This is a genomic window from Shewanella sp. SM101 (assembly GCF_025654465.1).
GTDB lineage: Bacteria > Pseudomonadota > Gammaproteobacteria > Enterobacterales > Shewanellaceae > Shewanella > Shewanella oncorhynchi.
On the sequence record NZ_JAKKRH010000003.1, the window covers coordinates 57672 to 173014 of the forward strand.

Consider the following 115343-nt stretch of genomic DNA (forward strand, 5'->3'; position numbering starts at 1 on the left):
TGTTTAAGCGGATTATCGGGCACATCGAAGTCTTCACTTTGGGTGATAGACACGGATACATCATGCTCACGCACCGCCGCAATCACAGGATTGCGGCTGATGGCCTTGATATGGGCGACAATATTCATTAACTCCAGCTCTTGGCTGGCGTTATGTACGTCCACCGATGCGGGGGCGAGCAAGACTTCGGCGCGATTGAATAGACTCGGAATCTCCTTGTGGGACACATGGTCTGCAGGACGATAATCCGGATGCAAATCAGTGTAGAGCAACCAGCCCTTGAGCAAACGGGTACGCCCACGGATTTGTCTGAAGCGTCCTAAGAGTTCGAGTAAACGCCCCTGCACTACGCTCAGTTCCTGGGCACAGTCGCTCATGGTTTCCTGCAAAGTCGTCACTAAGAGCTTGCGCAGTTCACGGATATCGCCAGCGATTTCGCCTAGTTCACTAAACTGGAACATCTCTAAGCCATTAAGCAATTCAGACACTTGGCTTTGGGCTAATTCGTTTTCGCGGATCTTAGCGTTGATCGTACCAACGTAACCGAACTCGTTATTGATCCGGCCCCAGAGCACACGGATCGAATAACGCAGACTGTCGGCGAAACTATAAACATGCTCGCTCAAATCCGACAAGTAGGCCTCGGCGGCGCTGTAATCTGAGCAGTGACGCGCCTCTTTATAATGGTCAGCCAAGGTTTTAATGGTCGCTAAGGCCGAACCCACATTAGAGTCGATTTGGCGATTGCGCTCGTCACTTAAGCCTTCTTCGAGCAAGGCACGCACAGAACGCTTAAGCCTCAGCTCCTGATCTGGCTCTGGCCGCCATAAAATCCCTGCCTGTTTAAGCTTTTCAACCACGCTTGGATCGTGCGCATCCTCGTTAAGAGAGCCCGCCAAATAGGTGTCCATAATGATGTCAGCATGGCGACCTAACTGCTTGAGCAGCTTAACCCCCGCCTGATGTAAGTTACTGCTCATCACGGCCTCCTTGGTCGCAGCTTTTACCTAGGTTTAATCGTGCCAACATTAGATTAAGTCCCGCTGGGTCGCCGTTTCCGCCTGCGCTTCTAGGCTTAAACCTTCGGTTTCATCGATAAAACGAATAACTTCATACAGATAATCCAGCTTGCCCGTGGCGATATAAATTTGCTTCTCCGCATTGGGTCGTACTAAATAGCCGAGTTCGACTAAGCGTTTGAAGACTAATTTGATTTGCGCATCGCTGTTAGTGCTAGTTGAGCCAAATAAACGATATTGGCTGAGTTTGGCTAACTGCTCACGGAACGCTGGCGTGTCTTCGATACGGCTTTGCAGCTCGGTTAAACGCACGGGCGCACCTTCGCTCAGCGGCGCATCTTGGCCACTGGCTTCTTGCACTAATACCAACCATTCCACCAACTGGATCAATGCCTGACAGATATCTTTAAACTGCGATGAAATCACTTTACGTTCGGCATCGCCGAGCTGCAAATAACCGCAGAAGAACACATCACCTTCTGCGGCAGACGCCACGGTACGGTTGATCTGGTTTAAATAGGCTTCGACCCGCTCGCGGGTGCTGCTATTTTTAAGGGCGCGCCAGCCTTCTTCATTGGTGGTGCGGCAAATAAACTCGCCCTTGAGTAACAGCTCAATCAAAGCGCCAGTGCCAACTAATACGGTTTGGGTTGCATCGCTCATTAGATGGCCTCCTTCGACAAACGCTTGTTCAACATGTCTGCTATTGGGTTGACCTTAGGTTTTACCACCTGCAACTTCTTAGTTTGTTTGTTGATAATGTAACGGTTGGCGAACAAGTTCAGCACCTCAGACTCAGGGTTCGGGAAGGCGCCCAGCACACAAATATTGTTGTTTTCGCAGGCGTCGAAAATCTTCTTCACGTTGGTATGGTGCAAAGTGCCCAACTCATCAATTGGCCAGTGAATGGTCACATCGGCGCGTCCACGCAGCAAGCGCGTGAATGCCAACAAGAACTTACACAAAATCAGATACGCCATACCGTGGCTTGAGGATTCGTTAAGTTGTCTATCGGTGCGGATGATCAAGTCGCTGTTACCTTCTTTAAGGCGCAGCTCGATTTCCAGCAACTTAGAGATGCCCCCAGTTAACGCGGCGCGGCCGATAATGTCTAAGGCACGGCGCATGCTGTTGGTGTAATCCTCATCGGGCAAGCCATTAAAACCATCGGCTTTCCAATGCTTAAAGGCTTTTACGAACTGCTCAAGCTCAGGCCAGAACTCTAACTCACTGATGCGCGAGCGAATACGCACAGCCGATTCAGACACGCCATCGAGGAATAACTCTTCGCCCACTTCGCGGGTAATGCGCGCACTTTGGGAGGCAATGCGGCGGTCGATATCGGCTAACACATCGTAGAAGGCGGTTAAATCGACGCCGAAAATCCGTCCTTGCTCACGCAGCGCAGTAATCGATTGCGGCACGATCACGTTCAGCAATTGCTCAAGCTGTGGCACTAACTTACGGTAATCCAGCAGACGAATACCTTTATCGTTGATAAAGCTCGATTCTTCGCGGGCACGCTCCCAGGTTTCGGCAAGGCCCGAACCTGACTTGCTGGCGATCACTGAGTCAAAATGCTCCACATATTGCTTCACTGACCCCATCAGGTAATCGCGTTTTAGCAGCAAATCTTCACCTTGGCGCAGACGCTCGCCTAGGCTGCCTTGGGCTTCTTCGTTATTGGCAGGTAACTTAAGCTCGGCCAATTTGCGCATTACGGCGCGTAACTTCGTTAAGTTTTCAGAAGCTTCAACCTGCGCCGCATCGGACGCTTTACGCTCGGTTTCAAGTTGTTGACGACGGGCCTTAACATCCTGAGTTTTCGCCTTAAGCTGTTGATCGATTTCCGATACCGCGCGCTTCACATCGCTAAGCTGAGTTTGCAGTTTAGGTTTGCGCGCAAGCCAAGTGTGTTGATACCAATCGTCAAAGCGCAGTACGTCGCTACGACGCTGCTCGGCGCGGCTGATTTTGGTTTCTAACTCACGAATTTGTTGCTTGAGTTTGAGGATATTATCCTCATCCACACCGCGGGATTTAAGCTCGTTTTTGTACCAAGTCTCGCAGGCTTTCTGCTCGATTTTGGCGCTTTCGCGGCGTCCTTCAATAGTCGCTTTAATTTGGCCGAGTTGGTTGTCGAGCGCGCCGATGACTTCCTGCCAATAGGCATTCTTTTCCATGCGCGCTTCGAGCGCTTGCTCTTTTTGATCTTCGAGCCAGAGTTCGTGCTGATGTTTAAGTTGTTTTAGCTCACCATCGAGTTGAGTCAGTCTTTGTCCCGCATGGGCTTTGCGCTCGCTCAATGCTTTGTTGATTTTCTCTTGCTCGCTGCGCTTTTCATCAAATAGGCGACGCAGATCGTCACGGCTATTTTTGTACGCTGTGCGGGCAAAGGTCAGTTCACGGCTGAGATTATCTAACTCGCCATTAATGGCCACCAGCTGAGATTCGGCCTCGGCCTGCATTTCTTGGGCACTAGTGTGGGCTTCTTCGGCTTTACTTAACCGAATACGCAGCTCTTGTTCGGAGGCGGCATATTCAGGCACATCGATCGCTTTAAGATCTAAATGCACACCAAAGAAAGCTTCGCTCGATTCAGTCACTAAGCTTGGATGTAAATCAGTGCGATGCAGTAGTTCAGGCGCGATCACTTTACCTAAACTTTGCTCCCAGCCTTGGGATTCTTTACGCAGAAACTCCAATAGGGTGTGGGATTGCGGGAACAGCATATGGTGCAGTTCATCCAGCGCAGTTTGACGCTCGTTCACCCTTAAGGTGGCGATACGCAAGGCTTCGTTGGCTTGGTCACGTTTGGCTCTTAGCTTGCGTTCATCGCTACTTAAGCGTTCAACCTTGGCATTGCAGCTTTCTTGTTCTTCGTCGGCGCGGTGAATACGTTCGTCGAAAATCGCTAGACTTAGCTTTTCTTCTTCGGTGTAAGTCACACCATCGACACGCAATTTAAGCTCGGCGGCAGTGAGTTTGAATTGGTATTCCTGCTCGCTAAAGCTAGCCTTGCCCGCATCCATTTGGTTGCGCCATTGCAGCTCTAGGGCGTCAATATCGGTGCGCGCCACTTCACGTTGTTTATCGCGGGCTTCACGCTGCTTGTCTTGGTCGGCATGCAAACCTTCAAGCTCGCGGTTTAACTGCTCGCCAATCTTACTGCGACGAGCATTGTAGGCCGCCTCAATGTCTTGGTGCTTCTCGGTTTGCAGCTTATGGCGTTCACTTAGGTTTTCAACATCGGTGCGCCAGTTCGGCAGCATCTCAAGATCGGCCTTGGCTTGCTCTATGTTCGCATCTAAAAAGGCAGCATGCTGATCTTCAATGGCATCGAGCTCATACTCGCACTTTGCCACATCGCCCTTAGCTGCCGATAAATCGAGATTGAGCTCATCGCGCTGCTCTTTCCATTCATCATCGAGCAATCTTAGCTTTAAATTCAGTTCTTTAGATAAGGTTTGCTGAATATCTTGACGATCGGCTTCTAAGGTTTCATCGTTGCGATAACCACGGGATAAACTCGATAAACGCAGTTCGGCGCTAAGTAGTTGGTTAAATTCTTGTTCGAGTTTTTCAAACTCAGGACGAATAACTTCAAAGCCTTGGATAAGTTGGCTCTCACGGATCCACGCCTCAACGCGCTGCGGGTTTAAGCGTGAGCTGGGCGGATTAACCCCGTCCTCCTCTAAAATGGCGGCGATCATGGATTTGACCGTCTCCATCTTGCCTTCTTTGGAGTGCACCGCTTTGGCGAGTTTTTCTATGTGGCGCAGCGAATGCTCGCCCTCACACAGGGCAAATTGGCGAGCATAACCGCGTAGTTCACTGCGGTTGCTGCCCGTGCTTAATAGGGTGCGATCGTTTTGAATAATGGCGCGATATTCACGGGTATTAAGCAAATTAGTGGTGGCGATGCCGGCACGTTTTAAATCACGGCCTAATTCCGCCATGGTGTGGCACAGAATAGTGTCGCCATTTTGCGATTTAATATAATCGCTTAGCTCAAAACCTTTGGCGATAAAGCGATAGTTAACGCCCTTACCATCGCCCGCCGAGGCCAACACGGCTTGATACAGTAAGCCATCGGCCTTTTGATATTCGTAAATGATGTAGCTTGAATCGTGTGGCAAATACCAACGCTCGAAACTGTCGCGGGTCGAAGGCACCACTCGGCTTGGGTATTCGCCATAAAAAACAGGGACTAGACGTTGTAATGTCGTTTTACCCGAGGCGTTAGTACCACAAATGTTGGTATGACCATTGAGGGCGAGTTCCACCACGCCCGGAAGGTGCGTATCAATCAGCACAATACGAATCAAGCTTGCCATTTCATTCCTTATGCAAAAAGGAGAGTCTTATCTAAGCTGCAGAAGCTTCTACACAAATAAGAGAAAACAATCCAAGAGGGCCACTGACGTTAAAATCGTCACTGTAAATAAACACTTTAAAAAAGTGATGTTAAAAATCGTGGCCTAAAAATAGTGCCCCTAAAATAAGGCAATCACAGTGTATTGGCAATTAAGCGGCGATGCACTAATGCCTTGGCTCACATCTCAGCCCATTACTCAGCAAAAACATAACCCTATAGCTAGGCTCAAATCAAACGGCCAATGATACGACAACTTAGCCAAAATAGGCGGCTAACAAAGCGGCAATTAGCGCGATAAAAGGTAAATTCCAGCGGATTTATTCGAGACGCAGGCGTTCGGCGATCCGGCTGTAGATCAGCATCATTTCCGCCAGCGATCCCACTTGCATGCCTTTCATCAAATTGGCACGGTGGATCTCAACCGTGCGCATGGCAATACAGAGACTATCGGCGATCTCTTGGTTCTTCAGTCCTTGGGCAATCAGGTTGAGTATTTCCCGCTCCCTTGGCGTGAGCGCTTGATAAGTCTCAAGATACTGATTGTCTTGATGATGCGCCTTGGTATGTTCCAACGCTTTGACAACCGCTTCGGCTAACTTAGCGCCATCGGCGGGCTTTTGGAAAAAATCCACCGCACCTAATTTAAGCGCATCTACCGCCATTGGCACATCGCCATGGCCAGTGAGATAAATCACCGCTAGCGGACTATTTTTTGCCACTAATTCAAGGTGCAACTGTGGGCCACTCAAACCCGGCATTCGCACATCGACCAGCGCACAACCCGGTAGTGTTAAGTCTACGGCGGTAAAAAAGGCTTCGGCGCTATCAAAGTCGGTGATCTTAAGGCCATAACTTTCAAGCATAAAACGCAAAGAACGACGCACTGAGTCATCGTCATCGATTAAATACACAGGTAAGGCAAGACTCATTATTGGCTCCATTGGGTTCAGGTTTATGCGGTATAGCCACCTGCGCTTGGCAACCGCCACCCATAGCGCTTTCTAGGCTAAACGTCCCACCATGGCTCTCGGCAATATCACGGCAAATCACTAAGCCTAAACCTAACCCCTCTGATTTAGTGGAATAAAATGCTTGCATCAGCAGACTGGTCTCTTCGGTTAACCCTGTGCCATTATCTGTGACTGTCAGCAAGAGCGTGCATTCTTGATAGCGAAGATCGATATCGATCGTGGGTGTGTATGGCTTTTGCGTGATGCTCTGTTCGGTGCCACTGGATTCAAGCTCTAACCGCTGAACGCAGGCGTCAAAGGCGTTTTTCAGCAAGTTAAGCAACAACTGCTGCATGCCAACTTCATCGAGGGACTGTAAATAGGGTTCACCATTTACATTGACGGCAAGGTTTATCTGATGTTGTTCAAACTCATAGGCGAGCAGTGGCACAGTATCATTGACCAACTCATGCAGATACAAAGGTTGTTTCGACACAGGTCGCTTCTTCAGTAAATTACGTAAGCGACTGATAATATTGTCGGCGCGCGTGACTTCCTGCTGGATCAGCGCCAATACAGATTGCAACTCCTCAGGGCTCGTCCCCCGCTGTAATCGCACTTCGGCGCCATGACAATAATGGCCAATCGCCGCCAAAGGTTGATTGAGTTCATGGGAGAGACTCGCGCCAAGCTCACCCGCGATAGCAATACGTTGGGCATGTTCCAGTAACGCACGGTTTTCATTGAGCTGGCGCTGAGTGTTAATCAACTCACGGCCGCGGCGGCTAAAGCGGTATTCAAGCCAAAAATGATACACATTGAGTAAAACCAAAATCCCCAAAACAAGCCAAGCCCATTGTTGATGTAACTTGATCCACTGCCACGCCCTTTGCCACCATGGTGCCTGCAAAGGATGCATATCGAGATCTTTAAGCAGTTGATCGATCGCAAGCTGACTCACGGCCGTGGTCCAGCCCGCAGAATCAGCAGACTTAGCGGCGAGATGATCTTCAGGCAGCGCCAGCAAAGCTTGAGTCACACTTTTAGCCAGAGACTGGGAGGCGCGATTGGTCTTTGCCATAGACCAGTTGGGATAAAGGTGAGTCGAGACTTGGCAATTAAATCCCGCAGGCGCTTGATTATCGAGCACTCGATAATGGCCGATGTTAATAAGACCTTCCGTCTGCATCTGCTCAAGCTGACACACAGGCACCACAGCCGCATCCAGTCGATTATCTTTCGCCGCATCATCACCACTTTTTTGATCATCTAACTGATAAATCAAGTTATCTAGCGGGAACCCCAGCGGAATAATCTCACCCACAAAGCGAGGCAAATCTATGCCCTTTAGCTGCGCTTCGTACACTAAGGTCAAGTAACCACCAAAGGCATTTTTCGATACGATCCCGAGTCGACGTCCCTTAAGATCACTTAAGGTGTGATAGGGTGAATCGGCGCGCACCACCAGCGCCGAGCCCACTTGCATTGCCGCGCCATTATTTAACGGACTGCGCAGGGTCGCCAACCAAGTAAGGGAATATTGCCGCGCCAACAACACGGATTGCCCTGGGTTAGTGATCACAAAATCGAGCCCTTGGGTTTCAACACCCTTGGCTAACTCATCGAGGGTAAGAGGGTGTAACCTAAAGTAACTGTTGGGAATTTGGGTTTCGAGCCACCCCATCAAAGGTTGCCAGCGGTTGATGGTTGCCTTATAACCGCGGATGGCTAACACGCCAACATCGACCACTTGATAACTGGGCTCTTCGATAGCAACTTGAGCAATAACCTCAGGGTCAGTTAATCCCAAATGCGCACTTTGATTCAGTGGCTCCGCAGCAAACACCTTAACCGAAGCCTGCAAGCATAGGAATAACACTGCGTTCCTTGGCCTTTTCCTCGATATTGCCACGGAATGTGGAGTGCTTAGAATCGATAACGGCCACTTGAGCGATACAGCGAAGCGAAACACAGTTTTCATCATCCTCAATAACATGAAGTGCAATCCTTTATCCCCAGTCACTCACACTAAAATCAAGTCCAACTCAAGCTAAGAAAAGGCCAAACTCAAGTAACAAAAAATAAAACCCTAGCATTTTGAAGGCTATTCTAACGGATATTTGTTGCGCTAGATCAAGTCCACACCCGATATGTGGAAAACCACTATAGTTATGCCGCCTCCCCTTTTACAGAATGCCTGTAAACCTCGCCATAAACCTTAACTCTAGGTCTATGAGCCAGTTTATTCGCCATCTGCAAGTAGTGAAGGAAATCTGTATGGACAAGAGTAAACGTCAGTTTCTCGGCAAAATGGCCAGCGTCAGTGTTGGCGCCGCACTCATCCCTGTCGTGCAAGTGTATGCACAGGATGATAAGCGCAGCCCTCAAATGCACAGTGCCAGCGAAGACCAAGTGGGTAAACGTTACGGTATGGTGATCGATCTACGCCGCTGTGTGGGCTGCCAAGCCTGTACCGTCGCTTGCACTATCGAGAATCAACCGCCCCTCGGGCAATTTCGCACCACAGTGCAGCAGTATGAAGTCTCGCAGCAGGAAGATACCACTCCGCCTGCGTTTTTAATGCTACCAAGACTTTGTAATCACTGCGAAAACCCACCCTGCATCCCAGTTTGTCCTACGGGCGCAACCTTCCAGCGCAAGGACGGCATAGTGGTCGTCAATAATGAATGGTGTGTTGGCTGTGGCTATTGCGTACAAGCCTGCCCCTATGATGCGCGCTTTATCAACCACGACACCAATACCGCCGACAAATGTACCTTCTGCGCCCACAGGTTAGATGCAGGGTTACTGCCCGCCTGTGTCGAAACCTGCGTAGGAGAAGCCCGTGTGATTGGCGATCTAAATAATCCCAACAGCCAGATAAGCCAACTGCTCGCCGCCAACAAAACCGATATCAAGGTGCTCAAACCGACGGCCAACACTGCGCCACGGGTGTTCTACATCGGCATGAGCAGCGCTTTTGAGGACAAGATTAGCGGCCAAGCCCCCGTTAGAACCTTACTTACCGATACTGGCGAGGAGATCCACCATGGTCATTAAAGAAATCTTTACCCCAGATATCGCCATTACTTGGCTACCTTGGGCAGTGCAATACTTTTTTATGATGGGGCTCGCCTACGCCAGCGTATGGGTAGCGACAATACATTTGTTCAGCCAACCCAAACCCGATGACAGATTGCTGAAGCTCTGCGCCTGTTTAATGTTAACAGCAGGCATAGTCGCCCCTATCGCCTTACTCGCCGATTTACACCAACCGCTGCGGGCTTGGCATTTTTATGCGCAAGTTCGCCCTGATTCTTGGATGTGGTATGGCGCCTTTTTACTACCCGTATTCTCGGGCACCAGCGCAGTGTTTGCTTGGCTGCTACTGCGTCAATATCTGCCTAAGCACACCACGAATCAAGACTCAGATTGGGTGAATAAAATAGGCCAATTATTGAGATTCGGTGATTGGAACAGTGACAAATTCATCAAGCCGATCGCACTGTTCACGGCCCTGAGTGCCTGCAGTATCGCCCTCTACACTGGCATGGAAACCATGGCCATTAAGGCGCGGCCACTATGGCATACCTATTGGCTGCCACCTTTGATGGCAATGAGTGCCCTGCTCGCCGCCTGCGGCACTTTGGTGGTACTGAATCGACTATTAAAGGGCTACCAACAGCGCACCCAAGACAGCCTATTACTCTGGGTAAGAGCCAGCTTTGGTCTGTTCGCCCTATGCCTTATCGGCTGGGCGTTATTCGATAAGGGCTCGGCCCCCGAAGCCGCATTATTGCTTGAAACCAGCCCAAGCTGGCAACTTGCTGCGATTTGGGTACTGGTCACACTCGCCGTGCTAGCACTGATGCTCGCCATTCGTCACTTACCCAATATTGCAATGCTAATCGTCAGCCTCACGGCCATTCACCTTGCGTGGGGATTTCGCTGGATAGTGCTAATTCAAGCGCAAACCGATCCTAAATACGGCGCGGGGACTTATCTCTATCAACTGCCTTGGGGACCCGAAGGGCTATTAGGAATAGCCGGTACCTTCGGCCTCTGGTTAGCATTAATGGCGCTGGTCTCCGAACTTATTCGCCACACGCCTGCGGCAAAACTTGCTCGCTGAGCACCCAAATAGTTTACAGAATTAAGGAGTCCATCATGGATAAGAGTAAACGTCGTTTTATCAAAGGGGCCGCTGTAACGGGTGGTGTGGGATTATTTGCTGCGGGTTATAGCCATACATTAGCGCAAATAGGTAAAGGTGTCGTCAATGGTACTTCAGGAAAACCGACCCAAGATCCGCTGCACGGCAATTCCTTAGCACCTGAATACAAAGTCGATTTACAGTCAGGTCAGTTAATCAGCAATGACGATCAACGCATCGCCAATACTATGTGCTTAGGTTGCTGGACCAAATGCGGCGTGCGCGCTCGTATCGATCAAAAAACCGATAAAATCATCCGTATCAGTGGCAATCCTTATCATCCGTTGTCATCGCGGGAACATATCGATTTCGATACACCGATCAAAACCGCCTTTGTTGGGCTTAGCGCCTTTCAAGAACAGGGTCTACAAGGACGTTCCACCGCCTGCGCCCGCGGTAATGCCATGCTAGAACAATTAGATAGCCCACATCGCGTCACCCAATGCCTTAAACGCGTGGGTAAGCGCGGCAGCGGCCAATGGCAGAGCATTAGCTTTGAGCAATTGCTAAATGAAGTCGTCGAAGGCGGTGATTTATTTGGTGAGGGCCAAGTCGAAGGCTTAAGAGCGATTCGAGATATCGCCACGCCACTCGATACCAATAATCCAGAATACGGCCCTAAGGCCAACCAGTTACTGGTCTCAAACGCCTCCGATGAAGGCCGCGATGCCATTATCAAACGCTTCACCTTCAGCAGCTTTGGCACGCGCAACTTTGCCAACCACGGCGCTTACTGTGGATTTACCTACCGTGCTGGAGCGGGCGCTTTATTGGATGATTTGAAAAAATACGCCCACTTAAAACCCGATTGGGACCATAGTGAATTTTTACTCTTTATCGGCACTTCACCGCAGCAATCGGGCAATCCCTTTAAACGCCAAGCAAGACAATTGGCTAACGCGCGGGTGAATAACAGCAATTTCAGTTATGTGGTGGTGTCACCCATGCTACCCAATACCTCGAATCAACCTTGCGCTGGTAACAATACTTGGCTGCCGATCCGCCCCGCCACCGACTCGGCCCTCGCCATGGGCATGTTGCGCTGGATTATCGATAACCAGCGCTACGCCGCCGATTTTTTGAGTGCGCCCAATGTCGATGCCGCAAAAGCATCAGGTTACCGTGGTTTTAGTAACGCAGGATTCTTGATCGTCAGCGAACCTACCCATCCAAGATATGGTCAATATCTCTTTGCCAGCGATCTTGGCTTACCTTTCGACGGTAAAGCCTACGGCGAGCAAGACTCGCAGTTGGTTGTCGATGCCGCGAGTGGCAAGATAGTTTTGGCTAGCCAAAGTCAGAAAGCTAAGCTCGACGTTGACCAAAGCGTCGACACACCTAAGGGGGCGATTGCGGTTAAATCTAGCTTCCAACTGTTAAGTGAAGCGGCGCAGAGCTTCGAGATGGCACACTATGCCAAGGAGTGCGATATCAGCGAGGCGCAAATTATCGCCCTCGCGGATAAATTTACCAGCCATGGCACTAAGGCCGCGGTGATCTCCCACGGCGGCACAATGAGCGCCAATGGTTTTTATAGCGCGTGGGCAATCATGATGCTCAACGCCATGATAGGTAACATCAATTTAAAAGGTGGCGCATTAGCTTCCGGCGGTTCCTTTCCCGCCTTTGGTAAAGGCCCAAGGTATAATCTGCAGGAGTTTGACGGCATGGTCGAGCCTAAGGGCGTATTCCTATCGCGATCTAAATTCCCCTACGAGAAAACCTCAGAGTATCGCCGTAAAGTCGAAGCGGGCGAATCGCCTTATCCTGCAAAGGAGCCTTGGTTTCCGATTTCATCGCCCTTGCTTGGCGAACATTTAACGGCGGCGGTGCACGGTTATCCCTATCGACTCAAAGCATGGATTAACCACATGGGCAATCCGATTTATGGTCAAGCGGGCCTAGGTGAAGCCATTGGTGAACAACTGAAAGATCCCAAAGTGCTGCCACTGTTTATCAGTATCGACAGCTTTATTAACGAAACCTCGGCGCTATCGGATTATATCGTGCCCGACACATTAACTTACGAGTCATGGGGTTGGAGCCCTTCTTGGCATGGGACTCTGACAAAGGAAACGACAGGTCGCTGGCCGATTGTCGAACCAAGGGTCACAAAGATGGCCAGTGGTGATGTGGTGTGCATGGAGTCTTTCTTGAGCCAAGTGGCGATGAAACTGCAACTACCTGGCTTTGGCGAAAATGCCGTTAAGGCCGCCGATGGCAGCTTACATCCGTTAACGCGCGCAGCGGATTACTCACTTTACGGCGCCGCCAACGTGGCCTATTTGGGTAAAGCCGTTGCCGATATTAACGCTGAGGACATGTATCTTAGCGGTGTGAGTCGTATTCAAAGTGAGCTCAACGCCAGACTCAAGCCAGATGAAGTCAAAAAAGTCAGCTACTTATTTGCCCGCGGCGGCCGCTTTGAGAATATGAGCGGTGCACGGGATGAAGTGGGGAATCCAACCAAGGTTTGGCCAAAACCTATGATGCTGTGGAATCCCGAAGTGGGCAGTCGCCGTAACAGTCTCACAGGGGAATTTATGAGTGGTTGTCCGCGCTTATATCAACCCGCCTTGGCCGATGGTACCCCGCTCGATAAGGCGTTTGATAAGTCACAGTGGCCATTGCTGATCAGCAGCTACAAATCCCATACCATGAGTTCTATGAGTATTGGCTCGGATCGTTTACGCCAAGTACACCCTAATAATCCGGTGCGACTGAACGAGAAAACCGCCACTCGCCTTGGGATCAGCACAGGTGACACGGTCAAGATCAGCACGCCCAACGGCAGCGTTATTGCCTTAGTGGAATGTGTTGCCGGAGTGCACCCTGACTGCATCGCTATCGAACACGGTTATGGCCATAAGGAACTCGGCGCGCGGGACGTAGTGATCGACAACCTTAAAATCGCCGCCAATCCGCTGATCCGAGTCGGCATCAATATGAACGACTTGAATCTGTTTGATCCGAGTCGCCACGGCTGCTACCCGCTGGTGGATTGGGCAAGTGGCGCTTCGGCCAGACAAGGGCTGCCAGCTAAGATTGAAAAACTAAGCTAACCGCCGAGCATAGATGACACTTAAGAAGCTGCCCTTTGGCAGCTTTTCTATGGCCTTAATTCAATCTGATTAAGCCTAATCGCATCATTAATGCTTTCTAGCTATGCCTATTCGCGAATAAACCGAGGAATAGTGATCTTTTTTACTCAATTTAGGTATATAGATCCCGATCACGCGTTTCATAGAAATAAACCACATATTAAAATCACAGCTATATTTATCAGTATATCTAGCTCGAAATATCGAGCTTTCAATAAAGAACTGCAGTTTTTGAGTCAGTTAGACTCATCAGGAGTATCTCAGTGTTCAACTCTTCATTACGTAAAAGCCTAGAAGTGAGCGAAGGTAAACGCCAAGAGGCGGAGTCGATCATCGACTCGATTAAACACAGTATTGCCACAGTAGAATTTACGCCTGATGGGATAATTCTCGATGCTAATACGTTGTTTTTAAAAACGGTAGGTTATTCACTTAATGAAGTCGTAGGCCAACATCACAAACTATTTTGCTCAGCGGCTTATGGTAATTCTGCTACCTACCAGCAATTTTGGAGCAATCTAAAAGCAGGTCATCCACAGGAAGGCAATTTTGCACGAGTGAATAAAAATGGCCAAGAGATCTGGCTTAGAGCCACTTACTTCCCCATAAAACAGGCAGGTAAAGTCGTTAAAATAATGAAAACAGCCGCTGATATCACCCAAGATAAGCACCAACTTGACGACCAAGCGGCCATTTTTAATGCCTTGAATCGCTCGCAAGCCATTATTGAATTCACTACAGATGGCACGATTTTGAAAGCCAATACTAACTTCTTAAAGACAATGGGATTTAGCAAAGAGCAGATTATTGGTAAACACCATCGTATTTTCTGTTTTGATGAGTTTTATCGACAAAATCCACACTTTTGGGACGATCTAAAGCAAGGTCGATATAGCAGCGGTCTCTTTGAACGTAAAAATGCTTATGGCGATTCGATTTGGTTAGAAGCGGCATACAATCCTATTATGGATGAGCAAGGTAAAGTGGTTAAAGTGATTAAATTTGCGAGCGATATCAGCAAGCGGATCGAGCAAAGCCACGCTGTACGTGAAGCCGCCAATATTGCACTGACCACGTCACAACGTACCGTCGAGCAAGCAGAACAAGGCGTACATTTACTCAATGCGACTGTAAATACCTCTAATGCTATTGCCGAGCAAACCCATAAAGCGACCTTGGCGATAACTCAACTCAATGAACAATCTCAAAGTATTCAAGCGATAGTCGCGACCATTAGCTCGATTGCCGATCAAACTAATTTACTGGCATTAAATGCCGCAATTGAGGCCGCACGAGCGGGGGAACAAGGCCGAGGTTTTGCCGTTGTCGCCGATGAAGTAAGGCAGCTTGCTTCCAGAACCAGTAAATCAACCAGTGAGATTGCCACCGTCGTCACTAAAAATACACAACTCACCACAAGTGCAACTAGCATGATGAACGAAGTTGAAGGTATTGCACTGGAAGGAAAACAACAGTTAGCGGAGGTAACATTGGTGATGGGAGAAATACGTAGCGGCGCGGAAAACGTCTCAGCAATCGTGTCGCAGCTATCAGTCAATAACAATTAATTGCTAGCATTTAATCGCGCTATCAAGGATTGCATGGCGCTTTATCTAAAAGACAAAACGCCAACCTATTACTTTTACGTCAATCAATAATCAGTTTTACGACCTTCATAGGTGGCGCGCATTTGCTGTACAAGAACCTCATCGTAAGCACGTAATCCACTCATCACTAAGGTTTTGATACCTGTGCCAACTAAAGTGTCGCCGCTGTGTAATTCAAAATGCAATGTCACATCGCCACGTTTACCGTCGATTTTTAAATCTTGGCCAACGAGTGATAAGGTCACTTGCACAAAATCGAGGGTGGTTAAGTCAAACGACATACTTTCATAAATCACTAAAGGCCGTTCTGGGTTGATCATCACTTGATGTTGTTTCATCAAAGGGATCAGAATATCGATAAAATTATGCCCAGAGAAAGCAACATATTGACGAATAAAGGATTCGGTCTGCGCATCGCAACAACTCACATCGCCATGACGGCTGACATTAAGATAGGTTTTTTCACGACTATCGCGAATCGAAAAACTCTCGCTCACTTGTTCAGGGAATTGCAGTTCGACGCTATCACCCACCATACCCGCAAAGCTAAACTTCATGCTCTGGCTCAAACCATATTGAGTCAATACTAGGGAAAACAGTAAATCTCCCGGTACGCAAAAACGTTTTGCCCCCACATCGTGGATAGGATTAAAGTCCTGCGCAATTTTCTTCGCGAAGTCACTGGCTTGTTGTGCTGAAACGGAAATAGCTTGATTTTGCTTAGAAAAATAAGGCGCTAGAAACATATAAACTCTATTTGTAATAACTCAATACAGGGATGGATAACAAAATTATCACGAGTTTACCTTAAATTAGGTATTTAACTCACCCGATGACTTGACCCACGTAAGGCGTACAAAGTAACACCCTGCCCACATTTGTAAAGCCAAACAAATGACAGGGGTATCAGGATCTGTTGACGTTTCAGGTTTATTCTGCAGATATTAGGCGGAATTTTATGCAAGATAGAGCCTTTATGGCGTGATAACGCGACATATAACAGCCGATAATGCCGCAGAAATGTTAGCGAAATAAGGCCATTTTCATCACTCGTGACTCGTTTAAAATAACTCAACATCATTTATCGTTTGGCGAGCAATACCTTGTCAGAACAAATAACATCTAAAACGTAAGTATTGCCTAGCCACTGATAAGCCAAGGAATAAATCGTTAGACCTTTTTAAATTCACGCTTTAACTGAAAACCATCGTCAGTGGCTAACTGCTCTAGCACTTCGATACGCTGACGAAGGATGGCTAACTCGGTCTGAAAAGCTTGGTTTTCGGCCACTTGCTCACGCGTCGACACACCTTGTTTGTTGCGGATTTTCATTATAGCGACCACATATCCACCAACAATTGCAAATATTGGGATAAGTAAAGCGAGGGCACCAGTGTTCATAGTCATTTCCTTTATCTATTGGCGTTATCGTTATCAAGCTCAAAATTTAGATCTGCTTATGACGCTTAATCAATGTCAAAGTCAGAACATGGAAATAAGTATGCGCAAGACAAACGCAATCAACCAGTGACAAAAGTCATGAGATTTAGCGAAACAGTGTCATTCCTTATCAAAACTATCCACAACAATAGCGCCCATAGAGGCTGGCATAGTGATCACTATGATCCGTTTTATAGAGGTTAGTGGATCCTCAAAAAATGGCACTTTATCGAGGCAAAGCAGCACGAGGAAAACCACGAGGGCAGTGAGCAAATACGCCACCACGATACGAAAAATAAACACAGGAACGCGGGAAGCAATATTCTGTTGGAACACGCTGTGATAGGTGAATACCCCAAGAAAGAGCAGCGATAAACTAAAAAGCATACCGATATTCAATAAAGGTAAAGTCTCACCGAGATGCCACGCTTCCTCAGAAAATGCAACGGGGACCGCAAGGGCAAAAGCCCCTACGCAAACTTGACTCGCATCTTCGGTGTTAAAACTAAATTTCATGCTGATCGCTCCCTAATCTTCCAATCTATTTGATTAGTCGAAAATAACGTTCGGTGAAGATGCGCTTATTACTGGGGTATTAAGTGCGATACAACACTTTAACCACATGCCAGCCAAACTTAGTTTTCACTATATGTGGCACCAGTAATTCACCTGAAAATGCAACCTTATCGAACTGTGGCACCATTTGGCCTTTTTTGAACTCGCCTAAATCGCCACCTTTTTTGGCCGAAGGGCAAGAGGAAAAACGCTTAGCGAGCACAGCAAAATTAGCACCATTATTCAGCTGCTTAACAATATCCTCAGCCTGTTCTTTGTGTTTAACTAAAATATGCACAGCGGCAGCGGTTTTAAACATGTCATTTCTCACTTTGGATTAACGTCCCGTGCAAAGGGAAGATTGGTGCCCCGAGTTTGCCCTCGATCACACCACTTCCATCGGCACAGGTTCTACTGACTAAAAGGTTTTATATCCAACGTATAAGTGCGTTATTGGCCCATTATCGACCCTATTAACCTAGAAAATTTTCTGCCACCACTGCAAAGGGTCGCCGCAGTTATTCACAGGACGATAGGTCGCAGCTAATGCCGGAAGCGCATCGACATTGCTGCAAGTGGATTCCTTAGCCACACCTGTATCTCGGTCAAAAAAGCCCTTCACTACGCCGTTCACAGGGATTGAGCGCAGACTAATAGGTGGACGTTCCTTTAAGAAGGCAAGATACACGGCCATGGCGCCACTACTACCATACAAACTGGTTTTGCCGTTATCGTCACGACCAACCCAAATGGCGGCGACGTTACGCTCATCAAAGCCCGCAAACCAAGAGTCACGGCTGTCGTTACTGGTGCCAGTCTTACCCGCAAGTCCAACGCCAGGGAAGGCATTACCTAAACGCGTCGCCGTTCCCGTATTCACCACTTGCTGCATAGCAAATTGAATTAAGAAATCTGTCTCAGGTGCTATAGCTTGCTCTTTAGGCAATCGCGTCACTGGCAATGGGTTCTTATCAGAATCTAGCACAGCGGTCACTGTGGTTAACTTACGGTAAACACCGCTATCAGCTAAGGTTTGGTACACTTGCGCTACCATTAATGGCGAGCCATTGACGGCGCCGAGTAACATGGAGGGATACTCGTTTAACGGTTCCTGCCAACCCGATTTAGCCAATGTTGTTGCGACCGCATCCACACCCACAGCAATCCCAAGGTTTACCGTCGGTACGTTCATCGACTTTTTCAATGCCGTTAACAAAGGCACCTGACCACTGAACTTCTTATCAAAGTTTTGTGGTGACCATGTCTTACCTTGCTCGCTTTTTAAGGTAATAGGTTGATCTTTAAGAGGTGTCGCTAAGGTAAATTGGCTATTAGGTGCCAGAGCCGTAGCATACACAAAAGGCTTAATTAACGAGCCAATAGGACGACGAATTTCAACCGCGCGGTTAAAGCCATCAAATCCTGGGGTTTTATCGCCGACCATAGCCGCAATACCGCCCGTGTATTTGTCGGTCACGACCATACCAATCTGCAATGATTTATTACTCTTATCTAAGCTTTTGAGGGTTTGAGTCACCGCAATTTCGGCGGCTTCTTGGGCCATAGGATCAAGCGTGGTATAGATTTTCACCCCAGATTGCTTTAATAACGCATCGCCATAACGCTCGTTCACTTCCTGTTTTACCAAGGCGAAGAAAGAAGGTAATTTTTGATGTGCTGGTTTATTGAGATTACGGATCCCTAAGGGGGACTCTACCGCCACCTTGTACTCAGCCGTGGTTAAATCCCCCGCATCCATGAGTAAACGCAATACTAGATCACGGCGTTCTTGAATACGATCCGGATATTTCCATGGATTGTAGTAAGACGGTCCCTTAATCGCAGCCACTAAGAATGCCTGCTGGGAAATAGTCAACTCACTGATAGGACGGCCGAAATAGAAACGTGAGGCCAACCCCATACCATGGACGGCGCGGGATTTATCCTGCCCCATATACACTTCGTTAAGATACGCTTCGAGGATTTCGTCTTTGCTGTAACGAAAATCAATAATGACCGCCATCAAGGCTTCGCGCACCTTACGCAGCAAGGAACGCTCACTCGAAAGGAAAAAGTTTTTCGCTAACTGCTGAGTTAACGTCGAGCCACCTTGCACAGTGCGACCGGCGCTGATGTTCACAAAAGCCGCGCGCGCAATCGCGAATGGATTCACACCATGGTGTTCATAAAAACTACGATCTTCCACCAGCAGTAACGCCTGCACGATCGACTTTGGCATTTCTTCGGTCGGCACAAACAGCCTGTCTTCACCGTCGCCAGTAATAATGCGGTCGAGCAATACTGGCTCAAGGTGGAATATGGCGAGTTGACGCTTGTCTGAGACTCGAGTGACTGAACTGATGCCATTGCTGTCGAAGCTGATCATGACTCTTTGTTCGACTTGATCGCCTTCTGGATGCAAAAACGGTCGACGCCACAATTCAATACGAGTGCTCGATGCCGAAAACTCTCCCACTTGGCGTGGGTTAGCGACTTTGCGATAGCCGAGCAACTTAAGCTCAGCCATCATTTGCGGATGGCTGACTGCCGCACCGGGGTACAGCGCCATAGAGCGGCTAAACACCTGCGCGGGCAAATGCCATTTTTGACCTTCAAATTTTTGCGCAATAATTTGATCAAGATAAATACTGTAAAAAGTCACTACAGCTAATCCAGCCAAGCCTAATTTCCAACTGATAGACCAAATTCGTCGAAATAAACCGCGGCCATGATTAGCCCGACGGGAAGCGGGTGATTTTTTTGTCGTCTTAGTTGTCATATCTACTTCATCATTCATGCATTTAAAGACATCAGCCATAGGCACAAAGCTAACGTGGTGCGAATCAAAGTGTTTCATAACAAAATGTTATAAAACCAGCGGCGTGGTGCTAGGGCTGAGCTAAACCCAAGGTTTTCTTCTTGGTAAATTTTGTCGGCAGTGTATTCACAGGATCGTCTGGCCACAGATGTTTTGGATATCGACCGCGCATTTCCTTCTTAACTTCCACATAAGGTCCCTGCCAAAAACTGGCTAAATCCGCCGTCAAAGCCAATGGGCGCTGGGCCGGAGAGAGTAATTCCATCGTCACCTTTAGCTTGCCCTGCGCCAACATAGGACTCTGCGCCATGCCAAAGGTTTCTTGCAGACGTACACGCAGCAGCACACGTCCAGACTCGTCGTATACTATTGGCGCAGAGGTACCGGTGACTAACGGCCAGGAAGTTGGCAATAACTCGTCAAGTCGCTGTTTCTGCTGCCAGCTCAAACAGTTTGCCACAAAACCAAAGCAATCAAGCTTAACTAATTGCGGCAGATTATTCACATTTTCGAGGTAAGGCGCCAGCCAAGTTTCTAGGCTCGCTAATAATGCTTCATCATCAACCTTGGGCCAGTCACTGCCCGCGTCGAACTCAGTTGCCAGTTTGAGCCTGTGTTGAAACTGTTCTAAGTTAGCGTTCCAATTAAGGATTTGTAATCCTTGCTGGCGAATATAGCCCAGTAAGGCCGCGACAATTTGCTTACGTTCAGGCTTAGCAATCGTCTCAGTTTTCACTAAAATTTGTCCGACCTTGTATTGGCGCTGCGCAATCACTCGACCTTTAGCTTCATCCCAGCCACAGATCTCATGAATGTCCAGCAAACCTTTTAGCTCGCCGTCGAACAAGCTTGGCTGAAGCTGACTCGCTAAGTAAATCCGCCCAGCGTTTCGGCCTTCAGTTTCTTGAAAATCCGCCACCACCATCCACGGCGTTTGCGCCAATGCATCATCGGCTGCGAGCACGACGCCAGTACCATTGGCTAATTGGTAGCCCTCAACACCGCGGGCTTTAGCGATACGATCCGGATACGCAAGTGCTAATAATAACCCCACATCGCTGTGGTGTGCATGGGTCGCTATCTTAGACAAATCCGCTGCTAATCCTAGCTTTTTCTGCCACTGTTTTGCTTGTTGCCCAGCTTGTCCATGACAGGCAAAGTGCAGGTAATTCATGATATCGGCGCCCTTTTTAGGCAAACCGCGCGCCTCTAAAACCCCCGACAACAAGCAGGCCAAACTGCCCAATTGCGTTGCTTGTTCGTTAGCATTATTGACTCCCCCATTGTTTGCACCCAAACTTTTTGCGCCCAATAACATATGAGCAAGCCTTGGGTGACACCCTAGCTCGTAGGCCGCTTTACCGTGGGGAGTGAGTTTATTTTGAGTATCGACCATACCTAAATCTTGTAACAGTTTCCACGCCAACGCCTCATGCACACTTGGTGGCGGCGTTAACAACATCAAGTCGCTAAAGGATTTTGCGCCCCAGTAAGCACAATCATGGGCCATAGCCACCAGATCCGCTTGGCTGATCTCGGGTTCATCGGCCCTGAGCATGCGGCCATGTTCTTCTTGGCTCCACAGGCGAACACACACACCCGCTGATAAACGCCCGGCGCGACCACTACGCTGAGTTGCCGAAGCTTGGCTTATACGTTTCAAGCCTAAGCGGGTGACACCGGTTTTAGGGTTAAAACTCGCTTGTCGTTTATAACCACTGTCGATGACAAACCCTATGTCTTCAATAGTTAAACTCGATTCCGCCACGTTAGTCGCTAGCACAATTTTACGCCGGCCATCTATAGTTGCAGCGATCGCGCCATCTTGCTCGGCACCCGAAAGTTCACCATAAAGAGGGCAAATCAAAAAAGCATCGTCCGCTAAGCGCTCGCGCAAAAACTGCTGTAATCGTAAGATCTCCCCTTTACCGGGTAAAAACACGAGCACGGCATTATTGGCAGCCGTTTTATCAACACTGGCACTGCTGCTGGCCGAGACCAGTTCGAGCACGCAGCGGCCGAGGTGATCGATCCAATGCTGCTGAGTTGGCACAGGGCGATATTCGATGTCGACAGGAAAACTCCGGCCTTCGCTGTGCAAGGTCACCGCTTCTGGCATGAGTTCAGCTAAGGCAAGACCAGATAGAGTCGCTGACATAGCTAATATCTTTAAATCGTCCCGCAGTGAAGCTTGCACTTCGAGCGCTAGGGCAAGACCTAAATCTGTGGTGAGGTGACGTTCATGAATTTCATCGAAGATGATCATTCCAATCCCAGTTAACTCGGGATCTTGTTGGATCATTCGCGTCAGTATGCCTTCGGTGACAATTTCTAAACGGGTATTGGCGCTGATTTTAGCTTCACCGCGGACGCGATAGCCGACTTCTTGCCCCACCTTTTGCTGGCGACAGCTGGCAATATAGTGCGCCACACTACGCGCCGCGACACGCCGCGGTTCGAGCATTAAAATGCGTCCGCTGATTTCAGGCCAATCCAACATAGCCAAAGGTAACGCCGTTGATTTACCCGCACCTGTCGGTGCCTCGAGGATCACTTGGGCGTGACGAGAAAAAGCCGCGCGCAGCGGAGCTAATAAGCTATGAATAGGTAGAGAGTTCAAGAAAAAGACATCAGCGGCCAACACAGGGCGTCAGTGTACTAACAATCGGCTTTGAGTACCATTTCGCAGCAAACATTATCAAGTCAGTGCTGACATAAGTAACAGCTCAAGGCTGCCATGCCCAAGATTACAGCTGTGGATAGGGAGCAAAAATCTCACGCTTTTCGAGCCAAGGTTGACTGAGCCCTGACTGTAGTTCAGCTAAGCGTATCGGTTTATTGATGGCGTAACCTTGAGCATAGTCGACGCCTAAGGCTTGCAATTTCCAACCTATTTCTTGGGATTCGACAAATTCAGCAACCACATCAAACCCCATATCTTGACCAAGTTGGCAGATGGATTTTACGATCGCCTGATCCGCAGAGTCTTCGCAAATATTGACGACAAATTGGCCATCAACCTTTACAAAATCCACATTGAGGCGCTTAAGGTAAGCAAAGCTAGAAAAGCCTGCACCAAAGTCATCGAGGGCTAATTTACAATTGAGCGGACGCAGTATCTCGAGTAACTTTGTGGCTTGTTCGAGCTGAATCACAGCCGCGGTTTCAGTGATCTCGATGCAAAGCTTATCCACCAGCTCAGGTTCGGCCATCAAGCGCATTTCTAGCCAATTCATAAACTCATGATCGCCCAAAGAGGTCGCCGATAAATTCACCGACACGAGATCCAATTGCTGCCAAATATCTAAATGACTACCACCCCACTTGAGCAAATTATCGATCACCCAAAGATCAACCTTAGAAGCCAAGTTGTATCGCTCGGCGGCGGGTAAGAAGATAGCAGGAGACACTATAGTGCCGTTAGTCTGCACCATACGCAGTAGGATCTCTAAATGTAAGCCAGTTTCCTCGCGGTTTAACGGCACTATGCTTTGAAAATAAAGCTCGAATTGGTTTAACGCGAGTGCGCCAACGATATCAACAGAGGCCATCATCTCGGTGTAGAGACGGTTCATTTTAGGATCGCTCGCACTGTATAAATGCCAGCCATTTCGGCCTTGATCCTTCGCCAATCGACAAGCAGCGTCAGCTTGACTCATGACGGTATAAATATCGGCGGATTTTTTATCTAGCCTAGCAATCCCCATACTGACACTGACATTGTGACTACGACTTTCCCAAATAAACTCATGATTTGCTAACTGGGTACAAATCCGCTTAGCAATCTGTTTCGCAGAATCCACATTGCAGTAATGCATCAGAATACCAAACTCATCGCCCCCTAAACGGGCAACAATATCGCCTTTACGTACGAGCTGTTTCAAACGTAATGCGACTTGGCAAAGCAGCTTATCCCCAGCCTGATGGCCACTGATATTGTTAATGACTTGGAATTGGTCTAAATCGAGAAACGCCACGCAAATAGGCATATCATCGTGGGCATGTAGTAGGTTTTCTAATAGGGCTTCGAAATGTAGCCGATTGGGCAATCCTGTGAGCGCATCATAATTGGCATGGAAGGATAACTCATCGGCTAAGCGGTACTTTTCACTGACATCTTCGGCAATCATGACTAAAGTATCTTTATCGCCGCTAATCTGGCTAAAACTCAGTTTCAACCAAGTTAATTGATGAATTGATTTTAAAGGTAATTCACACCAAGCTTGACCGAGCACACCTTCTCGTACCACATGTAAGGTATCAGTTAGCATGGCGTGTTCTTCCTCACGCACCATGTCGAATAAATCATAGCCATGTTGAATTGGCAGGGTTTGCAGAGCGACTTTATTCAGCATAGTCAATTGATCATGCTTATCTAACAAGGCGCAAGCTAAGGGCAACTGGTTGAATACTTCACAGTATTTATGTTCACTGGCAAGCATGCTCAAAGCGATACGCGTCAATTCCATCGCCGAGCCAATCATCACAGCGGCGTGATTAAACTCACTTATAAACTCTTCGCTCCATTCACAGCATTCGGAGCAATTGACGGCCCCCAAGGCAATACGGGTTTCGCCAAACACGACTGGCGGCAATACTAATAGACTCTTGACGTCCCAATCCCTTAATAAAGCCCGCTCAGCCTGAGCATCGGCAGGTAAGGTATTCACATCAGCCAGATTTAATAGACGCGGAGTACGGACAAGAGAGCGAAAAAATGGCATTCGTGCCAAGGGCCAGACTCGGGTTTGTTGGCCTTGGGCAAATTGAGGTTTTAAATACAGATTACGCGTGCGTAAACGATCCAGTGACTGGCTTCCGGTTAATACAAATACCCCGTCACAATGCAGTTGCAAAGTAATAGTCTCAAGCGCTCTGTCAACATTCTGCTCTAAGGTTTCTAGCGGGGATTCACTAAAAATACTGACCAAAGCCTGTTGGAGTGGATTAGCTAAACCTACTGACATGAAAAGTCTCTTCCTTACCTAAAAATCCATTTAAGGTATTATCGACGTGCATTAAGTATAGGCTCACAGTAAATTAAACGTCTGCTTGAGTCACAAATTAGCTGATAAATTCAACAGCTAGATTAACGCTCAAATGCGCTTAACGTCAAAGTGTTCGCTGAGATAATCCATATTAAGCGCTCCAAAAGGATGATAAACCGATGCAACAAAGGCTATTTCTCGGCTTCGCTCCTACCGCTGCACAAATGACAAGGCTGAGTGATTTACAGCAGCAACTGATTTGCCACCTTAATCCTGAGGCGAAAGCGGTGAGTGTCAGCAATCTGCATTTAACGCTCTGCTTTATGGGTCAAGCTAACAACGAGCAAAAAATCGCCCTCCTTGATGCGGTTGACCGCTTAGTGAAGCCAAGATTTAGCGTTCGGCTTAACCAGCTCGATGTATGGCCCAATGCGCAAGTATGTTGCTTGAAAGGCGATGATATTGAGCCTCCGTTAGCGCAATTCGCTAAACAGACGCAAGAAATTGCTGACCGACTGCAATTGCATCGGAATGAGCACAACTTTTGCCCGCACATCAGTTTATTTAGAAAAGCAAAACAATGGATGCTTAATGAAGCAGCTTTATTGCAACTCAAAAGTATGAATACGCTGACGTTAACGCCCGATAATTTGCATTTATACCATTCAAAAAGCACAAGCACGGGTGTCGAATATCACATCCTAGATTCTTGGGCGCTCGGTGAGCCTTAAATCAAAAACAAAAGGCCCGAGTATCCACTCAGGCTTTATTTTTAAACTTATAAATCAATCTATTAATCAATAATAGAATAAAAAATAGCAGTTAACTATAGAGCGATGATGAAGAAATACCTATTCGAGTAAACGTAAGGTTTCGCGATAGGCACGCTTTTGCTCGTAGGTTTGTAACCGCAGCATAAACTCATCAGTCTTAGTCATTTCAGCATTCATTTTCAACGCTTCGATCGCTTTCTGCTGCGTCGAAATAGCAGCACCAAAATCACCTAACTCCGCATAAGCCGCGGCTAAATTATCAAGATTTGTAGGATCGTTTTCATTCACTTTGAGTAATTTTAAGGACAACTCGACCGCTTTATTGCCATCGCGATACTCAGCTTCTGGGCAAGTCGCTAAAATCCACGCCACATTACCTAAGGCAACATCATCACCCACTTGGGAAAATTGCTCGACCGCTTTACCGCAGTTTCGCTGCACACCGTCACCGCCAGACGCATAAATAAAGCCTAAACGGAATTGAGCCCAACGACTGCCCTGCTCACTCAACGCTTTATACCAATGCTCAGCGACTGACAAGTCACGCTTGATCAATTGGCCTTCAAATGACAGATCCGCTAAGGTTTGCTGCGCTTTTTCATGTTGTTGTTCGGCGGCAAGTGAAATCCAGTGCAATCCAGTCGGCACTTCTTGCGACACAAAACGTCCGGAGAGATACATTAATCCCAGCAAAAATTGGGCATCGGCATCACCTTGCTCTGCCGTCACTTGAATATGCACAAACTTACTGGCCGCAAGTTCAGCTGCTGGCTGCGGGATAGAAAATGCGTGCGCCGCAGAGCTCAGCCCTATTGTTAAGCTTAAACCTGCACCTAAAACCCATAATCTGTATTTCACTTGCTTACCTCTCTTAAAAACAACTGCCCTCAAAGTTAGCCAGAATTAACCCCATAAGTCGAGCCTAAATACACACAAACCTCAGGATAATGGGGGAAGCTAAGCCAAATGGAATGTCAAATTTAAAAAGTGAAACATGTTATTGTGTAATTTAGTGGCATATTTTATTCATAATCTATAATAAAACTGCTGAAATAGACTGGTAAGATGTGATTAACTCGACAGAGTTAAGTGAATCCAGCGAGTTTCATATCGATTTAGTTGACTTAAATCACTAAAGTAGCAAAATAAGCTCTAATTTTAGATGGTTAATTGCATTTATTCACTTATTCTAAACTAAGACTTCCATCAAGTTTTTGTGAGTTTAATTGACGTAAAATGCTTATTTAGAATACTCTTACTTTCGTTTTAATCAATCGAGGAACACCAACATGGCTCTGATTGGTAAGCCAAAACCTGATCCAACTTTGGAATGGTTTTTATCACACTGTCACATTCATAAGTACCCTGCAAAGAGCACTCTTATCCATGCTGGTGAAGACTCAGATACCCTTTATTACATAGTAAAAGGTTCTGTAGCGGTATTGATTAAAGATGAAGAAGGTAAGGAGATGATCCTTTCTTATCTGAATCAAGGTGACTTTATCGGTGAACTAGGTTTGTTTGAAGAACAAGCCGAACGTACCGCTTGGGTTCGTGCTAAGCAAGCTTGTGAAATCGCTGAGATTTCATATAAGAAATTCAGACAGTTAATTCAAGTTAACCCTGAAATTCTGATGAAGCTGTCTGCGCAAATGGCCTATCGCCTACAAAGTACCAGCCAGAAAGTGGGTAACCTTGCATTCTTAGACGTTGCAGGCCGTATTGCTCAAACTCTATTACATCTGGCTAAACAACCTGATGCTATGACACACCCTGATGGCATGCAGATTAAGATCACTCGTCAAGAGATAGGCCAAATCGTTGGCTGTTCACGGGAAACTGTGGGTCGTATCTTGAAGATGTTAGAAGAACAGAATTTGATCCAAGCTCATGGTAAGACAATCGTGGTATACGGTACCCGTTAAGTTAGTCTTCAGCTTGATTTAAGCCTGCCTTATTAAAGTGGCCTAGAATAAATTCTAGGCCATTTTTTATTGGGGAGCTCAAATGAAACGGCTGTTTTTAATCTGTTTTTTCAGCCTATTCACGCTGGTGCATCCAATAATCTTGCATGCCGAACCTATTGAATTAGAACATTATCAAGCCAAGGCGTTAGTTAACTCTGGGCAAATATTGTCCTTAAACGGTACACTCGCCGTAGTGAACCAATTTTGCCAAGGTGAACTAATTGATGCTCATCTCTATCAAGAAGATCATAAATGGCGCTATGATTTGCAAATCAAAGTTCAGCGTGGCCAAATCGTTAATCTCAGTATTGATGCAACAAATGGTCAAGCCGATCAATCAATAGCACTACCGAGCGAATGTCGAAAACATGAAACTGTTACTCGTTGAAGATAACCCAATGCTAGTCACCGAGCTGGAGAAACAACTCAAACTCGCTGGCTATGTAACCGATATTACAGACAAAGCGCTTGAAGCCGATTATCTGATCAAAGAAACCCAATACGATTGCGTAATCTTAGACATAGGTTTGCCCGATGGCAACGGCCTCGAACTGCTCGAAGGCTGGCGAAATCAAGGGATCAGCACTCCAGTTATCATGCTGACTGCCCGCAGCCAATGGCATGAAAAAGTAGAAGGTTTTAATGCTGGCGCCGACGATTACTTAGGTAAACCTTTCCACGCACAGGAATTATTGGCCCGAATCCAAGCTTTAATCCACCGTGCACATGGTCGTCTAAACACCTCAAGTAAACAATTGAGTTATGGTGGCGTGGTTTTAGATGAAGCAGAACAAACGGTAAAAGTGGCCGAGCAACTATATGAACTCACAGCAATGGAATTCAGGCTGTTAAAAATCTTCCTCATGTCACCTAAGAAGCTGCTATCTAAGACGCAGCTAACCGATAAGCTCTATCAGTTTGACGATGAAAAAGAGAGCAATGTGGTCGAGGTTTATGTCACCCATCTACGCAAGAAACTGGGTAAAACCACGATCGAAACCCGTCGCGGCCAAGGTTACATCTTCCACGGCATTATTGAATGATCTCGATCCGCACTAAGCTCAGTTTATGGTTAACTGGCTTACTCGTGTTAGGTACTGTAATTGGACTGATACTGTTTGAGTCCATGCTACGTCAGGCCTTCCACGACTCTATTATCAATCGCTTAGAAGAAGATCTCGAACATATCATGCTGGCAACCCATATCCATGATGGGGAGATCAGCATAGATCAAAGCCAGCTTTCCAGTTTCTACAAGCCCGCATATTCAGGCCGTTATTTTCAGCTTAACCTGCCAAATGAAGTGATTCGCTCACGCTCCCTGTGGGATATGCAGTTAGATATCGAGCCACTAGCACCGAATCAAACCCGCGTCTGGCAAGCTAAAGGGCCAAAAAATAACGATATGCAGTTATTATCACTGGGATTAAATTCCAGCAGTGCCAATGTCAGCGCCACCTTAACCGTTGCGCAAGATTTGAGTATCGGTAGACGCGTGTTTAGTGAGGTTTATGGCACTAAGCTTGGTGTCAATCTGGCGATGTTAGTTGCTATGATCGCGGGGATATTCTTGATCCTACGTCAATCCTTTAAGCCAGTTAAGCACATACAGCACGCGCTTTCTCGGCTAAGACAAGGGGAAATTAACGCGCTGGAGCTCAATAATATTCCCCCCGAAGTACAACCATTAGCGAAAACCTATAATGAACTACTTGAGTATACTGCCAAGCAAATTGAACGTAGCCGCAATAACTTAGGTAATTTGAGCCATGGGCTCAAAACGCCACTTGCCGTGATGCAGCAACAGGTTGAAGCTCTTGGCCTCAAAGATCCTGAAACTGCCATTGCCCTGCAGCAGCAACTTGATTCGATTCACAAGATGGTCGAGCGTAAACTGGCTGCCGCGAGGATCACTGGCGACATGCTCCCCGCAGCGCAATTGGTGATCCCTAGGGATTTACATAGCCTAGCCAACACGCTAAATAAGGTTCACCGCAACAAGTCCATTGAATGTGATTTCGAACTCGATCCTAATATTCTCAGACTGCCTATTCACAGGGAAGATGGCATGGAGCTCTTAGGCAACCTGCTAGACAACGCCTTTAAATGGGCCCAGAGCCAAGTCAGCATTCAGCTATCGCGTCAACAAGAGCGTCTCTGCCTTTGTATTGATGATGATGGTCCAGGGGTTGCTGATGATGAGCTAGATAAGCTCACACAAAGAGGAACAAGGCTTGATGAGTCTGTGATGGGTCACGGTTTAGGATTATCAATAGTGAAAGAAATTGCCGAGCAATACGAGATTGAGCTGCAGTTTAATCACAGCACTCGCTTAGGTGGATTGAGGATCGAGCTGACATTTAGCTAGCCCCAGGTTATGCCAATCGTATTAAATACCTTGTTTGAAATATCCATAAAAAACGCCATCGAATTGATGGCGTTTTTTTATGCTCAAAGCAATTTGAGGACGTTAGGCTTTATTCACATTGGTGCTTTCAAAAATCTTATCGGCAGATGCCGCCACAAAGCCTGTGTAGAGCTCGCCATTAGCCATAGGATAACGTAGCGCAAACTCATAAAAACAGCTTGGGATTTCCACTGTCGCGTCAGTAAATTCAACACCAATCTTATCAGCCATAGTCGAAGACTGTTCTAACAAGACTTCTGGCGAACCTTTGATCTCGCCACCTGAACTATTGAGCACAAAGCCCGCTTGCTTCAGAGCTTCATTCACTGACTCTAAAGTCTCAAAACCGTCGAGGTGATTGATAGACACAGTGAAATGGTTAGCGCGATAACCAAAAGCCGCTACCCAAGCTGCATATTCACTCTCAGTTAATAAGTCCTGATAGGTTTTAGCATCTAAAGACCAATGACGGCCTGAGTAAATAAAGTTGTCCGCCGTTGTCGCTGCAGCATCCACTTGGGCGATTAAGCCTTGAATAGTTTTTTGCAACGCAGGGCTAAATTCTTCAACCAACAGCTCAGAGATAAACACTTTAGGCTGAGTCGAATCTGGATGTTCAAAATGCTTAGCGATCAGTTTTTTCTGTTCAAACTTATAATCACCGCAAGGTACATAACCTAACGAAGTGAAATGCTTAGCCAGTACATCCAAATTCACCTTAGCGATATTGAAAGTACGCAGGGCAATATGGTCGTTGATGATCGGCTTACCATGACCCAACAACGCGTGCACTTTTGCCGCAGAAGGGGTCATTTGAATATAGTCTTGCCACAGAGCGGCAAATAACGCGTTGATGTCGGTATGCATAAAAACTCCTTTTATTGTGCTGCGGTTATTGCTGTTATTTTGCCGCGAACACTAAATGTAACGACCTAAATGCCACTGTTGTAGCGTCACACATACCCACAGTAGAAACTCAAGTAACGTTACTGCTTGTTATTAAAAAGGAAGAACATTAGTCCTTCCTCCTCTTTCCCACATATTCTTTACCGCATAAAAGTCAAATATCTACCCGCTTACAAGCTCAAACCTGGGCTTAATGTCGCGGGTAAACTCACGGCATCAGCCTCGACCGAAGCGACCGGATAAGCACAGTAATCGGCGGCATAGAAAGCACTCGCTCTGTGGTTACCCGAAGCCCCAACACCACCAAAAGGTGCCGCGCCAGATGCGCCAGTGATTTGTTTGTTCCAGTTAACAATGCCAGCACGAATACGCGCGAGGAAATAGTCATAATCTTCACGGCTATCGGCAAGTAATCCCGCAGACAAGCCATAACGCGTTTGGTTAGCCAATTTGATCGCTTGATCGAAATCACTGTAACGCACTAGCTGCAGTAGAGGTCCAAAGTATTCTTCATCCGGCAATGCATCGATCGCTGTCACATCGATAAGGCCAGGAGACACTAAGCCTGTACCCGCTTCTAGATGGGTTAACTCGACCAAAGACACACCGCCTAAGTTCAGCAAATTCGCCTGCGCCGCAACCATACCCTTAGCGGCTGTTTCAGAAATCATTGAGCCCATAAAAGGTTGTGGCTGCGCATTCCAAGGACCGACTTTAATCTGTTTAACCGCATCGACTAACATGGCAATCAGCGCATCGCCCTGCTCGCCTTGCTCGACATATAAACGGCGCGCACAAGTGCAACGTTGGCCCGATGAAATATAAGCCGACTGCAAAATATCGTGCACTGCGGCCTTAATATCCTGCACACCTTTGATGATCAGTGGGTTATTACCTCCCATCTCAAGTGCTAAAATTTTGCCCGGATGACCGGCATATTGTTGATGTAAAAAATGACCCGTGCGTGAGCTACCGGTAAAGAACAGACCATCGAGCTGCGGGTGAGAAGCCAGTGCTTTACCCGTATCCACCTCACCTTGGACTAAGTTGAGCACGCCAGCAGGCAGACCCGCTTTATCCCATAGGCTGACCATCAACTCGGCGACTTTAGGCGTGAGCTCTGAAGGTTTGAAAATCACGGTATTCCCAGCCAGCAGCGCAGGGACTATGTGGCCGTTCGGCAAATGACCAGGGAAGTTGTAAGGACCGAACACCGCCACAACACCGTGAGGCTTATGGCGGATAACCGCACGTCCGGCTGGCGTATCGTTGGCTTCAGTGCCCGTACGTTTATTGTAAGCCGCGGCCGATAAAGCAATTTTGCCTATCATAGCGCCGACTTCGGTCGCGGTTTCCCACTGAGGCTTACCGGTTTCTTGGGCAATCGTTTCTGCCAGTTCCGCTTTATTGGCTTCGAGTTGGCTGCGATACGCTTCAACTATGGCTAAACGCGCATCGAAACCTAACATAAACCAATCAAACTGTGCGGCGCGCGCGGCATCAACGGCGGTATTAACTTGTTCTGCAGTGGCCGTTTTACCTGTCCAAATAGTTTGAGCATTGGCAGGGTTAATTGAGGTCACGTCATGACCTTTGCCAGCATGCCACTGGCCTTGAATATAATGTGTCATTGGTTATTCCTACATTGCCAAAATACGGATTTGATCGCCTTTTGCGAGTAACAAACCCGCTGCCAGCTCAGGGCTAATGATGATCTGTTCGGATTTGTCGTCCACGGCCAGTGCGGCAGACGTCGCTCGGTAATTGGCTAATTGGGTATTTGAGATAATAAATTGAGTGTCGGCTTCGACCATGTCACCAATATCGACGGTCAATAAACGACTTTCACGCACGCCGCGAATGTCCGATAAACGACACTCTACCGTTGGACCACCATCAAAAATATCCACGTAACCGCGGCATCTAAAACCTTCGGCCTGCAGTAAACTTAATGCCGGGCGGGTATTGGTATGCACTTCGCCAATCACTTTCTGCGCTTCTTCCGGCAACAGACAAACGTAGACAGGATTTCGTGGCATCATTTCGGCCATAAATGCCTTTTTGCCCAAACCAGAAAGATAATCTGCCTGAATAAAATCAATGCCTAAAAAGTGTTTTTGCAGCCAGCCATAGAAAGGTGAATGACCATCGGCATCGCTCACACCGCGCATTTCGGCAATCACAGTTTCACCAAAACGCTTCGCATGTTGAGCTAAAAACAGAAAGCGACTGCGGGATAACATGCGGCCATTGTTGCCCCTGCGATATGCTTCACGCAAAAACAGCGTACACATCTCGGCAGCACCAGTGTAGTCATGGCAAAGGGTGAGTGTTTCGACCTCGTTACGCACATCAATTTGTTCAGAATGATAGACTTCGGTACCAAGTCGATAATGGTAGAACGCATCTTCCATTCCCACCGCCGCTTCGATGGCGCACGTTCCCACCACTTCACCGGTATCGGTATCTTCCAGCACCATTAGATAACCTTCATCGAAGGGAGTCTCTACGGCTTTGACGAATGAGGCTTCTGCTCGAGCAATTTTATGTCTGAGCAGACCCGCATTCACAGGTAATGACGTAAAACCATGACCAGACTCTTCGGCAATTTGATATAAGGCCTCAAAATCACCAGCCTGAATAGGACGTATGATTAACATCTTAGTGTCTCCTCACTTTGGCTTACCGTGCATCAAGGCACCTCTCTTCAAAAAGACAGGCAGTGATGCAGGTAAGTATTCCCTGACAAAAAAGGAGTGCGAATAAATTCAGCACTCCTTTGGTCATTTAGGCGGCAGCTATGCTCGCCACAGCACGTTCAAAACGAGCTAGACCTTCAGCAATATCTGCCTCAGGGATCACCAGAGAAGGAGCAAAACGCACCACGTTAGCACCCGCCATCAGGCTCATTAAGCCTTCAGCGACAGAGGCCACCAAAAAGTCGCGTGAACGACCTTGGTATTGTTCATTAAGAACGGCCCCTAAGAGTAAACCTTTACCGCGTACTTCTGAAAAAACATGATATTTTTCATTGATTTTGTTCAAACCATCACGCAATAACTGCTCGCGATGTTTAACGCCGTCTAACACTTCAGGGGTGTTCACTACATCTAACACAGCATTACCGATAGCGCAGGCTAATGGGTTACCACCGTAGGTAGAACCGTGAGTGCCCACTTTTAAATGCTCGGCAATCTCAGCCTTTGTCAGCATAGCTGCGATAGGGAAACCACCGCCGAGCGCTTTAGCTGTGGTTAAGATGTCAGGCACGATTTCAGTACCCATGTAAGCGTACAGTTCACCAGTACGGCCCACACCCGTTTGGACTTCATCAAAAATCACTAGCGCATTGTGCTTGTTCGCTAATTCACGCACGGCTTTTAAGAATGCAGGATCGGCATCGATAATACCGCCCTCGCCTTGCAGCGGCTCAAGCATGATGGCGCAAGTCTTATCGGTTACTGCGGCTTCTAAGGCGGCAACATCGTTAAATGGCAGGTGAGTAATGCTCTGCGGCTTAGGACCAAAACCATCGGAATAGGCAGCTTGTCCACCGACACTGACGGTGAAGAATGTACGTCCGTGGAAAGCTTTATCGAACGCTATGATTTCATCTTTCTCAACGCCATGTTTTTCTAAGGCATAACGACGGGCAAGTTTTAATGCGGCTTCGTTGGCTTCGGCGCCAGAGTTGGCAAAATACACTTTGTCGGCAAACGTGCTATTAACTAATTTAGTCGCTAATGCTAAGGCAGGCTCATTCGTCATTACGTTTGACAGATGCCATAATTTTTCACCTTGTGTCTTAAGGGCATTCACAAGGGCTGGATGACAGTGACCTAAGCAATTTACCGCAATACCGCCAGCAAAATCGATAAACTCGTTACCCTCTTGGTCCCAAACTCGGCTTCCTTCGCCACGAACAGGGATCACGGCAGCAGGCGCATAATTAGGCACCATCACTGCGTCAAACTGGGCACGGTCCAACTTCATATCAACGCTCATTCTTCTTCGTCCTTTGTGTTTGTGTAACGGCGCCTTGCACCGTCAGAGTCCCATAGGTATCTTTATCTAGAGTTAGTGATACTGGGATTGCTTGTGTCTATTAATAACCATTATTAGCGAAAATGTGATCAAAATACCAGTTTTTCACAAACATCAATCCACGCACTTCCACCCAAAGTGCATAAAGATTGCAGTTTAAGAACTATACAAGCGGTTAAGCCCGTGGCTTACAGCATAATTAGTCAGAAAAAAAGTTATTTACCCCTCATTTTGCTAGCTATTCACTGAATGTGAATAACTACACCATTTTAACGAATCAAGTGTGAAAGCACAAAATGGCCAATTTTCGACCTCACTTCAAGGGCTTCGGGTAATAAATTGAACAGAGGAAACACATGGGGCATGTTAGGGTAAAAGCAGCCCGTTATCTCACCACCACAGGCTTTTATTTGGGCGACTAAACGTTCAGAATCCTGTAATAATAACTCCCGCGTACCCGCAATCACTAAGATAGGCGGCAGGTCTGCCAAGTTCCCCTGTAAGGGGGAAACTTTTGCCGACATAGGATCGGCCCCCGCAAGATAAGCGCCACGTAAGCGCAGCAATGCCTATATGGTGAAGAAGGGATCGTCGGCTGCGAGTATCAACTCAGTATCCCCCGTAAGAGCTAAGTCTAACGCGGGCGATAGTAAGATACAGGCGGTCGGTAAAGGCAGGCCTAAACGCTTTAATTCCAGCAACAAACTCAGGGCTAAATTGCCGCCTGCCGAGTCACCCATGAGGATCAAATTCTCCGTGCCTTTCAGCTCAATTAACCGCCTATAGGCTTCAAGCACATCATCAAATGGTGCGGGGAAAGGATACTCAGGTGCAAGACGATAATCAGGAATATAAGCATCTAATTGACAACGCTGGCAGATATCTGCGACCAGTCTTGCATGGGCATGGGGCGTTTTAAAACAGAAGCCTCCGCCACGGATATAAAATAGATTTCCAAGGCGAGGAGGTTCGTTGAGAAGCACATAATGTAACAAGTTTGAGTGTTGTAAGGGGATGGTAGCGCTGACTAACTTATCCGGCCAAGGGAGCCAGCGTCTATCAAGCTCAAGCAACTTTTCACGCACTTGCGCTAAGGGCATTTTGGCCTGTCCACGACTGATGGATGGCCTAGCGACATAGGATAAAATGGTATTTAGTACAGATGCTTGCCAGCTTGGCATATCCCTTCCTCTACTTAAACGCCGCAATCATGGCGCTACGTAGCAGACCGAGGATTACAGCAGATCTAACTTCCTATAGTTTTGTGCTTTTAAGCGCAGAACTTCTTGCTCAGTTAACTCATAATAATCAAACATTAAGCGCTTTTCTTGGGGATCGATTTGACGCATTTCTTCGAGTAATACCACCTTAGCATAACAGTTTGCCCGCGCGACTAATGCCGACTGAGGCGACAATTCTCGATAGCTTAAGGTTTGGTCTAACTCCTTTAACAACCGAGTTAAGGGACTCGCTTCAAACTTAAGTAACTCTAATAATTGCCAATTAAGTTTAAGACCATGGCTTAACACTTGTTCAAACACGGCCTTAGCAGGAAACTCAGTGGCAATCACCGCATCATACACTTCCTTATCACGGCTGCTACTGGCTTCTCTTATCCAAGATCCCCATGTTTGGTCGAATAAACGGGCACTTAAACTCAATACAACGGATGTACCTAACTGATTAAGTAAGGCACTACTATAAACCAAGGCTGAGTCAGTATTATGAAGCTGAGCTAAAGCATTGGCCGCTATGCCACTGACTATGCTGTAGCGCCATAATTTACGGGTAGTCCATAACAACTTAGCATTGCCACTAGGAAGCCAATTTCGCAAACAAAAGTAAGGGATAATGGTGCGAAGGTTTTCGATACCGATGTAATTCATCACTAATTTGATATCAGTGACCCGCACATCTGAGCTCTGAGACCGGCGAGCGCGAAAAGATGGGCTGTTGACCATGTTGGTTAAGTCGCGGCACAACCAACTTAAGTTACTGATCAGCGGTCTTAATCGCGTTGCATCGAGATTTTTTGCCAGCAATAATTCCAGCAAGAGGATTTGCGACTCATTGATATCTGACTTAGCCAGAACAGATTCAGGGGACGCGAGTTGATGCTCGATGGCGTTAATGACAGTTTCATGCAACTGGCTCGATACGGCTTCAAACACTTCTTTAGCTTTAATTTGTTTCATGAAACGCACCAAAATCGCTTCGCGTTCAACATCTAACTTATTTGCATCGGCCTCTAATTCAAGGTCGAGTTCATCCAAAAGAGTCGGGCTCGCTTTTTGCTTTCCGAGGATCAATTGTTGATAGAGTCTATGTTCTATCTCTATAATTTTGCCGGGTCTTACACCGCCCGCAACCGAAATCGCCACTATAAATCTTTCCTATATCGCTAATACCCGAGTGACGTCAACACAATCAAACTCTCAAAATCATTACAATTTCAGCACATACACTTAATCTTAGCAATAATGCAAAGTCGCAGAACGCAAACAAAGAGTTATATCGGATATTTCCTAGTCAGTTACCCAATAAAAAGGCCTCGACTAGGAGACCTTTAACAGAAATCGAACTGATTTATTTGAGTTCTTGTTCAAATAACTTATAGATGCGGCGGTATTCATCTAACCAGCTAGAAGGTTGACGGAAACCATGGGGCTCGACAGGATAAATCGCCATTTCAAAGGTTGGTTTTTCCAGTTCAATGAGGCGCTGTACCATACGCACACTGTCTTGGAAGAAAACGTTGTCGTCCATTACGCCACTCATGATAAGCAGTGGCTTAGTTAATCCTTGAGCATGCTCAATCGGAGAGCTGCGCTCATAGGCGATAGGATCGACATCAGGCGTATTTAAGATGTTGGAGGTATAAGGCGCATTATAATGTGCCCAGTCCGCCACAGGACGCAATGCAGCTCCAGCTTGGAACAAGTCCGGCGCGGTAAACAAAGACATGAAGGTTAAGAACCCACCGTAAGAGCCACCATAAGTCCCGACACGCTTAGTATCGACATGGGTATGAGCAGCCATCCACGTCACGCCATCCTTTAAGTCTTCCACTTCTGGATGACCCATATTACGATAAATAGCAGTGCGCCAATCTCGGCCGTAACCTTTAGAGCCACGGTAATCCATGTCCATCACAACATAACCTTGTTGAGTCAGCAGGTTGTGGAACATAAACTCGCGAAAATAACCGCTAAAACCATAATCGGCATTCTGCAGATAACCTGCGCCGTGATTGAAAATCACCGCAGGATATTTCTCAGCGCGGGACTTATCATAGCCTTGCGGCAGATAAACTCGAGCGTACACATTGCCAGCACCATGATTTGAAGGTACAGCTACCACTTCTGGCGCTTGCCATGGGTAATTTTTGAAGGCATCACTGGTATAAGACGTCAGCTGCTTTAACTCGCCGCCAATGGGTTGAACATAAAGCTCATTTGGCTGAGTACGGCGTGAAGCATTGAGTAATAGCTGAGTGCCATCGGGGCTTAAGCTGTAATCTAAGTTGCCATCCCACTGAGTTAATTGCTCATTTTTACCTGTGGCAAGATTCACGCGGTGAACATTATAAATGCCGGGGTGACTCTGATTCGCTTTGTAATAGATGTAATTGGCATCCGGTGACAGCGTAATATCACTCACCACAAACTTGCCTTGGGTTAACGCACGCGGCTTTTCGCCTTGAGCTTTAATATAAAGCTGCGAATAACCGGACTCTTCTGACAAGTAATACAAGGTATCCGTATCCGGTAACCAACCGAATTGGTTGTAGTCGTAATTCACCCATGCATCATCATGTAAACGATGTTCGGTAATAAATTTACCCTTAGCAAGATCGACACTAGCGATCCAGCGATCTTTGTTATCAGTTGCTTCTAGCATCAGGGCTAATTTATTTTCCGACTCATGCCATTGAATCGCACTCTGAGTCCAGCCCCAATCCTGCATCAACTGAATTTTACGTGGCGATTTAGTGCTTTGATAAGTTTCGCCTTTTGCTTTAGCATTTTCAGCTTTCACTTTGGCTAGCACATCCTCATCAAAACCAGTAAGGCCCTCGATTGTGATATCGACTTTTTTATGTTGGTTTAAATCAAGCACAACAAAACGTTGCCCTGGTGGCGTATCTTCAGCCACGCGCGCGCGCACTGGCACTGGGTCGATATAACCTTCACTACCTAAGTAATTAGGCATGATGTCGTGTTCGCTGCTACCTGTGTAATTTTTATCTGTAAGAGCGACTAAAATATAGCGGCCATCGGGTGATAAACTCAGCTCTGACACCACTTCGCTATCGCCTAAATACCAAGTGCTGGCGGCGAGCGTTGGATCGTTTTTTTGTAATTCATCTTGGTACTGCGCTTTAGCTTTAGCATTTTCTTGCTGCAGCGCTACATACTGAATCAATCTGTGCTGTTGTTTCGCAATATAAGACGTCGGCTCTTTTACCGCTTCTGGTGCTTTCGCCATTTTAATTTCAGCAAGTTGCTCGACTAAGCCTGAATCTTGATGAATTTGGAAAACATTGTCGCCCTGCCAATAGGCAATATCGCCATTATTGAGATAACGCACACCATCAATGGCGCTACGCTGGCGAGTCAATTGGCTGATCTTACACGTGCTTAATTGCTTAACAAAAATGTTGCCCTGATACAGATATGCCTTGTGGGACTTAGTGCGATCAAACACGCCAAACTGCTGATCTGCCGCATGTAACTTATCGAGAGCTAGCTCGACGGCGCGACTATCATTGATGCCTTGCTGATAATAGCTACGCAGAGGTGAAGCACTCGCTTGGCGGGCAAACAGCACGCTTTGGCTATCGTCGCTCCAGTAAGCCTCTTTAGCGAAAACCCCCATCCAATCGGGGTTTGCCATAATTTGATTAAGCGTAAGCGCCTGTGAAACTTGTGGCGGTTGGGCTAAGGGAACTTGGAATGCTGGCGGAGCTATTACGGGAGTTGCAGTTTCAGTCGATGTCGCTGCGCACCCTGCCAATACGGCAACCGCTAACGCACTAAAACCCAAAGTTCGCATTACGCTTCTCATTTATCCTTCCTTTTATTGTTATCGCAATGGCTAAATGACCCAGTCTACTTATCTGCTGGTTTCGCCTATTCGCGTAGTTTTGCGGCAGTTATAGCATAGTTAATCGCTAAACTTGCTTAAAAGAAGGATAAATCTTGTAACAGAAATTGATAGTGTGGAGAGTTTTTAAGGCGAGGAAATTATACGGGCACAGCCGGTTGCGCTAAAAAATTGGCTAACAGTTCGAGACCTTGCTCGGTGAGAATTGATTCGGGATGAAATTGCACCCCATAAAGTGGTAAGTCTTGATGGCTCATGGCCATGATTTCTCGGCCGTGAATTACATCGTCAAACCAAGCATCGAGTACAAAACCTTCAGGCACAGCATCAACCAGTAACGAGTGATAACGTGTCACGGTTAAAGGCTGATTTAATCCCTTAAATAACCGCTGTCCAGTGTGCGTAATTGCACTGACCTTGCCGTGCATCACCCGTTCAGCACGCACCACATTGGCACCAAAAACCTGCGCCATCGCCTGATGCCCTAAACAGACACCTAAGATTGGCATGCGCGCAGCAAAATGTTCAATCGCCGCAAGGGAAATTCCCGCCTCATTAGGTGTGCAAGGTCCGGGCGAAATCACCAGATGACTAGGCGCAAGCGCCTCGATGTCGGCTAGGCTAATTTCGTCATTACGCTTAACCACTATCTCTTGCCCTAGCTGCTGAAAATACTGCACTAAGTTAAAGGTAAAAGAGTCGTAATTATCGATCATTAGCAACATACAAGATCCATTGGTCTAAATGGGTAAAGGTAACGCATATCTAACGGATGAATGCGGGCGCAAATGCTATCACACCTTGTACTTAAGGTTTAACCAATTACGGCGATAAAATACAGCGACAAAAAAGCCAGTCATTAGACTGGCTTAGCTTTTAAATGACTTGGGCATTTCACCACAATTATTTAACCACAGTTAAATGACTGCGGCGTTTAGGGGGCTCATCTGTCGGTTCAAACACTTTATCTGTTGTTTCAACGGCAGATAAAGATGAATCGACTTCATCGTCCACCAGGTAAGCATCTTCGATATCGAAGACAGTGCCAGCACCGTTTTCACGGGCATAAATAGCGACAATCGACGCCATTGGCAACATAACCTGCTGAGGAACACCACCAAAACGCGCATTGAACTCCACACACTCATTGCTAATTTGCAAATTGCCCACTGCGCCAGCAGCGATATTCAACACTATCTGGCCATCCTTCACGTATTGTTGCGGTACTTGAGTGCCTTCAACAAAGGCATCCACCACAACGTGAGGAGTCAATTGGTTGTCCATCAACCAATCATAGTAAGCCCTTAGTAAATAAGGACGATTTGGAGTCAAAGGTTTCATTACATACCCATGCGCATTTCGCGTTCGGCTTCAGTTAAAGAAGCTTTAAACGATTCACGCTCAAAAATACGTGTCATATACGCTTTGATATCTTTAGCTACACGGCTATCTAGCTCAATACCTAATACAGGTAAGCGCCACAACAATGGGCCAAGATAGCAATCCGCTAGACCAAATTCTTCGCTCATGAAGTAAGGCACTTCACCGAAGATAGGCGCAATTGCGATCAGGCTTTCAGTCAACTCTTTACGAGCCGCTTCAACACGATCACCTTTACGGATACGGTCAACAAGCGAATACCAGTCAGTATCGATGCGATGCATCATCAAACGGCTTTGGCCGCGAGACACTGGATAAACTGGCATCAAAGGCGGATGAGGAAAACGCTCATCCAAATATTCCATGATAATGCGTGATTCGTATAAAACGAGTTCACGGTCTACCAAAGTTGGCACTGAGTTATATGGATTTACTTCGAGCAAATCCTCAGGCATTTCGTTAGGGTCGACCTGTAAAACATCAACAGTAACCCCTTTCTCAGCTAACACGATACGTACTTGATGGCTATACAGATCATCAGCACCTGAAAACAGTGTCATGATAGAGCGTTTGTTGGCAGCAACAGCCATTGATACCCTCCAGAATCGAAATAAAACAAAAGTAAACGAGGGGCAAAGCCCCCCGTTTACACTATGCGGATATTACATTTTACCCGTTATTGGTGCCTAGTGTACATCTTTCCAATACTCTTTCTTCAAGAGGTAGGCCACAATAAAGAATATAAATAGGAATCCGAGTACCCACCAGCCCATAGCTTGACGCTCTAGCTTAACAGGTTCAGCCGAATAAACTAAGAAGCCAGTGATATCACGTACTGCTTGGTCGTATTCTTCCGCATTCAATTTACCGCCAGTCACCACAATAGTGCCATCTTCTTGTTTAACTGGTGTGCCTTGTAACTCTTCAAGTACATGTGGCATACCAACAGATGGGAATACTGTGTTATTCACACCAAATGGGCGACTTGGATCTTTATAGAAGCCTTTCAGATAGGAATAAACCCAATCTTCACCACGCACGCGAGCAACTAAAGTTAAGTCTGGCGGTGTAGCACCAAACCATTTAGCAGCATCTTTAGGTGGAATAGCGTTTTGCATCAACTCACCAATTTTAGCATCGGTGAACATATACTTATTACGCATATCATCCGCAGAGATACCGATATCGGTCGCTACACGTTCATAACGTTGATACTGAGTGCTGTGGCAACCAGAACAGTAATGTTGGAACAGGTCCACACCACGCTCTAAAGAAGCTTTATCATGCAGATCAACATTGGCATCTTCTAAATGAATTTTATGTCCGCTCGCGGCCATAGCCAACGTCGGCAACAAGGTAACTAATGCAATCAATAATTTTTTCATTAGTGTGTCAACCTCGCTGGAACAGGTTTAGTTTTTTCATTCTTGCTGTATACCCACAGCGCCACAAAGAAACCAAAGTAAGTGAAAGTAAACACCTGTGCAACTATCGTCAGCGTCGGCGTGGCAGGCACTACCCCTAAATAACCCAATACTATGAAAGATATAGCAAATTGAGCAATATTCAGCTTATGTAGCGTACTACGGTAGCGAACTGATTTCACTTTACAGCGATCTAACCAAGGCAATACGAACAGTACTGCAATCGATAGACCCATCATTATCACGCCACCCAATTTATCAGGCACAGCACGTAAAATGGCGTAAAAAGGAGTGAAGTACCAAACGGGTGCAATGTGTTCAGGAGTCTTCATCGAGTTAGCCGCTTCAAAGTTTGGCTTTTCAAGGAAGTAACCACCGCCTTCAGGAATAAAGAACAACACATAGCAGAACACTATCAGGAAGCCCGCGACGCCCATGATGTCTTTTACAGTGTAATATGGGTGGAATGGAATACCGTCAACTGGCCAGCCATTTTCGTCTTTGTTCTTCTTGATTTCGATACCGTCAGGGTTGTTAGAACCCACTTCATGCAGCGCAATTAAGTGTAAAAACACGAGTACGACTAATACTAGCGGCAGAGCAATCACGTGCAGCGCAAAGAAACGGTTCAGCGTTGCGCCAGAGATCACGTAGTCACCACGGATCCACAGGGTTAAGTCGTCACCAATAACTGGAATCGCACCGAACAGAGAGATAATTACCTGCGCGCCCCAATATGACATTTGACCCCATGGCAGCAAATAACCCATAAAGGCCTCGGCCATCAACACGAGGAAAATTAACATACCGAACAGCCACAGTAGTTCTCTAGGCTTCTGATATGAACCGTAAATTAAACCACGGAACATGTGCAGATAGATGACAACGAAGAAGGCTGATGCACCCGTTGAGTGCATATAACGCAGCAACCAACCGTATTCAACATCACGCATTATGTATTCAACAGAGGCAAATGCGCCTTCTGCTGTTGGTACATAGTTCATCGTCAACCAGATACCTGTCAGTAATTGGTTAACCAATACCAACATCGCTAGCGAACCGAAAAAATACCAAAAGTTAAAGTTAGTTGGCGTAGCGTATTGGCCCACGTGACGGTTATAAGTCGCCGTCATTGGGATACGCGCATCAATCCAATTAATTAAATTCTTAACCATTACGCCACTCCTTTATCTACACCGATAATCACGGTGCCATCATCAACGTATTGATGTGGAGGGATAACTAGGTTCAATGGAGCTGGTACGCCTTGGAAAACGCGACCAGCCATATCGAACTTAGAGCCATGACATGGACAGAAGAAACCAGAAGTGACACCTTCAACTTGCTCACCAAATGAATCTGGCAAATAAGTAGGTGAACATCCGAGGTGGGTACAAATACCGACAGCAATAAAATACTCTGGCTTAATTGAGCGCAAAGGATTTGTTGCATAATCAGGCTGCTGCATCTCAGCAGAAGCAGGATCTCTTAACTTATCATCATGTGTTGGCAGTTCATTGATCACAGCATCTGTGCGACGGACAACCCATACAGGTTTTCCACGCCACTCAACACGGATCAGCTGACCTGGCTCTACTTTACTGATATTTACTTCGACCGGTGCACCTGCAGCTTTCGCTTTGGCACTCGGATTCCATGACTTGATGAAAGGAACCGCTACAGCGACGGCACCAGCACCACCTACTACGGCGGTTGCGGCTGTCAGGAATCTGCGACGTCCGGTATCGACTGGCGCATTGCTCATCCACTTATCTCCCAGAGGGTGTTGGAATTTTTATATTTCAAAGACTTTCAGCCCTTAGTCATCACTAGGGTCAAAAATCGAAGTTTGAAGCGGGGCTCATTATAGCTAAAAATTAGAAGCAGATCATAGTGAAAACACGCAAGTAAGTTAGGGAGATTGCGTGTTTTTTAAAAAAAGCCTAAAAAAGACCCAACTATTAACCCATTTTAATTCATTTGGATCATATTTTAAGCTTCTTGTCTGTGATATCGGCATAAAGCATGCATCGCTAATATAAATTAGCCCAGACTTTTCAAACTAAGTTAACAATCGCCAGATAAAAAAATAGGCCCTGAGTAACAGGACCTATTAAATGAATACTTTTAATGTATTACTTCTTAGGTGCAGTGCTCTTCATATACTTGAAGAACTCGCTATCAGGCTCTAACACCATAATATCGGACTTGCCTGAGAAGCTGGCTCGATAAGCCTCTAAGCTACGAACAAAACCGAAGAACTCAGCATCTTTGTTGTAAGCATCAGAATATATCTTCGCTGCTAACGCATCCCCTTCACCTCGAATGGTTAAGGCTTTACGTTCAGCTTCGGCAATCTTCACCGTCACATTAGCATCTATTGTTGCACGAATAATTTCAGACTGTTCTTTACCTTGCGCTCTATGCTCTTTTGCCACAGCTTGACGCTCTGCACGCATACGCTGGTAAATACTGTTACTGACGTTAGCCGGTAGATTGATTTGCTTTACACGCACATCAACAACTTCAATACCTAAGTCTTTTGCACTTTCTGAGGCATTGGATAACGCATCATTTTGCAGTTCATCACGCTTACCAGAAACAATCTCTCTGATAGTGCGACGACCAAACTCTGTGCGTAAATCGTTGTTGATCTTACGTTGTAATAGCGATTCTGCATTCGACTTAATACCACCGTTTGTAGACAGGTAATATTTTTCGAAATCCATAATGCGCCACTTCACATAGGAATCGACCATAAGGTCTTTCTTCTCTGAAGTCACAAAACGATCAGCTGCACCATCGAGTGTCTGAATACGGGCATCGAGTAATTTTACTTTATCGATCACAGGCACTTTCATGTGCAGGCCTGGGCCGTAGACGCGGGTGACTTGCTTACCGTCAACGTCGTCTTTTAAAATTTCACCGAAACGCGCCACAATAGCGCGCTCGCCTTCATTCACCACCATTAAAGATGACAAACCAATACCTAAGAGCACGGCGATAAGAATAACGCTTAATCTACCCATGGATTACTCCCTCCCTTGGCGAGTACGATCATCGCGGGATGGACGTCCACTCAAAGGCTCATTCGCGCGAGTCGTTGATACAGATGAAGAATTAACATTTTGCTGTGGCTTAGCTTCCAGCTCATTTGTCGCAGGCTTCTGCTGAATTAACTTATCTAGCGGTAGGTACATTAAGTTGCCGTTGTTCTTAGCATCAATCAGCACTTTATTCGTATCTGTCATCACTTGCTGCATTGTATCAAGATACAAACGCTTACGAGTCACTTCAGGCGCAGCTTGATACTCTGGTAATAACAACTCAAAACGAGCCACTTTACCGCGAGCTTCTAAGACTTCACGCTCTTTGTAAGCATTCGCTTGTTGCGCCATACGTTCAACTTCACCACGAGCTTTTGGTTCAATTTCACGGGCATAAGCTTCAGCTTCACGAATAAAACGTTGTTCATCTTCTTGGGCAGAAATCGCATCATCGAAGGCGTCTTTCACTTCTTCTGGCGGACGTGCCGGTAAGAAGTTAACGTCAACAACAGCAAGACCCAATTTGTACGGTTCAAGAATGCGCTCTAACTCTTTCCACGTATCGCGACGAATAGCATCACGGCCCGTAGTCAGAATATCATCCATCTTGTTATGTCCAATGACATAACGCAGTGCACTGTCAGTCGCTTCACGCAAACTGGCGTTCGCATCGACGGCACTAAATAGATATGAGTAAGCATCTAAAATACGATACTGAACATCAAGCTCAACTTTCACGACGTTTTCATCGGATGTCAGCATGCTACCAGACGCAGGAATAGAGCGAACCGATTGAATGTCGACGGGATAAATTTGGTCGATAAATGTGGCTTTCCAATGAAGTCCAGGGCCAATTTCGCCAGCGTGTTTACCAAATCGCAGTGCCACACCACGCTCAGCTTCTTTAATTGTATAAAAACCCGAAAGTCCCCAAACAACTACAGCAACAGCAAGAATGATGATTAGGCTAAACGAACTAAAAGACTGGCCAGAGCCATTTCCTTTGCCGCCAAAGCGCTTTGAAAGATTACGAAAAACCTCGTCAAGGTCCGGTGGTCCTTTGTCGTTACCACCTTTATTTCCCCAAGGATCATTACCCTTGTTACCGGGCTCGTTCCAAGCCATTTAGCACTCCATAAGTGGATGAAATAAATTAGATTATTAACAAACAGCTTCATCTATCGAATCTTCGAAGATGAAGGTTTCTAACTCACCCTGACTCTGTTTTGTTAATCGGCGCCAATCGGCGTCCGATAAACGAACAGACAAAATACAGTTCCCCAGATCGTCGTACTCTTTCTGCTGTATCGCATCCAGTCGATAAAACTGGCCAAGATAATGTCCAGCAGTTGCCGGAATTCTAAGTGTTAGCTCTTTAATCACCTCACCAATAAGCTCAGTGATGGCTTTCAAGAGCAAATCAAATCCTAAACGCTTCTGTGCTGACACCCAAACTCGAACGGGTTTGCCTATGTCGTTATATTCAATTCTTGGCGTCACATCTTCGAGTAAATCGATTTTGTTACAGACCACGAGTTGCATGACTTCATCGGCTTGGATGTCTTTCAGTACAGATTGAACCTGATCAAAATTATCCGCCATGTTTTCATCTGCACAATCAACTATGTGTAGTAATAACTCAGCTTGCCTTGTCTCTTGTAAGGTTGCCTTAAATGCAGCAACGAGATCATGGGGCAAATGACGAATAAACCCGACAGTATCCGCTAATATCACGGCACCATCAGGTAAATCTAACTTTCTTAGCGTAGGATCGAGTGTGGCAAATAGCTGATCTGCAGCATAAACATCAGATGATGTTAGGGCATTAAACAGCGTTGATTTACCCGCGTTTGTGTAGCCGACTAATGAAACTGTCGACAAATCACTACGCTTACGTGCACGTCGACTCTGTTCACGTTGCTTATCAACTCGCTCTAAGCGTTTGTTGATATTTTTAATCCGTCCTCTGAGCAAACGTCTATCGGTTTCGAGCTGGGTTTCCCCTGGACCACGTAAACCAATACCGCCCTTTTGCCTTTCAAGATGCGTCCAACCACGGATCAGGCGAGTCGACATATGGCGCAATTGCGCTAGCTCCACCTGTAACTTACCTTCGTGAGTTCGCGCTCTTTGGGCAAAAATATCGAGAATAAGTGTCGTACGGTCGAGCACTCGACACTGACACACTTGCTCAAGATTACGCTCTTGGGCTGGACTCAATGCATGATTAAAAATCACCACATTGGCTTCAGTCGCCGCCACTAATGCAGCTAACTCTTCGGCTTTACCAGAACCCACAAAAAATTTGCGATCCGGTGAACGTCGACTTCCAGTAATCACCCCGACTGATCTTGCCCCAGCTGATTCTACTAATAGCTGCAGCTCGACTAAATCTTCTCGGCGTTCCTCATCGGAAAAGTCGATATGGACAAGAACCGCAGTTTCTCCCGCCTCATAACGATCAAACAAGAAGCAAACTCCTCAGATAATACTTATTCGCCACTAGGCGCATCATCTTGAGCACCATATCCGCCTTGGGCATTTTGGTGACCAGTAACGTTGAATGGGCGTGCTGGCACGACAGTAGAAATAGCGTGTTTATAAACCATTTGGCTCACTGTATTTTTCAACAGAATGACAAATTGATCAAACGACTCTACCTGTCCTTGGAGTTTAATGCCGTTAACCAAGTAAATTGATACAGGAACGCGCTCGCGACGCAATGCGTTCAAAAATGGGTCTTGTAAAGATTGCCCCTTAGCCATTTTATTATTTCCTTTTTAATTTATATAAAATAAATCGATATCAGTGATAGTTTTTTGTTTAGTTTTAGTATTATACAGCAAGGGCTAATAAGCTAGCGGCATTGACGCATAAGTATAACTAAATTCCCCTCAGCACCACTTTCAAGCCAATTCAACTCTGGCCAACTCCGCAACCATGTTAATTGACGCTTAGCCAATTGCCTAGTAGCAGCAACCGCTTTTTCGACCATAGTATCATAGTCAAACTCACCATCTAGGTATTGCCAGCACTGTCGGTAACCGACACAACGCATTGAAGGCAAGTCTAAATGCAAGTCTCCACGGGCTTTTAGCTCTGTGACTTCCTCAATAAAGCCATGTTTGAGCATAAGCGCAAAACGTTGCGCTATTAAGTCATGTAACACTTTGCGCTCGCGCGGTGCAATAGCAAACTGCACTACGTCATAGGGCAAGGGGGCTGACTTGGTCTGAGTCAACTCAGTCATGCTCTTGCCGCTTATTCTATAGACTTCCAGCGCTCTTGAAAGTCTTTGTGGATCATTAGGATGAATTCTTTCTGCCGACACGGGATCTATCTCCCTTAATTGGTCATGCAGTGCTTCCCATCCCTTTTCATCCGCCTCCGCTTGGATCTCGGCTCTAATGGCCTCATCCGCACTCGGCAAAGGTGACAAACCTTCGAGTAACGCTTTGAAATACATCATGGTTCCGCCAACTAATACTGGCGTTTTCCCCATGCTGACAATCTCTTCTATCTGGGCTATTGCATCGGCTCTAAAGTCGGCTGCCGAATAGCTTTCACTGGGATCACGAATATCAATTAATCTGTGCGGCCCGCGAGCCAGTTCGTCTGCTGAAGGCTTGGCACTGCCAATGTCCATACCACGATAAATCAATGCCGAATCGACCGAAATAATTTCACAGTTATGCTTTTCGGCCAATTCTAATGCTAAAGCTGTCTTACCTGAGGCCGTTGGCCCCATCAAAAATAACACTTTAGGCAGTAATTCTTTATTCACTTGCTTGCTCTTCTAGCCACGATTGCCAAGGTAAGAATATCGCTTTGTTGGCAATAAGCTGTTTTTTCTCTTCCGCTAACTGCGAAAATGCTGCCCAGACTTCTGGTGCCGAAACGAATCCCGTTAAACTGTGTTTTGCCAACCAAAACGCCAATGCGCTCGGCGCAGGTGTTTCAAAACGTAGCGATTGTAGCCACTCAGGGATCACTTTGGCTAACTGGCTCTCTCTGATATATGGGGGCACTTTTTTAATAATCAACTGCTGGTAACGAATTGTTAGTTCTAAACCTAATTGGCGGATCAGCGTGTCATGTTCAGTGAGCACAGCCTGCCAATCCGCATCAGCCGCGACAGACACTGGCATCAATAAAGGCTGACCAATTAACCCAGTCGCTAGTTTAGCTTCAATCTCTTGGCATCGCGTCGCCAATGCTACTGATTTTATTGATAATAGACTGAGTTTATCTTCCGACGTCATCACCCAATATTGCCCATCTAATATCGATGGCATAGGTAATACAGGCTGATAAGCTTGATCTTTTACACTGTAAGAAGGGGTTTGCAGTAAAGCACCATAACTTGCTATTGCCGCCTTTGACGGTAATTCAGTACGTTGTCGAGATTCACCTGCAGAATAACTGCCACGGCTGCTGTCTCTTGGCATTGTCATGCTGCCAAAAGCATTGGTTTGAGTGCCAAAACTGGCGCCTTCTCGTCCTGCGCCTACAGACTTTACTTGAACTGCAGGGGCTACTGAATCTTGAGCAGACTCAAGTGTATCAGTTTGCGCATTAACTAGAGCTGAATTAGCGCCAAGTGCAAAAGGAACAGATATTTCAGCTGCGCTTGTTGGGGCATCCACAAACACATCTTCAACCTCATCCAAAGAACTAGAGTGAACGAAGTTAAGCTCTCCTGCTTCTTCCAGCGCCGATTGCAATGCTTGCAGAATATAATCATGCACATAGCGACTCTGATGGAATCGCACCTCATGCTTAGCGGGATGCACGTTAACATCCACTTGATGGGGATCGATATCCAACATCAGCACGTAGCCGGGTTGCTCAAGTTCTGCTTTTTGGGCAAAGGCTTGGCGCACTGCATGATTAACCAAGCGATCACGGATTAGGCGTCCATTGACATAAAAGTAATGGGTATCGCTGATAACCGGTGACCAAGGTGACTGCAAATAGCCACTGAGGCGCAAATCATCGTGTTGGCATTCAATCTTAAGCGCTTGCTCGGCAAATGGACGGCCACACACTTGCGTCAAACGCTGTAAATACTGGGCTTCATTCATGGCGGGACGATAATTACGTACTATCTTACCGTTATGCGTCAGCGTGAAATGGATATCGCCGCGCACTAATGCAATGCGCTTTAACCATTCATCGATATGAGTAAATTCGGTTTTGTCACTCTTTAAAAAGCGTCTGCGAGCCGGTGTATTAAAGAATAAATCCACCACTTCAATCGTCGAACCTACTGGATGCGCGGCGGGCATCACTTTAACTGCCATGTCGGCACCTTCTGCATGGGCTTGCCACGCTTCGGTTTGCTCAGCCGTGCGTGAAGTTAAAGTTAAACGTGAAACTGAGCTGATACTGGCTAGCGCTTCACCACGGAAACCAAAACTAAGGATAGCTTCAAGATCGTCTAAAGTGTGCAGCTTTGAGGTCGCATGGCGCGATAAGGCTAGCGCGAGTTCATCTTTAGGTATGCCAGAGCCGTTATCGCGAATTTTAATCAGCTTGCTGCCGCCTTTGTCGATTTCAATATCGACTCGGCTCGCTCCTGCGTCGAGGCAATTCTCGACCAATTCTTTGACTACGGAAGCGGGTCTCTCAACCACTTCCCCCGCCGCAATTTGGTTGGCTAATTGCGGAGGTAGGATCTGAATGCCCATCATGCTTTCCTATTTAACTCTGGGGTATGACTAGCGTTTGCCCTAACTGCACCACATCGGACTTCATTCCATTCGCTTGTTTAATGCTGGACATAGGCACACTGTAACGTTGCGCAATTGCAGATAAAGATTCTCCGCGACGGACCTTATGTTTAACCTTTGTCGATACCGCATCACCAACATAGGCTGTAGGCGTTCTTTCAGTTGACGTTCTTTCTGCTGATGCTTTTGCTGTGGTTTTGGTCGGCTTAGCACTGCTAGAGCTTCCCCCTCTTCTTTGGGCAAGCAAAGTATCCGCTGGCGGATTGTTGTGATAGTAACGGCTCACACCCTTATAAATAGCATTGGCAATGCTCTCTTGATGGCGACTACTCGACAGTAAACGCTCTTCTTTAGGGTTTGAAATAAAGCCCGTTTCAACCAAGATTGAAGGAATATCCGGTGACTTCAGCACGGCTAAACTCGCGGACTCAGGGCGACTTTTATGCAATTGAGTCACGCCACCTAAATCTTTTAAAATATCCCCCGCTACAGAATGGCCAATTGCCATCGAACTGTTCATTGACATATCGAGCAGCGTCATAGCCAAATACTGTTCATTATCCGTGTTTTGGATAATCTCACCCGCGCCGCCCAGCAACTCAGAATGCTTCTCTTTTTGCTCTAACCAACGACCAATTTCACTATTAGCACGACGCATTGATAGCACCCATACGGAGGCGCCACGTGGATTGGGCGAGGTAAAGGCATCCGCATGGATAGAAATCAGCAGATCTGCCTTACTGTTGCGCGCCAGTTCAGAGCGTTTATTTAAATTCACAAAATAATCACCAGTACGGATCATCACAGCACGCATGCCTGGCGTGTCATTGATTTTGCTGGAAACACGTCTGGCGATTTCTAGGGCGACCTTTTTTTCATAAACACCAGAAGGACCAATGGAGCCAGGATCGTCGCCACCATGACCCGCATCAATAGCAATGACAATATCGCGGGATGATTGCGCCGCTTGGGTGACAGTTTTGACGGGTGTAGATGACACGATAGCCGTTGCCGTAGTTAACGTTTTATCTTCTAAATCAACCACTAGACGATTGCCATAGGGCGCAGTAACAGGCAAAGAAAACAAGCTTGCATTCAGTGGTTTTACGAGATCGATCACTAAGCGCAAATCACCTTTAGTCGGTGACTTACTGATCCGAACGCCCTTAACTAACTTACTGTTGTTTTCAAGATTTTTAAGCACAACTTTAGCAGTGGTCTTTTTTAAATCCACCACTAAACGATTAGGGCCATCTAAAGAGAAATAGGTGTAATCAGGCACTCCACTCAAGTCAAACACGATTCGAGTTGACTCAGGCGCGGCCCAAATACGTACGCTTTCTAACTGATTAGCAGCATGGGCCACCACAGAGAAAAAAGAACATAAAGAAAGAATAATAATTTGAAAATACGGGTTATTTTTTATCATTTTAGTTTTTATTTTATCGCTTTTAATAACTTTTCACCTGGCTCAGACAAGGCCTCTATGCGTATTTCTCGCCCACTATTTTGATAACTTAAATGCATATGGACATCGGCAGCGGGCAGTAAACCCTCTCCCTTATCTGGCCATTCAACAATGCACAGACTCTTATCCGTAAAGTAATCACGGATCCCCATAAACTCGAGTTCTTCCGGATCGTTTAAACGATACAAATCAAAATGATAAACTTCGACACCTTCTAACTCATAAGGTTCAACTAAAGTGTAAGTCGGGCTTTTAACGGCACCTTTATGGCCCAATCCCTGAATTAAGCCACGACTCAGCGTCGTTTTACCGGCTCCTAAATCACCCGTAAGATACAGAGTCAAAGGCGCTTGGACATGGCGGGCTAATTTTTGCCCAACCGCAATAGTGTCGTCTTCGTTGTCTAAGAAAAAAGTTAACTCTGTCATATCCGCTTATATCACTGCTGTTATTGATGGAGAAGCGACTCAATCCTAAAAAGGCACAGGGCACATAACAAAGTCCAGCCCCGCTTGAGTCTCACATTCCGCCTAGAGTAAATCACTATTCACTAATTGGCGAATAAAAGGCATTAAATCGCTCGCTAACATACCCCGTTCTCCCTGTATTGCCGCAAGATCAGCGGCGCAACCATGTACGACTACGCCAAGCACAGTTGCCTGCATATTATCCATTCCCTGAGCCATGAGCGCGCCTATAATACCAGATAACACATCGCCACACCCACCACTGGCAAGCCCAGGGTTGCCGACTGGTGCAACTACCATTTGCTGACCATCAAAAATGACCGTTCCTGCGCCCTTTAGCAATACAACACCGCCGTACTTTTGCTGTATCGCGTGAACAGCGGCAAATCTGTCCTGTTCAATATCGACCACGGTACAACCAAGTAAACGCGCCGCCTCACCCGGATGTGGTGTTAATACCCAATTCGTTTGGCGCCTTGGTTCGTTACTGAGCAGATTCAATGCATCGGCATCTAAAACACAAGGCTTATCGCTCAAGCCCACGGCTTTAAACAAATTATACCCCCAGTCATGCTTACCTAAACCAGGGCCAAGCACGATAACCTGCGCCCAACCAAGGCGCAGATACACTTCCATATCGACTAAATCACAACCCCAAAACATCAGTTCAGGACGGGAGACATTCACCGTCAGTTGATGCTCAGGTCGACTGATCACAGTGACTAATCCCGCGCCTGCACGTAGGCAAGCCTCACTTGCCAGTCTCACAGCCCCAGCCATACCTATATCACCGCCGATGACAGTGACTTTGCCCGATTGGCCTTTATGGCTATCCCGTGCTCCGGCGGCAAAATAGTCCTTAAGAGTCTCTCTTCCTACTCTTTGTGCGCTCGCTTCAGCAAAGAAAGGCGTTAATCCTAAATCTGCAAATTCAAGCTCGCCACTGTAATGCCGCGCCTTACCCGTTAACACACCTTGCTTTACACCACCAAAACATAAGGTGATATCCGCCATCACAGCAACACCTGCTACGGCGCCTGTATCAGCAATGACTCCAGAGGGTAAATCAAGGCTCAATACCCAAGCCGAATTGTCATTGATGGCACGGATATATTTAGCCATATCGTCGCGTACAGCATCACGCACCCCCGTACCTAACAGACCATCGACTATGATTTTCGCTGCGAGAATAGGTTCAACCTCTAACGGCAGTAATTTTCCACCTTCAGCAAGATAATGGGTCAATGCTTGCTGACACTCAGGCGTGCCTGCCGCTGACGTCATCATCACAGAAACGTCCATACCACTGGCACGGGCTAGACGGGCGCACACTAAAGCATCGGCACCATTGTTACCGCTGCCAGCAAGAATTAACACAGGTAAGACTTTGGAGCTATGTTTCGCTAAACACTCAAAAGCCGCCGCGCCAGCACGCTCGACCAATTCATAGAGACTAGATACTCCCTGAGACACTGCACTCAGTTCAGCTTCGCGAACTTGTGTTTGGGTGTATAGAGCTTTGGGAAATTGCGATAGATCTTGTGCCATGAAGGATCTCCTTAGACACCAATGACTCCATTTCACAATGAGTAATCTCACCATAGAAGTCTTGGCAGAATTGAGCAAGGCCAATAAAAATCAGCCAATAGATCAAGAAAGTAGCAAAAAAAGCAGCGAGAAATTATGACGTAAATCAGTTCAGGCGCAGAAACCCGCCCAAATGGAGCAAAGTAGAGTAAAAGTTGCCGATACAAAGTCGACATAAAAACCAAAGCCAGCACTGGGCTGGCTTTGAGAATCGAGAAGAAATGACGATTTAGATATCGTCCATCCGAATCGTACTGTGGACTAAACGTTGCTGCTGAGTTTTCTCTACTCGGATCAAATTAGCTAACGCATTGCGCGCATCTTCTGCCGTGGTTGAGTTAACTGTTTTTTCTAACAAACCAATCAGACGATTCTCTAGGTCTAAATGTAAGTTGAGCACATCATCTTCATTCATGTTTGCGGGCAACATAGTATCTTGGCAACGCTTAGTAAAGTCTTCAAAAGTGAAGTCTTTATACCAAGTATCAAGAATACGATGTGGTGCTTCATCCATATAATCACGCAGTTTTTCTGCCATGGTTTTTTGGTGTGACTCAAAATACTCCAACATCATTTTCACACGAGCCGAATCAGCTTGATTATTGAGTCGGCCATAGAGTTGCGCCATATCTAAGCGGCAATTTGCCACATACTCGAGTAGATCACGTAATTGTTGAATACGCATATAATGCACTCCATTGTCAGGCCAACTACTTGGCGCTATTAATTTTGTCTAATTCCATTATGTGAGTAAAAGCGTTACGAATATTTGAACAAGGTCATAATTTAACTTTCACGCAGCTATCTAATTTAGGAAAACTTGAAGAAACACGCTATAGATCACGCATCTAAATCCTATCACACTGTTTTGTATAAAAGAGAAAAGCCAAAAGAGATCTCAACACACTTAGCCCAAAGGGTATTCGTAAGTCTTTGGTTGTGCATGGTGAATCTGAGATAGAGTGCTTGAGGTAGATAGCAGTGAATCAAGACAAATATAGACGAACTAATTTAGGGAATGATGTGAGAAGTACAGCGAAATGATTTTAATCACAACAATTTGAGCCTATGTTCTAGCTAACTGTTTAAGCATTAAGAAAGTTATAGCGATATTAGGAACTGAACTAATTGAAAGTTAAAGCAATAATGAGGAAATAGAACGAAATTGGAGCGACATGATTTTGTTCAAGAGCGGTTCTAACCGATGACCTATACCTTGGCAAAAAAGAAGGTATCGCCATATCAAGTCCGCAACTGATCTAATGTCAATTGAGTAATGTGATAATGGAAGATTTAGGGAATTGGAGCGGCATGATTTTGATCAAGAGCGGTTCGAACCGATGACCTATACCTTGACTAATTTAACAATCACAAAGGTATCGCCATATCAAAACCACAACTAAACTAATGTTAATTGAGTAATATGATAGTGGAATATTTAGGAAATTGGAGCGACATATCGGGTTCGAACCGATGACCTATACCTTGGCAAGGTATCGCTCTACCAACTGAGCTAATGTCGCATAATCCGTATTAATGATTTGGTAAATCACTAAGTTTTAATTTGGAGCGACATATCGGGTTCGAACCGATGACCTATACCTTGGCAAGGTATCGCTCTACCAACTGAGCTAATGTCGCATAATCTGTATTAATGATTGGTAAATTACTAAGTTTTAATTTGGAGCGACATATCGGGTTCGAACCGATGACCTATACCTTGGCAAGGTATCGCTCTACCAACTGAGCTAATGTCGCATAATCTGTATTAATGATTTGGCAAATCACTAAATTTTAATTTGGAGCGACATATCGGGTTCGAACCGATGACCTATACCTTGGCAAGGTATCGCTCTACCAACTGAGCTAATGTCGCCTTTTGTATCACTACTACATTTGCCTTCAACATTAACAAAGGTATCGCCTTTAACCTTTATCAACTGAGCTAATGTCGCATTCAATCTAAATGACCGTACATCTCTGTTCGCATCAAAAAGTTGAGGCCGCATTATATGAAAAATTCATGCGGCTGCAACCCCTTCTTGCATATTTATCTACTGATCGGTCAAATTTTAAATACTTTGCTGCGATAATACTGCAATTCAGCGATCGACTCTTGGATATCCTGCAGTGCTTGGTGAGTGTTTTGCTTCTTAAAGCCCGCCATAGTTTCTGGGCTCCAACGCTTCACTAGCTCCTTAATCGTACTGACATCCACGTTGCGGTAGTGGAAATAATCTTCCAGCTCGCGCATATAACGATTTAAAAAGCGTCTATCTTGACCAATGCTGTTACCACACATTGGAGAGGCGCCCTTAGGAACATACTGTTCTAAGAAAGCAATCGTCTTGGCCACGGCTTGCGCTTCGGTTTCTTGGCTAGCACGAACGCGATCAATCAACCCAGACTCACCATGGTGCTTTTGATTCCAATCATCCATAGCGGCCAGCACATCATCTGACTGATGAATCGCGATAACCGGACCTTGACCGATAATATTGAGTTCTTGATCTGTCACTAAAGTGGCAATTTCAATGATCCTGTCGACGTCGGGCTCTAACCCTGTCATTTCCAAATCGATCCAAATGAGATTATTTACATCTGCCGTCATAAATCAGCCTTATCGTGTCAGTTAGCCTAAATTCAGGCTTTTTTATTCAAGAGTGTGTATCATACTGCTTTTTTCCAACACAAAAAATCACCTAATTGACGAAGACGAATCAGTGAGTAAAAAGAAACCCCTAAGCCAAGGTCAATTACGCCGTATGCGCGCTAATCACGAGAAGCGACTCAATCGTGACAGTGGCGATAAAAATACGCCAGAGTTACAGGATAGTTCATTGGGGCAAGAACAGCCCGGTACTGTGATTTCACGTTTTGGCCAACATGCCGACATAGAAACTGAAAGCGGCCAAATTGTGCGCTGTAATATTCGCCGTGCCGTCACCAGTTTAGTGACTGGCGATAAAGTGATCGTACGCTTAGCCATTGAGAGCCAAGCCAATAGCGGCATCGCAGGTATTGTTGAAGCCGTTCATCCACGTCGCTCATCACTTACACGCCCAGATTTATACGATGGCGTGAAAATCATCGCCTCGAATATCGACCAAATTTTGATTGTCTCCTCGGTATTACCCAGCTTTACCACCCAGATCATCGACCGTTATTTAGTGGCTGCCGAAGATACCGATATTCCGCCTATCATCATTTTGAATAAAATTGACTTGCTCAATCCCGATGAAGCGCAGGCAATCGACGAAGCGCTACAGCGCTACAAAGACATTGGCTATCCGGTTTATAAGGTCAGCAGCAAGCTTGGCGATGGTATCGATACCATCAAAGGCATACTCAAAGATAAAGTCAGCGTGTTTGCCGGCCAATCTGGTGTGGGTAAATCATCGATCATCAATGCATTACTACCCGATGCAGAGCTTATTATCGGCGATGTTTCCGATAACTCAGGTTTAGGTCAACACACTACTACCACTGCTAAGCTGTTGCACTTGCCTAGTGGCGGCGATTTAATCGACTCTCCGGGCGTGCGCGAATTCGCCCTATGGCATCTTCCTGCACAACGTGTCGGCTGGTGCTTTATCGAGTTTCGCGAGTATCTTGGCGCATGTAAATTCCGCGATTGTAAACACGGTGACGATCCCGGCTGTGCACTGCAAGAAGCCCTGAGCCAAGGTAAGATCAGCGCAGATCGCTTTAATAATTACCATAAAATTATCGCCAGCTTAGATGAACAACGTCATGCCCGCCATTTCCGTGCGGCCACTGATGAATAACGACTTATTGATAAATAACAACAGTCTCAGCAAAGATTGAGCAGTAAGAAAAGGAATTGAAATTGGATAAAGTCAAAATAGCGCTGCAGTACATGCTGCCAAAACACTTGTTATCTCGTTTAGTGGGTAAACTCGCAGCAGCCGAAGCGGGCGCCTTAACCACTGCCGCCATTAAGTGGTTTATCAAACAATATAAAATCGACATGAGCGAAGCGGCGCAGAGTGAGCCTGAAGCCTATAAAAGCTTTAATGCCTTTTTTACCCGCGCCCTTAAACCCGGTATTCGTCCGTTAGATATGGACGCCGATATCATGGTGCATCCAGTCGATGGTGCCGTAAGCCAATTAGGCCCAATCAAAAACGGTCGCATCTTCCAAGCTAAGGGTCACCACTATTCATCGTTAACTTTGCTTGGCGATCAAGCCGAAGATGCTAAACGCTTCGAAGGCGGTGATTTTGCGACTATCTATCTGGCGCCTAAAGACTATCACCGTATCCACATGCCGATTAAAGGCACGTTATCAAAAATGACCTATGTACCTGGCGAACTGTTTTCGGTGAATCCGTTAACGGCGAGACACGTACCCGGTCTGTTTGCCCGAAACGAACGCGTTGTGGCGATTTTTGAAACCGAATTAGGTCCATTGGCCATGGTATTGGTTGGCGCAACGATTGTTGCCAGTATTGAAACCGTATGGGCTGGCACAGTCACGCCGCCGACAGGTAAGCAAGTCTTCACTTGGGAATATCCAACCCAAGGCCCAGATGCCATCACCTTAGACAAAGGTGAAGAAATGGGTCGCTTCAAGTTAGGCAGTACTGTAGTGATGTTGTTTGCTAAAGATGCTATCGCGACCTTTGCTGAAGGTGTCGAAGCCGAAGCAGTGACTCGTATGGGACAAGCCTTCGCTAACCTGAAAGACATTAAGCAAGCGGATTAAGCTTTCTTGAGTTCTGCTAAACCTTCGGGATTAATTGAATTGCATCTGGCTGTGCTGCTATTTGGCGGCACAGCTTTGTTTTCTAAATTAATCCCACTCAGTGCCCTCGACATCACCTTTCTGCGCTGTATCGTCGCTGCCACAGTGTTAGGTTTGCTAGTCAAATTCAGCCGCAAACGTTTAACGCTGGCAAGCAAACAAGATTATCTAGTCGCCATCGGGCTTGGGGTTATCGTCAGCCTGCATTGGGTGACTTATTTTGCGGCTGTAGCGCGGCGCGAATTATGATCACACATCGCGCCAAACTTGATCACACTAGTTTACCGATTTCAGTAGGCATTTGCCTACTATGTTTAAATGCTTGTCAGTGGTCATGTAAACCTCGTTTAAACACCCTTTATACATCCCCATCCCATACCACAATTTCACTATCCCGCACGGTTTTTCAACTCGTAGTTCGAAAGAAAAGCTGTGTGCATTTCTGTGGTTTAATTTTCTCAAACAATTTACTGGCTCAGGCGGGCATAAATTTGCGTGATTTTGAATCTGTTTTATTGTTTGTAAAAACTAGCATACTTATAAGAAGGAGATTTTATGCACACTGCTACCGCAGATTCGTTTCAAAGCTTAGAAAACAAAGTGAATTTGCTCATAGACTGCTTAGAGGGGAAACGTGTTGAGTTAGGTAAATCTAGCCATTTAGCTTGGTATGAACACCTAAATGGGATCTTAGTAGATGTTCAGCTATTGAAGTCTCATTATAACAGTTAACAACTAAGCCCCTCGATGAGGGGCTTTTTTATACCTCTAATTCAACATAAGTCAGGTCGGCGGCTTGCCCTTGGATCTGACCATCAACGATATACACTTTTCCACTGGCAACTGAATCCCCCAAAACAGTCTGATAACTGCCATCGGCGTGCTGTACTGTCGTGGTACCATTTGTCACGCTAATCACAGTGGCAACACTGCGCTGGGGCTTAGGGTTTAAGTTCGCTAAGCGTTGATAGATGTTGCTCATACTGCCACCTCATTACGCAATAGCGTCACGGTCTGATTTACAGTAACCATCCCAGTTGACTCATTAACGCTGCCGCTTATGCTGAAGCTTTCACACACTGACTTAAACACCTCGGCACCTTTGCGAACCCCAATTAACATGCCTGGTCGCATGGGTGGCAAATCCGCCATGACCTTAGCGCGAATGCTGTTTTGCACCTTATTACCTGCGTTGGCTAACTCGGCCGTTGCACGCATTCTCGCGGCTTGATTATCAGTGATTAATTTATCCACTATATCAGCAGCAAAGTTGTCACCAGCGGTCCCGAAACGTTTCACTTTCGCCGCCACGCCTTGTTGCTCACCACGTACAAACACCGCATTAGCATCGGGACGAATGTCGATACGCTCGTTAAATTCGAGGATCACTCCATCGTGCAAAATCACATCGGGAATTGCGCTTGCGGTATTCCAAGGCACGACTGGCCACTGAGGGATCACAGTCATAGTCTGAGTTTCATCGTTCACATCGAGCATGGCACCAATGCTGTTGGCCATAATGTTAATCGCTTCGGCGGGTGTTTTAGCGGCATAACTAAAGGCATTTGCGGGCACGGGGTAATCAGTGATCTGGCTGGCGACGGTCCACCCAGTGTTGGCCACAATATCGGCCATTAAGCCAATAAAGCTGCGGGCTACCACGTTCACATAGTTGATGGCCTTTCGGTTCGGGCTGGCGAGTGTGGCTAAGCGGCCTCGACCTGTCGCGCTATAACTGGTTTTGCCGAAGGCTTTGGACTCGCTGGGAGACTCACAAAGCAGGTAAAAGTCATAGCCGTTAATGCTTATCTTCAATAATTCATTTGCGGCACGCTCAGCATCAATACGGGATGAAAACGCTAAGCTTCCGCTACTGGCCCATTGCGAACGGGACTGGGAAATGGATACTGATTTGAGCACCACAGCTACGCCGTCACTCACACGAACACAACTGATTTGAGGCTGCATGAGGTAACTCCTTCTGATTTGCGGTTCGATGGGGATCTTAAAATCAATGGTAGGTAACGGTGGGTTAGCATCAATGAGGCCGCCGCCATCGTCCCAGTAACAATAGTTCGGTGAGGCAGTGAACCGTAAAACAATAGGGTTTGGTTGTGTAGATAATGGCTCATTAAATCGAAGCGTGACCTTACCAACGGGAGGGCGGTACTTGGTAGAGCAAACCCAGCGCGGTTCGTGAAAGCCCCATTTAATCGACGTTTCATCATCGACCACAATGCCACGGTACTGAATAATCAACGCGCTTTCTTGGTCCTGACCGTCTATCAATGCAACTGCAGTGTGCAACTGGTGCGCGGCAATATCCAGCCAATTGATTGAGGGTTGTATTTGATGCTCATCGGGTACAACCCAGTTAACGCTTAATGTAATTTGGTGATCAATTGGCAGCGACCAATTAACGCTGGTGTCATTTCTGATATCTGGATTAAATAACCAAACCATTGATAAGGTCGAATCGTTTGCAATATTGGATAACCATACTGCATCAAATTTAATCTCATCCGCGTTGTAGTTTTCCCACGGTGATTCAATTTTAGATTCAATATCACTTGAGAACTCAGCCAACAATAACGCTTGTTCGACTGCATCAAGCGTGAACCAACTGAACCCACACTCGATACCAAATGAGTTGTCAACAATAACAGGTACGTCAACAAACCTGATTGTTATCGGGCTAACTGCATTCAACCAAGGCGTGTCAAACCGTAGTGTTATTGTTGTCATGGGCGAATATTCACGGTATTACCATCAATCAATTCGGCTTTAACACCGTCAACAAACTTAGTATTATATGTGCGATTGTCATCAAGAATGCCTACCAATAAATCGGCATTAACGCTGTAAATTAGCGGCACAATAAATTTGAGTTGTTTGTTTGATTGGTAGGTGAAATTATGGAAAACCTCACCAGTATCACGCGCCATGACAATCACACGCTCAGCATCAGGATCGGCGTCAATAGCAATCATTGCTTGGTCATAATCCCTATCTTTTGCTGCAATAATATTGATGAATTTAGCCATACCATTCCACCGTGTTTACCCAAATGTGCGGTGCGTAATTTGAACGCAATAAAGTATGCATTACCCCGTTCATTGCAACATCAATAGGCCAAGTGTCATCCCTATAACCCAAGAATTGTGAAGAATACAAACCCGGTATTTTGCCGCGCACCATTGGCGATATTAAGCTTGATGATGCAACAACCCCGTTTCTGTCAGTGGTGTTATAAGCGATTGTAAGCATGAAAGGCGAAAGTATATGTTCTATCCCCAATAACTCACCGTTTTGGTTAAATGAAACAGTGTTGACGTTAGCAGTAAACAGATCATTTGCAGAATACTCTTTTACTGTACCTGAACCTGAATCAGTGTCGTGAAATTGGGCGTATTTGACCTGATGTGTTAAGCCGAAACTTGATGTTGTACTGCCACCACTTGTACCACTGGCTAATGTGAACACACTTTGGTCATTAGCGTAAAAAGACTCTATATCTCCAATAAAATAAACTTGAGTATTTATGTTTGTTATGCTGGTGCTATCACTCATTAGTAGGTTACTTGTGCGATGTAATATTAAATAAAAACCTCTACTTGTACCTATTATCTCCCACCCACGATATTGTGTTGCTTGAGAGAATCCCCGATACACAGTTGGTTTTATGAATGAATCTAACCCGGACATTGCCTGAGCACATTGGATGAGACATGTCGTATTAGCGGCATTACTACCTGTACTTGACCAAAATTGGAAATACCCACCACTACCGCCGTTTGCAAGTGAATTCCTAAATGCAACTTTAAATGCACCAGCATTTTCAAATGCTAATGTCCAACCGAGTGGGGCTTTCGAACCATAGCCCTCAACCAATACTTTCTTTAAGATATTAATCCATTCAGACGGTGTGCCACTGGTTAGCTGTGGTGCACCTGCATCATCCCAACGATAAACAGTTACTGGTAATCCCATTTATCTATCTCCTAAAATCGGCCTATTAAGATTCGTTGCCACGGAACGCGAGCACAGCGCGGTCGGTGGTGATTTGACTATGACCGCTTTGCACTGTGCGTAATAACATGACGGGTTTACTCGCGGCGTAACTCATAAAACGAATGGCCTCGCCCGATTGCCAGCCACCACCAAATGCGCCAGAACGAATAATAAAGTACGGCTGCAGGGTTAGCGGGTTGACGGGGGCAAAGTCATTAATCGTATCGCCCGTGGCAATTTGACCAAGGCGACGACCAACACAGCGGAATGCAGTTGCTGAGGTGAAGATCAACACCCAGTCCTCATTTACTGCAGTGTCGTTGCGTACCTCAATGGGGAAATCAACGGTATTCATGTTGCCAGTTGCGGGTGCGCCATCTAGGTCCCAATTGTTAGCCCACGCACTCATATCCCGCACCGTGCCGATACGGGCCTGTAAGTCACCCAAATTTTGCACACTCGATACATTGGCACCGATTGGATAAGTTTGGCTTAATGGCGATGCCAGTATTAATGCCTGTGCTTGTACGTCTGTCACTAGCGCAATCTCGCCAATGGTATCGGTCAGAACGAATGGCGCAGTAAAACCTGTAAAATCGCTATTGAGAGTGACAACACCTGTCGCTTTAACCCATGTGTAATGGGTATTAGCCAGCGTCCAAAGTGATTTACCCTCAGCATCAGTAATATCAACAAAGCGCGCATTAGCGCGAGCGTTGTAGGTTTGGGCTGGCGCGGGACTGCTCACCACTTGTAATTCAGTGTGCTGTACAGATACGGTGTTCCACGCAGTAAACGCATTCACCACCCCGCCGTTCTTAATCCGCAATGGATTAAGGCCGTATAGTTCTGGTGGTGGTGACAGTGTGACAGTCTCACTAATGTCATAGCGAAGCGTGCTTAAATACACGCGCTGAGTAAAGGTGAGCGATACAGTCCCATTGTTGATTGTCCCACTAACGCCTGAACCAGATACAACACCATTGCTATCAGCACTGGCGCTGAGCACAGTTTCTGCAGTGGTAGACACGGTAAGATAAAAGGTGTCGAGAATCGGCTCATTCGATTTGAGAATAAACTCAACCGTTAAATCGCCTGGCGGGGTTACTTCACCAGGTACTGTTTCAACCAACATACAGTTATAGGTGTAAGTGAAATCGCCTCTGAAATCAGGGTTTTTAGTAAGCACACCTGTAGTAGCGTCAATCTGAGCAATAATATTGCCATTGGGCTCGACCAGTGATGCGTTGACACCAGATTTACCTTGCCCCATTTTAATGGCGCTTTTACCGTAGGTTGGATTTAAAAATGTAACTTCACCATACAGTCGATTATCGACCATGACTCTATTCGCTGGGAATGATGCGGGGGTGTAGTAAATGTCGTATTTGTCATCACTTATGTAATTGATACCGATACTGTAACCAACTGGCGGGGTATACCCCGTGAATATAACGGTGACAGTCGTACCTGTAACAGTGACACTGGCATTTTGAGACCATGCACCAGTATATTTCACATTTTGAATACCATTATCGTTGAACCAGTTTGATATCAATAAATCAGGTAATTCAAAAATATACGTGCTTTGCCCTGAAACGGATGGTAGCGATACCGTTTTATAATACATTGAAGGCAGGCTGCTAATGCCCCCCACTGTACCACCCTGCGAATCAGACACACCATCAAGTGCATTACCTGCACTCACTGAAATCGTTTTTACTTTCGGTAATAGCTCGACTTGAGTTGACTCGACAGCCAAAACCTCAGTGGTTGCTGCTGCAGTTAATTGAGTGACACCATGATATTTGATCCCATCGTTTTCAGATGTATAACGTAATTTGGTGCAACCTGACTCACCATTGATTGTTATATCGTAGTTAGGTGTATCAAACGGTATTGCAGGTTTAAATTGCACCAATCCACCAGTACCACCAGTAACTGTTTTTTGAATTTGGCAAAAATGTTCGAATCGAGGATATAGCGCATTCTCGGCACCTGGGTACTCCACAGATATGACAACGGTCTGGCCTTGCACAAGTGTTATATTTTCATAAAAATCAACGCCATTGAATTGATATATGCTCTGCAAATATGGCCGAGGAAATGTATCCTGACCAGCAAGTAGCCCAATCAGTCGATTGCGGATCAACTGGCCAGCACGAACGGATGATTCCAGAATCTCAACCATATCGGTCATGCGGTCGGCATCATCAAGCGTAGCGGCCTCGGCAATCAATAAACTGACTAGATCATCGGTTGGCTTTTGGCTGATAAACACATGACCATCGAGCAAAATCGATGTGTCAGGGGTATCAAGTGCAGGGTAACACTTCACAATATCAACCGCTGATTGCGCATGATCTATGTCTGAAATGGCGCGAAACAGTTCGTTAAGCTTGCCAGACTCCACCGCCAGCTTGGTACGTTGTCCACCCGCATCATCGCTTGAGCCCAATTGCTCTGGTTTGAATACTTTTAAATCTGCACGGGAAATTGTCATAGCACTCTCACAATAGATAAATGGCCTTTAAACGGTGATTAACTTCAAGGTGATTGCCTCGATTTCGTCGGGGTCGGTATCGCTGTAATTGATCGCTGGCGTGCCGCTAATGGGCTGTTCTCTGTAGTCCCACATCACGGATAATGCTGTGCCATTGATATCCAGGTTAAAGCTAATCGCACCCTTTGAATTGGCATGGGCCTCAAGGGCGTTAAACACCGCTAATGTTTCTGCATCGCTGAATAACACCACAGGGCGGCCCGCTTGTTTAGCCGCGACTTCAACATGCTGCGAGCCATCGAGCGCAAACTCAGTGCTACTCACAAAGGGCGTATAACCAAAGCGGTTAAGCCAAATAAAATGTGGTAATTGAAACGTGTCTAAGGTGATCATGAGGTGGCCTTAATCTGTTCTAGTTCGCGCAAAAACAGCAGCTTAAACTCATCAAGCAAATCGGCTTTCACCACATTACCCGACGGCATTGCCAGCTCTAGCCGAAAAATTTGTACGCTGCCGCCTGTGTTCTGATTGCTCACCGATGCCGAAGCGGTGGGGCTTGCCGTACTGCGAGTGGAATTCGTCGCGGTGCTTGCACTGCTTGATGCACGCTCGATCGCCTGTGCGTTACGTTCTGCCGATTCGGCCTCGATTTGTTTTAGCTTGGTAGCGTAGATTTGCTGACTCAGTTGCAGTGCTTCTTGGGCACTGGCGATGGACTCTTTATCCTGGGCAGTGCGGGCAGCATCGAGCTGCGCCTTAAGCTCAGCTTGTTGCTGTTCATAGCGGCGCTTCTCGATAGCGGTTTGGTTATTGTTGAGCTGATCCATCTCATCTTTGAGACTGCCCAAGGTCGCGTTGATATCGTCACGCAGGCCGAGAATACGATCGCGGGTAGCATCAATGGCCGCTTGCAGTGGCTTAAGATCTTCGTCGCCTAGCTCGCGTATATTCCACTTAGCCTCTCGGCTAATTTGATTGACGCGATCGAGGCTAATGCTTGAGCTTTCGAGTTCTTCAGTCCATTTACGGGTCAGTAAGGTTTCATTGATGATCTGCTTTTCGCGGATAAAGGCTTGGTTACTGAGCTGTGCCAGCACACCCCAAAAGCCGGTATTCACCCGCATATTGTTCATGATGCTGTTAGTCAACTGATCGACGCGGGCGTTGAGTTTTTCGGTGCTATCTTCGTTAAAATTGAACTGCTTGTTTAAGTGGGCATAGGCACCCGCAAACAGGTTGACATACTCAGTGGCGCGGCCAGTGCTCTTCTCTAATGCCTCAAGTTCTTCACGTTGTTCCATTAACGTTTTAGTCGTTCTGCCCGCCTCAATGCCAGCGTCTTTTTCGCTGTCAGTTAAGTCGTCCATACCATCTGGAACATCGCCCATAAGGTCGCGTAGTACGTTTAGGATTTCGACTAAGCGCTCTTTCTGGCGGGCATATTCTTCCGCTGATAATGCACCATCAATATAACTTTTATCTAAGCGCAGCATTTCCTCATTCACTGCAGCATATTTGCCTTTTAGCTCTTGATAATTAGCTGCCTCAAGCGCCTTAACTTCATTCAGTTTTTCTTGCTGATCTTTAAGTTTTTCGGTGTTCTTTTTAAGTTCCACCAAAGCTTCGCTGTTACTGGTATTGGCAGCAGTACTACCCGCTAATGCAGTGCGATTTTTACCTAACGCGGTTGTGGTATCGGCAATATCTTTTACTAATCGTTGATGTGCAGGGGTTACACCATTCTGCAGTCCATCACTATAGTTCTTCGATTTATCGATCAACTTTTGATATTCGTCGCTTAACTGCAGGGCAGCGGCTTGCGCCTTAAGTCCCGCAGGGACTGTCTTGCCAGATGCTTCCGCCGCAACAATGGCTGCCTTAGCCCAGTTAATAAAAGCATCACGGACTTGATCTATAGGTTCTTTGTTGTCGCGGATAAGCTCAAACGCAGCTTTAGATTTATCAGCTGTATCCTGTAATGACTTGGTACTGGTCAGCCCTAAGTCCTTATAGGCTTGCTCTAGTGCCTCTGTCCCTTTAGCAGTAGCATTAAGGTACTTTTGTTGCTCCTCGTACTTAAGCTTAAGCTGATTAAGCACCTCAACATGGCCCGCATATTCTTTACCTGCGGCTTGAAAGGTGAGAATGACTGAATCTAACTGGCGAATAAATCCGCCCATATAACCAGTATAAGTATCGAGTGATGTCGCTTGTTCAGTTAACTGCTGAGTCAGCTTGATGGCTTGGTCGATCGTTAACTTAATCGGTTCAACGGTCGCTTTAGTTGCTGAACCTAAAGCAGTAGTCGCATCAGTTTGATCTTTAGTGGCTTCGGTTGCTGCACGAGCTGCTGCCTCTTGGGCGAGTACTTCGGCATTTTGAATCGCCAATTCAGCGCTATAAGCTTTGTATGATCTGGCTTTCAGATCATAAATAATCAGTCCATCTTTCTCTGCTTGCAGTACTTCAGCCATATTGCGGAATTGTATTCCAGTGGCTTCATTGAATTCTTTTAAACGATTATTTTTTTCTTCTTCTGTTTTAGCTGCAAACTTTCGACTTTCTTCAAGCGCGGCTTCCGCTTTAATCAATGCCCAAATCGCTTCGCCGAGAGCATATATTTCAGTAACACCCCACGCAGCAGCGCCTGCTAAACCGAGTTTACCTAACAGTTTTGCGGTATTTTTAAGGCCACCATCCAGCACGACTCCCGCAGCAGATGCAGCTTTCTGAGTAGCTTCGAATTTAACTAACCACTCGATAGCCTCCTTAGTCCCTTTGGCCATGTCGATAAAATAACTACCAACTTTAAAGGCTGCCCAAGCGCCTGCTACTGTTGCAATGGTATCGCGATATTCATACAGGAATTGAGCCGTACTCTTAACGCCTTCACCGATGCTAATAATGGCATTACTGATTTCGGTCGCCCATTTCTTTAAGCGGCCATCAGCGGCCATAGTGGCGAACTCAGTGTTAAGCGCTGTTAATTGGCCCTTTAGCCAATCCATAGCACCAGCATTAGATACCTCGGCATAGAACGCGCTTAAATTATCTTTGGCGTTAGATATCAAACCGGACAACAAAGCCATGTTGGCAGCGGCAGAACCAGCCGCGCCCTTTGCCATTTCATCCATTAAGGCTTTAATGACATCGCGGCCAAGCTTGCCTTGTTCGCTAAGCTTTTGTAGTTCAGCTGTGTTTTTACCTGTAGCCTTTTCAAGCAGTTCCCATACGGGTACACCGCGCTCAATCAATTGCAGGATTTCCTCTCCCTGCAATTTCTGCTTCGCCCAGGCTTGCCCTAAAGCAAGTGAGATGCCTTCGACTTCTTGGAATGAACCACCTAACTTAAAGGCTTGATCTACAATGGCCTGCATAGAGCCATTCATAGGATCAAGACCAAACGCTTTAAGTTTTACAAAAACCTGACTGACTTCATCAAGCTGCAACGGGGTATTTTTAGCAAAGTCCTTCACCCATGCCGTCGCTTGCTCTCCTCCTGCGATAGATCCCATCAAGGCATTAAATTGCACACCTAAGCGCTCAAACTTATCGCCCGTGGCAAAAATGTCCTTCACCGCTTGGGCTACGCGGTCAAAGCCCAAATAGGCACCCGCTAAGGCGGTAACTTGGCCGATAACGCCACGCAGGGAACTGGCATGATCACGGGCGCTGGCATTGCCCTTATCTAACTGATTAGCAAACTTATCGACATTGCGGCCAGTGCCGTCAAATTCGGCACTTAACTTGCGCTGCGCTGTGGTCAGGTTGTTGTAATCAATGCCCGATTTCGACAGGGCATTTTGCAGCTTAGTGTGGCTGGATGATTGCTGCGCTAACTCGCGCTGCATTTGCTCCAGCTCTTTTTCTGCCACATCAATAGAGCGTGCCAGCTGCACAAAAGGCGCATCCGTTTGGCTGGCACGTTGCTTTAAGTCCTGCAGTGCTAAGGCAGCGGCAGTGACAGCAAGCTCTTGTTGTTCAAGCTCATTGCGTGACCGCTTGAAGGTGTTGATCAGGTCTTGCTGGTTAGCCAGTTCATCGAGCTTATTGGCTAAGGTATTGGCCTTTTGGCTGGTCGATTGGCTGCTATCGCCTACGTCATCAAGCCCTGTTGCTAAAGGCTTGAGGTCATTAGTGAGCTGCTCTGTTTGGTTGCTGGTGTTACGGCCACTTTGGGCCACTTGATCTAGCTGGTCGCTTAACGGATTAAGGCTGTTTTTGAGCGCATCAACTTGGTTAGCACCCGCTTGACTGCTGCCAGCAACGTCATTAAGCCCTTTCCCTAGGGGCTTAAGGTCATTAGTGAGCTGCTCTGTTTGGTTGCTGGTGTTGCGGCCACTTTGGGCCACTTGGTCTAACTGGTCGCTTAACGGGTCAAGGCTGTTTTTGAGTTCATCAACTTGGTTCGCACCCGCTTGGCTGGCATCACTCACGCCATCGAGTTCATCAGCGAGCGCCTGCGTCTTAGGATTCGCCGCATCCGACTCAGTGCCGATGCGCTTAAGCTCATCGACTAAAGCCGCAATGTGTTGCTTGCCCGTGGCTTCTGCCACGATCCGCAGGGCGAGTTCTAAGGTTTTATCAGCCATGGCTATCTCGTTAATGCTCTCGTTAGTATCTAAATAATCGGTGTTTAAACGGCGGTTAAATGGGGATTAAAGGGCATGGCAATTGAGTACGGCCATGCCCTTGGGTTAAGCAAAACCGCTTACGCATCCAGCTCTAGGTACTCGAACGGATGATCTTTCCCCGTCACCAACTGTGCTTTGCCTGATAAGGTCGCACTCACAAACTCACTGGCGGCAAAATCGATCGCAGCCGTAGGCGATAAGCTGGCGTCGAAAACATCGAGCTTAATCGGCTTGCCTGTTTCTAAGTTGGTACCTTCACCGAAGATCCGCGCACGGGTTTGGGCGTTAATGCCACCGCGAATGAGGGTGCCGCTAATGGCGTTATGTTGGCCTGTCACTGTCACCGCGCCGCCCGCTTCTATGTCGCCGCCTTTTACGGCGCGCACTAGCCCTAGGGCATAGTTCACCTCATAGTCAGTGCCCAGCACTAAGGTGGCAGCGTCTTTCTTCACCACAAAACCGAGGGCGGCAAAGTTACTTTCAGGTAGCTGTATCCAACGCTGATTATCAGGCAAGGTCACGGCCTCATCAGTTAGGGTGCCGCTGCCTGTATTCAGCACTTGGGTATCACCCAACAGTGCCATGGCAATCAGTTCGGCGGGTTGATCGTCGAAGGACCATTCCACCTCAACAGGCTTGGCAATTTTCACCACGCTTAAGGCTTGGCCGTAGCTGTCTTTCTTTTTACTTGGACGTACCTTTTCATCGGCATCGGTTTTAATGGCGAGCTTAGTGGTGTTGATGGGACCAATGATCCCCGTTGATTGCCCTTGGGCATTTAAGCGGTCAACAAAGAAGTTGCCTGCGACTAATAATCCACTCATGGTGAGTTCCTCTTAGGTTGTTAAGGTTTGAATCTCAAAATCACACTTAACGCCACGGGGTAATAACCGTGGCTTTTAGTGAAACGGGGTTTAACTGGACTGTTAACGCGCACAAATGGGCCAAGCATCTGACCATCCACCGCAATGGACTTACCCACAATCGCGTTTAACAGGCTGACTAATAGCTCACCTGCTTGGCCTTCGTGAATAGATAAACGGCAAGCCAATACCACAAGCCAAGTCTGCTTAATTTGGCTGGTGTTGCCGCCTTGTGCGGTATCCGCCAGCGTATCGCCCATATACAGCACATGGGTGGCGGGGGTGATTTGGCTGCGCTCATCCACTTCACTTAGCTCATTAGCTTGATAGACCTTTTTCAGCTTCTGGCTCGTCACTAATGGCTCAAGCAGTTGAGTCAACGCATCACCTGCAGCAAGGTAGTTATCTTTAATCTCAAACATCAGATAAACCCCTTAGACGATGCACGGCCAAACACGCTGCCTGCACTGTCGATACTGACCACTAACTCACTTTGGCTAGCGACTTCACCCGTATCAGCTAGCCCCAAACTGATATCGCCTTTGCTCACGGCGGTTAAATACTTCACCACAGCGGTATAGCGTTTCTCGACTTGTTCAGGGGCTTTATCGCCATACAAGAAGTAACGGGCGATATCGCAGCAGTTACGCTCCAATACGGCGTGAACAGTGGTTAACGGCAAGGTGTAACGGCCCACGATATAGCCATCAATCTCAGCCGCAGCATCGCGCAATGCTTGCTCAAGCACGACGAAATTGATTTCCCCTGGCACGCTGCCTTCGCGTTCGGTAAGCAGCATTAAGTCCTGCGCACCAAAGCGACTCAGCATGTTGTCAGGGGTGGCGTACATCACTTGAGCCATGACTATTCACCTGCTGCGTTGGTGGTGCCAGATGGTTCAGTGCCTTTCGTTTCAGCGCTAGGCGTTTCAGTGCTTTGGGTAGCCGTTTCGTTTTCACCTGGCACAGTGACTTTTACCGCCTGAATAGCACTAACTAAGTCAGTTTTATTCATCGAGTTAACACCCGTGATCGCCAAGTCTTTTGCCAGTTCTTTCAGCTCTTTTGCTGTCAGTTCACCCAAGGCTTTATCTTCACCATTGGGCTCTTTCACGCCAGTGAGCGTGCCTGTGATATCGGTGCCTAATGTCTGATCACCGTCTGGAATGTCCACACTCCCCGACGCTGGTGCCATATCACGCACGGATACCTTAAGGCGCTGGTCAGCTTCAAACGCTGCGACTTGCTCATCCGACAACTCGGCCAGCGGTATAAGGTTTTCGCCTTTGTTAAGCGCCATGCCCGCACGGCGATAGCCAGTGTGCGCAAGACAGATAACCAACAGGACTTGAATGTTCTTAGAAGGATTCGCCATTTCATTGTTACCTCACTCGATGTTGGGGTGCAGGCGCATCCTTGTGCCTGCGATTCGCTGCTCAGAACGGGTTACTTTTTAACGCGCGGGCTGATCAACACCTCAATCATGTCTTGCAGTTCGTTAGAGACTGTCGTGCCGCCTTCGTCGATGTTTTCACGGTTTTTCAGCTGTAGTGCTTTGCGCTTATTACCATTGCCCACCACCAGTAAGGTGCCATTCAGCTCCATAGGCTCACCGCCATCAAAGGTGAAGTCGCCCATCATCTCCATCGCCGCCCACACGTTTTCAAGTGTCAGTTCTGCTTTCACCCCAACGGCCATTTGCCAAAAACCAAAGCCCGCGTTACAGCGCAAATCCGCACCGAAACTGAAGTTGTTACTGACATAAACGCTTTCATCGTTGGGATTAAATTTGGTGATGAGCGAAAGCTTGCGGCGCTCCTGATAGATAAGCGGCTTAAGCACTTGCGATACATCAAGCAGATACCAAGGCTCGCCCGTATAAGCGGGATCGATGATGACGTTAGGCACAGAGCTATCAGCACCACTGCCATCATGTGTCGCATTGACGGGATGGTCGGTGTCAAAATAGTTTTGGCCGTCATAACAAAGCGTTGTCCAACCCGCATTGAGTAGGTCGAACACCTGCTTATCGGGGAACTTAACGCCTTTCTCGCCCATCATTTTGACCATAGGGTCATAGACGCCAAGGTTGTCGTCCTCGATATCGTCGCGCTTAACAATCACCGAGGCTTCAAAGGTCTTGTTCTCGATGCTGTAGCTGTGCTCTTGTAGGTCTTTAAACTGACGATCACCTACCCATTCGCGGAACTCTGGCATTTGACCGAGCCAGCCATAAGTATTCGACTTGGTGGTCGATGGCACCACAGTGGCAATCTGTTGGTACTGGGTTTCAACGCTCGACACAGCACCTTGAAACTTGAGGCTCATGGAGGTGCGCAGCGCGTTTAACGTAGCGGAATTAACAATACCCATTGGGATACTCCTAACTAATTAATGTGAATGACTCAGCTGGTTAATGGAGTGGCACACCGCTAAGCGGTGGCCTTTTTACCTGCAGCCATTTGTTCTGGGGTTAAGCCCATTTGCTTGGCTACGCTTAAGTCCTCTGCGGTAAGTGCCGCCAGTTTGGTGTCCTTATCCTTGTTAGGGGCAGGAACTGTGGAGGTTTGCTTGGCACCTAGTGCAGCAATAGGCACTCGTGCATCGATGTTGGCAGTGAGTGCTGCCATGTTTTGATTGCCCAATTGGGTAAGGTAATCACGTTCACACTCAAAGGCTTTGTGGTCATCAATCGCCGCCTTAACCGCTTGCTCAACAGTGAGCACGCCATTCTCAGCGGTTAGCGCGACCAATTGCTCACGCAATGCATTCACAGTGGCAATGGGGACGAACTTGGTTAGGTCAATGGTTGGCGACTTGGCGCTTAACGCAGCCACTTCTTGCTTAAGGCCATCGACACTGCCCGCCGCTTTAACCAGATCGTCAATGCGCTTTAACGCATCGTTAAGCTGTGCTTCGGTTGGCTCGCTACCTTCGGCAATTTCAATACCTAGGGCGGCTAAGAGTTTTAGTATTAGTGGGTTCACATGGAGTCCCTCCGATGGGATGGATTGAAGATCGTTTGCATTGAGAGTGGCCAGTGCGGCCAGCGATGCGAGTGGCAACATGCCATCGACACCAGGGCGGTTAGTTAACGCTGCAGAATGGATAAACTGGGGGCGGCCTGTGGCCTTGTCGTATCCAAAAACCAAAGAGAAATAGCGATACTCTTTGGCGTTTAGGTGGGCGATAGCGTTATCGGTAAAGCGCGGCTTAATAAATAAACCTTGCCCTTGGCGATACTGCACGTCATCGATATTGAACCAGCCAGAAGCGGGAGCGGGCTGGCCGTTCTGCTCTTTGTTGAGGGTTTGGTGTTCGTAGTCAATGACCAGATCACCAGCTTGATGCGGGGTATTTGCCTTAAGCGCAGCAAAGGCAGCTTCATCCATCAACCACTTGCCACCCGCTACATCATCAGGGCGACCATCTACAGCAGCAAAGTGGCCATCAGGCAATGCCTGAATGTAGCCATCTTCACCGAGTTGGAAACCTGTGCTGGTACTGGTATTAACCACTAGCGCACTGCTTAATGCCGCAACGCCTAGGGCTATGCTAGCAGCTAAATGAGCTGGGCTTTGGTTGGTGGATTTAGCTTTTGACACAATGGCACTCTCAATAACATTGGAGTGCCCATCATGATCGAGTGGGACTAACTAGCGGATTGGAAAGGTTTCGGGATTATTTGTGGCCACCTTTTAGCCTTGCATGCAAATCATTAACGGCGTCAACAAATCGCTCAAACTGTTGCCAATCATGAAAGTTCGCATATAAACCATCATAAGCCTCACCAACTGGACCAATGACAATTTCAGGGATCAAGTGGTTATCCACCACTGCAACTTGTTGAGGCTTACACTTAACTCCTGGATACTCATTTAACTCAACCGTTTCATCAAAAAAAAATAAACAACCCATTCCTTGTCTCCTTGCTTATTATTAAGTTCACTTTACAAGGCGAGCATAACCTAGTTTAAAACCCGTTTAAATCCTTGTTAAAGCGTTTAAGTGGGTTTTAGATGAGCCGTTATACCAAGTTGAAAGCTTAGGCGCTTAAATCGTGTCTGAGGGCGTTAGCAGACAAATCCATTCAACCCACTTTTTACAACACATTCTTACAGCAAATAGCTTCCCAAGAAGCCTAACATAGACTGTTCGCTCTCATGGCTTACACCGAAGTATCGACGCGCTGGTATACCCGCAGGGCCAGCAGGCATATCGTCGGTGCCGCCGAAATAGTGAATAGCGGCATAGATTTTATTGCTGCCAATCTCCGCCCAAAAGTCGCCGCTGTCGGCAGTCACGCTGGCAGCTAGCCCGCCAGCACTGGCTTGTAATATCTTACCGCCCTGGCGTTTAGGGTTGGCCTTAAGGTAGGCATCACTTAAAGATGCCCAGGCTTGACCTGTAACTGGATCGGCCTCGGCCTCAAAGGCACCCTCTGTAGCGGACTCCAGAACGGCAGCAATATCGTTCATCGGTTCGCTTAAGTCATCGAGCTTATCCAGCAAACTCCCCAACACTTGCAGCACTGGGGAGTCACTTAAGACGATCTCTACCTTGTTCATTTTTTATCCTTAGCACTGTCAACGTGGAGGAATGGTGATATGCTTGAACACAGGGTGGCGTGTACTCTTAACTGGTAAAGCAGACTCTGATCATTCAGGGTGTATGTGGGTTCGACTCCCACCACGCCACCACACTTCACTTATACCAAACTCACTTACAGACGACCTTCAATCACTTCATATTCTGGTTGCAGCAGGTTCGCTCGATCCGTCTTATAAACGTTGATCACCGCATCCATTGCCTGCTGGCGTTTCATCTTCCACGCGCTATTAATGATCACTTTAACCTTACGGCCATCATCCTCAGTGGCATAGACATACAACAGATTCTGGTTCTTGCTATCCCAAAGCACGGCCTCGGGTTCTGCCAACATCTGCGGTAATTGCTGATACTCATCACGACTTAACGCAACACCCTCAGCAATGTGCCTTGCACTATCTGCATGCACTAATTGCTTTTCTCCTATGGCCAGTAAGGCCGTAGGTTCTCGCCCTAAACGCGCTGTCACTGCGGTTTGAATCGAGGGCGTCATAAAACCTAAAGCCTGAATGCCTAAGCCTGGTCGTCGCTTTTGTCCTGGATTGGCGGCAAGGACTTCATCCGTCCATTGGGCAAACTGGGCGTGGCGCAGTGGGCTATTATTGAGTGCCTGAATAAACTGCGCGCGGGTGTCTAACGATTGAATAGTGCCCAGCTTTTTGGCGACGGCCACATCGGTACCAAAGGCGGCTTCGCCTGGACTATAGGCCCAGCCTAAATCGGGGCTCATGCTGCTGCCATCGGGCAGATCAATCCGCGCATGGGGCACGGTTAACACTTCACCCGTTCCGCGCGCGACTGTCTCAGTGTCAAAGCGCTGGATATAACCTTCGCCATTTTCCACAGTGATCCCCATCGCCTTCACTTGCGCCTCGGTGAGCGCCCGAACGCGGCAACGACAGCCCCATCCATTGGGCGGATAGATGATGTCCCATATTGGATCGTCAAAGCGGAACACTTTACCCCTAAGCCGCGCATGGGCTGGCCGTGTTTGGCCGTCATCTATCGCCACATACTGCCAATAGGGGTGGGTTTTGGTGCGCGATAACATGCGCCGATAGCGCCCAGCCATGTAAGCGGTTTGCAGGTTTTGACGATAGATAGTGTTTAAGCGGTAGGGACTCCCCAGCTGTACCTCGCGGCCATCGACTTCCTTTTTCCCCCACCATCCGAGCTTTTCGAGTTGAGGTTTAAGGTTTGCCTGAAACTGTTTAGCGGTTAACCCTTGGCTTAGGGCTGCATCCACTTCATTACGGATCGCCGTGAGCACATCCATCTGTGCCGCCTTGGCCACAGTAAAGGCACGGGCGTGGGCGCGAGTCCACACGTCTTGCCAATCGTCACTGATGGCAAAGCCTTTGGCACGGAAATAGGCCACCGCATCGGCGGGGGCTTGGTTAATGGCAATGCTTAAATCAACGGTTTTAGGCATTGGCGATTCCCCATAGTTCAGCCACAAACATTAACCGCGCGAGCATTTCGGTAAGCTGCTCGGTATCCATGGCGGGATAGTCCTTTTCCAGTTGCGCCCGCAGCTGCTCCGGTTCGCTCTGCAGTTGTGCCAGTAATGGCTCTACCATCGCCATATATGCTTCGCTCATTTGACCTTGAGTGAGTGCATCCAAGGCTTTATCTAAGGCGGTTTGGCTCGGTTCACTCAACGGGGCATCTGACGGTTGAGCGGCTAAAGCCGCCAATGCTGTCTGGTTAGCAGCGCTGGCATTGGGATCTTCTTGCTGGATCACCAGCACGGCTTCGCCATTAGCGGGCTTAGGGATACGGGTCTTTTCATGCAGCCAGTTTTGTGGGATCTGCATGCCCATGCTGACGAACGCACGCAGCGGATACGCTAAGGCCCGTAAGTCTTCGGCTTCTGTGGTATCAAAGACTAAACGTGGATGACGACGGTGGCTTTGATAACTCTTGCAGTTAAGCGCATATAAAGGGGCCACTAAGTCGCGGGTTAAGGTTTCGGCAATCAGGGTAAGGTCAGCATCACGCAGCTCTTGGCGCACTTCGTTATGCACTTTACCGAGCGCATTAGTTGAGCTTTTACCATCGGCTTGGCTGGTCAAGGTGCCGCCTAAAATCACCTTGCTCATGGTCTTTTCAGCCCAGCTAATCATCAAATCAAAGGGATCGGCTTGACCTGTGGCGGCACTCTCAAAATCCATCACCATGCCCTTGGGCATAATGCCACCCGCGTTATGGCCAATGCTCATCACTGCATTTAACAGGGCGCGCTTTTCCTCATCGCTGGCACCCGCTGGATACTGACCAATACGCAGCGGCAAACCGTAGATCTCAAGGAACTCGGCTAAGTCGCGCACACTGTAGTTTTTAAAAATAAACGGCCAGATTAACTGACGCACTAAACCACTGCGGCTAACATAGCCCGACTTGGCTGGATGAATATGTTTGATCCAACCAAAGGGCCACAGGTCAGCGCCATTGACCGTGGCATCACGCAGCCGCAGTTCGTTGCGCCGCTCAGGGTGAGTCATAAACCAAGACGGATCGCGATACTCTGGCACTTCAATAAACCATTCGCCTAGCTCTCGCGTCCAGGCTAACTCGTGCATGCTAAAGCCCTTGAGAATGGCATCACTCATTGACTTAATGAGCGTCTTTATCCAGTTACCTTCCTCAAGCATTTCTTGCAGATATTCAGTGTCGGCCTTTTCCTGTGGCGTCGGGTTACGGGGTGGCACTAAATAGTAGTCCACGCCGATCAACGCCCGTTTGCGCTTGTCTAACTCGGCATAAAGGTGGCCGTCTTTCTCTTCGATATCTTCGGCCAGTTCACATTGAGCAATGAGATCGCCTTGCTCGGCGGCCTGTAAAATATTGGCTGCACTGGCGGGCGTCAAGCCGCTACTTGGGTGCTGGCTAAAGGTACGTTGCAAGCCAATTAAACGCACATCGTCGGTCTGCAGTGCTTTGGCTTCACGCTGTTTAAACGGCCGACCACTGGCGTCCAAAATACGTGATTCAGTTGTTTTTTCTTGCATTACCAGCAACCTCGCTGCGTTTGATGATCATCATCCTCATGGGCACTTGCTGCGGCATTCGGATTGCGGTGATCACTTCTAGGAATGGGGGTGAACTCTATGGGGGCACCGTCTAAGGTGGAGGCGTATACCATCAAGAACAGGCTGATCGCGGCATCACCATGGCGTTCTTTTTCTTGGCCTGTCCGCACATCGCCAAGGCATGGCGTACCTCGACGGTTAATGCTTAAGGCCCGCAGGTCAGTACTGGTGTCGTCATCCCTTGGGATAGTGATAAGCCCGTCTTCAAAGTGGCTTTTAAAGCGTGGCATTTGCTCGCGGTAAAAGGACTCAGATAGCATCACACAGGCGATCACTTCACTGCCGTATTTATCCTGGGCGTATTCCGCTAACGCTTGGCCATTACCGCGCGCATCCATCGCGCCGCCCCTCAGCCGTGGTAAGCGGTCCACAATGTAAAACAGGATCTGCTCTTGTTGGCGAAAGGGAATGTTTTTTAGCTCGACCTGTAACTTGGTTTTGATGTGCAAGTCTTGGGCGATTTCCCCCACGTCAATCACAGTTAAGTCACCACTACGGGCAAAATCTTCACCAAAGCAATGGGGGCGTGCAGGGTCTAAGCTATCGAGAACCGGCTTGAGTTCATCCTCACACCACTTAAGGATCTCCGCCGCCCGTAAACCTTCTGGCCATTGTCCAAAAGCATCGTCTTTTTTAAGGCGAACAACGGGGCCGCTATCTGTCACGCTGGCCATGCGGGCTTCGATTAACGCGCGGTTAAGATAGGCACCACCGCCCGATTTAGGCACGCAGAAGTATTCTTCTAATGCGTCCTCTTCGGTAGCTGTGGCTTTGAGTAATTTTGCTTTCCAGTCATCCTCGGCCGCTTGGCTCCATTCGATGCCGCGCACTTGGCAAATACGCTTATACAGCCCCTCGTGACACGCATCATCTAAGGTGACACGGTGAATGGAGTAATCTTTTTTACCCGCACGGGAATCGTTAATCAGCTCATTGAACTGGTTATCAATGCCATTATGGGTGGAGATCAAGCGTACCTTCGCGCCCCACATAGTCAGCGCCAACGCTGCTTTTAGCACTTCTGCCAAGCGCTCGTGAAACGCGGCTTCGTCTATAGTCACATTGCCTTGCATACCGCGTAGGTTCGAGGGATTACTCGATAGCGCCTGCACCTTAAAACCTGAGGCAAAGTAAATGGCAAAGGTCAGGATCTCTTTACCGTCTTGGCCTTCATCAACAAACACTTCTTCTTGGATTTCGCCTGCGGCTTTATCAAATACTTTGGCCCACATGGCCGCAGCGTCGATAAATTCCCGCGCCATCTCCTTGTTACTGCCCACATAAAAATGGTTAGTACCGCCTTGGCCACGGGCAGCGCCTGCAGTTAAAGAAGCATCGGCAGCTTCGGCCCAAGTGAGTCCAGTTCGGCGCGACTTTTCGGCAATTTTCAGCGGTGACTCGTCGGCTATCCAGCGTTTCTGATAACCGAGCAGCACCTCTTTAGGATCAAAGCGACTTAGGCAACTTGCCTCATACGTGGGATCAAAGCTGCTTGCCGTTGGCGTGATGGCTAGCGCTACCGCAGTCGCGGCCGCTAACACCTTTTTCTTAATGGTCATCATGCAATCCCCAGAATTTCGCGCTTAAGCAAGGCCACGGCATCACTGGTTAAGCCTGCGGTTTTCGCTACCTTCTCGGCGGCATTAGCGGCCTCTGCGGCAAAAGCAGTGCGGATCTCTTTCTCGCGCTTATGGCTGGCCATGGCAGCAGACTCCAAACGCTGCACCGCTAACATGGCGTCTTTAATCATGCCAACGTCGGCACCTTCGCCCGTTTCATCTTGGTTTAATAGGGCTTTAAACAGCTGCGAACGCGCCATTTCGAGGATGAGTTTAGTGACTTCACCTGTGGGTTTATCGCCCAGCTCTGCCGTCCACACTTGGGTGATCTCACGCATTTCGCGCAGGGATTTACCCACAGCCTCCATCTTGGTGGCATAGCGGTTGATGCCTGCGCGGGAAAGCTGGTTTTCCTCAGGCAAGCCTGCGGCTTTAATCAGCACATTGATTTCATCGAGCAAATCAATCTGCTGAATCGAGCCATTACGCAACCCCGCATCGAGCTTTTTGCGGATAGGATCAGGCAGTAAATCCACCTTAGAACGTCGGCCTCGGGTTTCACTCGCCATCGTCTAACCCCTCCCATTCTCGTAGCCACTGCGCACGAACTAAGTGGATCTGCTTCTGTAGTTCGGCCTCTGCCGCAAACACCTTGGGAACCGTCTTTTTAAGGCGCTGGTCTAGCGCTTTGATGTGCGGCTTAACGTGCTCGTTTTTAGCAAGCACGTTCTTTTCGAGTTCGCGGATAACAAACAAATCCGCCACTAAGCGGATGCCTGCAAGCTCACCACGATTTAGGATTGCTCTTGCCATGGCTACTCTCCCGCCCGTGGACGTTTAACCCCTGGCACTACCGCGCGGCCTGTCGCCACATCTTGGCCGCGACCTGTTAGCGTTGCCGTGGTCACTTTGCCCACTAACTCGGTTTTAATCAGCCCTTGCTCGTTAAGCCAAGCGAGCTGCACCAGCAAGGCATCGCGGCTAATGTCGAGGCCGTAGGCATTTAAGCCATCTTGTAAGATGGACTCATTGAGTGCAAAGGCTCCCGCCTCGGTCAGTAATCGAAGCACCACAAGGCGTTGGTGCTCATTGATAATTTGCTGCATCGCCATTATTGGTGGCCTCCTTTCAGTTCGTTTTCGAGAAGCATGTCGGTCTTGGTTTCTAAGCGCCTAATGCCTTGTTCCATTGCGCCAAAGCGCTCACCTAAACCTGTGAGGGTTTTATCGAGCGCATGCAGTTCGTCACGGGTCGGCATGTACTCCAATTGCATTTCAGTTTCGCTTAGGCGTTTGTCGATTCCGGCCACCATTTGGACGACCTTTTCGTGCTCGATGCGCGGGGTAAAGCGAGTGCTAAACCACGCCATCAGCAGTGCACAGAAAACGCTAATGACGCTGCCAATGAAGCCCCAATACTTACCGAAATATTCAAATAACGATTCGATCATAAACGCTTCCCATAGCGCTGCTTTTGGCGCTTATCTTCATCCTGTTGGCAACTGATACAGCGCAACTCGTTAAGCCGCTGTGGCTCATTTGGCTCTAAGCAATCAATACAGATGCCATTGCCAGTGCTGTGTTGTTTGTGCCTGGCGGCATCCCGAACTGCATCAACACAGGCAGCTCGCTCGCGGGTTTCCATATTGCTAGCCCAATCGTTTTCGTCCATGGGGTTCCTTATTTTGTTTGGTCTGTTTGATGGCGTTGCCGCCAATCGTGCAGGGCTTGCCAGTCGAGGTTGCATTGCCCAAGGTCAGTGAGTAGCGAGAGCATTAGCCACGCTGACTTTGGGTTGGATAGGCACTGTTCCTTCTGGGTTTGCAGGCACTGCAATACCTGTAGTGGAACCTGAGTGACGTTGCACTCTCGCATCAGTACTTCGGGCGGCAACACATATTGGGTCTTGTAAATAGGCACGTAACGCACAGCGGGCGGCGTTGTCGAACACGCGCACAACATCGTTAGGCACACTAGCCACACGCCATGTTTGTGTTTGTTCATCCTGGGCGTCCTCAAGTAACTGGGTGAGTTGATGGTTAAGATCTTGATTACGAGTAGCTAACGCGGCCTTTTGCTGCTCAACGGTTTGCACCTGTAGGGCGAGGGTTTCGCCTTCGTCTTTTAGGGCAATGCGTTCAAGGTTGGCGTCTTGTAGCCATACCGCTAGCGTGTCTGCACTCTGTTTTAGGGCTGCATTGTCAGTTAACGCTTGGGTTAGCTGGCTCTTAGTGCTCTGCTGTTGGTGGTACATCAGCCCAATGGTGACTAATGCCAGTGACAAAAATAGCCACTGCACAGTGCTAATGATTTGAGAGGGATTCATTGCGCGCCCCCCTTTGATTGCGAGAGGCCCAGTTCGCTTAGGCAAATGGTTTGCTCTTCGGCACGGCGCTTGATGAGGCCATTTAGGCGCACCTTGACACCTAGGCGGGTGCCATAGGTCCAACCATTGCAGATGCGCTCACCCGTTTGAGGATTGGTGGAACAGGCCTGCGTTAGCTCCTTGCAGGCACCCACACGATCCCCTACAAGCAGCTTTTTACGCAGGGTTGAGCTGGCAAAGTTGCCGTATCCCGCCCAGTGCAAAAACGATAAATAGGCGGCGTGCTCGCTGTGGGTGAGCTTTACAGGCGCGGTGAGGCTGAGCAGTTGCTTATCTTCCTTGGCGATATCCTTGGCAAAAATCTCCATGCATTGCTGCTCGGTGAAGGTTTGATCAAGCTTTAAGTCTTTGCTCGTATGGCCACGACAGGCGGTAAGTACGCCCACCGCATCGACATAGACGCTCAGGCTATTGCCTTCCCATTTATCGGTAAGCTGTGCGCCAGTGATGGCCGCCGAACTTAAGCCAGCGGCCAGTAAAATCGCTTTGAGTTTACTGTTCATTAGGCACCGCCATAGCTTGTGCCTTGCGTTGCTCGCGGGCTTTTAAAACATGGAGGTGAGTGACGGCATGCCAGCCTTGTTCAAAGTAGCTTTGACGGGTGAGACTGTTGCTATACAAAGGCACGACGGTAGGTACATCGCCTGCTAACTCCGCCTTGATGCGGGCATTTAAACCGTCCTTGGCGCACTGGCGATAGACTCGGCTTTGTATGCGTTTGGGCTGCGCATTCGCAATCGGCATACTATTAACGCCGCTGCGATAGTTGTTGTGGGTGACAAAGGCCATAAAAAAACCGAGATAGTGAACATGGGTTCATTGTCTCGGCTTAAGGGTTTGGAGCGGATTGGAAAGGTTTCGGGATTAGTTATGGCTGAATGACTCGCTCAGGAATACTTTGCTGAAATGGGCTAAGTTTCTTACCTGTATGATTTAAAAAACAACGATAGTCATCTGTTCCGGCATAAGCCCCATAACTGTTTCTAGCATTAATACTAAGAATAAGCACCTTTCTCAAACCGCTCCCATCTTCAATAATATCAGTCCGATGCGATTCAACTCGTAAAGACTGGCGGTCTTTCCATTGATATTCTGTTTTAAGTAACTCAACACATTCTTGCACAAGGTCATAAGTATCAAACGGTTTAGGTTCATTTTGTGAAGGCTTAACTTCAACTACCTCGGCATCGTCAGCACAAGGCATTTGGCTATAAGTCTCAACGCCATCAATAGTACATTTAAAAATTTCAGCTTTTACAGCAAAGCTGTTGATACCTAGTACTAATGCGGTCAGTAATGTCCATTTCACCATGATTCAACGTCCTATTAATTCCCAATACTTCGCGTTACTTTTTGCTGAGTTTATCGCCAAAAGAGACGAATAAAAAGGGCTACCTATTGGTAGCCCTGTGATATAGATTCGATTTCAAAACAACCGCCTTTGCTTTCTTGCCACAAATGCCGCGCGCTGTTCGGCCACAATCTCGCTCACTCTTCGCTCGGTTAAGCCATAATCGCGGCTTAATTGCTCAAGGTTGTTGCCCTTAAACTCACGCCAAATTCGGATATCGCGCAGGGCATTTTTAAGACGTTCTCCGTTGGGAATATATACGTCACGGCCACCTAAATAAGCACTCAAACTGGTCGCTAAGGCTTCGCTCACATTATCTGCATCGACAATATTATGTTGCTTAAGCGTCACTCGCATCACATCGCAAAGGCTTTGCAGTGTCGATGGCCAGCGGCGAATAAAATCTTCACGTTCATCTGGCTTGAGTGTGGCTAATGTCGCCAATGCTTGCTCAAGTTCAGCGGCACTGGTCGAAAGTAAATCCAGTTGTTCACCTTGTTCATTCAGCATTGGTGTCTCCTTGTTCTGTTGCCTTGGTCTTCTTAGCTTTTGCTTTAAATTGCGCCATCTGTGCATCAAACTTGGCTTTGGTTTCAGCCAAGCTTTCAGGACGGCCGTAGCTGGTGATCTCATAGCTTGGCTTTGCGTTTGCAGCGGGTGCAGCCACAGGGGTAATTGAGTGCTGGCTAATGCTTTCAAGCACTTTTTTTAAGTAATTGTGGTTGGTTAGTGGTCTTGCATTACCTTCGGTTCTGGCAGCGCGAAGCTTGATCACAGTCTCTTCTAACGCCGCACGTAACCAGTCTCGGTTTGAGGTTAGCGCCAGTGTGTCGTTCACCAGCGTGAGTGCACGGTTAAAACTCAAGTCGCTTTTTACGGGGCGGAATAAGCCGATGTAGTTCATTAGAATCCGCCCAGTGGCACCGTCCATCGGTGCAAGTGTGGCGAGCAGCTCGCGCGCCGCATCGTCATTCACTAAGGCATCTAAGTGGATATTACTGTGGCATACAGGGCAGCGGCAGAGTTTCATAGGTGGCCCTCATACTGGGCAACAATCACCTCATAACTTGCAGGGCGAGTGCCGTTTTCATTCATTTTTAAACGCTCACCACGGGCAATAATGCGCTCGATAAGTACACGCTTATGCCAGTTTTTCAGGCTTTCAAGTACCTTGTAGGCTTGCGGTTCTGTCATCCAAGGGGTGGCATCCACACCTTCGTTTTTACTGCGTAGCGTCATGCGACGCACATAGGCATCAAGCGCCGATTCACTGTTATCCTGGATAACTAAGTGGTGGCCCATGGTGATCCAAATGGCACGTATTTTATCTATGCTGGCCAATTTGCTTTTACCCGCCGCAGGACTTAAACGGCGTTTAACCGCTGTTTTATTGTTGGTTACAGTAGGTTTAAAGCCCTTTTGTTTAAACACTTCTAGCGCCTGTTCAAGCTCTGGCAAGTTCATTGCCCGCAAGGAATCTTTACCCGTGGCATTTTTCAGCATGGCGCGGTAGATGGCTTCATCGAGCTGCAATGATCCCTTAGCCACATTGATTAAGGTGATCAGGCGCTTCTTGTGTTGAGCGACTGGGTGCGCCTGCGCATTAGTCTGCACAGGGGCTTTTTGATTAGTTTCTAACATTCGTCATCCTCATCGGTTGTCGCACTGGATACTATCTTGATGGCTTTAGGCTGACTCTTAAGCTGCTGCCAATTCGGTGTTGCTGCATTTAAAAAGTTAACAGCCCAAAGCTCACGATCGGCGAGCAGTTCTGCCTTAGTTTTCCCCTTACGAACGGGCCTAACTGGGCAGTTCGCAATGGCATATTTGAGTAAGCGTTTAGCATAGGGTGTCATTCATCATTGCTCTTTTTGTTAGCTGCTCATCAGTACCCAGCCACTACGCTGGATAGACACTCTCTACCGTGGTAGAAAGCGTTTCGCGGGTTAACTCAATACAGGTTCTTGGGTTAAACAATCTGCTTTAGTTACTTCCAAACTTTTTAATTTCTTAAACTGGCGGCATAACACCGAGGCTCTTGGAAACGTGGGTTCAAGCCACTCAATTCGTTCATGTAAATTTGGAAACGCCTTTTTGGCTTGGCGTTTACCCCAGATTTTTTCGATATTGGCAATCTCTTTTGCGGTATGTCTAGCCATGCTGCGCTTGTGCCAAATATCGGTGATAATCTTAGGGGTGGTTTCTGGTACTCCATCGAATTGACATATCCATTCTCCCTTAATCACTCCATCAATGAAGACTTCCAGCACTGTGACTGACTCATTTTTTCTGGCTCGGCGGATACTGACTTCATGCCCTTGATAGCTAAATGCAATATTCACAAAGCTAAAAGTCATTTCCGTTTCAAGCTGTTGCCATTGTTCTTTTGTGATCGCCATTTTCTCTGTCCTTAGTTACGCAGTTGGCGTACATGGCAGAACGCCATACGAGAGTCAGCCCAATCGTAATTCGTTATTGAACTAGCCAATTGTCGTGCCTGGCCCCAAAGCAAAGTGGCAATACCATAATTGCCTGTACGCTCTTGCTCTGCGGCATGTGATGCGGTTCTGATATATTCGGTGCTTTCGACTGTTTTCTTGGTTTTCATCATCTTCATCCTCGTATGTGTTAGCTGCTCATCAGTACCCAGCCACTACGCTGGATAGACACTAGCGACCTAGGCCGCCAGTGTTTCGCTGGGTCTTGGGCTCTAGCCCGCTGTTGCTAGTAGCCCTAAGTTGTTGAGTGACTTTTCCATAAAGAAACCGATCACAGCGCGGCGTTCGCCTGCAAACTCTTGGCTTAACTCCTTGAGCGCATTGAGCAGCGCGGCGCACATCATCAAACAGTAATGCGGCCTTTCAGCGGCTAGGCCACTGAGCTCGCTGCGCAGATTGTCAAAGCTGGCTTCAAGTAAGGTCGCTTGGCGTAATTGAAACGCCACCCGATCGAGTGCGGCTTGGTTGTCATCGAATAGGTGTTGAATGCCCGATTGTGTGCTGAGTGTCATGATGTGCTCCTTGCCCACCCTAAAGGGTGCTTATATCCAGTGGTAGTTGGGTGTATTTGCCATTAGGCTGACGCTCATATAGGCGCAGGTACTGGCTAGTGCCTGTGATTTGAATCGCGTCGGCTATAGCGTCCATGGCCCGTTTCCAGTTGGCATCGTCGATATCCAGCTGGCGCAGACTGAGCACTTGGTTAACGTCAATTCGGCCTTGCTGGTTTACCCGAAAGGCATGCTCAACCATCGCCATCAGGCGGGTATCCGCGCCACCGCTCCAGCTTTTAATGCAATCATCAATCAAGGTTTTAGCGGTTTGGATACGCTCATCAAATACGCGGTGTTCACCCACTGCACGGCGCACTTGGTACTTGCCATCAAAGCTAGTAAGTAAAATATTGCCCTTACTGCCACCGACCTTAACGCCATATTCACTGGCCGATAGTTCGGCAAAACCATCAATTTTCGCCATCGTCATCAGTTTGAAATTAAGCATCTGTTCACGCAGTTCTTTGGCTGAACCGACAATAGCCAGCACTACTTCATCGCGCAGTTTATCTACGGCCTTAATACGGTCTTCATGTACCAAATCGCCTACCGCGTTTTTGCGATAGCCCTGCGGAATAGCGGCTTGGTTGTGGGTTTGTTCTTGTGTGTTCATCTTATTTGTCCTCATTCCAGCGCACTGTCACGCCGTGAAATTGCACCGCCATACAACGGCGACGAATGCCTTTAATGTTCTCGATAATGTCCACAGCCATGCGGCGAAAATCAGCGGTTGGCTTGTCGATTTGCACGACTTTCACGCCACTGTGGATTACCTTCATACCGCGCAGTCTTAGGGCGCTAATCACATCGAATTTAAGGTTTTGGTGTTTCATGTCTTGCTCCTTGCTTATGCTTAAACGGGTTAGGTAACGGGGTTATTCCACGCCTTCGAGGTCTTTAAAGGCGGCGCGTAAATGGGTAACGCCAATGGCGCTATTGCTGCCGCTGGCCATCATGGCGGCGAGGCGTAGGGTTTGATTGAGCAGACGCAGCGCACCAGGGCGTTCTGATATTTGAGTCATCAGGGCGCGTTCGCTATCGCCGTGAATCCCCCAAGCGGTAGCAATGGCCGTTACATCGTTTTTCTTGGCTTTGTGAATGCCAACTTTTTTGGCGATACGGCTAAACAAGCGCGCAAAATCTTCATTTCTGCGGCCACCTGTTAGCTGGGCATAAACGCGGTTATTACCGACCAGCACCATGCCGACTTGGGTTTGTTCCTGCAAAATGCGCAGTTCTTCGAGGGTGGCGTAATCCAAATGATCCGCCTCATCGATGATCACCAATCCACCCGTACCCATGAGACGGCGCTTAATGGCGCGCGCCAATGGGCCTTTGCGGCGCGGCGCATCGTCCATACCGAGTTCTAATGCCAGTTCATACAAGCATTCGCTGAGGCTGGATGCGCTGGGTGAAGCGGTGATCATCCACACGTTTGAGTTATCGTTAGCGTAGTGTTTAGCCGCTGTGGTTTTACCTACACCCGAGGCACCAAATACCACGCTGATACACTCAGCTGCATGGGCATAGGCCAGTGCGGTATGGATTTGGTTTGCAGTTTGAGTTTGCACAAACTTAGGTGCGACAGGGTTCGTGGCGCGGTTCGTCTGCAGGGCAAGCCATGCGGTGAGCTTTTCTGTCACAGCAGTGCTATCGCCGTTGTCATATTTGCCGTTTAGGTATTGGCTGATCACGCTAGTGCTGACATTAATTCCCTTAGCCACTTGAGCTTGGGTGACTTTTTTGCCGTCGATCATCGCTTTTACTGCGTCGATAACCTGCTGCTGTTGGTCTGGTTTCACTTCTGATTGAGAAATACTGACAACCTTGTTCATCATATTTTTTCCTTTTCCATTTCGGGTAAGAACTGATTAAGTTGGGTTTAAACGGGTGTTAAAGTCGGTTTTTATTTTTCTCGGCAAACAACGCCGATACACCTAGTGCAAAGGCTTCTTCAAAGTTTTCAGCCTCTGGCTGGGCTGCTACAGTGCGCACAGTGTTGCCTTGGCGGATATGCACCATCTCAGTTGCCGCAGGGGTTAATGGATCTTCTGGTTCAACACCGCGCATTAACTCAGCGGCTTCAAGGTTGCTCATGCGCTTATGTGCTTTGGCAGCTAACTTATTAGCCTTGGTGAATTGGGTACGGTGGCGAGTGTGTTCGCGGGCGGCATCGGTATCACCAAAGCCAGTCGCTTGAATACAGTTGGCCTCACAGATCAGCAGACCAGACAGCGTGTAACACACCACCATGCCGTGCAGATTATCGGGGTCAAAACGCGCGACGATCTTCTGGCCGACATAGCTATATAAAGCCTCGTGGTGATAACGGTTTTTACGGCTGGCAACCGCGCCGCCCGCATCGAGCACTATCGTTGCTTGGCTGCTAACACGTACCGCTTCGGCGCTGAGTAACAGCATGCGTTTTTGTTCAGCAGTGGCTTTACGCACCGTGGCATTTTGGTAACTGGCAGCAAAGGCTTCGTCGAATGACATTACGCCGCGACACACTTCAGTTTCACGGTTTGGCCTTTGGTTAAAAGTCTGAACGCCTTCGGCTAACACCCGCATAAACACCTCAGCAGCTACGGCTTTGCTGCCATAGTTGTCGGGTTTTGCCATTGGGTTTGCGCCAGTGTATGCACCCTCAAAGGCAATGTTTTTATCTACAAATTCGCCCAAACCACCCACGCCAAAAGCGCGTTCTATTGGCTTAGCTTGGCCATGGCCTTTACCGTGGATCACGCTCGACCAATGCAGTTGAATACCGAGCATGGGGATCAAACCCATAGGGTCGTCAGGCTTCACCTTAAAGCGATAGCGGTTAGGTACGCCGCCCGTCATCCATTTGTTGGCGGCTGCACGGGTGTTATCCAGCGTAAGTTGCTTAGGAATACCGTATTGGTTGACCACATCCATTAGCGACAGGCGAATAGTGTCGGTGTTTTCAGACACACCAACGCGCCAAGCGAGGATCTTGCGGGTGCGAATATCCGCCCAAAACCACGTTTTTGGTCGCAGGATTTCACCGTTATGCCAGCGAACAAACACGTTATGTTGATAGCCGTCGCCGTTGATCCACTCCATCGCTTCGATATCCAGCACGGTACGTTGCTGCGCGGGGTAGAGTTGCATCAGTGCGTGTTCGCCTTGGCGTAACATCACTTGCTGTTCGTGCGGTATTTCTTTATCTAAGCGGCGTTTCAAGCTATCAACCGAGGGTACTTCCCAGTTATGTTTTTTGGCTGTTTCTAACAAAGCCCAATAACTAGTGGCAAAGTTAGGTTGTTCTAACCGCAGGTAGTCAGTTTTAAACCATTCCCACGCTTCATCACTCACGGGGGCTAAACGGTTAGCGGCATTATTCATCGCCGCGATTTTGTTTTTGGTCAGCAGCTGCGGTGCCCAATCGGCTTTATCAAAGCCTTCGACCTTTTTACAGTCACGGCGCAGGGTTGGCACTGCAAGTCCAAACTCAACGGCGATATGTTCATACGCAGCCATCTTGTTGGTACCGGATTCAACTAGCGCATAAAAGGCACTCACATAAGCCAGTTTGGCTTTGGCAACAGACTGGGCGTGTTCGCCCGCACGTTCCCATGTTTGCCACAAACTGGCAGCATCGTAACGCTCACGCGCAGCTTTTGGTTTGGGGGCATTCAGCACAGTACCGTTAAGCTCAATCTTGCCTTGCTGTGCAAGCAACTTGGCTTTAGCGGCAGGCGGTAAACTGTTGAGGTGATATTCAAAACCACCGCCACGGCCTTCACGTTTGCGGCATGTCCAACCTTCGCGCTTGGCAACATCAGACACTCGTCTAGCCGATGTTGGCAATTCTGGTAATCCAGCTAATTCCGTTGCGGCGAAATATGTTTTTAATTCACTCATCGTCCGCTCCAAACAATCCAAGCTCAGGGGACTGACTTTTACTAACATTTTCTCGATGCCAAGCTAAACCACCCATGATATTAGTTAGTGCGCCGATGGTTTCATTAGCATTTGTTTCTCCGGCATAAAAGCGAATTAGCAACCCCATTGAGTCACTGAAACCGCCTTGTAATTCGTTTATCTCAGTTGCGGTTGCATTTCGGCCTGCAGGAATATCAATCACCAACTTCCCAGCTGATACAGCTAAATAGCTGGTCATTAAATCTATGCCGCAAGCATATTCAAATGGACGTATCAACTGGGCAGGCATACGACCATTTTCAAGCCATTTATAAAGTTGCCATTTATTAGGCAGCCCCATAAGGTCGGCCACTCGATCCATTGATAGGTTTTTACGCTCGCGCCCATGCTCAAGACATAACTCCATTGAGTGGCGCAAACTATTCGCAGTGACTTTTTTCCAATTTCGTCTAGCCATTGGAAACCCCTATAAAATTCAGTTCCAAACAAAGTCGATCGTTGCGCTTGTCGGAGCGATCGCATTGCTCATACACTTCAATGCAATTCAATCAATAAAACAGGCTAACTATGACCAACCCACTCAACGTACCAAGCGAACTCATACCCATGGATGCAGAAACACTCCACGAGTTGGTGACGTCATTTATCTTTGTTTCCATTGATGCTTTGCATGCTGAACTGCAACAAATACGCACTCTCTTACCAGGCGTTTTAGTGCCCGAAGTTCGTCCCGAAACGTCAACATCCAACGTAATGGCGCTAGGCGAATGTGTTGGTAACGCACTATCTTTCGCGTTTGCGCCCACTGACGACGAGCTTCGCTATGCGCTCTCGCATCTGCCACCGTCCCAAATCCAACTTTTAACCTCACGCCTTCGCCAAATAGCGCATCGCTTGGTTCAGTTAGAAGAGGATCATCATTGCCAGCTACTGGCGGTATCCCCTGTGTGGCATAAACGCTGGCGCTTGCTGATTGAGGGGCAGTTACATCCTGCTTACATAGGGGGCATGTTTTTTTAGATGAGTCCATTACGCCACCTCACGTTGCAGTGCATCGTTATTAGTAGATGTGCTAAACTCTTCGACGTAGCGGCTCGGCCATATTTCGTTTGGTGTAACACCGATTGCAGTGGCAATAATTAGTTCACCTTTAGGCCATTTACGGTCAAGGGCGTTATATAGAGTGCTGGATGCTAGTCCGCTTTCTCTTGCTAGGTGTGTTAGCGATCCGCAAGTTTTTCGGACTTCGGCTAAAATGTCCTGCCTGTGCCAGTCGCTTGAAGTGCGTGAGCTTTTCTTACGCATTTTTTTTGCTCCCTTTATTAGTAATACTTGTTAAGAACAATAGTTAGTAATAGCGGTATTATTGAGATAAATAAATCGCACGTCAAGAGATAAATCTCGCGTCCGAGTTCGGTTTTATGCGATTTATTTATCTCACCAGTTCAATCCATTAAAAATCAATTGGTTAGGGTATGCATAACGAGAATAACGAAACATCGACAACACGTCAGAGTTCTGAAATTGAACTTAGACGGTTTGGCGAGCGTGTACGCGAAGTCGTTGGGAGTAATAGTGCGCGCTCTTTTGCTCGCGATTTAAATATATCGGATAATATTTTGCGCAAGTACATGGATGGCAAATCAGATCCCAGCAGGGCCAACTTGATAGCTATTGCACGTTTAGGTGGTGTCAACCTTGAATGGCTATCTACAGGGGATGGACCGAAGTTCCCCAATGAGGTTGAGCAACCCTATCAGCATCAAGTCACTGAAGGGGTTTGTGGTGGTTATATAGCTAATAGAGACTTTCTATCTGAGTTCGCCTTGATACCAGGCTATAGCGTTCAGGTGTCTGCTGGTTGGGGGAGTGAAGGTTCGGATGAAGTTGAGCCTAGCCGTCATCTTGCATTTAGAAAGCGGTGGCTTAAATGGCGAGGCTTTGCTGAAAAGGACTTAGTAGTAGTATGGGCCAAGGGCGATAGCATGGAACCCATCATTAGCAATAACAACACCTTGCTAATTAACATGCAGCGCACCGAACTCACCGACGGTAATATCTTTGTTATCCGCAATGAGAACCAACTGTGGGTAAAACGTGTGCAGGTTATGCCTAACGCCTGGCGCTTACTAAGTGATAATAAGTTATATGACCCTATAGAAGTCCCAATGGATGAGCAGCACGGCTTTCAAGTTGTTGGGCAGGTTGTTCACATCTCGAAGGATATTGGGGATTAAAATTTAAACCTCTTTTAAACGTCACATAGGTTTAAATCACTGTGATCACTTTTTTAGCGGCATTTGCCTAAATTGGATCGCCATTGATCAAAATTGAGATCGCACCAATCAGATACAAAAACGGCGCGGTAGCCTGGACAACTCGCCCAGCAAACCCGCGCCGTTCCTCAATCGATCTCATTTATTCAGGCCAAATTTTATCTAATCTCGGTTTAATTGGTTTCTGATCATTATTTAAGAGTCTATACAGCGGCCATGCAATTATCGTCGGTCGCCATTGGCATGATTGCGTTTTTCACCTATCCGGTGATGACAGTGATTGCCGAGCCGTTGCTGACAGGTAATAAGATAAAATTACACGATATGATCAGCGGTGTATTAGTGCTGATTGGGGTGATATTACTGATCCCTGAAGCCAATTTAGGTAACGACACTACGCTGGGCATTGCCATCGGCATAGTGTCCGCCATGCTGTTCACCACCCGTAACTTATTGCACAAACGCTACTTTTCCCAGTACAGCGGCCCCCATGCCATGTTCTATCAAACCTTGGTCGCTGTGGTGTTCTTGATGCCGTGGCACCAAACGGAACTAGGCAGTATCTCATTAGAAGTGTGGGGATTAATTATTTTACTCGGCGTCGTCTTTACCGCAGCGCCACATGCGCTATTTACTTCTGCGCTGAGGCAACTGAGCGCCAAAACGGTTGGGCTAGTCTCTTGCTTACAGCCCTTTTATGGCGCCATGTTAGCGCTGATTATTTTAGGTGAAGAGCTCAATCTCAACACCTTAATTGGTGGCACTATCATAGTCGCAACCGCCATCTTCGAAACCCATCAATCGCACCAGTCACAGCGGCGAAAAAAGAACGCCTGAAACATACCAATCTCAACGCAATTTGGCTAATATGGAGCGTCTTTCGCCCCTAAATGTCTTTAGCCTATATGCCACGTATTTTATTGTTCATTATTGCTTTTTTCACATTTTCCGCACTTGCCAATTCGCCTTTGCAGTTGGACAAACGTCTTGGCATGAACAAGCAAGATCAGCAACAAAATCTCAGCATTGACGAACAAATTAACGAACTAAAAATTAACATAGAAAAACTCGCCGCCAACGCAGCCAGTTTCCAACAAGCGCAGATTGATTTTGAGCAACATAAGAAGCGCACTAACCAAGCGCTGAAAGACGCCTATAAGCCTTTATCACTAGAAAAAGGTACTGACCTCAGCCAGCAGGCTTCCATGGCCTATATTCGCTTGTCTGAACTTAAAGAAAGCGAATCCACCCTTGGCCGACAAGTTAACGATTTATTACTACGTCACAATGACTTACCTACCGTTATCGCCAGCGCGAGGCAAACTGTCGCCCAAAACAAAAAAGCAGAACTCGCCCCGCTAGATACCCCTACGGGAGAGTTACAGCAAACTCAACGACTTTTCTTTGAACAAAGCCTTGCCACCGATGAAGCAGAACTTGCCAGCAGCCAAAAACGCATTGAACTGACGCAATTACAATTACAGCTAGTCCGCCAACAACTGGTGCAGCAAGAAGCCTTGATCGAAACCATCAACAAGGCAATCAATAAACAACGTCAGCAACAAACGGATGCCACCCTAGCCAAAAACTTAGTTAATACCGAAAAAGTCATCGATCCTATCACCCGTAATATTGCCGACACTAACCAGATTTACGGCCAAAAGCTGCAAACGTTAACTTTGCAGATCAATAATGTGGTCGAACAGCAGGAACAGGCTGAAACCCAATATCAATCCCAAGCTAAACAACTGGCAAACATCCAAGAGCAGATCACTTGGGTCAAAATGAACTCCGCCTTTGGTGAGCGCTTTTTGCAGATGTTGCAATCACTGCCTAAACCACCGAATCACGAAAAACTGCAAACGCTGATCGCCGATGCGCGCTTAGACAGATACCATTTAGAGCAGCAACAAGCCCTCAATGAGCAAGAATTAGAACAACCCGGCTTATACAATGAGCAGCAGATTAAGCTCTTACACTCGCAACAGAGTTTGATCTCGCAGTTGATGCAAAGCTATGACCAATACTTAAGTGAATTAGGCAAGCTGAAGGTCAATTACCAACAACTGAGCCAACAGAATCTCACCCTCAAAAATACCCTTAACGAACATTTATTCTGGGTGCCTAACGCTGCAAGTATCAGTAAGTTATGGCTTACGGATCTTGAGCGCAGCACGGTTTGGCTTGTGCAACAAGCACAGTGGGATGAACTGGGAAAAGCCTGGGATGAACAAAACGATTATTGGTCTTGGTGGATCATATTGCTGGTACTGTGTTTAGTCGTACAAGACTTGATCACTCCTAAATTCAATCGCTTGCTAAATCATTACACTACTTATGTGGGCAATGTGACCCAAGATAAATTCATTTACACTCTCAAAGCGCTCGCCTGCAGTATCAGCTATGCGTTGATAAAACCTTTCCCAGTGATCATGGCGGGATTGATTTTCTATCATTCCGATCGCAATTTTGTGCAAGCAGTGGGTATGGGCATACTGGCGATTGGTTTAGTGTATCTCTTATATCGCTTCATCTTTATTCTGACGCTCGACAAAGGCGTACTCGTGGGCCATTTCAAACGCCCCTCAAAACTCATCCAAGCGGGACAATCACGGCTCAGACACTTTGTGCTGATTGCTAGCCCATTATTGGGTCTGATGGGCTTTACCGAAGTACTCGACACATCACTGGTGCGTAATAGCATAGGCCGCGGCGCATTCATTATTTTCTGTATCGTTTTATTCTTGTTATACAAAGATATTTTAATCCTGAGCCGTAAAAACTCAGATGCAAAAAAAGACGGTAAAAACAAAAAACTCATTCAGAAAATGCTCTGGACCTTGCTGATTTCTGTGCCGCTTTTAAGCGCAGTGTTAGCCTTTAGGGGTTACTACTTCACCGCTTTCCAAATGCTGTTACAACTGCAATTATCTATCGTGCTGGGTCTGGGTTTCTTGCTCTTATACCAATTGATCAAACGGTGGATGTTAATCGAACGCCGCCGTATCGCCTTCGATCGCGCTAAGGCAAAACGTGCCGAACGCTTAGCACAAAGGGAAAAAGGCGAAACGCATCACCCTTCCGTCGATGGACTCGATACCTACGAAGAACCCGTGGTCGATCTCGAAACCATTTCGAGCCAATCCCTTGGTCTAGTGCGTTCACTCTTGTTATTGGCCTTTTTAGCCAGTTTGATTGGTCTGTGGACTCAAACCCATACGGCGCTGTTTTCCTTCCTCGATGGCATTACGCTATGGACGACCAATACCAGTGTGAATGGCTTAGAGCAACAATTACCCATTACCATGAAGTCGCTGATGTTTGGGCTGATAGTAGTGGGTTTCTCGTTAATGATTGCCACCAATTTGCCCGGCCTACTTGAGCTAATGATCCTGCAAAGGCTTGATCTCTCGCCCGGAACGGGTTTTGCGATCACAACCGTCAGTCGTTATCTGGTGGTTTTCCTCGGACTATTAATCGGCTTCTCTAATCTCGGGATGGAATGGTCTAAGTTACAATGGCTGATTGCCGCACTGTCGCTCGGTTTAGGTTTTGGTTTGCAAGAGATTTTCGCTAACTTTATTTCGGGTCTGATCATTTTGTTTGAGAAACCCGTGCGGATTGGCGACACAGTGACAATTCGCGATTTAACAGGGACAGTCAGTAAAATCCAAATTCGGGCGACCACCATTATTGACTGGGATAGAAAGGAAATTATCATCCCAAACAAGGCCTTTATCACAGAGCAGCTGATCAACTGGTCGTTGTCAGATCCTATTACGCGGGTCATTGTTTATGTGTCGGTGGCGCGGGATTCTGATCCAGCCAAAGTCGAAGCTACGCTGTACCAAGCGGTGCAAGAATGTGAAGATGCACTTGCCAGCCCAGAACCTGAAGTCTGGTTTGCAGGCTTTGGTAAACATACCCAAGATTATGAAGTGCGCGCCTATGCGAAAGATATGTCGGCACGCTGGCCACTGCGCCATGATTTACATAAACGAGTGACTAAAAAACTCAAAGAAAACAATCTCGAACTCGCCTACCCGCAGATGGAAATCCATATTAAGAATGGTCAAAATCGCGAGCAACAAGGCATTATTAGAAGCTAATAGGATCGCAGACCATGCTTATTTTTGCTCACCGCGGCGCCAGCGGTTATCAGGCCGAAAATACCTTAGCCGCCATGGCTAAAGCGTTAGAATTGGGTGCACAAGCCGTCGAACTCGATGTACATAATGTCGAAGGTGAGTTAGTCGTGTTTCACGACAGACGACTCGATAATAAAAGCTCGGGCACGGGCGTCATTCACTTAGTGAGCAAGGATTATCTAGCAAGCATCAATGTGAAAGGTGAATCCATTCCGACGCTATGGCAAGTACTTGAGCTGATTGCGGGGCGCTGCATAGTCAATATAGAGTTAAAAGGCATTAATACCGTCACGCCGTTAATCGACTTATACCCAAAGGCTATGAGTCAGCTTGGGTTTACGAAGGAGCAGTTACTGATCTCTTCCTTTAATCACCCCTATCTGCATGAACTTAAACAGGTGTTGCCGGATGCGTTAGTCGCACCACTGCTTGCCAGTATTCCACTCGAAGGGGCTGCCGTGGTAAGCGAACTGAATGCCTATTCATTGCATTTAGATGTGAGTTTTATCAGCCAAGCGCTAGTAGACGACGCCCATAACCGAGGTGCCAAGGTTTATGTTTATACTGTCGATCATATTGATGATATTCATGCGCTTAAGCAGATAGGTGTCGATGGCGTGTTCAGCAATTACCCCGATCGCGCCATGCAAGCCTTAACTCAAAAGGCAATGGCCGATTACTCTGGCTACTTTGAGTAACGGCCAAAATAATCATGATATTAAGCTTGGCTATTTCGCTGAGCCCAATAACCGATAAAAATAAACATGGCCACAATTAACAGAAACATCCAATGGGATGGCATAGCCACTATGTGTCTTGCCACCCAAGGCGTGGCTTTCACGATTAATAGGCCATAGCCAAAGGCATTCACAATAATAAAAACAAATGTCCGTAGCACAAAAGATTGCCCCAACAAATGACGCCTTAAGAGACGATTGACATCCGCTGAAAAAACCAAAATAAGACACACCACCATAGCGGTAGCAATATCAAAAGCCCAAGGGCGAAGCATGTTCCCCAATTGGGCAATAAGGGCGATTAACTGATCCATAATGACTCAACCTAAAAAGATGCGACGCAATCCCTCGAAGTGACCGCGACAGCACATTGAAAAATAACAATAACTAAGCATAAAGGGAGACGCCATGGGGCACAAGTTACTCTTGCTAACGAAGGCAAATCAGCAGTACCGCGACTTGATTGAGGCGCAGAAACTCCCTGATTTAGAGATACTCGATGATAATCCAGCGGGCATAATTGATGCAGATATTTGGTTAGCCGAACCTAAACTCGCCGCGCCCTTATTACCCCATGCTAAAAATCTGCAATGGTTACAATCAAGCTTTGCAGGCATAGATGCTCTGATGAGCCCAAGGGGCAGAAAAGACTATCAACTTACCAATATTAAAGGCATTTTCGGCCCGCTGATGAGTGAGTTTGTGTTCGGTTATTTACTCGCGCATATCCGTGGTCATGGTTTTTATCGCCAGCAACAAGGACAAAAACAGTGGCTGATTCAACCCCAGCAGCGCCATTCAAGCCTACAGGGAATGCGATTACTCTTACTCGGTACAGGCTCAATTGCCCAGCATCTCGCGAAGACGGCAAAGCACTTTGGCATGCATGTCACAGGGATCAATCGAAGTGGTAATACCGTAGAAGGTTTTGATGCCATAGAAGCGATGGCCAATTTAGGCCAAGTGTTAACACAGGCCGATGTGGTTGCAAATCTACTGCCAAGCACTCCTGCAACGCATAATCTTCTCAATGCTGACATGTTAGCCATGTTAAAAACTGATGCAGTGCTGTTTAATGTTGGCCGCGGTGATGCACTCGATCTCGATGCACTCAATATCCAACTTATCGCTAATCCTAGTCAGCAAGCGATCCTCGATGTATTTGCTCAGGAACCTTTGCCCAATAGCCATCCTATTTGGGAACGGGAAAATGCCGTAATCACGCCGCATATTTCGGCGCCAAGCCATCCTGCACAAATCGTCGATATCTTTAGCCAAAACTATCGCCGCTACATCATGGGTGAGCCACTGCAGAATCGAGTCGACTTTAGTAAAGGTTATTAGATCAGAGATAAGAAATTGAGTTAGAAATCAGTAAAAGAAAAGGCAATAGTCAGACTATTGCCTTTTTATCTTAAATTTTAGGCAGTTAAACCCTAAAGCTGCGCTTTAAGAATTGATCAACCAATACCGAGTGAGAATCCATCTCGCGGGTCACTTCGTCATTCAAGCCGACCATTTCACTGCCGAGTTGATGACTAGAATGGGTAAATTGCGACACATTCACCACGCTGCGATTCATCTCATTTGCCACACTCGATTGCTCTTCAACCGCGCTGGCAATATGGTGCGTCATATCGGTAATGGTCGAAATGGCCTCACGAATCGTACGTAATGCCGTACCCGCTAAATCCGCCGTTGAAATACATTCGGAAGCGGCAACCACTCCTTGCTGCATACTGATAACAGCTTTATTCGTTCCCTGCTGCAACAGATTAATCATACTGTGGATTTCTTTGGTGGCATCGTGAGTACGTTGTGCCAGCGCCCGTACTTCGTCAGCAACGACAGCGAAGCCACGACCTTGCTCACCCGCTCGAGCCGCTTCAATTGCCGCATTCAATGCCAGTAAATTCGTCTGACCCGCAATACTCTGAATCACATCGAGCACTGTGCCAATATCTTTACTGTGGGCTTCTAACTCAGTAATCACTTTTGACGTTTGTTGCAGTTGCTCCGCCATAGCTTGAATCGAGCGAATAGTACTCGACACCGTTTTATCACCATTGATAGTTTCAGCGGATGCCATTTGCGTGGCACTCGCCGCATCGGCACAATTGGAGGACATATCGCCTAATGTGGCGGTCATTTCCTGCATCGCTGTAGCAACTTGCTCTATTTCAGACAGTTGAGCCTGACTGGTACTCTGGATTTGTTTTCCCTTAGCGGCAGATATTTTGGCCTGTTCTGACACGTTATAACAGGAATCCGATGCACGCCCAAGAATCGACTTAAGCTCTGAATTCTGCATTTGCAGTGCTAAATCAATCGCGCCAAGATCGTCACAGTTACCACTATAGATATGCGCCATCAGCGGATTATCGTAGATATGCTTCGCCTTAGTCACTAAAGCATAGTAACGACTCAGCACCAGATTACCGCCCACCAGCAATACTAGGACACTTATCGCTAGGGCAATAAAGCCCATTAAGCCAATTTGCAGAGCAAGGTAAAACATAGGTAGCATGGCAACCAATGCGAGTAACAGCAATTTAACTGGCATATCCAAGGTACGTTTTAACGCACTGACGCTGCCCTTTTTGTTCAACTCCGCATAGGCTATTTCTGCACGCTTAACCTGATCGCGTGTGGGTTTAGTGCGTACAGATTGAAACTCGACGACTTTGCCATTAACTGAAATCGGTGAGACATAGGCATCGACCCAATAGTGATCGCCATTGGCGCAGCGGTTTTTCACTATCCCTTTCCAAGGCTCGCCTTTTTTGATACATCGCCACAGATCTTCAAACGCTTGCGGAGGCATATCTGGATGACGCACCATGTTGTGGGGCTTGCCTAGCATGGCATCGAGGTCGTAACCGGCAACGGTACAGAAAGATTGATTGGCGTAAGTGATATGACTTTGAGTATCCGTGGTCGACAATAAAATCCAATCCGCTGGATAATCATATTCTCGCTGTGTAACTGGTAAATTAGTTCTCATGAAACCTTATGGATCTTTGATTAATTCTTCGTTATTCATCCATGAGTTATCCATCCGTGAGGCATCATCACCCTGACTCTGTATTCCTAAACCCTTCTAAAACTGCCTAGCTTTTTAATGCTAAAACACACCTAGCATAGACGATAAAACGTGCGCCATGAAACAAAAACGTTAAAGTATGAAAATCACCCAAAAAACATGATTGCATTTGATAAGCGTTTTCATTTAGAATTAGCGCAATTCGATTGGAGACTAATATATGTACGTTTGTCTTTGCCATGCGATCACTGATACGCAAATTAAAAACGCAGTAAGCCAGGGCGATAGCTCGCTTGCTGACGTAAAAAAGCGCTTAGGTGTTGCCGATCAATGTGGTAAATGCGCCAGAATGGCAGTGCAGATCATTCAGAATCAACTAGAGCTTGAGCCTAATTATTACGAAGTCGCATAGAATTCATCGCAAATAGCGTGGTAAAGGGTAACTCACTCACCAACAAACTTCCGACAAGTTAAATACACGCTGACTCAAGCAAACTTAATCCAGCTCAAGCAAACTCAATCCAAAAAAGTCCCGCGACAACAAAGCCTTCTATCCGCCACTTCGTCTTAAATAATCTTGCCAGTTTAGACTTTAGATATGATGTTTTAATGACAAACCCCACTGAACTCCAAGCTCGAAAGCCGCGAATAATTCAATGGGGTTACAGATCCAACTTCCGAGTCAAGCCTACTTACGTTTCAACAAATAGGCCGCTTCATTAAGCCAAGGCACGGCTTTCTTAATAAAACGTGGATTGTCGGCCAACACATCTTGCGACGCTAATACTTCAATATCAAAATCCTCACTCAGATGCTGCTCTACCCAAGTAGGGGATACCGCAAAAGGTGGGCCGATAAGGGATTCTTGCGGATAATCTAAAGTCACTAATAAACCGACACTGCCGCTAGGTAATAAGCTCGCTAACTGCTTGGCATATTGTGCACGCATACTTTCTGGCCATGCGATCAAAGCCGCGCGATCGTAAAAAGCCGTCACGTCTTGAGTGATAGCCTTAGGTAGGGTGAAAATATCGCCTTGATACAAGCTGATCTGTTCAGTTTGATAATGCTGGTGTTCACCCACGGCCGTTTGCGTCATCTCGAGTTGGTTATCGCTGAAAAATTGCTGCACCGCCAATTCATTCAATTCACAACCTATGACCTGATGCCCCTGTTCGGCCAAGAAACACATATCTAGCGACTTACCACATAAGGGCACAAAAACCTTAGTATCTGCGGGTAATGCAAGCTGCTGCCAATACTTAACGAGGAAAGGATTGATGTCTTGCTGATGAAAACCTATCTGTTGCTGCTGCCACTTTTCATGCCAAAAACCGGGTTCCATGGGTTTATCTCTATTCGCTAATGTTGTCCTTACTCTAATGACATTTTAAAGTGGATGCAAAACCTCCTGCCATTCGGCAAACTCTGCAATGTAAAGACTAACTTACTGATCTAACGTGGCTTGCACTTTACGCAGCCAAACACAGTTATCGCATTGGCATTGACGGCGTGATAAATGATGTGGGCTTAAAGATGAGTCGATAAAGTCCACGGCGATCAACAACTGCTGTTTTAACTCGGCAATCGATTTTTCGTTCACGGCCACCAGCTCGTCATTCTGGTTCATCCAGATACATTCCATGCCCTGATGACACGTTAAACATTGCTCGTCTCTATCATTAAAAAATACCGCATGCGGGCAATGGGTCACTTCCATTGACTGTAAAATACGCTTACGCGGATATTCCAAAAGTTCAATCAACAAGGCTTTATATTGGGTGGGCATACGCCCTCCTTAGCTGCACTTTGTCTGTGGGTTAATTAACAAAAATTGATTCCATCTAATGCCCCAAAGATTACCTATAGTCGCGAGGATTTAATTTGATGTAAATCAAAGTCAGTGACGAAATGATCGTATAGGTAAGCCGCGCCTGACGCTGATCATCAATGCCATTCAAAATACTAAAATAAAGCCACCCGCTATTTGATTATCTCCCCCGCTTACTGGTTAAATGAACAAAACAAGGAGCACAATTTGCAAACACCTCAGCTGCAGCATTTTTATATTTCTGAAGAGCAATCCATTTATTTGCTCAAAGCCAATGATGCCCGTAAACACAAGGCGTGGATCCGCCTCTGTAAACAACAGCTGAGCAAATTAGGTTATACCGATATCGAATTGGTCGGCAAAGGCGCCTACGGTTTCGTGTTTGCGGGTATCAATCAAGCTGGCGATGCCCATGTGTTTAAGTTTTCACGGATTAATTTGCCACAACACATTCAAGATCGGCTCGAAGAAGAAGCCTTTATGCTCTCCTTACTCAAGCACCCTAATGTGCCGGGGGCGATCAAATTTGAGCGAGTAGGTAAACAAGGCATACTCGTGATGGAACGAGCAAAAGGGGAAGATCTCGACCAACTTTGCCGCCGCATGGGCGCCCTACCGACCGCTATGGTCATGAGCATCGCCCGCCAACTCGCCGATATCTTGTATTACCTGCGCACGGGCAAGCCTTTAGTGCACGGCGATATCAAACCTTCAAATCTGGTTTACGATATTGAACAACAACACTTATCGTTAATCGATTGGGGCTCAGCGGTATTTGCGCAGCGGGATGAACATAACAAACCCGTCGAAGACAATGTGATGGCGTTAATGTCGAGCGATCAACAACATACCAACGCCCGGATGGGTGATGTGTACTTTATCGGCGAAGAGCAACTCAATGGAGCACTCTCCAGCCCGCGCTTTGACGAGCAAGGTGTTGCCGCGACTCTGTATGCCCTCGCCTCTGGGCAAGCAAGTCGCTTCGGTGCACAGGTGATCTCGCCCACCAGTATTGGCTTACCGGTAGAATTAGCCCGTACCTTAGAGGGCATGCTCAGCACAGATCCTGAGCAGCGCAACATTGCCGGCGATTACTTTTTAAAAAGTATGCGCCACAGCCACAGATTACATTTACCTGAACTGCCCAAAGCTGATTTACAGGGTGAAATTCCTGTTTGGGTACAATCCCGCGACAAAGATGTTGAAACCGTCAGCTACAGTTCGCGTAAATCCTTTTTGAAGGAACATAACGCCCAAGATCCCATCGCTAAGATGGATGATATTCAGCTCGAAAAATATTACCGCAACTTCCTCGCGGGCATGGGTGATACCGAAAAAGGCTTTATCGCCGCAGTGGGTCGTTTAGCACAATATCCGATCGTGGGTGGTCTGGCTATTCATTGGCAGGAAACCGGCGTGTTTATCGACTCCAATCTTGCGATTTACGATGCAAAACAAAAAAGTGCCTTGATCATAGCGGTCAACAATATGGTGGACTTAGCACGGGGAATTAAACGTATAGGGGTGTTTAAAGCATGTTTCTTTAACGCCAAAGACACACTGCATATCGAACGAGCTGACACCAGCGAGCCTTTTGTCGCCAGTGCCGCACTGCAGTTGCCCTTCGAAGTCGGTGACGTACCCACCTTAGAAGATAAGTCGCGGTTACATTCTTATTTTGAAGACGGTAAAGATCCCGATGAGAACCTCGAATTGCCGGTGGAGATCATGGAGGAATTAGCCCGCATCAACCAAATTCACCACACAGGCTGCATCATTTTTGAGGCGCTGCCGAATCACTTAAAAATTCACAGTTACTTGAAGCTGCTCAATCCGCGTAAGCAAGCGGCGTTTCGCGCGAGCCTCGATCGCATCTTGCATCATGTCGGAAAAATCCAAGGCCACGGCGTATCGGGCTTTATGAAACTGCCCTACAAAAACACCCGCCGCTTTACTCATCTAGAGCGTAAAGCCGAGCACTTTTATCCGAAAAACCCAAAAGAAATAGGCGCCTAATGGCGCCTTGTTCATCGGATTAAATCGGCGATCCCGGCGGTAAGGTTAACGGCTTAGGAATAAGCTTAACCTTAGCATCGGTCAAACCCGCAGCAAGACCCTGTTGCAACCAAGTATAGTGCGCCGCAAGACTCACATTCGCTCGATTCGACTTCGCTTTCAATTGCTTAATCACAAACTGAGCGCGATCGTTGATCGCAGCCCTCACTTCTGGTGAGGTTTGAGGATCGTGCAGCGTTGCCAGCACTTCATCAATCACCACAGCGTTAACTCGCATCCATACGCCTTCGACCAGCGCGAGCTTATCCTCTTGATACAAGGTCGCTGCAAATAACTTATCCAGTAATGTCGTCACCGATAACTGCTCGCTATCGGCCATGGATGCTTGGCTGACACGATTCAAGCGTTTAGGCATCAATAGCAAGCTCACAGTATGACGGCTAAACACTTCAGCCATACCGAGAGGGTCGTTAATTGCACCTAGACCTGAATCGAAGGATTCCCGCGTAACATGATAATTCCCCGCCTTTGGCACTAAACTGTCGAGCAAGGTTTGCGGCACAGTTAAACTCGCCGCATCGAGCGTGTTAAGTAACGCGTCTAAGCCTGTTAACTGCAACTGCGGCGCAATATAGCTCCAGCGGCTGCCTTCGCCGATAGATTGATAGTTATAGTCAGTGCCGCCAATAAACTTAGCGACCGCATCGATTTGATAACGCGTCAGCAAATAAATTGGCGCAAAGGCATCGGCTAGCTCGCCCAGTGGCTCATTGGGTAACAAGGCCGCACTGGAGAAATCCGCAATCGCCTTAGTGCGAATTTTATTTAACTTACCCAGCTGATCGATCGGATCGTCACCACTATCCCACAAACTGGCATAGGCCTGACTCGCATCCTTTTGGCGAGAATCGGCCTCACCGATATAACGTAAGCCACGTTTGGCTACATCGGCCAGTAAGTCGACTTGCAGCGCTTGTTGGGTACGGGCATCGCCTTGATCGCTATAACCATAGGCGATAGTAAAATCATCCCAAGGACCAACACCTGTAGTGTAAGGTGCGGAAATATCAATATCATTGCCCTTTAGCTGGATTTTCGGATGGGGATAATCCATCACAGAGGCATCTTGATTGGTCGAAGCGGCAAAGTTATGATCTAACCCTAAGGTATGGCCGACTTCATGGGCAGCCAGTTGGCGAATACGTGCCAGCGACAAGGCTGTCGCCGCTTTCTCAGCCGCCACTCTATCCTGCCAGCCTGCGGTTAAACCTTTAGCAATCAAGTAATCCTGACGCACACGCAAGCTGCCGAGCGTGACTTGACCCTTGATGATTTCACCGGTGCGAGGATCGGTCAGCGCGGCGCCATAGGACCAACCCCGCGTTGCCCTGTGCACCCATTGGATCATGTTGTAGCGAATATCCTGCGGATCGGCATCTGCCGGTAATAACTCAACTTTAAAGCCGTTGATAAATCCGGCGCGAGTAAAAGCCGTCTCCCACCAGCGCGCGCCATCGAGCAACGCCGATCGTATAGATTCTGGCACACCAGGATCGAGATAATAAGTAATAGGTTTAACGACTTCGCTTGGCGCTGGGCCTGGATGCACTTTCTGTAAACGGTGGCGTAGGATAAAACGCTGCACTAAAGGTTGGGTAAAGGGCGTGGCATAATCGCGATACTCATCGGACAAATAACCGCTCATAGGGTGATAAGCCCGCGGCTGATAATCGGTATCGGGAAGCTCAACAAAAGAATAACGCATCCGCACCGACATTAAGGTACCATCGGGTGTTACCTGTGCGACCTGCGCACCAGCAACATCGCCTTTGAACGTCAGTTGCACATCCACATCGGCGTTTTTTTCAAAGGATTTAATCCCTTTGGGTAAGATGACAGAACGGCTCAAATCGAGCTGATAATTACCCTGCTCTGTTTGTTGCAATACGGAAGACACGCCGTGTAAATCATTGAGCACCAGATCGTTGATCGCTACCAAATCAGGCTTGCCCTCAATCACTTTGCCTTGCCATAACACAGAATCGGCAAAGGCTTCTTCAACCGCTCTTTGCTCGGCGGCATCAGAGGTATTCGCACGATATTGAGTATTGAGTTGCTTGAGTAAAACATAGGGACCTTGGCGCTCAAACTGCACCATACGGGTCTGACCCAGTTGGCCGCGATCGAGACCAATGTCGTTTGATCCTACGCCCTGTGGCAGGCTAGTAACTAAGATAAAAGGTTGATTTAAACGATTGACCTCAAGATATAGCTCTCCCTCAGACTCCTCGTAATAGAGATTAAGAAACCCTTTCGCCTCTTGGCCCTGCTTAATGATCTTGGCGCTAGGCGCGGCTGCCGCGACCGTAACGGTGGGAAATCCTAACAGCGCTATGGATAAGGCTAAGGCTAAGGCTACACTTTGGGGTTTCATCTTTCCTCCTGATTCGGCTGGCTGCGTTATTTACCTTATAAGTCATTGGCATCTTTGATGACTGCTTATCTCAAGCGATTGATTTAAAGTAAATAACGCGAGGCCATCACTGGCCCCGAGCAAATAAATTAACGATTCTGATGCTGGTTCTTGTGTTTGATCCAGTGATTTAATGTTTCAAATAATTCGTTGAGCACTATGGGTTTAGTGATGTGGGCATTCATCCCCGCCGCTAAACTCTTTTCCCTGTCGCCCGACATGGCATGGGCTGTCATGGCAATGATAGGCAGTTCATCGGCACTAAAACGCTCACGCAATGCCCTTGCGGCCGTTAACCCGTCCATTACTGGCATTTGAATATCCATCAACACAGCATCAAACGGCCGCGAGTCGATGGTATCCAGCGCCACTTGACCATTGTCGGCCAGCACCACTTCGTAGCCAGCGCTCTTAAGGAGTTCAGTGGCCACTTGCTGGTTGATAAAGTTATCCTCCACCAGCAGCACTAAACCTGTGTGCTCCCCTTCCTCAACTTGAACTTCAACCATAGGCTGAACCACATTCAATCTCGGTTCATCGGCAAAGGCGGCAATGATCTCATCGAACAGACTCGATGCCTTAAACGGTTTTTGCAGTACGGCAAACACATTGGCACTATCGACTTCATGCTGCAAGGGCTCTGCCGCATAGGCCGTCATCATGATAATCACAGGCCGTTTCGCTAAGCGGCCTTCGGCGACCATAGTGTCTATGGCACTGACCACATCGCTACCGTCCATTTCTGGCATCATCCAGTCGAGCAATAACAGATCGATTGGTGCCCGCGACAGTTTGTAAAGCGCTTCGGCGCCGCTGGCGGCAGTATCGACGTCGAAGTGGAAATCTCGCATCAAGGTCGAATAAATTTGCAGTGCCGTCGGGTTATCGTCAACGACTAAGGTGCGTAAACTATTGAGTTTTTCCGGCACGACCAAAGGCTCAATCTTAGCGGCTTCGGCAATTTCAAAACTGATGGTAAAGCTAAAAGTACTACCGACCCCAAGCTCACTCTGCACTTGCATCTTGCCGCCCATCATAGACACCAGATGCTTACTGATCGACAAACCTAAGCCGGTGCCGCCGTATTTACGGGTGGTCGAACCGTCGGCTTGGGCGAAGGCATCAAACAACTTATCCTGTTGATCTTTACCTATGCCGATACCCGTATCGCGCACCCAGAACTTCAAGGTAATCCGATGATCTCGCTCGCCGACATCTTCACAGCCGAGCTCAATCTCGCCAGATTGAGTAAATTTCACCGCATTCGATAACAGGTTAATCAGCACTTGGCCTAAACGTAGCGGATCGCCCTTAAGAATGAGTCCCGCCGTCACTGGGGCATATAAGAGTAACTCGACGCCTTGTTCTTGTGCCTTGAGCGCATTGAGATCCAGAGCGTGATCGAGCACTTTATCCAGCGGGAATGGCACCCGCTCAAGCTCCAACTTACCCGCCTCAATTTTAGAGAAGTCGAGAATATCGTTGATGATCCTCAGCAGCGATTGTGCCGAGAAACCAGCTTTTTCGAGGTAATCTTTCTGCTGCGCCGTTAACGAAGTACGCTGCGCCAACTGCAACATACCGATAATGGCGTTCATCGGCGTGCGGATCTCATGGCTCATGTTGGCCAAAAATTCACTCTTGTAGAGGTTAGCGAGCTCGGCGTCTTGCTTGGCTTCCAGCAGCGCCACTTCGTTACTCTTATGGCGGGTAATATCCTTATGGGTACCAAGCATGCGTTTGGGCTGGCCTTCTGCGGTGAACTCCACCACACGGCCACGGGATAACACCCAGTGATAGCCGCCATTTTTACCTAACATACGGAATTCAATTTCGAAAGCACCGACGGGATCAGCAAGATACTGAGCACGGTATTCCTCGACGCGAATACGATCGTCGGGGTGGGATAATTCATCAATCGTTGATACTAAAGCTGGGAATTCATTGGTTTTATAACCCAACATAGAATAATAGGCTGGGTTACAAATAATCTGTTCAGAGTCTAAATACCAGTCCCACAGGCCATCTTCCACCGCATCCATGGCTAAGTGATAACGCTCTTCGGACAGGCGTAATTGTTCGGCGGATTCGTATTCCCGCGTCACATCACGCCACACGGCAATCAATCCCTGCAGTTCGCCGCGGCGATTGTAGAAAGGCAGTTTGAGGGTATCAAGCAGCACAGGTTTACCCGCAAGCTCGACCTTTTCTTGGTAGCGCAGCGGCGTGCGATCTTTTAAGACTTGTTCGTCTTCGGCGCGGATACGTATGCCCATTTCAGGCGAGGTCAGATCCTCAGATGATAAACCTATCATCTCGCTCTCTGTGTAACCCAGCATGCGTTCAGCCGCCTTGTTACAACCTAAATAGTTGCCTTCTTTATCTTTAAAGACAATCGCTTCAGGAATCGAGTCAAGCAGGGATCGCAGTAGCGCATATTCGCGCTCACGCCGCTCTGTGGTGTCTTTTAAGCGTTCAGTACGCCGCGCCACTAGCTTATCGAGCCGCTTATTCTGCTCAGCCAGATGGTGGGTATATTGTTTGTTTTCCTCAAAAATCCGACTCACCAGCAAGAACCAAGGTTCCCAGCCGCGGGTGATTTTCTCCGGTGGCTTACGCGGCTCTTGGGAGCAGCCCTCAAGGTGCGACAGTAGTCGCGAGGCTGGACTCACAAAAGATCGACGCGTCTGCCAATGCACTATGGTCACCAACACCGACAGGGCGATAACCACTAAAATAAAGGTCAGCTGCAGTTTTTCCCACGAGTCTTGGAATAGGTCGTCTTCATCCTGCAAATACAGTAAACGCCAAGGCGCGTTATGCAGGGCAACCGAATGGATGTAATAGCCGTTACGTATGATACCGTCGTGGGCATCGAACAATTCCGACTCAGGTAAAGAATGCAGCTCAGAGGGAATACGTTGGCTGATGTGATAGACCCGATTGATATCTGAGCTATCAAAATCGCTGTGGGATAAAATATTGTTCTGTTGGTCGAGCAAAATCACTGTGCCCGGCATCTTAAAGTAAACCCGAATTTGCCGCGCTAACGAGGCAAGCGTCATGTCTAAGTTGATTGAGCCAATGAACTCATCATCCAAATAAATGGGCACACCTAAAGTGGTCAATAAGCCTTTGCCCGTGGAGTCAACATAGGCTTCACTCCAAAATACACTGCGCTGCGGGTTCATTGCTGGGGTGGCGTATTGGAACTGTTTCTTGTTGAGTAATTCGTCCCTAAAACGTTGATCGTCATTCGACCAAGGGAAATAGGACATGATCCTACGTTTCGACAGGTAATAAATCGCCGAGGCTTTCGGGGCGGCTTCTTTGGCGACGGGGAATGACAGTGACAGCTCAAACAACATCTCAAGCTCTTGATAGAACTTGTCATCGCGGCCGTCGAGAGAACCCGCACCAGTAATCCTCCCCATGTTGGTAAAAGGCTCACCGCTCTGGGCGTAGCTAGGTTCTAAGGTAAAATACTGGCCGCTTTCGTTGAATTTACCGTATTGGGGTAAGCGTTCTTTACGCACGAGTTCGCCCAAACGTAAATGATCCACAGCAACGTTGCGTAAGCTTTTTACCGCTCTAATGCTCGACTCAAGTAGCAAATCGATTTGCAATACATGGCGCTGAACCTGCTCTTCACGCTGCTCCATCTGCTGTGCTTTTTGGCGGTCGAAGAACATCCATGCGGTCAACAAAGACATGACGATAACGCCGATGTACGTATAAAAAACGGCACGGTTGTAGTTCTTCTGGATCGGCGATTTTAGTTGGAGATCCGGCTCACTCGATTTCATCCACTACCCTTGATTGCAGCGCTTAATTTCAGCCTACGGCGGCAAAAACTATGAGCTCCATATAGTAGCAGGAAGGAACTGCCAATCACATAAAATAATTGTCAGATAAAGCCTACTCATACCACTGATAAGTCGATTAAAAATCTACTACTCCATAAAATTAAGGCCTCCATATCTGAGGCCTTAGTCATTACCCTAAATTAAACCGACCTGCTTTACAGATGCTCTTCAGCGTATTCCGCTAAGCGTGAACGCACCACACCATTCAGATACACGTTGGCACTGCCTTCAAAGTCCTTAAAACGTTCGACAATATAGGTTAAACCTGAGGTAACAGCAGTTAAGTAATTAGAGTCGATTTGCGCTAAGTTACCGCAACAAATCAGTTTTGTGCCTTCGCCCATACGGGTGATCATGGTTTTGATCTGCGAAGCAGTGAGGTTTTGGCATTCATCTAATAACACTATGGAGTTTTGGATCGACCGCCCGCGCATAAAGTTTATCGACTTAAACTGAATGTTAGCCTTCTCCATGATGTAGTTCATGCTGCCCGTGGGATTCACATCATTCTTATGCAGTACTTCGAGCGTATCGGTAATCGCGGCCAGCCACGGCATCATCTTCTCCTCTTCCGTGCCGGGCAAGAAGCCGATAGATTCGGCGATTTCAGGGGTGTTTCGGGTGACAATCACTTTGTCGTAGCGATTACGCTCGACCACCAGTTCCAACGCCGCCGCCATGGCGAGCAAGGTTTTACCGCAACCCGCAGGGCCGGTTAAGATAACCAGATCGATATCGGGATCCAGCAGCGCCTGCAATGCCATGCCTTGATAGACGTTTTTAGGTTTAACACCCCATGCCTCGAGGTTTTTCACCCGCTCACGGCCTAAATCTAAAATATGTAAATGGGTGTCTGTGCGCTCGATAACACGACCGCAAAAATCAGACTCTGTGTCGATAAGATATTGGTTGATATAAAAATTATCATTTTCGAGGTCTTTGAGCGGTACTTCATGCACTGTATGTCTACCGTGGCGCTCGGTGGAGACCTTGTTCAAGTGCTCCCAAAAATTACCTTCAAACTGGTAAAAGCCTTTACTGAGGAAGCGGATATCATCAATCAACTGGTCAGTTCGATAATCCTCAACCAATTGAATACCTGCACCTTTGGCTTTAAGGCGCATATTGATATCTTTGGTGACTAAGACAACGGTACGGGGATGATGTAGGTTTTGTAGATGTAGCGCGGTATTGATAATGCGATTGTCGTTTCCATCTCCAGGCAGTGCGCCTAAGGTAAAATCGACAAGGTGATCAGGGAAAATTGAGAGCGAACCGACGGCATCGGCATGACCCTCTCGGCTGGGTAAAGGGACGCCATTGATAATCTGCTCAGGGGTAGTTTCACCGCCTAGGGTATCTTCCAATGCCCTGATAGCAACCCGAGCATCACGACTCACATCACTCTTTCGATCTTTAATCTGGTCCAACTCTTCTAGCACTGTCATCGGAATGACCACATCGTGCTCTTTAAACGAATAGATCGCCAAAGGTTCATGTAGTAACACATTGGTATCCAGTACAAACAACTTTCTGTCGTCTTGTTCCATGGCGCCTCCAGAGTGCTTCATTAAAGTTTAAACACACTTTTGAGTCTCAATAAAAGTTACACGGCTCCTATTACTGGCTAAGCATATGGCAAAGAATGATCATAAGGTTCAAGTTGATAGCACTTTACTCGCACTTAAACCTTAAGTTGATATTGGCACCAAACTCACGAGATAACAATACAGCAACCATTGTTTACCTTACAGACTCGAGGCAGTGTATAACCGCGGATGTGACATTAGCGTGACAATTTCATGTACTGGCTCGACAATTTTGTCACTTGTACAATTTGTAATCTAGCACTCTGGGAATTAGGCTCTAACGGGTGAGAGGGCGATTTAAATATCACGAGTATTGGTATAACATACGCGCCCTTTGTTAGAGTCCGCCTAGAAATGAGAATTTAAGATGCCGTTCGCCTTAGGTCAACGTTGGATAAGTGATACCGAGTCAGAGCTTGGTTTAGGAACTGTGGTTCAAGTAGAAGGCCGTATGGTCACTGTATTATTCCCTGCCACGGGTGAGAACCGCATGTTCTCCCGAGCAGAAGCCCCTCTGACACGCGTTATATACAATCCCGGCGATTCGGTTGAAAGCCATGAAGGCTGGAGCCTTGCGGTCAGTGAATTGACCGAGAAAGACGGGATAGTGATCTATCACGGCATTCACAGTGAGACAGGCGAGCAAGCTACCCTGCGTGAAACCCTGCTGAACCACAATATTCGTTTCAACAAACCCCAAGACCGTTTATTTGCTGGCCAAATCGATCGCCTCGACCGTTTTGGTGTGCGTTATCAATGCCAAATGTTGCGCCACAAACTGGCCTCATCGGATTTGCTTGGTCTGCAAGGTCCACGTGTTGGACTTATTCCGCATCAAATGTGGATTGCCCATGAAGTCGGCCGTCGCTATGCACCGCGTGTACTGTTAGCCGACGAAGTGGGTTTAGGTAAAACTATTGAAGCAGGTCTGATTATTCACCAACAACTGCTGACCGGCCGCGCCGAACGCATTCTGATTATCGTGCCCGATACTCTGCGCCATCAGTGGTTAGTGGAAATGCTGCGCCGCTTTAATCTGCGTTTTTCGGTATTCGATGAAGACCGTTGTGTAGAAGCCTATGCCGATCACGACAATCCTTTCTACACAGAACAGTTAGTGATTTGTTCACTCGAATTACTGCGTAAGAAAAAACGTCTTGATCAAGCCCTAGATGCCGATTGGGATCTGTTAGTCGTTGACGAAGCGCACCACTTAGAATGGACCGAAGAAGCGCCAAGCCGCGCCTATCAAG

103 protein-coding genes, 5 tRNA genes, 2 other RNA genes and 3 pseudogenes (2 of these 113 cut by a window edge) are annotated in these 115343 nt (G+C 47.4%); 23 read left to right on the forward strand and 90 right to left on the reverse strand.

Annotated elements, in window-relative coordinates:
- From L5M38_RS02340 to L5M38_RS02360, 5 genes are all read right to left on the reverse strand, one after another.
- On the reverse strand, positions 1–980 hold the 5' portion of the coding sequence (locus L5M38_RS02340; protein WP_263178210.1) for a phosphoenolpyruvate carboxylase. The gene continues 241 nt to the left of window position 1, outside the view; the window shows 980 of its 1221 coding nt (coding positions 1–980); its start codon is at positions 978–980; its stop codon lies off the left edge, out of view.
- Positions 981–1028: 48 nt separating this feature from the next.
- A complete protein-coding gene (locus L5M38_RS02345) occupies positions 1029–1682 on the reverse strand; it encodes a hypothetical protein (RefSeq protein ID WP_263178211.1) in 654 nt (217 codons plus the stop codon).
- Complete coding sequence (locus tag L5M38_RS02350; protein WP_263178212.1) at positions 1682–5356, reverse strand: ATP-binding protein; 3675 nt, start codon at positions 5354–5356, stop codon at positions 1682–1684. The genes L5M38_RS02345 and L5M38_RS02350 overlap by 1 nt, the downstream gene beginning before the upstream one ends.
- Before the next feature lie 358 nt (positions 5357–5714).
- A complete protein-coding gene (locus tag L5M38_RS02355) occupies positions 5715–6326 on the reverse strand; it encodes a response regulator transcription factor (protein ID WP_212599661.1) in 612 nt (203 codons plus the stop codon).
- On the reverse strand, positions 6292–8343 hold the full coding sequence (locus L5M38_RS02360) for a sensor histidine kinase (protein WP_263178213.1): 2052 nt from the start codon (positions 8341–8343) through the stop codon (positions 6292–6294). The genes L5M38_RS02355 and L5M38_RS02360 overlap by 35 nt, the downstream gene beginning before the upstream one ends.
- A 281-nt stretch (positions 8344–8624) precedes the next feature.
- On the opposite strand from L5M38_RS02360, the gene dsrO reads away from it, so the two are divergent.
- The 4 genes from dsrO (at position 8625) to L5M38_RS24470 (ending at position 15229) form a co-directional block, all read left to right on the forward strand.
- Positions 8625–9407, forward strand: coding sequence for a sulfate reduction electron transfer complex DsrMKJOP subunit DsrO (dsrO, locus tag L5M38_RS02365; RefSeq protein WP_263145559.1), 783 nt, complete (start codon positions 8625–8627; stop codon positions 9405–9407).
- On the forward strand, positions 9397–10479 hold the full coding sequence (nrfD, locus tag L5M38_RS02370) for an NrfD/PsrC family molybdoenzyme membrane anchor subunit (protein ID WP_263178214.1): 1083 nt from the start codon (positions 9397–9399) through the stop codon (positions 10477–10479). Before dsrO ends, nrfD begins: the two co-directional genes overlap by 11 nt.
- A 35-nt stretch (positions 10480–10514) precedes the next feature.
- Positions 10515–13622: a tetrathionate reductase subunit A gene (locus tag L5M38_RS02375; RefSeq protein WP_263178215.1), complete on the forward strand. Its 3108-nt coding sequence runs from the start codon at positions 10515–10517 to the stop codon at positions 13620–13622.
- Between the two features lie 302 nt (positions 13623–13924).
- The gene (locus L5M38_RS24470; protein WP_317630239.1) at positions 13925–15229 is read left to right on the forward strand and encodes a PAS domain-containing methyl-accepting chemotaxis protein; all 1305 of its coding nucleotides are present in this window, start codon (positions 13925–13927) and stop codon (positions 15227–15229) included.
- An 83-nt stretch (positions 15230–15312) separates the two neighbouring features.
- Here L5M38_RS24470 and L5M38_RS02390 read toward each other — a convergent pair whose 3' ends face one another.
- From L5M38_RS02390 to L5M38_RS02420, 7 genes are all read right to left on the reverse strand, one after another.
- Positions 15313–16014: a DUF3581 domain-containing protein gene (locus tag L5M38_RS02390; protein ID WP_263178216.1), complete on the reverse strand. Its 702-nt coding sequence runs from the start codon at positions 16012–16014 to the stop codon at positions 15313–15315.
- Positions 16015–16438: 424 nt separating this feature from the next.
- Positions 16439–16669 (reverse strand): hypothetical protein, encoded by a 231-nt coding sequence (locus tag L5M38_RS02395; protein ID WP_105250256.1) that lies wholly within the window; start codon positions 16667–16669, stop codon positions 16439–16441.
- Between the two features lie 159 nt (positions 16670–16828).
- Positions 16829–17224, reverse strand: a complete 396-nt coding sequence (locus L5M38_RS02400; protein WP_105250257.1) for a DUF2391 family protein — start codon at positions 17222–17224, stop codon at positions 16829–16831.
- A 79-nt stretch (positions 17225–17303) separates the two neighbouring features.
- Positions 17304–17582 carry a peptidylprolyl isomerase gene (locus L5M38_RS02405; RefSeq protein ID WP_006084190.1) on the reverse strand — a complete coding sequence of 93 codons (279 nt, stop codon included), beginning with the start codon at positions 17580–17582 and terminating at the stop codon, positions 17304–17306.
- A 159-nt stretch (positions 17583–17741) separates the two neighbouring features.
- Complete coding sequence (mrcB, locus tag L5M38_RS02410; protein ID WP_198572030.1) at positions 17742–20060, reverse strand: penicillin-binding protein 1B; 2319 nt, start codon at positions 20058–20060, stop codon at positions 17742–17744.
- A gap of 91 nt (positions 20061–20151) precedes the next feature.
- Entirely contained in the window at positions 20152–22725 is a 2574-nt protein-coding gene (gene hrpB, locus L5M38_RS02415; protein ID WP_263178217.1) for an ATP-dependent helicase HrpB, read from the reverse strand.
- A 103-nt stretch (positions 22726–22828) separates the two neighbouring features.
- On the reverse strand, positions 22829–25048 hold the full coding sequence (locus tag L5M38_RS02420; protein ID WP_263178218.1) for a putative bifunctional diguanylate cyclase/phosphodiesterase: 2220 nt from the start codon (positions 25046–25048) through the stop codon (positions 22829–22831).
- Positions 25049–25248: 200 nt separating this feature from the next.
- Here L5M38_RS02420 and thpR point away from each other — a divergent pair, with 200 nt between their 5' ends.
- Positions 25249–25800, forward strand: a complete 552-nt coding sequence (gene thpR / locus L5M38_RS02425; RefSeq protein WP_263178219.1) for an RNA 2',3'-cyclic phosphodiesterase — start codon at positions 25249–25251, stop codon at positions 25798–25800.
- Between the two features lie 120 nt (positions 25801–25920).
- Here thpR and L5M38_RS02430 read toward each other — a convergent pair whose 3' ends face one another.
- Positions 25921–26700, reverse strand: a complete 780-nt coding sequence (locus L5M38_RS02430; RefSeq protein WP_105250260.1) for a tetratricopeptide repeat protein — start codon at positions 26698–26700, stop codon at positions 25921–25923.
- Between the two features lie 431 nt (positions 26701–27131).
- On the opposite strand from L5M38_RS02430, the gene crp reads away from it, so the two are divergent.
- From crp to L5M38_RS02450, 4 genes are all read left to right on the forward strand, one after another.
- Positions 27132–27767 (forward strand): cAMP-activated global transcriptional regulator CRP, encoded by a 636-nt coding sequence (gene crp / locus L5M38_RS02435; RefSeq protein WP_006080082.1) that lies wholly within the window; start codon positions 27132–27134, stop codon positions 27765–27767.
- Positions 27768–27849: 82 nt separating this feature from the next.
- A complete protein-coding gene (locus L5M38_RS02440) occupies positions 27850–28197 on the forward strand; it encodes a PepSY domain-containing protein (protein WP_105250261.1) in 348 nt (115 codons plus the stop codon).
- The gene (locus L5M38_RS02445; protein ID WP_131523983.1) at positions 28178–28852 is read left to right on the forward strand and encodes a response regulator transcription factor; all 675 of its coding nucleotides are present in this window, start codon (positions 28178–28180) and stop codon (positions 28850–28852) included. Before L5M38_RS02440 ends, L5M38_RS02445 begins: the two co-directional genes overlap by 20 nt.
- Complete coding sequence (locus L5M38_RS02450) at positions 28849–30177, forward strand: ATP-binding protein (protein WP_263178220.1); 1329 nt, start codon at positions 28849–28851, stop codon at positions 30175–30177. The genes L5M38_RS02445 and L5M38_RS02450 overlap by 4 nt, the downstream gene beginning before the upstream one ends.
- Positions 30178–30279: 102 nt before the next feature.
- Here the strand turns inward: L5M38_RS02450 and L5M38_RS02455 are convergent, their stop codons facing one another.
- From L5M38_RS02455 to orn, 28 genes and pseudogenes are all read right to left on the reverse strand, one after another.
- Positions 30280–31083: a DUF1338 domain-containing protein gene (locus L5M38_RS02455; protein WP_212599655.1), complete on the reverse strand. Its 804-nt coding sequence runs from the start codon at positions 31081–31083 to the stop codon at positions 30280–30282.
- A 209-nt stretch (positions 31084–31292) separates the two neighbouring features.
- Positions 31293–32753, reverse strand: coding sequence for a succinylglutamate-semialdehyde dehydrogenase (astD, locus tag L5M38_RS02460; RefSeq protein ID WP_263178221.1), 1461 nt, complete (start codon positions 32751–32753; stop codon positions 31293–31295).
- 9 nt (positions 32754–32762) lie between these two features.
- Positions 32763–33782 carry an arginine N-succinyltransferase gene (gene astA / locus L5M38_RS02465; protein WP_263178222.1) on the reverse strand — a complete coding sequence of 340 codons (1020 nt, stop codon included), beginning with the start codon at positions 33780–33782 and terminating at the stop codon, positions 32763–32765.
- Positions 33783–33909: 127 nt separating this feature from the next.
- A complete protein-coding gene (locus L5M38_RS02470; RefSeq protein ID WP_263178223.1) occupies positions 33910–35127 on the reverse strand; it encodes an aspartate aminotransferase family protein in 1218 nt (405 codons plus the stop codon).
- A gap of 308 nt (positions 35128–35435) precedes the next feature.
- Positions 35436–36347: pseudogene (locus tag L5M38_RS02475) on the reverse strand (alpha/beta hydrolase).
- Positions 36348–36401: 54 nt separating this feature from the next.
- Complete coding sequence (locus tag L5M38_RS02480) at positions 36402–37547, reverse strand: HDOD domain-containing protein (protein ID WP_263178224.1); 1146 nt, start codon at positions 37545–37547, stop codon at positions 36402–36404.
- A gap of 205 nt (positions 37548–37752) precedes the next feature.
- Entirely contained in the window at positions 37753–40233 is a 2481-nt protein-coding gene (locus L5M38_RS02485) for a S9 family peptidase (RefSeq protein ID WP_263178225.1), read from the reverse strand.
- Between the two features lie 179 nt (positions 40234–40412).
- Positions 40413–40997 carry an anthranilate synthase component II gene (locus L5M38_RS02490; protein WP_263178226.1) on the reverse strand — a complete coding sequence of 195 codons (585 nt, stop codon included), beginning with the start codon at positions 40995–40997 and terminating at the stop codon, positions 40413–40415.
- A 178-nt stretch (positions 40998–41175) separates the two neighbouring features.
- On the reverse strand, positions 41176–41613 hold the full coding sequence (locus tag L5M38_RS02495) for a ClpXP protease specificity-enhancing factor (protein ID WP_263178227.1): 438 nt from the start codon (positions 41611–41613) through the stop codon (positions 41176–41178).
- Positions 41613–42242, reverse strand: a complete 630-nt coding sequence (sspA, locus tag L5M38_RS02500; protein WP_006080065.1) for a stringent starvation protein SspA — start codon at positions 42240–42242, stop codon at positions 41613–41615. The genes L5M38_RS02495 and sspA overlap by 1 nt, the downstream gene beginning before the upstream one ends.
- Positions 42243–42338: 96 nt before the next feature.
- The gene (locus L5M38_RS02505) at positions 42339–43037 is read right to left on the reverse strand and encodes a cytochrome c1 (RefSeq protein ID WP_105250273.1); all 699 of its coding nucleotides are present in this window, start codon (positions 43035–43037) and stop codon (positions 42339–42341) included.
- On the reverse strand, positions 43037–44251 hold the full coding sequence (locus tag L5M38_RS02510; protein ID WP_105250274.1) for a cytochrome b: 1215 nt from the start codon (positions 44249–44251) through the stop codon (positions 43037–43039). Before L5M38_RS02510 ends, L5M38_RS02505 begins: the two co-directional genes overlap by 1 nt.
- The gene (gene petA, locus L5M38_RS02515) at positions 44251–44841 is read right to left on the reverse strand and encodes a ubiquinol-cytochrome c reductase iron-sulfur subunit (protein ID WP_006080059.1); all 591 of its coding nucleotides are present in this window, start codon (positions 44839–44841) and stop codon (positions 44251–44253) included. Before petA ends, L5M38_RS02510 begins: the two co-directional genes overlap by 1 nt.
- Before the next feature lie 370 nt (positions 44842–45211).
- Positions 45212–46105 carry a protease modulator HflC gene (hflC, locus tag L5M38_RS02520; protein ID WP_113939145.1) on the reverse strand — a complete coding sequence of 298 codons (894 nt, stop codon included), beginning with the start codon at positions 46103–46105 and terminating at the stop codon, positions 45212–45214.
- Positions 46106–46108: 3 nt separating this feature from the next.
- Positions 46109–47248 (reverse strand): FtsH protease activity modulator HflK, encoded by a 1140-nt coding sequence (gene hflK / locus L5M38_RS02525; protein WP_028761770.1) that lies wholly within the window; start codon positions 47246–47248, stop codon positions 46109–46111.
- A 36-nt stretch (positions 47249–47284) separates the two neighbouring features.
- Positions 47285–48592 carry a ribosome rescue GTPase HflX gene (hflX, locus tag L5M38_RS02530; protein WP_028761769.1) on the reverse strand — a complete coding sequence of 436 codons (1308 nt, stop codon included), beginning with the start codon at positions 48590–48592 and terminating at the stop codon, positions 47285–47287.
- A 23-nt stretch (positions 48593–48615) separates the two neighbouring features.
- Positions 48616–48888: an RNA chaperone Hfq gene (gene hfq / locus L5M38_RS02535; RefSeq protein ID WP_006084207.1), complete on the reverse strand. Its 273-nt coding sequence runs from the start codon at positions 48886–48888 to the stop codon at positions 48616–48618.
- A 92-nt stretch (positions 48889–48980) separates the two neighbouring features.
- Positions 48981–49907: a tRNA (adenosine(37)-N6)-dimethylallyltransferase MiaA gene (gene miaA / locus L5M38_RS02540; RefSeq protein ID WP_263178228.1), complete on the reverse strand. Its 927-nt coding sequence runs from the start codon at positions 49905–49907 to the stop codon at positions 48981–48983.
- Positions 49900–51813: a DNA mismatch repair endonuclease MutL gene (gene mutL / locus L5M38_RS02545; RefSeq protein ID WP_411569297.1), complete on the reverse strand. Its 1914-nt coding sequence runs from the start codon at positions 51811–51813 to the stop codon at positions 49900–49902. The genes miaA and mutL overlap by 8 nt, the downstream gene beginning before the upstream one ends.
- Before the next feature lie 13 nt (positions 51814–51826).
- Entirely contained in the window at positions 51827–53284 is a 1458-nt protein-coding gene (locus tag L5M38_RS02550) for an N-acetylmuramoyl-L-alanine amidase (protein ID WP_263178230.1), read from the reverse strand.
- An 8-nt stretch (positions 53285–53292) separates the two neighbouring features.
- Positions 53293–53751 (reverse strand): tRNA (adenosine(37)-N6)-threonylcarbamoyltransferase complex ATPase subunit type 1 TsaE, encoded by a 459-nt coding sequence (tsaE, locus tag L5M38_RS02555; RefSeq protein ID WP_028761764.1) that lies wholly within the window; start codon positions 53749–53751, stop codon positions 53293–53295.
- Between the two features lie 102 nt (positions 53752–53853).
- Positions 53854–55338 (reverse strand): NAD(P)H-hydrate dehydratase, encoded by a 1485-nt coding sequence (locus L5M38_RS02560; protein WP_263178231.1) that lies wholly within the window; start codon positions 55336–55338, stop codon positions 53854–53856.
- 268 nt (positions 55339–55606) lie between these two features.
- Complete coding sequence (locus tag L5M38_RS02565) at positions 55607–56062, reverse strand: hypothetical protein (RefSeq protein ID WP_028761762.1); 456 nt, start codon at positions 56060–56062, stop codon at positions 55607–55609.
- 762 nt (positions 56063–56824) lie between these two features.
- Positions 56825–56900: transfer RNA gene (locus tag L5M38_RS02570), tRNA-Gly, on the reverse strand.
- Between the two features lie 42 nt (positions 56901–56942).
- Positions 56943–57018, reverse strand: a tRNA-Gly gene (locus tag L5M38_RS02575).
- 41 nt (positions 57019–57059) lie between these two features.
- Positions 57060–57135: transfer RNA gene (locus L5M38_RS02580), tRNA-Gly, on the reverse strand.
- A gap of 42 nt (positions 57136–57177) precedes the next feature.
- A tRNA-Gly gene (locus tag L5M38_RS02585) sits at positions 57178–57253 on the reverse strand.
- Between the two features lie 189 nt (positions 57254–57442).
- Positions 57443–57988, reverse strand: coding sequence for an oligoribonuclease (gene orn, locus L5M38_RS02590; protein WP_006080044.1), 546 nt, complete (start codon positions 57986–57988; stop codon positions 57443–57445).
- A gap of 112 nt (positions 57989–58100) precedes the next feature.
- Here orn and rsgA point away from each other — a divergent pair, with 112 nt between their 5' ends.
- From rsgA to L5M38_RS02610, 4 genes and pseudogenes are all read left to right on the forward strand, one after another.
- Positions 58101–59165 (forward strand): small ribosomal subunit biogenesis GTPase RsgA, encoded by a 1065-nt coding sequence (gene rsgA / locus L5M38_RS02595; RefSeq protein ID WP_105250279.1) that lies wholly within the window; start codon positions 58101–58103, stop codon positions 59163–59165.
- 62 nt (positions 59166–59227) lie between these two features.
- Positions 59228–60106 carry an archaetidylserine decarboxylase gene (asd, locus tag L5M38_RS02600; RefSeq protein WP_106651692.1) on the forward strand — a complete coding sequence of 293 codons (879 nt, stop codon included), beginning with the start codon at positions 59228–59230 and terminating at the stop codon, positions 60104–60106.
- Positions 60107–60112: 6 nt separating this feature from the next.
- Positions 60113–60376 (forward strand): annotated as a pseudogene (locus L5M38_RS02605) (EamA/RhaT family transporter); the annotation flags it as partial.
- A 324-nt stretch (positions 60377–60700) separates the two neighbouring features.
- Positions 60701–60877, forward strand: coding sequence for a hypothetical protein (locus tag L5M38_RS02610; RefSeq protein ID WP_173247728.1), 177 nt, complete (start codon positions 60701–60703; stop codon positions 60875–60877).
- A gap of 28 nt (positions 60878–60905) precedes the next feature.
- Here the strand turns inward: L5M38_RS02610 and L5M38_RS02615 are convergent, their stop codons facing one another.
- The 15 genes from L5M38_RS02615 to L5M38_RS02685 form a co-directional block, all read right to left on the reverse strand.
- Positions 60906–61127, reverse strand: coding sequence for a hypothetical protein (locus tag L5M38_RS02615; RefSeq protein ID WP_263175988.1), 222 nt, complete (start codon positions 61125–61127; stop codon positions 60906–60908).
- Positions 61124–62890, reverse strand: a complete 1767-nt coding sequence (locus L5M38_RS02620) for a hypothetical protein (RefSeq protein ID WP_263178232.1) — start codon at positions 62888–62890, stop codon at positions 61124–61126. The genes L5M38_RS02615 and L5M38_RS02620 overlap by 4 nt, the downstream gene beginning before the upstream one ends.
- Positions 62887–63189 carry a hypothetical protein gene (locus L5M38_RS02625; RefSeq protein WP_263178233.1) on the reverse strand — a complete coding sequence of 101 codons (303 nt, stop codon included), beginning with the start codon at positions 63187–63189 and terminating at the stop codon, positions 62887–62889. Before L5M38_RS02625 ends, L5M38_RS02620 begins: the two co-directional genes overlap by 4 nt.
- A complete protein-coding gene (locus L5M38_RS02630; protein ID WP_263178234.1) occupies positions 63182–64135 on the reverse strand; it encodes a hypothetical protein in 954 nt (317 codons plus the stop codon). Before L5M38_RS02630 ends, L5M38_RS02625 begins: the two co-directional genes overlap by 8 nt.
- 25 nt (positions 64136–64160) lie before the next feature.
- Entirely contained in the window at positions 64161–66659 is a 2499-nt protein-coding gene (locus L5M38_RS02635; protein ID WP_263178235.1) for a hypothetical protein, read from the reverse strand.
- Between the two features lie 27 nt (positions 66660–66686).
- Positions 66687–67052 carry a hypothetical protein gene (locus tag L5M38_RS02640; protein WP_263178236.1) on the reverse strand — a complete coding sequence of 122 codons (366 nt, stop codon included), beginning with the start codon at positions 67050–67052 and terminating at the stop codon, positions 66687–66689.
- Positions 67049–71251, reverse strand: a complete 4203-nt coding sequence (locus L5M38_RS02645) for a tape measure protein (RefSeq protein ID WP_263178237.1) — start codon at positions 71249–71251, stop codon at positions 67049–67051. The genes L5M38_RS02640 and L5M38_RS02645 overlap by 4 nt, the downstream gene beginning before the upstream one ends.
- A gap of 119 nt (positions 71252–71370) precedes the next feature.
- Positions 71371–72117 carry a hypothetical protein gene (locus L5M38_RS02650; RefSeq protein WP_263178238.1) on the reverse strand — a complete coding sequence of 249 codons (747 nt, stop codon included), beginning with the start codon at positions 72115–72117 and terminating at the stop codon, positions 71371–71373.
- A gap of 20 nt (positions 72118–72137) precedes the next feature.
- A complete protein-coding gene (locus tag L5M38_RS02655; protein ID WP_263178239.1) occupies positions 72138–72578 on the reverse strand; it encodes a hypothetical protein in 441 nt (146 codons plus the stop codon).
- Positions 72578–73018 (reverse strand): gp436 family protein, encoded by a 441-nt coding sequence (locus L5M38_RS02660; RefSeq protein ID WP_263178240.1) that lies wholly within the window; start codon positions 73016–73018, stop codon positions 72578–72580. Before L5M38_RS02660 ends, L5M38_RS02655 begins: the two co-directional genes overlap by 1 nt.
- A gap of 2 nt (positions 73019–73020) precedes the next feature.
- Positions 73021–73530, reverse strand: coding sequence for an HI1506-related protein (locus L5M38_RS02665; RefSeq protein WP_263178241.1), 510 nt, complete (start codon positions 73528–73530; stop codon positions 73021–73023).
- A 71-nt stretch (positions 73531–73601) separates the two neighbouring features.
- Entirely contained in the window at positions 73602–74528 is a 927-nt protein-coding gene (locus L5M38_RS02670) for a Mu-like prophage major head subunit gpT family protein (protein ID WP_263178242.1), read from the reverse strand.
- A gap of 59 nt (positions 74529–74587) precedes the next feature.
- Positions 74588–75760, reverse strand: coding sequence for a phage protease (locus L5M38_RS02675; protein ID WP_263178243.1), 1173 nt, complete (start codon positions 75758–75760; stop codon positions 74588–74590).
- Positions 75761–75836: 76 nt separating this feature from the next.
- Complete coding sequence (locus tag L5M38_RS02680) at positions 75837–76073, reverse strand: hypothetical protein (RefSeq protein WP_263176002.1); 237 nt, start codon at positions 76071–76073, stop codon at positions 75837–75839.
- A gap of 197 nt (positions 76074–76270) precedes the next feature.
- A complete protein-coding gene (locus L5M38_RS02685) occupies positions 76271–76723 on the reverse strand; it encodes a phage virion morphogenesis protein (RefSeq protein ID WP_263178244.1) in 453 nt (150 codons plus the stop codon).
- 55 nt (positions 76724–76778) lie between these two features.
- On the opposite strand from L5M38_RS02685, the gene L5M38_RS02690 reads away from it, so the two are divergent.
- A tRNA-OTHER gene (locus L5M38_RS02690) sits at positions 76779–76853 on the forward strand.
- A 25-nt stretch (positions 76854–76878) separates the two neighbouring features.
- Here L5M38_RS02690 and L5M38_RS02695 read toward each other — a convergent pair.
- The 26 genes from L5M38_RS02695 to L5M38_RS02820 form a co-directional block, all read right to left on the reverse strand.
- Positions 76879–78195: a phage minor head protein gene (locus L5M38_RS02695; RefSeq protein ID WP_263178245.1), complete on the reverse strand. Its 1317-nt coding sequence runs from the start codon at positions 78193–78195 to the stop codon at positions 76879–76881.
- A complete protein-coding gene (locus L5M38_RS02700) occupies positions 78188–79774 on the reverse strand; it encodes a DUF935 domain-containing protein (protein ID WP_263178246.1) in 1587 nt (528 codons plus the stop codon). Before L5M38_RS02700 ends, L5M38_RS02695 begins: the two co-directional genes overlap by 8 nt.
- Positions 79774–81414: a hypothetical protein gene (locus tag L5M38_RS02705; protein ID WP_263178247.1), complete on the reverse strand. Its 1641-nt coding sequence runs from the start codon at positions 81412–81414 to the stop codon at positions 79774–79776. Before L5M38_RS02705 ends, L5M38_RS02700 begins: the two co-directional genes overlap by 1 nt.
- Positions 81414–81983, reverse strand: coding sequence for a DUF3486 family protein (locus tag L5M38_RS02710; RefSeq protein WP_263178249.1), 570 nt, complete (start codon positions 81981–81983; stop codon positions 81414–81416). Before L5M38_RS02710 ends, L5M38_RS02705 begins: the two co-directional genes overlap by 1 nt.
- A complete protein-coding gene (locus L5M38_RS02715) occupies positions 81973–82227 on the reverse strand; it encodes a hypothetical protein (protein ID WP_263178250.1) in 255 nt (84 codons plus the stop codon). The genes L5M38_RS02710 and L5M38_RS02715 overlap by 11 nt, the downstream gene beginning before the upstream one ends.
- 2 nt (positions 82228–82229) lie before the next feature.
- The gene (locus tag L5M38_RS02720; protein ID WP_006087224.1) at positions 82230–82526 is read right to left on the reverse strand and encodes a hypothetical protein; all 297 of its coding nucleotides are present in this window, start codon (positions 82524–82526) and stop codon (positions 82230–82232) included.
- A complete protein-coding gene (locus L5M38_RS02725; RefSeq protein WP_263178251.1) occupies positions 82526–82864 on the reverse strand; it encodes a DUF2730 domain-containing protein in 339 nt (112 codons plus the stop codon). The genes L5M38_RS02720 and L5M38_RS02725 overlap by 1 nt, the downstream gene beginning before the upstream one ends.
- Positions 82861–83085 carry a hypothetical protein gene (locus tag L5M38_RS02730; RefSeq protein WP_259574580.1) on the reverse strand — a complete coding sequence of 75 codons (225 nt, stop codon included), beginning with the start codon at positions 83083–83085 and terminating at the stop codon, positions 82861–82863. The genes L5M38_RS02725 and L5M38_RS02730 overlap by 4 nt, the downstream gene beginning before the upstream one ends.
- 84 nt (positions 83086–83169) lie before the next feature.
- Entirely contained in the window at positions 83170–83739 is a 570-nt protein-coding gene (locus L5M38_RS02735; RefSeq protein WP_263178254.1) for a hypothetical protein, read from the reverse strand.
- Positions 83736–84302: a lysozyme gene (locus L5M38_RS02740; RefSeq protein WP_263178256.1), complete on the reverse strand. Its 567-nt coding sequence runs from the start codon at positions 84300–84302 to the stop codon at positions 83736–83738. Before L5M38_RS02740 ends, L5M38_RS02735 begins: the two co-directional genes overlap by 4 nt.
- Positions 84292–84588 carry a hypothetical protein gene (locus L5M38_RS02745; protein WP_263178257.1) on the reverse strand — a complete coding sequence of 99 codons (297 nt, stop codon included), beginning with the start codon at positions 84586–84588 and terminating at the stop codon, positions 84292–84294. The genes L5M38_RS02740 and L5M38_RS02745 overlap by 11 nt, the downstream gene beginning before the upstream one ends.
- 79 nt (positions 84589–84667) lie before the next feature.
- Complete coding sequence (locus L5M38_RS02750; RefSeq protein ID WP_263178258.1) at positions 84668–85111, reverse strand: hypothetical protein; 444 nt, start codon at positions 85109–85111, stop codon at positions 84668–84670.
- A 114-nt stretch (positions 85112–85225) separates the two neighbouring features.
- Complete coding sequence (locus tag L5M38_RS02755; protein WP_063884370.1) at positions 85226–85660, reverse strand: Mor transcription activator family protein; 435 nt, start codon at positions 85658–85660, stop codon at positions 85226–85228.
- On the reverse strand, positions 85650–86180 hold the full coding sequence (locus L5M38_RS02760) for a hypothetical protein (RefSeq protein ID WP_263178261.1): 531 nt from the start codon (positions 86178–86180) through the stop codon (positions 85650–85652). Before L5M38_RS02760 ends, L5M38_RS02755 begins: the two co-directional genes overlap by 11 nt.
- The gene (locus tag L5M38_RS02765) at positions 86177–86791 is read right to left on the reverse strand and encodes a gp16 family protein (RefSeq protein ID WP_063884368.1); all 615 of its coding nucleotides are present in this window, start codon (positions 86789–86791) and stop codon (positions 86177–86179) included. Before L5M38_RS02765 ends, L5M38_RS02760 begins: the two co-directional genes overlap by 4 nt.
- Positions 86785–87006, reverse strand: coding sequence for a hypothetical protein (locus L5M38_RS02770; protein WP_131524992.1), 222 nt, complete (start codon positions 87004–87006; stop codon positions 86785–86787). The genes L5M38_RS02765 and L5M38_RS02770 overlap by 7 nt, the downstream gene beginning before the upstream one ends.
- A gap of 16 nt (positions 87007–87022) precedes the next feature.
- An RNA gene (locus L5M38_RS02775) (hammerhead ribozyme type II) lies at positions 87023–87095 on the reverse strand.
- Between the two features lies 1 nt (position 87096).
- Positions 87097–87549 carry a hypothetical protein gene (locus L5M38_RS02780; RefSeq protein WP_263178263.1) on the reverse strand — a complete coding sequence of 151 codons (453 nt, stop codon included), beginning with the start codon at positions 87547–87549 and terminating at the stop codon, positions 87097–87099.
- Between the two features lie 11 nt (positions 87550–87560).
- Positions 87561–87758 carry an ANR family transcriptional regulator gene (locus L5M38_RS02785; protein ID WP_263178264.1) on the reverse strand — a complete coding sequence of 66 codons (198 nt, stop codon included), beginning with the start codon at positions 87756–87758 and terminating at the stop codon, positions 87561–87563.
- An 18-nt stretch (positions 87759–87776) separates the two neighbouring features.
- Positions 87777–87849: hammerhead ribozyme type II (locus L5M38_RS02790), an RNA gene on the reverse strand.
- 11 nt (positions 87850–87860) lie between these two features.
- Positions 87861–88160 carry a hypothetical protein gene (locus L5M38_RS02795; RefSeq protein ID WP_131525304.1) on the reverse strand — a complete coding sequence of 100 codons (300 nt, stop codon included), beginning with the start codon at positions 88158–88160 and terminating at the stop codon, positions 87861–87863.
- Positions 88161–88179: 19 nt separating this feature from the next.
- Positions 88180–88815, reverse strand: coding sequence for a DUF3164 family protein (locus L5M38_RS02800; protein WP_263178267.1), 636 nt, complete (start codon positions 88813–88815; stop codon positions 88180–88182).
- Between the two features lies 1 nt (position 88816).
- The gene (locus L5M38_RS02805) at positions 88817–89035 is read right to left on the reverse strand and encodes a hypothetical protein (protein ID WP_263178268.1); all 219 of its coding nucleotides are present in this window, start codon (positions 89033–89035) and stop codon (positions 88817–88819) included.
- Positions 89036–89077: 42 nt separating this feature from the next.
- Positions 89078–90040, reverse strand: a complete 963-nt coding sequence (locus L5M38_RS02810; protein ID WP_263178270.1) for an AAA family ATPase — start codon at positions 90038–90040, stop codon at positions 89078–89080.
- A 55-nt stretch (positions 90041–90095) separates the two neighbouring features.
- Positions 90096–92090 carry a transposase domain-containing protein gene (locus L5M38_RS02815; protein WP_263178272.1) on the reverse strand — a complete coding sequence of 665 codons (1995 nt, stop codon included), beginning with the start codon at positions 92088–92090 and terminating at the stop codon, positions 90096–90098.
- The gene (locus L5M38_RS02820; RefSeq protein WP_263178274.1) at positions 92083–92568 is read right to left on the reverse strand and encodes a hypothetical protein; all 486 of its coding nucleotides are present in this window, start codon (positions 92566–92568) and stop codon (positions 92083–92085) included. Before L5M38_RS02820 ends, L5M38_RS02815 begins: the two co-directional genes overlap by 8 nt.
- 110 nt (positions 92569–92678) lie before the next feature.
- On the opposite strand from L5M38_RS02820, the gene L5M38_RS02825 reads away from it, so the two are divergent.
- Positions 92679–93131 (forward strand): hypothetical protein, encoded by a 453-nt coding sequence (locus L5M38_RS02825; RefSeq protein WP_263178275.1) that lies wholly within the window; start codon positions 92679–92681, stop codon positions 93129–93131.
- A 9-nt stretch (positions 93132–93140) separates the two neighbouring features.
- Here the strand turns inward: L5M38_RS02825 and L5M38_RS02830 are convergent, their stop codons facing one another.
- The gene (locus tag L5M38_RS02830; protein WP_263178276.1) at positions 93141–93416 is read right to left on the reverse strand and encodes a transcriptional regulator; all 276 of its coding nucleotides are present in this window, start codon (positions 93414–93416) and stop codon (positions 93141–93143) included.
- Positions 93417–93586: 170 nt separating this feature from the next.
- Here L5M38_RS02830 and L5M38_RS02835 point away from each other — a divergent pair, with 170 nt between their 5' ends.
- The 4 genes and pseudogenes from L5M38_RS02835 to L5M38_RS02850 all read left to right on the forward strand — a co-directional run bounded on the left by L5M38_RS02835 (position 93587) and on the right by L5M38_RS02850 (position 99233).
- Positions 93587–94348, forward strand: coding sequence for an XRE family transcriptional regulator (locus L5M38_RS02835; RefSeq protein WP_263178277.1), 762 nt, complete (start codon positions 93587–93589; stop codon positions 94346–94348).
- A 243-nt stretch (positions 94349–94591) separates the two neighbouring features.
- Positions 94592–95224, forward strand: a pseudogene (locus L5M38_RS02840) (DMT family transporter); the annotation flags it as partial.
- A gap of 68 nt (positions 95225–95292) precedes the next feature.
- On the forward strand, positions 95293–98496 hold the full coding sequence (locus tag L5M38_RS02845; protein ID WP_105253001.1) for a mechanosensitive ion channel domain-containing protein: 3204 nt from the start codon (positions 95293–95295) through the stop codon (positions 98494–98496).
- A gap of 14 nt (positions 98497–98510) precedes the next feature.
- Entirely contained in the window at positions 98511–99233 is a 723-nt protein-coding gene (locus L5M38_RS02850) for a glycerophosphodiester phosphodiesterase (RefSeq protein WP_263178279.1), read from the forward strand.
- A gap of 20 nt (positions 99234–99253) precedes the next feature.
- On the opposite strand, the gene L5M38_RS02855 is transcribed toward L5M38_RS02850, so the two are convergent.
- Positions 99254–99586 (reverse strand): DUF3392 domain-containing protein, encoded by a 333-nt coding sequence (locus L5M38_RS02855; RefSeq protein WP_263178281.1) that lies wholly within the window; start codon positions 99584–99586, stop codon positions 99254–99256.
- A gap of 94 nt (positions 99587–99680) precedes the next feature.
- On the opposite strand from L5M38_RS02855, the gene L5M38_RS02860 reads away from it, so the two are divergent.
- On the forward strand, positions 99681–100616 hold the full coding sequence (locus tag L5M38_RS02860) for a D-2-hydroxyacid dehydrogenase (protein ID WP_263178283.1): 936 nt from the start codon (positions 99681–99683) through the stop codon (positions 100614–100616).
- A gap of 85 nt (positions 100617–100701) precedes the next feature.
- Here the strand turns inward: L5M38_RS02860 and L5M38_RS02865 are convergent, their stop codons facing one another.
- Entirely contained in the window at positions 100702–102276 is a 1575-nt protein-coding gene (locus L5M38_RS02865; RefSeq protein ID WP_263178285.1) for a PAS domain-containing methyl-accepting chemotaxis protein, read from the reverse strand.
- 259 nt (positions 102277–102535) lie between these two features.
- Between L5M38_RS02865 and L5M38_RS02870 the strand changes: the two genes are divergently transcribed.
- Positions 102536–102727, forward strand: a complete 192-nt coding sequence (locus L5M38_RS02870; protein WP_076498521.1) for a bacterioferritin-associated ferredoxin — start codon at positions 102536–102538, stop codon at positions 102725–102727.
- Positions 102728–103003: 276 nt separating this feature from the next.
- Here L5M38_RS02870 and L5M38_RS02875 read toward each other — a convergent pair whose 3' ends face one another.
- Positions 103004–103660, reverse strand: a complete 657-nt coding sequence (locus L5M38_RS02875; protein ID WP_263178287.1) for a thiopurine S-methyltransferase — start codon at positions 103658–103660, stop codon at positions 103004–103006.
- A 102-nt stretch (positions 103661–103762) separates the two neighbouring features.
- Entirely contained in the window at positions 103763–104104 is a 342-nt protein-coding gene (locus L5M38_RS02880; protein WP_105250285.1) for a hypothetical protein, read from the reverse strand.
- A 249-nt stretch (positions 104105–104353) separates the two neighbouring features.
- On the opposite strand from L5M38_RS02880, the gene L5M38_RS02885 reads away from it, so the two are divergent.
- A complete protein-coding gene (locus L5M38_RS02885) occupies positions 104354–106162 on the forward strand; it encodes a protein kinase domain-containing protein (RefSeq protein ID WP_263178289.1) in 1809 nt (602 codons plus the stop codon).
- A gap of 19 nt (positions 106163–106181) precedes the next feature.
- Here L5M38_RS02885 and L5M38_RS02890 read toward each other — a convergent pair whose 3' ends face one another.
- The 3 genes from L5M38_RS02890 to L5M38_RS02900 all read right to left on the reverse strand — a co-directional run bounded on the left by L5M38_RS02890 (position 106182) and on the right by L5M38_RS02900 (position 114051).
- Entirely contained in the window at positions 106182–108596 is a 2415-nt protein-coding gene (locus tag L5M38_RS02890) for a zinc-dependent metalloprotease (RefSeq protein WP_263178291.1), read from the reverse strand.
- Between the two features lie 128 nt (positions 108597–108724).
- On the reverse strand, positions 108725–112441 hold the full coding sequence (locus L5M38_RS02895) for a response regulator (RefSeq protein WP_173496262.1): 3717 nt from the start codon (positions 112439–112441) through the stop codon (positions 108725–108727).
- A gap of 215 nt (positions 112442–112656) precedes the next feature.
- Positions 112657–114051 carry a PhoH family protein gene (locus L5M38_RS02900; RefSeq protein WP_105250289.1) on the reverse strand — a complete coding sequence of 465 codons (1395 nt, stop codon included), beginning with the start codon at positions 114049–114051 and terminating at the stop codon, positions 112657–112659.
- A 406-nt stretch (positions 114052–114457) separates the two neighbouring features.
- On the opposite strand from L5M38_RS02900, the gene rapA reads away from it, so the two are divergent.
- Positions 114458–115343 carry the beginning of an RNA polymerase-associated protein RapA gene (gene rapA, locus L5M38_RS02905; RefSeq protein ID WP_263178292.1) on the forward strand. 2021 nt of this gene lie beyond the right edge of the window, so 886 of the gene's 2907 nt are visible here — the first part of the coding sequence; its start codon is at positions 114458–114460; the stop codon falls past the right edge of the window.

Excerpts from the sequence above, each read along its gene's own strand:
- L5M38_RS02455 (WP_212599655.1), bottom strand. The coding sequence starts at position 31,083 with ATGCATACCGACATCAACGCGTTATTTGCCGCTCTGTGGCAAGACTAT.
- L5M38_RS02420 (WP_263178218.1), bottom strand. The coding sequence starts at position 25,048 with ATGTCAGTAGGTTTAGCTAATCCACTCCAACAGGCTTTGGTCAGTATT.
- L5M38_RS02440 (WP_105250261.1), top strand. The coding sequence starts at position 27,850 with ATGAAACGGCTGTTTTTAATCTGTTTTTTCAGCCTATTCACGCTGGTG.
- hflK (WP_028761770.1), bottom strand. The coding sequence starts at position 47,248 with ATGGCTTGGAACGAGCCCGGTAACAAGGGTAATGATCCTTGGGGAAAT.
- L5M38_RS02820 (WP_263178274.1), bottom strand. The coding sequence starts at position 92,568 with ATGGCTAGACGAAATTGGAAAAAAGTCACTGCGAATAGTTTGCGCCAC.
- L5M38_RS02720 (WP_006087224.1), bottom strand. The coding sequence starts at position 82,526 with ATGGCGATGCAGCAAATTATCAATGAGCACCAACGCCTTGTGGTGCTT.
- L5M38_RS02875 (WP_263178287.1), bottom strand. The coding sequence starts at position 103,660 with ATGGAACCCGGTTTTTGGCATGAAAAGTGGCAGCAGCAACAGATAGGT.
- L5M38_RS02815 (WP_263178272.1), bottom strand. The coding sequence starts at position 92,090 with ATGAGTGAATTAAAAACATATTTCGCCGCAACGGAATTAGCTGGATTA.
- L5M38_RS02865 (WP_263178285.1), bottom strand. The coding sequence starts at position 102,276 with ATGAGAACTAATTTACCAGTTACACAGCGAGAATATGATTATCCAGCG.
- L5M38_RS02800 (WP_263178267.1), bottom strand. The coding sequence starts at position 88,815 with ATGAACACACAAGAACAAACCCACAACCAAGCCGCTATTCCGCAGGGC.
- L5M38_RS02770 (WP_131524992.1), bottom strand. The coding sequence starts at position 87,006 with ATGACACCCTATGCTAAACGCTTACTCAAATATGCCATTGCGAACTGC.
- L5M38_RS02810 (WP_263178270.1), bottom strand. The coding sequence starts at position 90,040 with ATGATGAACAAGGTTGTCAGTATTTCTCAATCAGAAGTGAAACCAGAC.
- L5M38_RS02670 (WP_263178242.1), bottom strand. The coding sequence starts at position 74,528 with ATGGGTATTGTTAATTCCGCTACGTTAAACGCGCTGCGCACCTCCATG.
- L5M38_RS02745 (WP_263178257.1), bottom strand. The coding sequence starts at position 84,588 with ATGGCCTTTGTCACCCACAACAACTATCGCAGCGGCGTTAATAGTATG.
- L5M38_RS02730 (WP_259574580.1), bottom strand. The coding sequence starts at position 83,085 with ATGGACGAAAACGATTGGGCTAGCAATATGGAAACCCGCGAGCGAGCT.
- L5M38_RS02780 (WP_263178263.1), bottom strand. The coding sequence starts at position 87,549 with ATGGCGATCACAAAAGAACAATGGCAACAGCTTGAAACGGAAATGACT.
- L5M38_RS02490 (WP_263178226.1), bottom strand. The coding sequence starts at position 40,997 with ATGTTGCTAATGATCGATAATTACGACTCTTTTACCTTTAACTTAGTG.
- L5M38_RS02450 (WP_263178220.1), top strand. The coding sequence starts at position 28,849 with ATGATCTCGATCCGCACTAAGCTCAGTTTATGGTTAACTGGCTTACTC.
- tsaE (WP_028761764.1), bottom strand. The coding sequence starts at position 53,751 with ATGACAGAGTTAACTTTTTTCTTAGACAACGAAGACGACACTATTGCG.
- L5M38_RS02855 (WP_263178281.1), bottom strand. The coding sequence starts at position 99,586 with ATGGATCAGTTAATCGCCCTTATTGCCCAATTGGGGAACATGCTTCGC.
- L5M38_RS02795 (WP_131525304.1), bottom strand. The coding sequence starts at position 88,160 with ATGACACTCAGCACACAATCGGGCATTCAACACCTATTCGATGACAAC.
- thpR (WP_263178219.1), top strand. The coding sequence starts at position 25,249 with ATGCAACAAAGGCTATTTCTCGGCTTCGCTCCTACCGCTGCACAAATG.
- hflC (WP_113939145.1), bottom strand. The coding sequence starts at position 46,105 with ATGGGTAGATTAAGCGTTATTCTTATCGCCGTGCTCTTAGGTATTGGT.
- L5M38_RS02355 (WP_212599661.1), bottom strand. The coding sequence starts at position 6,326 with ATGAGTCTTGCCTTACCTGTGTATTTAATCGATGACGATGACTCAGTG.
- L5M38_RS02615 (WP_263175988.1), bottom strand. The coding sequence starts at position 61,127 with ATGAGCAACATCTATCAACGCTTAGCGAACTTAAACCCTAAGCCCCAG.
- L5M38_RS02390 (WP_263178216.1), bottom strand. The coding sequence starts at position 16,014 with ATGTTTCTAGCGCCTTATTTTTCTAAGCAAAATCAAGCTATTTCCGTT.
- L5M38_RS02445 (WP_131523983.1), top strand. The coding sequence starts at position 28,178 with ATGAAACTGTTACTCGTTGAAGATAACCCAATGCTAGTCACCGAGCTG.
- L5M38_RS02645 (WP_263178237.1), bottom strand. The coding sequence starts at position 71,251 with ATGGCTGATAAAACCTTAGAACTCGCCCTGCGGATCGTGGCAGAAGCC.
- L5M38_RS02505 (WP_105250273.1), bottom strand. The coding sequence starts at position 43,037 with ATGAAAAAATTATTGATTGCATTAGTTACCTTGTTGCCGACGTTGGCT.
- L5M38_RS02470 (WP_263178223.1), bottom strand. The coding sequence starts at position 35,127 with ATGAGCGTTGATATGAAGTTGGACCGTGCCCAGTTTGACGCAGTGATG.
- L5M38_RS02765 (WP_063884368.1), bottom strand. The coding sequence starts at position 86,791 with ATGTTAGAAACTAATCAAAAAGCCCCTGTGCAGACTAATGCGCAGGCG.
- mutL (WP_411569297.1), bottom strand. The coding sequence starts at position 51,813 with ATGGGCATTCAGATCCTACCTCCGCAATTAGCCAACCAAATTGCGGCG.
- L5M38_RS02845 (WP_105253001.1), top strand. The coding sequence starts at position 95,293 with ATGCCACGTATTTTATTGTTCATTATTGCTTTTTTCACATTTTCCGCA.
- L5M38_RS02625 (WP_263178233.1), bottom strand. The coding sequence starts at position 63,189 with ATGGCTAAATTCATCAATATTATTGCAGCAAAAGATAGGGATTATGAC.
- L5M38_RS02760 (WP_263178261.1), bottom strand. The coding sequence starts at position 86,180 with ATGAAACTCTGCCGCTGCCCTGTATGCCACAGTAATATCCACTTAGAT.
- L5M38_RS02375 (WP_263178215.1), top strand. The coding sequence starts at position 10,515 with ATGGATAAGAGTAAACGTCGTTTTATCAAAGGGGCCGCTGTAACGGGT.
- L5M38_RS02890 (WP_263178291.1), bottom strand. The coding sequence starts at position 108,596 with ATGAAACCCCAAAGTGTAGCCTTAGCCTTAGCCTTATCCATAGCGCTG.
- L5M38_RS02510 (WP_105250274.1), bottom strand. The coding sequence starts at position 44,251 with ATGGTTAAGAATTTAATTAATTGGATTGATGCGCGTATCCCAATGACG.
- L5M38_RS02680 (WP_263176002.1), bottom strand. The coding sequence starts at position 76,073 with ATGGGTTGTTTATTTTTTTTTGATGAAACGGTTGAGTTAAATGAGTAT.
- L5M38_RS02560 (WP_263178231.1), bottom strand. The coding sequence starts at position 55,338 with ATGGCACAAGATCTATCGCAATTTCCCAAAGCTCTATACACCCAAACA.
- L5M38_RS02485 (WP_263178225.1), bottom strand. The coding sequence starts at position 40,233 with ATGAGAAGCGTAATGCGAACTTTGGGTTTTAGTGCGTTAGCGGTTGCC.
- nrfD (WP_263178214.1), top strand. The coding sequence starts at position 9,397 with ATGGTCATTAAAGAAATCTTTACCCCAGATATCGCCATTACTTGGCTA.
- L5M38_RS02350 (WP_263178212.1), bottom strand. The coding sequence starts at position 5,356 with ATGGCAAGCTTGATTCGTATTGTGCTGATTGATACGCACCTTCCGGGC.
- L5M38_RS02895 (WP_173496262.1), bottom strand. The coding sequence starts at position 112,441 with ATGAAATCGAGTGAGCCGGATCTCCAACTAAAATCGCCGATCCAGAAG.
- L5M38_RS02740 (WP_263178256.1), bottom strand. The coding sequence starts at position 84,302 with ATGAACAGTAAACTCAAAGCGATTTTACTGGCCGCTGGCTTAAGTTCG.
- L5M38_RS02650 (WP_263178238.1), bottom strand. The coding sequence starts at position 72,117 with ATGAGTGGATTATTAGTCGCAGGCAACTTCTTTGTTGACCGCTTAAAT.
- L5M38_RS02755 (WP_063884370.1), bottom strand. The coding sequence starts at position 85,660 with ATGCTGAATGAACAAGGTGAACAACTGGATTTACTTTCGACCAGTGCC.
- L5M38_RS02550 (WP_263178230.1), bottom strand. The coding sequence starts at position 53,284 with ATGATAAAAAATAACCCGTATTTTCAAATTATTATTCTTTCTTTATGT.
- L5M38_RS02405 (WP_006084190.1), bottom strand. The coding sequence starts at position 17,582 with ATGTTTAAAACCGCTGCCGCTGTGCATATTTTAGTTAAACACAAAGAA.
- L5M38_RS02825 (WP_263178275.1), top strand. The coding sequence starts at position 92,679 with ATGACCAACCCACTCAACGTACCAAGCGAACTCATACCCATGGATGCA.
- hfq (WP_006084207.1), bottom strand. The coding sequence starts at position 48,888 with ATGGCTAAGGGGCAATCTTTACAAGACCCATTTTTGAACGCATTGCGT.
- L5M38_RS02685 (WP_263178244.1), bottom strand. The coding sequence starts at position 76,723 with ATGAACAAGGTAGAGATCGTCTTAAGTGACTCCCCAGTGCTGCAAGTG.
- L5M38_RS02400 (WP_105250257.1), bottom strand. The coding sequence starts at position 17,224 with ATGAAATTTAGTTTTAACACCGAAGATGCGAGTCAAGTTTGCGTAGGG.
- L5M38_RS02735 (WP_263178254.1), bottom strand. The coding sequence starts at position 83,739 with ATGAATCCCTCTCAAATCATTAGCACTGTGCAGTGGCTATTTTTGTCA.
- L5M38_RS02565 (WP_028761762.1), bottom strand. The coding sequence starts at position 56,062 with ATGCGTATTCAACAATTACGTGATCTACTCGAGTATGTGGCAAATTGC.
- L5M38_RS02860 (WP_263178283.1), top strand. The coding sequence starts at position 99,681 with ATGGGGCACAAGTTACTCTTGCTAACGAAGGCAAATCAGCAGTACCGC.
- L5M38_RS02660 (WP_263178240.1), bottom strand. The coding sequence starts at position 73,018 with ATGGCTCAAGTGATGTACGCCACCCCTGACAACATGCTGAGTCGCTTT.
- L5M38_RS02710 (WP_263178249.1), bottom strand. The coding sequence starts at position 81,983 with ATGGCGAGTGAAACCCGAGGCCGACGTTCTAAGGTGGATTTACTGCCT.
- L5M38_RS02805 (WP_263178268.1), bottom strand. The coding sequence starts at position 89,035 with ATGAAACACCAAAACCTTAAATTCGATGTGATTAGCGCCCTAAGACTG.
- L5M38_RS02700 (WP_263178246.1), bottom strand. The coding sequence starts at position 79,774 with ATGCAAGAAAAAACAACTGAATCACGTATTTTGGACGCCAGTGGTCGG.
- L5M38_RS02495 (WP_263178227.1), bottom strand. The coding sequence starts at position 41,613 with ATGAAACCTTTGACTCCAAATCGTCCTTATTTACTAAGGGCTTACTAT.
- L5M38_RS02695 (WP_263178245.1), bottom strand. The coding sequence starts at position 78,195 with ATGCCTAAAACCGTTGATTTAAGCATTGCCATTAACCAAGCCCCCGCC.
- L5M38_RS02345 (WP_263178211.1), bottom strand. The coding sequence starts at position 1,682 with ATGAGCGATGCAACCCAAACCGTATTAGTTGGCACTGGCGCTTTGATT.
- L5M38_RS02640 (WP_263178236.1), bottom strand. The coding sequence starts at position 67,052 with ATGATCACCTTAGACACGTTTCAATTACCACATTTTATTTGGCTTAAC.
- L5M38_RS02665 (WP_263178241.1), bottom strand. The coding sequence starts at position 73,530 with ATGGCGAATCCTTCTAAGAACATTCAAGTCCTGTTGGTTATCTGTCTT.
- L5M38_RS02725 (WP_263178251.1), bottom strand. The coding sequence starts at position 82,864 with ATGATCGAATCGTTATTTGAATATTTCGGTAAGTATTGGGGCTTCATT.
- L5M38_RS02705 (WP_263178247.1), bottom strand. The coding sequence starts at position 81,414 with ATGACCATTAAGAAAAAGGTGTTAGCGGCCGCGACTGCGGTAGCGCTA.
- L5M38_RS02635 (WP_263178235.1), bottom strand. The coding sequence starts at position 66,659 with ATGACAATTTCCCGTGCAGATTTAAAAGTATTCAAACCAGAGCAATTG.
- L5M38_RS02715 (WP_263178250.1), bottom strand. The coding sequence starts at position 82,227 with ATGGCAAGAGCAATCCTAAATCGTGGTGAGCTTGCAGGCATCCGCTTA.
- L5M38_RS02830 (WP_263178276.1), bottom strand. The coding sequence starts at position 93,416 with ATGCGTAAGAAAAGCTCACGCACTTCAAGCGACTGGCACAGGCAGGAC.
- L5M38_RS02880 (WP_105250285.1), bottom strand. The coding sequence starts at position 104,104 with ATGCCCACCCAATATAAAGCCTTGTTGATTGAACTTTTGGAATATCCG.
- L5M38_RS02360 (WP_263178213.1), bottom strand. The coding sequence starts at position 8,343 with ATGTTATTGAGGATGATGAAAACTGTGTTTCGCTTCGCTGTATCGCTC.
- astA (WP_263178222.1), bottom strand. The coding sequence starts at position 33,782 with ATGTTAATCATACGTCCTATTCAGGCTGGTGATTTTGAGGCCTTATAT.
- L5M38_RS02900 (WP_105250289.1), bottom strand. The coding sequence starts at position 114,051 with ATGGAACAAGACGACAGAAAGTTGTTTGTACTGGATACCAATGTGTTA.
- L5M38_RS02750 (WP_263178258.1), bottom strand. The coding sequence starts at position 85,111 with ATGGTGAAATGGACATTACTGACCGCATTAGTACTAGGTATCAACAGC.
- L5M38_RS02870 (WP_076498521.1), top strand. The coding sequence starts at position 102,536 with ATGTACGTTTGTCTTTGCCATGCGATCACTGATACGCAAATTAAAAAC.
- dsrO (WP_263145559.1), top strand. The coding sequence starts at position 8,625 with ATGGACAAGAGTAAACGTCAGTTTCTCGGCAAAATGGCCAGCGTCAGT.
- mrcB (WP_198572030.1), bottom strand. The coding sequence starts at position 20,060 with ATGAATGATGAAGTAGATATGACAACTAAGACGACAAAAAAATCACCC.
- L5M38_RS02655 (WP_263178239.1), bottom strand. The coding sequence starts at position 72,578 with ATGTTTGAGATTAAAGATAACTACCTTGCTGCAGGTGATGCGTTGACT.
- L5M38_RS02395 (WP_105250256.1), bottom strand. The coding sequence starts at position 16,669 with ATGAACACTGGTGCCCTCGCTTTACTTATCCCAATATTTGCAATTGTT.
- L5M38_RS02835 (WP_263178277.1), top strand. The coding sequence starts at position 93,587 with ATGCATAACGAGAATAACGAAACATCGACAACACGTCAGAGTTCTGAA.
- L5M38_RS02620 (WP_263178232.1), bottom strand. The coding sequence starts at position 62,890 with ATGACAACAATAACACTACGGTTTGACACGCCTTGGTTGAATGCAGTT.
- L5M38_RS02610 (WP_173247728.1), top strand. The coding sequence starts at position 60,701 with ATGCACACTGCTACCGCAGATTCGTTTCAAAGCTTAGAAAACAAAGTG.
- petA (WP_006080059.1), bottom strand. The coding sequence starts at position 44,841 with ATGAGCAATGCGCCAGTCGATACCGGACGTCGCAGATTCCTGACAGCC.
- orn (WP_006080044.1), bottom strand. The coding sequence starts at position 57,988 with ATGACGGCAGATGTAAATAATCTCATTTGGATCGATTTGGAAATGACA.
- L5M38_RS02850 (WP_263178279.1), top strand. The coding sequence starts at position 98,511 with ATGCTTATTTTTGCTCACCGCGGCGCCAGCGGTTATCAGGCCGAAAAT.
- L5M38_RS02785 (WP_263178264.1), bottom strand. The coding sequence starts at position 87,758 with ATGAAAACCAAGAAAACAGTCGAAAGCACCGAATATATCAGAACCGCA.
- crp (WP_006080082.1), top strand. The coding sequence starts at position 27,132 with ATGGCTCTGATTGGTAAGCCAAAACCTGATCCAACTTTGGAATGGTTT.
- sspA (WP_006080065.1), bottom strand. The coding sequence starts at position 42,242 with ATGGCTGTTGCTGCCAACAAACGCTCTATCATGACACTGTTTTCAGGT.
- L5M38_RS02630 (WP_263178234.1), bottom strand. The coding sequence starts at position 64,135 with ATGGGATTACCAGTAACTGTTTATCGTTGGGATGATGCAGGTGCACCA.
- astD (WP_263178221.1), bottom strand. The coding sequence starts at position 32,753 with ATGACACATTATATTCAAGGCCAGTGGCATGCTGGCAAAGGTCATGAC.